This is a genomic window from Streptomyces sp. NPDC048417 (assembly GCF_040651615.1).
In the GTDB taxonomy this organism is placed as follows: domain Bacteria; phylum Actinomycetota; class Actinomycetes; order Streptomycetales; family Streptomycetaceae; genus Streptomyces.
On sequence record NZ_JBEZKI010000041.1, the window covers coordinates 1 to 96,788 of the forward strand.

68 protein-coding genes and 9 pseudogenes are annotated in these 96,788 nt (G+C 69.1%); 42 read left to right on the plus strand and 35 right to left on the minus strand.

Features of this window, described 5'->3' with window-relative positions; genetic code table 11:
* Window positions 1-235: 235 nt before the first annotated feature.
* Genes AB0D59_RS43890 through AB0D59_RS43910 form a run of 5 tightly spaced genes read left to right on the plus strand, consistent with a single transcriptional unit; the run spans window position 236 to window position 4,858 of the window.
* A complete protein-coding gene (locus AB0D59_RS43890; RefSeq protein WP_362577044.1) occupies window positions 236-802 on the plus strand; it encodes a CRISPR-associated endoribonuclease Cas6 in 567 nt (188 codons plus the stop codon).
* Window positions 799-2,205 (plus strand): hypothetical protein, encoded by a 1,407-nt coding sequence (locus tag AB0D59_RS43895; protein ID WP_362577046.1) that lies wholly within the window; start codon window positions 799-801, stop codon window positions 2,203-2,205. The genes AB0D59_RS43890 and AB0D59_RS43895 overlap by 4 nt, the downstream gene beginning before the upstream one ends.
* 15 nt (window positions 2,206-2,220) lie before the next feature.
* The gene (cas7i, locus tag AB0D59_RS43900; RefSeq protein WP_362577048.1) at window positions 2,221-3,252 is read left to right on the plus strand and encodes a type I-B CRISPR-associated protein Cas7/Cst2/DevR; all 1,032 of its coding nucleotides are present in this window, start codon (window positions 2,221-2,223) and stop codon (window positions 3,250-3,252) included.
* Window positions 3,249-3,740, plus strand: a complete 492-nt coding sequence (gene cas5 / locus AB0D59_RS43905) for a CRISPR-associated protein Cas5 (RefSeq protein ID WP_362577050.1) — start codon at window positions 3,249-3,251, stop codon at window positions 3,738-3,740. The genes cas7i and cas5 overlap by 4 nt, the downstream gene beginning before the upstream one ends.
* A 53-nt stretch (window positions 3,741-3,793) precedes the next feature.
* Complete coding sequence (locus AB0D59_RS43910) at window positions 3,794-4,858, plus strand: HEAT repeat domain-containing protein (protein WP_362577052.1); 1,065 nt, start codon at window positions 3,794-3,796, stop codon at window positions 4,856-4,858.
* A 202-nt stretch (window positions 4,859-5,060) separates the two neighbouring features.
* Here AB0D59_RS43910 and AB0D59_RS43915 read toward each other — a convergent pair whose 3' ends face one another.
* Genes AB0D59_RS43915 through AB0D59_RS43925 form a run of 3 tightly spaced genes read right to left on the minus strand, consistent with a single transcriptional unit; the run spans window position 5,061 to window position 7,294 of the window.
* A complete protein-coding gene (locus AB0D59_RS43915) occupies window positions 5,061-5,516 on the minus strand; it encodes a hypothetical protein (protein ID WP_362577054.1) in 456 nt (151 codons plus the stop codon).
* 30 nt (window positions 5,517-5,546) lie between these two features.
* The gene (locus AB0D59_RS43920; RefSeq protein ID WP_362577056.1) at window positions 5,547-7,172 is read right to left on the minus strand and encodes an RHS repeat-associated core domain-containing protein; all 1,626 of its coding nucleotides are present in this window, start codon (window positions 7,170-7,172) and stop codon (window positions 5,547-5,549) included.
* On the minus strand, window positions 7,169-7,294 hold the full coding sequence (locus tag AB0D59_RS43925; RefSeq protein WP_362577058.1) for a hypothetical protein: 126 nt from the start codon (window positions 7,292-7,294) through the stop codon (window positions 7,169-7,171). The genes AB0D59_RS43920 and AB0D59_RS43925 overlap by 4 nt, the downstream gene beginning before the upstream one ends.
* Before the next feature lie 471 nt (window positions 7,295-7,765).
* Between AB0D59_RS43925 and AB0D59_RS43930 the strand changes: the two genes are divergently transcribed.
* The 4 genes from AB0D59_RS43930 to AB0D59_RS43945 all read left to right on the plus strand — a co-directional run bounded on the left by AB0D59_RS43930 (window position 7,766) and on the right by AB0D59_RS43945 (window position 9,896).
* Window positions 7,766-7,972 carry a hypothetical protein gene (locus tag AB0D59_RS43930; protein ID WP_362577060.1) on the plus strand — a complete coding sequence of 69 codons (207 nt, stop codon included), beginning with the start codon at window positions 7,766-7,768 and terminating at the stop codon, window positions 7,970-7,972.
* Complete coding sequence (locus AB0D59_RS43935) at window positions 7,969-8,190, plus strand: hypothetical protein (protein WP_362577062.1); 222 nt, start codon at window positions 7,969-7,971, stop codon at window positions 8,188-8,190. The genes AB0D59_RS43930 and AB0D59_RS43935 overlap by 4 nt, the downstream gene beginning before the upstream one ends.
* On the plus strand, window positions 8,187-8,465 hold the full coding sequence (locus AB0D59_RS43940; RefSeq protein WP_362577064.1) for an SDR family NAD(P)-dependent oxidoreductase: 279 nt from the start codon (window positions 8,187-8,189) through the stop codon (window positions 8,463-8,465). Before AB0D59_RS43935 ends, AB0D59_RS43940 begins: the two co-directional genes overlap by 4 nt.
* 177 nt (window positions 8,466-8,642) lie before the next feature.
* Complete coding sequence (locus AB0D59_RS43945) at window positions 8,643-9,896, plus strand: alginate lyase family protein (protein ID WP_362577167.1); 1,254 nt, start codon at window positions 8,643-8,645, stop codon at window positions 9,894-9,896.
* 31 nt (window positions 9,897-9,927) lie between these two features.
* Here the strand turns inward: AB0D59_RS43945 and AB0D59_RS43950 are convergent, their stop codons facing one another.
* From AB0D59_RS43950 to AB0D59_RS43960, 3 genes are all read right to left on the minus strand, one after another.
* A complete protein-coding gene (locus AB0D59_RS43950) occupies window positions 9,928-11,667 on the minus strand; it encodes a sigma-70 family RNA polymerase sigma factor (RefSeq protein WP_362577066.1) in 1,740 nt (579 codons plus the stop codon).
* A 258-nt stretch (window positions 11,668-11,925) separates the two neighbouring features.
* On the minus strand, window positions 11,926-13,977 hold the full coding sequence (locus AB0D59_RS43955) for an RICIN domain-containing protein (protein WP_362577068.1): 2,052 nt from the start codon (window positions 13,975-13,977) through the stop codon (window positions 11,926-11,928).
* 307 nt (window positions 13,978-14,284) lie between these two features.
* A complete protein-coding gene (locus tag AB0D59_RS43960) occupies window positions 14,285-15,352 on the minus strand; it encodes a LacI family DNA-binding transcriptional regulator (RefSeq protein ID WP_362577069.1) in 1,068 nt (355 codons plus the stop codon).
* Between the two features lie 397 nt (window positions 15,353-15,749).
* Between AB0D59_RS43960 and AB0D59_RS43965 the strand changes: the two genes are divergently transcribed.
* The 3 genes from AB0D59_RS43965 to AB0D59_RS43975 all read left to right on the plus strand — a co-directional run bounded on the left by AB0D59_RS43965 (window position 15,750) and on the right by AB0D59_RS43975 (window position 22,104).
* The gene (locus AB0D59_RS43965; RefSeq protein ID WP_362577071.1) at window positions 15,750-17,117 is read left to right on the plus strand and encodes a glycoside hydrolase family 36 protein; all 1,368 of its coding nucleotides are present in this window, start codon (window positions 15,750-15,752) and stop codon (window positions 17,115-17,117) included.
* Window positions 17,114-19,129 carry a beta-galactosidase gene (locus AB0D59_RS43970; RefSeq protein WP_362577073.1) on the plus strand — a complete coding sequence of 672 codons (2,016 nt, stop codon included), beginning with the start codon at window positions 17,114-17,116 and terminating at the stop codon, window positions 19,127-19,129. Before AB0D59_RS43965 ends, AB0D59_RS43970 begins: the two co-directional genes overlap by 4 nt.
* Before the next feature lie 149 nt (window positions 19,130-19,278).
* A complete protein-coding gene (locus AB0D59_RS43975) occupies window positions 19,279-22,104 on the plus strand; it encodes a SpoIIE family protein phosphatase (RefSeq protein WP_362577075.1) in 2,826 nt (941 codons plus the stop codon).
* A 246-nt stretch (window positions 22,105-22,350) separates the two neighbouring features.
* On the opposite strand, the gene AB0D59_RS43980 is transcribed toward AB0D59_RS43975, so the two are convergent.
* Entirely contained in the window at window positions 22,351-23,202 is an 852-nt protein-coding gene (locus AB0D59_RS43980) for a helix-turn-helix transcriptional regulator (protein ID WP_362577077.1), read from the minus strand.
* A gap of 191 nt (window positions 23,203-23,393) precedes the next feature.
* On the opposite strand from AB0D59_RS43980, the gene AB0D59_RS43985 reads away from it, so the two are divergent.
* Genes AB0D59_RS43985 through AB0D59_RS44000 form a run of 4 tightly spaced genes read left to right on the plus strand, consistent with a single transcriptional unit; the run spans window position 23,394 to window position 26,525 of the window.
* Window positions 23,394-24,155: an SDR family oxidoreductase gene (locus AB0D59_RS43985; protein WP_362577079.1), complete on the plus strand. Its 762-nt coding sequence runs from the start codon at window positions 23,394-23,396 to the stop codon at window positions 24,153-24,155.
* Between the two features lie 29 nt (window positions 24,156-24,184).
* Window positions 24,185-24,940, plus strand: a complete 756-nt coding sequence (locus tag AB0D59_RS43990) for an SDR family oxidoreductase (protein ID WP_362577081.1) — start codon at window positions 24,185-24,187, stop codon at window positions 24,938-24,940.
* 50 nt (window positions 24,941-24,990) lie between these two features.
* On the plus strand, window positions 24,991-25,758 hold the full coding sequence (locus AB0D59_RS43995; RefSeq protein WP_362577082.1) for a VOC family protein: 768 nt from the start codon (window positions 24,991-24,993) through the stop codon (window positions 25,756-25,758).
* A complete protein-coding gene (locus tag AB0D59_RS44000) occupies window positions 25,755-26,525 on the plus strand; it encodes an SDR family NAD(P)-dependent oxidoreductase (protein WP_362577084.1) in 771 nt (256 codons plus the stop codon). The genes AB0D59_RS43995 and AB0D59_RS44000 overlap by 4 nt, the downstream gene beginning before the upstream one ends.
* A 421-nt stretch (window positions 26,526-26,946) precedes the next feature.
* Here AB0D59_RS44000 and AB0D59_RS44005 read toward each other — a convergent pair whose 3' ends face one another.
* From AB0D59_RS44005 to AB0D59_RS44030, 6 genes are all read right to left on the minus strand, one after another.
* Complete coding sequence (locus AB0D59_RS44005) at window positions 26,947-28,734, minus strand: DapH/DapD/GlmU-related protein (RefSeq protein ID WP_362577086.1); 1,788 nt, start codon at window positions 28,732-28,734, stop codon at window positions 26,947-26,949.
* A 56-nt stretch (window positions 28,735-28,790) separates the two neighbouring features.
* Window positions 28,791-29,792, minus strand: a complete 1,002-nt coding sequence (locus AB0D59_RS44010; protein WP_362577088.1) for an aldo/keto reductase — start codon at window positions 29,790-29,792, stop codon at window positions 28,791-28,793.
* A gap of 56 nt (window positions 29,793-29,848) precedes the next feature.
* Window positions 29,849-31,603 carry a glycoside hydrolase family 35 protein gene (locus AB0D59_RS44015; RefSeq protein ID WP_362577090.1) on the minus strand — a complete coding sequence of 585 codons (1,755 nt, stop codon included), beginning with the start codon at window positions 31,601-31,603 and terminating at the stop codon, window positions 29,849-29,851.
* An 89-nt stretch (window positions 31,604-31,692) separates the two neighbouring features.
* The gene (locus AB0D59_RS44020) at window positions 31,693-33,042 is read right to left on the minus strand and encodes a sugar ABC transporter substrate-binding protein (protein ID WP_362577091.1); all 1,350 of its coding nucleotides are present in this window, start codon (window positions 33,040-33,042) and stop codon (window positions 31,693-31,695) included.
* A gap of 57 nt (window positions 33,043-33,099) precedes the next feature.
* Window positions 33,100-33,930, minus strand: a complete 831-nt coding sequence (locus AB0D59_RS44025; protein WP_362577169.1) for a carbohydrate ABC transporter permease — start codon at window positions 33,928-33,930, stop codon at window positions 33,100-33,102.
* 95 nt (window positions 33,931-34,025) lie between these two features.
* Window positions 34,026-34,901 carry a sugar ABC transporter permease gene (locus AB0D59_RS44030; RefSeq protein ID WP_362577093.1) on the minus strand — a complete coding sequence of 292 codons (876 nt, stop codon included), beginning with the start codon at window positions 34,899-34,901 and terminating at the stop codon, window positions 34,026-34,028.
* Between the two features lie 343 nt (window positions 34,902-35,244).
* Here AB0D59_RS44030 and AB0D59_RS44035 point away from each other — a divergent pair, with 343 nt between their 5' ends.
* Entirely contained in the window at window positions 35,245-36,327 is a 1,083-nt protein-coding gene (locus AB0D59_RS44035) for a LacI family DNA-binding transcriptional regulator (RefSeq protein ID WP_362577095.1), read from the plus strand.
* Between the two features lie 250 nt (window positions 36,328-36,577).
* Window positions 36,578-38,050: an RICIN domain-containing protein gene (locus AB0D59_RS44040; protein WP_362577097.1), complete on the plus strand. Its 1,473-nt coding sequence runs from the start codon at window positions 36,578-36,580 to the stop codon at window positions 38,048-38,050.
* Between the two features lie 62 nt (window positions 38,051-38,112).
* Here AB0D59_RS44040 and AB0D59_RS44045 read toward each other — a convergent pair.
* Together AB0D59_RS44045 and AB0D59_RS44050 are read right to left on the minus strand one after the other, a co-directional pair.
* Window positions 38,113-39,080, minus strand: a pseudogene (locus tag AB0D59_RS44045) (PQQ-dependent sugar dehydrogenase).
* 89 nt (window positions 39,081-39,169) lie between these two features.
* A pseudogene (locus AB0D59_RS44050) lies at window positions 39,170-39,716 on the minus strand (XdhC family protein); the annotation flags it as partial.
* 105 nt (window positions 39,717-39,821) lie between these two features.
* Between AB0D59_RS44050 and AB0D59_RS44055 the strand changes: the two are divergent.
* Window positions 39,822-39,932 (plus strand): annotated as a pseudogene (locus AB0D59_RS44055) (SDR family NAD(P)-dependent oxidoreductase); the annotation flags it as partial.
* 1,128 nt (window positions 39,933-41,060) lie between these two features.
* Here the strand turns inward: AB0D59_RS44055 and AB0D59_RS44060 are convergent.
* Window positions 41,061-41,963: a helix-turn-helix transcriptional regulator gene (locus AB0D59_RS44060; protein ID WP_362577099.1), complete on the minus strand. Its 903-nt coding sequence runs from the start codon at window positions 41,961-41,963 to the stop codon at window positions 41,061-41,063.
* A 232-nt stretch (window positions 41,964-42,195) separates the two neighbouring features.
* Between AB0D59_RS44060 and AB0D59_RS44065 the strand changes: the two genes are divergently transcribed.
* From AB0D59_RS44065 to AB0D59_RS44085, 5 genes and pseudogenes are all read left to right on the plus strand, one after another.
* Window positions 42,196-42,522, plus strand: coding sequence for a carboxymuconolactone decarboxylase family protein (locus tag AB0D59_RS44065; protein WP_362577101.1), 327 nt, complete (start codon window positions 42,196-42,198; stop codon window positions 42,520-42,522).
* 78 nt (window positions 42,523-42,600) lie between these two features.
* Entirely contained in the window at window positions 42,601-43,005 is a 405-nt protein-coding gene (locus AB0D59_RS44070; RefSeq protein WP_362577103.1) for a cupin domain-containing protein, read from the plus strand.
* Window positions 43,006-43,199: 194 nt separating this feature from the next.
* A pseudogene (locus tag AB0D59_RS44075) lies at window positions 43,200-43,967 on the plus strand (glucose 1-dehydrogenase).
* Window positions 43,968-44,192: 225 nt separating this feature from the next.
* A pseudogene (locus tag AB0D59_RS44080) lies at window positions 44,193-44,441 on the plus strand (DUF2255 family protein); the annotation flags it as partial.
* Window positions 44,442-44,468: 27 nt separating this feature from the next.
* Window positions 44,469-45,440, plus strand: a complete 972-nt coding sequence (locus AB0D59_RS44085; protein ID WP_362577105.1) for an aldo/keto reductase — start codon at window positions 44,469-44,471, stop codon at window positions 45,438-45,440.
* 114 nt (window positions 45,441-45,554) lie between these two features.
* Here AB0D59_RS44085 and AB0D59_RS44090 read toward each other — a convergent pair whose 3' ends face one another.
* Complete coding sequence (locus AB0D59_RS44090; RefSeq protein ID WP_362577107.1) at window positions 45,555-46,472, minus strand: helix-turn-helix transcriptional regulator; 918 nt, start codon at window positions 46,470-46,472, stop codon at window positions 45,555-45,557.
* A gap of 134 nt (window positions 46,473-46,606) precedes the next feature.
* Here AB0D59_RS44090 and AB0D59_RS44095 point away from each other — a divergent pair, with 134 nt between their 5' ends.
* Both AB0D59_RS44095 and AB0D59_RS44100 read left to right on the plus strand, forming a co-directional pair.
* Window positions 46,607-47,893: an MFS transporter gene (locus tag AB0D59_RS44095; protein ID WP_362577109.1), complete on the plus strand. Its 1,287-nt coding sequence runs from the start codon at window positions 46,607-46,609 to the stop codon at window positions 47,891-47,893.
* Window positions 47,894-47,985: 92 nt separating this feature from the next.
* The gene (locus AB0D59_RS44100) at window positions 47,986-49,029 is read left to right on the plus strand and encodes an alcohol dehydrogenase catalytic domain-containing protein (RefSeq protein WP_362577111.1); all 1,044 of its coding nucleotides are present in this window, start codon (window positions 47,986-47,988) and stop codon (window positions 49,027-49,029) included.
* A 352-nt stretch (window positions 49,030-49,381) separates the two neighbouring features.
* Here the strand turns inward: AB0D59_RS44100 and AB0D59_RS44105 are convergent, their stop codons facing one another.
* A complete protein-coding gene (locus AB0D59_RS44105; RefSeq protein WP_362577113.1) occupies window positions 49,382-52,507 on the minus strand; it encodes a discoidin domain-containing protein in 3,126 nt (1,041 codons plus the stop codon).
* Between the two features lie 489 nt (window positions 52,508-52,996).
* On the opposite strand from AB0D59_RS44105, the gene AB0D59_RS44110 reads away from it, so the two are divergent.
* The 3 genes and pseudogenes from AB0D59_RS44110 to AB0D59_RS44120 all read left to right on the plus strand — a co-directional run bounded on the left by AB0D59_RS44110 (window position 52,997) and on the right by AB0D59_RS44120 (window position 57,152).
* Window positions 52,997-54,328: an ABC transporter substrate-binding protein gene (locus tag AB0D59_RS44110; RefSeq protein ID WP_362577115.1), complete on the plus strand. Its 1,332-nt coding sequence runs from the start codon at window positions 52,997-52,999 to the stop codon at window positions 54,326-54,328.
* Window positions 54,325-55,251: pseudogene (locus AB0D59_RS44115) on the plus strand (sugar ABC transporter permease); the annotation flags it as partial. The gene AB0D59_RS44110 and the pseudogene AB0D59_RS44115, both read left to right, overlap by 4 nt.
* Before the next feature lie 89 nt (window positions 55,252-55,340).
* On the plus strand, window positions 55,341-57,152 hold the full coding sequence (locus AB0D59_RS44120; protein ID WP_362577117.1) for a hypothetical protein: 1,812 nt from the start codon (window positions 55,341-55,343) through the stop codon (window positions 57,150-57,152).
* Window positions 57,153-57,504: 352 nt separating this feature from the next.
* Here AB0D59_RS44120 and AB0D59_RS44125 read toward each other — a convergent pair whose 3' ends face one another.
* Together AB0D59_RS44125 and AB0D59_RS44130 are read right to left on the minus strand one after the other, a co-directional pair.
* Complete coding sequence (locus tag AB0D59_RS44125) at window positions 57,505-59,061, minus strand: hypothetical protein (RefSeq protein ID WP_362577119.1); 1,557 nt, start codon at window positions 59,059-59,061, stop codon at window positions 57,505-57,507.
* Between the two features lie 100 nt (window positions 59,062-59,161).
* Window positions 59,162-60,562: a glycoside hydrolase family 125 protein gene (locus tag AB0D59_RS44130; RefSeq protein ID WP_362577121.1), complete on the minus strand. Its 1,401-nt coding sequence runs from the start codon at window positions 60,560-60,562 to the stop codon at window positions 59,162-59,164.
* Between the two features lie 130 nt (window positions 60,563-60,692).
* Between AB0D59_RS44130 and AB0D59_RS44135 the strand changes: the two genes are divergently transcribed.
* The 4 genes from AB0D59_RS44135 to AB0D59_RS44150 all read left to right on the plus strand — a co-directional run bounded on the left by AB0D59_RS44135 (window position 60,693) and on the right by AB0D59_RS44150 (window position 65,071).
* Window positions 60,693-61,700: a sugar ABC transporter permease gene (locus AB0D59_RS44135; protein WP_362577123.1), complete on the plus strand. Its 1,008-nt coding sequence runs from the start codon at window positions 60,693-60,695 to the stop codon at window positions 61,698-61,700.
* A complete protein-coding gene (locus AB0D59_RS44140; protein ID WP_362577125.1) occupies window positions 61,684-62,595 on the plus strand; it encodes a carbohydrate ABC transporter permease in 912 nt (303 codons plus the stop codon). Before AB0D59_RS44135 ends, AB0D59_RS44140 begins: the two co-directional genes overlap by 17 nt.
* 52 nt (window positions 62,596-62,647) lie before the next feature.
* A complete protein-coding gene (locus tag AB0D59_RS44145) occupies window positions 62,648-63,946 on the plus strand; it encodes an extracellular solute-binding protein (RefSeq protein ID WP_362577127.1) in 1,299 nt (432 codons plus the stop codon).
* 93 nt (window positions 63,947-64,039) lie between these two features.
* Window positions 64,040-65,071 (plus strand): LacI family DNA-binding transcriptional regulator, encoded by a 1,032-nt coding sequence (locus AB0D59_RS44150; RefSeq protein WP_362577128.1) that lies wholly within the window; start codon window positions 64,040-64,042, stop codon window positions 65,069-65,071.
* On the opposite strand, the gene AB0D59_RS44155 is transcribed toward AB0D59_RS44150, so the two are convergent.
* The gene (locus AB0D59_RS44155) at window positions 65,072-66,241 is read right to left on the minus strand and encodes a glycoside hydrolase family 76 protein (RefSeq protein ID WP_362577130.1); all 1,170 of its coding nucleotides are present in this window, start codon (window positions 66,239-66,241) and stop codon (window positions 65,072-65,074) included. It lies immediately after the preceding gene.
* A gap of 242 nt (window positions 66,242-66,483) precedes the next feature.
* Between AB0D59_RS44155 and AB0D59_RS44160 the strand changes: the two genes are divergently transcribed.
* The 3 genes from AB0D59_RS44160 to AB0D59_RS44170 are packed head-to-tail and all read left to right on the plus strand — an operon-like array spanning window position 66,484 to window position 71,232.
* Window positions 66,484-68,097 (plus strand): alpha-galactosidase, encoded by a 1,614-nt coding sequence (locus AB0D59_RS44160; protein WP_362577132.1) that lies wholly within the window; start codon window positions 66,484-66,486, stop codon window positions 68,095-68,097.
* Between the two features lie 19 nt (window positions 68,098-68,116).
* Entirely contained in the window at window positions 68,117-69,595 is a 1,479-nt protein-coding gene (locus tag AB0D59_RS44165) for a glycoside hydrolase family 76 protein (RefSeq protein ID WP_362577133.1), read from the plus strand.
* 38 nt (window positions 69,596-69,633) lie between these two features.
* Window positions 69,634-71,232, plus strand: a complete 1,599-nt coding sequence (locus AB0D59_RS44170; RefSeq protein WP_362577135.1) for an FG-GAP-like repeat-containing protein — start codon at window positions 69,634-69,636, stop codon at window positions 71,230-71,232.
* A gap of 59 nt (window positions 71,233-71,291) precedes the next feature.
* Here AB0D59_RS44170 and AB0D59_RS44175 read toward each other — a convergent pair.
* Window positions 71,292-71,543, minus strand: a pseudogene (locus AB0D59_RS44175) (beta-1,3-glucanase family protein); the annotation flags it as partial.
* Between AB0D59_RS44175 and AB0D59_RS44180 the strand changes: the two are divergent.
* The gene (locus AB0D59_RS44180; RefSeq protein WP_362577137.1) at window positions 71,500-71,934 is read left to right on the plus strand and encodes a CocE/NonD family hydrolase; all 435 of its coding nucleotides are present in this window, start codon (window positions 71,500-71,502) and stop codon (window positions 71,932-71,934) included. The pseudogene AB0D59_RS44175 and the gene AB0D59_RS44180 overlap by 44 nt on opposite strands.
* A gap of 208 nt (window positions 71,935-72,142) precedes the next feature.
* On the opposite strand, the gene AB0D59_RS44185 is transcribed toward AB0D59_RS44180, so the two are convergent.
* From AB0D59_RS44185 to AB0D59_RS44210, 6 genes are all read right to left on the minus strand, one after another.
* Window positions 72,143-73,738: an MDR family MFS transporter gene (locus AB0D59_RS44185; protein ID WP_362577139.1), complete on the minus strand. Its 1,596-nt coding sequence runs from the start codon at window positions 73,736-73,738 to the stop codon at window positions 72,143-72,145.
* An 87-nt stretch (window positions 73,739-73,825) separates the two neighbouring features.
* Window positions 73,826-74,899 (minus strand): Zn-dependent alcohol dehydrogenase, encoded by a 1,074-nt coding sequence (locus AB0D59_RS44190; RefSeq protein ID WP_362577141.1) that lies wholly within the window; start codon window positions 74,897-74,899, stop codon window positions 73,826-73,828.
* Window positions 74,896-76,377, minus strand: a complete 1,482-nt coding sequence (locus tag AB0D59_RS44195; RefSeq protein ID WP_362577143.1) for an aldehyde dehydrogenase — start codon at window positions 76,375-76,377, stop codon at window positions 74,896-74,898. Before AB0D59_RS44195 ends, AB0D59_RS44190 begins: the two co-directional genes overlap by 4 nt.
* Window positions 76,374-77,573 carry an FAD-dependent oxidoreductase gene (locus tag AB0D59_RS44200; RefSeq protein WP_362577145.1) on the minus strand — a complete coding sequence of 400 codons (1,200 nt, stop codon included), beginning with the start codon at window positions 77,571-77,573 and terminating at the stop codon, window positions 76,374-76,376. The genes AB0D59_RS44195 and AB0D59_RS44200 overlap by 4 nt, the downstream gene beginning before the upstream one ends.
* Window positions 77,574-77,585: 12 nt before the next feature.
* The gene (locus AB0D59_RS44205) at window positions 77,586-78,851 is read right to left on the minus strand and encodes a cytochrome P450 (RefSeq protein ID WP_362577146.1); all 1,266 of its coding nucleotides are present in this window, start codon (window positions 78,849-78,851) and stop codon (window positions 77,586-77,588) included.
* A 645-nt stretch (window positions 78,852-79,496) separates the two neighbouring features.
* On the minus strand, window positions 79,497-80,150 hold the full coding sequence (locus AB0D59_RS44210) for a TetR family transcriptional regulator (protein ID WP_362577171.1): 654 nt from the start codon (window positions 80,148-80,150) through the stop codon (window positions 79,497-79,499).
* 276 nt (window positions 80,151-80,426) lie between these two features.
* On the opposite strand from AB0D59_RS44210, the gene AB0D59_RS44215 reads away from it, so the two are divergent.
* The 3 genes and pseudogenes from AB0D59_RS44215 (at window position 80,427) to AB0D59_RS44225 (ending at window position 83,152) form a co-directional block, all read left to right on the plus strand.
* Entirely contained in the window at window positions 80,427-81,905 is a 1,479-nt protein-coding gene (locus AB0D59_RS44215) for an MFS transporter (RefSeq protein WP_362577148.1), read from the plus strand.
* 603 nt (window positions 81,906-82,508) lie between these two features.
* A pseudogene (locus AB0D59_RS44220) lies at window positions 82,509-82,640 on the plus strand (histidine kinase dimerization/phosphoacceptor domain-containing protein); the annotation flags it as partial.
* Between the two features lie 188 nt (window positions 82,641-82,828).
* On the plus strand, window positions 82,829-83,152 hold the full coding sequence (locus AB0D59_RS44225; protein ID WP_362577150.1) for an ATP-binding protein: 324 nt from the start codon (window positions 82,829-82,831) through the stop codon (window positions 83,150-83,152).
* Here AB0D59_RS44225 and AB0D59_RS44230 read toward each other — a convergent pair.
* The 4 genes from AB0D59_RS44230 to AB0D59_RS44245 all read right to left on the minus strand — a co-directional run bounded on the left by AB0D59_RS44230 (window position 83,091) and on the right by AB0D59_RS44245 (window position 88,627).
* Window positions 83,091-84,143, minus strand: coding sequence for a PHB depolymerase family esterase (locus tag AB0D59_RS44230; RefSeq protein WP_362577152.1), 1,053 nt, complete (start codon window positions 84,141-84,143; stop codon window positions 83,091-83,093). The two genes, AB0D59_RS44225 and AB0D59_RS44230, sit on opposite strands and share 62 nt — an antisense overlap.
* Before the next feature lie 195 nt (window positions 84,144-84,338).
* Entirely contained in the window at window positions 84,339-85,106 is a 768-nt protein-coding gene (locus AB0D59_RS44235) for an SDR family oxidoreductase (protein ID WP_362577153.1), read from the minus strand.
* 72 nt (window positions 85,107-85,178) lie between these two features.
* Window positions 85,179-86,792, minus strand: coding sequence for a hypothetical protein (locus AB0D59_RS44240; RefSeq protein ID WP_362577155.1), 1,614 nt, complete (start codon window positions 86,790-86,792; stop codon window positions 85,179-85,181).
* Entirely contained in the window at window positions 86,789-88,627 is a 1,839-nt protein-coding gene (locus AB0D59_RS44245; protein WP_362577157.1) for an NAD(P)/FAD-dependent oxidoreductase, read from the minus strand. The genes AB0D59_RS44240 and AB0D59_RS44245 overlap by 4 nt, the downstream gene beginning before the upstream one ends.
* A 334-nt stretch (window positions 88,628-88,961) precedes the next feature.
* Here AB0D59_RS44245 and AB0D59_RS44250 point away from each other — a divergent pair, with 334 nt between their 5' ends.
* Complete coding sequence (locus tag AB0D59_RS44250) at window positions 88,962-90,446, plus strand: family 43 glycosylhydrolase (protein ID WP_362577159.1); 1,485 nt, start codon at window positions 88,962-88,964, stop codon at window positions 90,444-90,446.
* A gap of 106 nt (window positions 90,447-90,552) precedes the next feature.
* Here the strand turns inward: AB0D59_RS44250 and AB0D59_RS44255 are convergent, their stop codons facing one another.
* Window positions 90,553-91,755: a family 1 glycosylhydrolase gene (locus tag AB0D59_RS44255; protein WP_362577161.1), complete on the minus strand. Its 1,203-nt coding sequence runs from the start codon at window positions 91,753-91,755 to the stop codon at window positions 90,553-90,555.
* The gene (locus tag AB0D59_RS44260) at window positions 91,752-94,013 is read right to left on the minus strand and encodes a glycoside hydrolase family 3 C-terminal domain-containing protein (protein ID WP_362577163.1); all 2,262 of its coding nucleotides are present in this window, start codon (window positions 94,011-94,013) and stop codon (window positions 91,752-91,754) included. The genes AB0D59_RS44255 and AB0D59_RS44260 overlap by 4 nt, the downstream gene beginning before the upstream one ends.
* A 180-nt stretch (window positions 94,014-94,193) precedes the next feature.
* Here AB0D59_RS44260 and AB0D59_RS44265 point away from each other — a divergent pair, with 180 nt between their 5' ends.
* A complete protein-coding gene (locus AB0D59_RS44265) occupies window positions 94,194-95,654 on the plus strand; it encodes an MFS transporter (protein WP_362577165.1) in 1,461 nt (486 codons plus the stop codon).
* Between the two features lie 1,063 nt (window positions 95,655-96,717).
* Here the strand turns inward: AB0D59_RS44265 and AB0D59_RS44270 are convergent.
* Window positions 96,718-96,788 (minus strand): annotated as a pseudogene (locus AB0D59_RS44270) (phosphoribosylglycinamide formyltransferase); the annotation flags it as partial.

Sequence of the window (96,788 nt, forward strand, 5' to 3'; positions counted from 1 at the left end):
CCGGAGAGCCGGACGGCCACTCCTGAGAAGCCACTGAAGGCAAGACCCCATAAGCCACATCCGGCCCTCCCGGGCCACCTAACAACTTACGGAGATCCCATGGGAGAACGTCCTCGCTCCCGGGCGAGGCATCGTGTACGACGCGCTTCGTCGGACTGCGCCCGATCTCGCGGAGAAGATCCATGAGAACGGATGGGGGCCGTACGGGATGGCCCCGTTCGGGTACAGCGCGCCCATGTTCCCGAGCGCACGGCGGGTTCGCGGGAAGTATGCGGCGGGCGGGAGTGGCTATCTGGAGTTCGGCAGTCCGCTGCCGGAGTTCGTACAGGCTCTGGCCCTGGCCTTCATGGACCCGGCCCGCTCGCTGCTGGACTGGGGCGGGGTCGCCTTGCAGGTCAGCAGTGTCACCGTCCAGCAGCCGCCCAGCTTCGCCGTCGGCCGGGCCCGGCTGCGCACGGCGAGCCCTGTGCATCTGTCCGAGTACCGGCAGCCCGAGCCCGACTCCGAGCACACCGCTGTACGGGCGTTGCTACCAGAGGATCCGGCGTATCCGGTGGCGCTGGAGCGCAATCTGAACCGTCGGGCCGAGACGTTCGGGCACGCCGCGGACCTCTCTGTCGAGGGGATTACGTGGGTGGGCGTGCGCCGTTCCTTTCGGGTGGCCGGTCAGGGGCGTTCTGGTCATCGGACGGGGGCGCCGGTGGAGGTCGAGGTTCGCGGGGGCGCCGGAGCGCTGTCTGCTTTGTGGTCTGCGGGGTTGGGTCAGCAGACTGGGGCCGGGTTCGGGTGGGTGACCGCATGACCGGGATTCCTGCCGAGCAGGTGTCGCTGCGGCTGACGCCTCATCCGTTGCAGAGGGTCGGGGCGTTCGCCTTGGCGGCGTTCGCCGGTGCCCGGCATCCCGACATGGTGGCTGGCCCCCTGTTTGAGGCGGCCGCCGAGAAGGTGACCGCTGCTGCTGTGCGGGCCGCTCTCGTGAGGGATACCAAGGCGGAGGCCGGGTTTCTCCTGAAGTGTTCGTACAGCTTGTGGCCGAACAGCAAGATGAACCACCCGCGGAACAAGAAGCTCTCCGACGCGGAGGTCACCGAGGCCGTCCGGGCCTGGCGCACCATCCCCGCACCGCAGACTTGGCCGGGGACGGGATGCGTGCTGTGCGGGGCAGTGGCGGTCGGGTTCTACGGCAAGAGCGACGTCGTGCTGGCCGAGTCGGTCGCCTATCGCAACAGCACGCCGCGCGGGCACGCGGGTCTCGCGCTGTGCTGGCCGTGCGTGTGTTCCTTCCACTCGGTGCCGTTCGGCAGCCAGCTGACGGGGGGCCCGAGTACGGTCGTGCACACCTGGGACGAACGTTTCGCAGCGCACACCGTCGACCGACAGGTACAGCGCAACGGGCTGCTGATCACGCTCGGTGCGAAGCCAGCCAGCCCGCAGGCCGACGTTGCCGTGCTGGCGGCGCTGCGCGGCTACGAGCACCGCGTCACAGCAGGCGTGGAGCTGCTGGTGTTCACCAACAACAACCAGGACCAGGTCCTCACCTCGCATGCCGTTGACCAGCCGCTCGCCGAGTGGCTGCGCACCACGACGCGGCTGCCCGATCGGCGGACCGGGTTCGCGTGCCTGCTGCGCTCCTTGCGCACCGACAAGAACAGCGGTGCGCAGAACCTGGCCTGGCGAGTGTTCCACCGCCCCGAGAGCATCCCCGGCGTACTCGCCTCCTACCTGACCGCCCGGACCGAGGCCTGTGGCCGGCCTGCGCCCGAGTCGCCGGCCGTTGCCGAACTGGCCGGCTCCTACCTGCACGAGGTGATGCACATGGAAGAGAAGGATCTCGCTGAGATCCGTGCGACCGCACAGCGCGTCGCCGCCCTGTTCAAGCCCGATGACACCGGGGGGCAAGCTCACCGGCTTTCACGCCCTGTTCCGCACCGGCCGCGGCGCGGACCTGCGCAGCTGGCTGCAGCGCCACGGCGTCGAATGGGTCCTGGCCCGCCCGGAGGACGGCGCTCCGCTGATCACCGAGCGCGGGTTCGAGCTGTTGTTCTCCCCCAGCCAGGACGGCAACGCCTGGTTCTTCCGGCAGTACCTGCTCACATCCGTTCTGGCGGAACTGCACCGCCGCGGCTGGCAGCCCAAAGACGCCAAGACGATCGTCGAGGGCTTCGACCCCGACGCCATCGACCCCGCCGACACCGAAGCCCTTGAGGAAGGAATCGCCCCGTGACGCACCTTGCAGGAAAGCTCGCGCTCGACATCCAGGCCGGCGCCCCCAACAACGGCCGCGGCCAGGACAACGTCGGCGTCGTCAAGAAGATGCAGGTCGGCCGGGACACCTACCCCTACATCTCACCCCAGGCCGTGCGCCGCTGGCTGCGCGACAGCTTCCCCGCCAACGAGCCGGTCTCCCCCGTCCTGCGCGAGGGCAAGGGCAAGAAGCAGCAGGCCTACACCAAGGGCCGCCCCGACCTGTACGCGGACGACGACCTGTTCGGCTACATGGTCGCCGTCAAGGGATCGGACAGCTCCTGCCAGCGCGACACCGTCCTTGCGACCGGCACGTTCGTCAGCGTCACCCCCCAGCGGCCCACCTCCGATTTCGGCACCATGACCCGCGGGTTCGCCGCCGACGATAGTCCCCTCATCCACGAGCACGAGTTCTACACCGCCGTCTGCACCGGCGACCTCAACCTCGACCTCCCCCGCATCGGCACCTTCGAGACCGACGGACAGGGCATCCGCATCGCCCTGCACCCCCAGGCCGCCGAGGAAGCCACCGCAAAGGGTGCCACCGCAGCCACCTTCCGCGGAGTTGCGGCCCTGGTCCTGGACATCACCGAGCGACGCCGCCGCGCCGCCCTGGTACTGCGCGCACTCGCCGTTCTGCGGGGCGGCGCCAAGCCCGCCTCCCACTACGGAGACCGCACCCCGGCCTTCATCCTCCTCGCCCCCCTCAAGGGCGGCGTCAACCCCTTCACCCGCGTCCTGACCAGCAAGGACGGCAAGCCCGCCTTCGCCGCCGACACCCTGGCCGAAGAGATCACCGCCTGGCGCGACGAACTCGACGGAGCGGTACGGATCGGGTGGGCGCCCGGCTTCCTCGGTGACCAGCGCGACCGCGCCCGCCACGACCTCGCCGAGCTGATCACCGCCGGCACCGTGGCGATCGACCATCCGCGCACCATCCTGCACACCCTGGCCCAGGAGATCGAAGACGGTTCCCACGACGACTGGTTCGAGGACGCCAAGGCATGACCGCCGCAACAACCGTCACCGCGCTCGAAGCCACCTTCACGGCCCCGGTCGCCAGCTTCCGCAATCCCCTGTACTCCGGCGTGCAGGTGCAGCTACCCTGCCCGCCGCCGTCCACGGTCGGCGGCATGCTCGCCGCCGCGGCCGGCGGCTGGCAGCACATCCCCGAAACCTTCCGGTTCGCCATGGCCTTCCACGCCCGCGGCCGCGGCGTCGACCTGGAGACCTACCACCCCCTCGACGCCAAAGGCCGGCCCACCACACCGGTACCGAAAGAGCGGGAGTTCCTGGCCTTCACCACCCTCACGGTCTGGATCACCGACCAGCCCGACCGGTGGCGCGGCATCCTGCGCCGGCCAGCCTGGCCGCTCCGCCTGGGCCGCAGCCAGGACCTCGCTGGCCTGCGCATGGACACCACCGAACTCACCTGCGAGCGGTCTTGGGCGAGTCACAGCCACTCGCACCGGACGACGAGCGTCTCGTGCTCGTAGCGGCCACCCGGCTGTCCCACCCGGACAGCCGCAGGACCGCTCTGCACACCCTCGTGGAGCGCTGGCCCGCGCATCCGGACACCCGTGCCGCGCTCCTGAGGCTGGCATGCGACCCCACCCCAGCAGTACGGGAAGATACCGCCGCGCATCTGGGCGCTTGCTGGTGGGAGGAGCAGGCCGCGCGTGACACGCTCGCCCTGCTGGCTCAGGACGAGCATCCGTCCATTCGGGAAGTCGCCATGCACAGTGTCTTTAGGACCGGTTGGCAGGACGGCCAAGCCCGCACTGTTCTTCTGGGCCTTGCCCAGGACTCGAACCCCAAGACGCGATTGACGGCCGCCGGGAAGCTGTCCGCCCTGTGGCCGCAGACGCACGCCGCGCGCGATGTACTGCTGGAACTTGCGCTTGACCCCGACCCCGGACAGCACCCTGACGTGCGGCACCGAGCAGTCCTGGGACTTTTGGCGCACTGGCTTGACGACCCTCAAACCCGTGACGCCCTTGTGGGTATCGTCGTCGACTACGACACGAGATTGCCGACCACGACGACGGCCCTGGCCGGCATCCTTGCCCACTGGCTACACGATCCCCTGGCGCGCACAACCGTTCTGAGACTCACGCCCGAAGGACAGACATTTAACCGGGCCCAAGCAGAGGTCGGCGATAACTGGCATGGCGACCCCGGAGCCCGCGACTCGGTGATCCGCCTGTCGGAAACCGACGACGCTGCTGTATTGAACGCTCTGTCCACCGGGCCCTACGCCGATGTGCTGCACGCTCTGTCTGCCGATCCCGACGCGCCGGATCCGGGCCCCGGCCCCCAGCAAGACGCAGCCGCACGTGCCGCACACTTCCGCGCTCACGCCGTGGACATGCTCCAGGAGGGGTGGGCGGGGGACGCCGTGGCACGCGATGCCGTCCTGCAGCGCGTCGACGACCCGAGCCCCCACGTCCGTACCCGAGCGGGCGTCGCGCTGTACGGCGGGTGGCGCGAGGACGACGCGGCCCGGCGTGCCCTCGACACGCTTGCCCAAGATCACGATGAAGAGGTCCGGGGCACCATCACCATCGAACTGAGATGGGAGGAACAGAACGGCACACCAGACACCGCAATCTGAACCGCCGCCGCGAAGAAGGCACAGTGCCGCCCTTACCCGCGGCGGCTGGCGAAGGAACGCCGTCGGGCCACCACTGCCGGACAGCTGCGCGTGCTGGCGGCCGAGGTGTGGGCGGGCATCCGCTGGCTCGCCACCGTCCCCGCCGAACACCGCACGCAACTGAGACATCACAGCCATGTTCGAACTGTGTGGGAGCTATGGCCTATGCTCCGTACCCAGGCGCAGCAATAAGAACCGACTCGAAGTATCGCCCGTCTTCATCCCCAGAGATTTCGGGAAGTGTCCTTCTCCAAAGCCCGATGAAGACATCTGGGATCACAACATTCAAGCCATCGTCTTCGATTTCGAGCTGGAACATTTCAGATAGCCTAGAGATGACGACGTCGGCAGGTTCCTCGAAAAGAGAAAGGTCGCGGAAAATAATCCGAACGCCTCTGTCAGGGCGGAACAGTTCAATGGCGCTCACTACTCCCTGGGGATCGAAATCAAGAGAAATGGACAGCTGGGAGTCATAGTGAGCGAATCCCTTGTTCCTGACCTCCCCCACGGCAGGGGGCACGAACCCAGGCAGCTCCCTAAGGGCCTGCTCGGCAGCTTCGATCGACATGCCGATCTGTAGGTTGCCAAACCCCCGGGGAGGGTCGAGATCGATTACCATGAACGCCTCCAGGACGGTTCCTGCGGTGGCCTACCACAGGGTCAATTGCACGTGAACTTGTTGGGGTATGCCACGCAGTGCTTGGTACTGCTCATTTCCGGCTAGACCGCCAATCGTATCGCCGATGGCATTGTTGTAATTTCCAGGGAAGCACGTAACGATGTCATTAATGTCATTCATCATAGCTTCATCGATGCGGCCGGAGTTTACGAGATCCGTCTGCATCATCTTCCACGCTTTGGGTTCTGGGCGACTGCCCTGCCCCGTCGACCAGACCTGCCGATGGTCCACCTTGTCCAACCGGATTGCCGGTCCCTTGCCGTACGAGATGGCACTTCCGGTTGAGGCGTCTTGCGGCATGTGATTGATCTCTTGGGGGCCATTGAAACCCGGCTGATTCGCCGGCTTCAGGCTGCCGTGCGTCCCGCCGACGTTACTTCCATCGCAGTTGTGGACCAGGACTGCCGCAGCCCCCGCCAGCACATAGTACGTGTGCGTGCTAGAGACAGTCAGGTTGTTGACCGTCGCGGTCTGTGCCCACGCCCTCACTGCGGTGAGCTGGATGTATGTGCCGGCGGAGGTCTGCAGCAAGTCGCCCGGTCGGAGTTCCTTGGCCTTCGCCCATCGGTGCTGCTTCGGGAGCCAGGTCGGGTGGCCGTCGGTTGCTGTGACGGACTTCCCGTTGGCGAGTGTCAGGCGGACGAGGTGCTTGGTGCCGTGGCCCTTGATGGTGGCTGTGACTGTTTGGACACCGAGCCCGCCGAGCACCGGGTCCGTGGACTTCACCTTGTCGCCCGGTTTCAGGTCCTTGATGGCTCTCGTCTTACCGCTGGCGAGGAGGACCTTCGTGCCCGGCGTGAAGCTGTTGCACTTGCCGGAGGATTCGGCGGCGTCCTCACCTTCATCGGAGGCCTTGGCAGTCTTCTTCTCGACCGCCTTGGCCGCCTTTTCCTCGGCGGTTTTCACGACCTTCTTCTCGACCGCTTTCGCGGCCGTGTTCACAACCGTCTTCTCAGCGGTCATCACCGCTGCTTGTTCGGCGCCCCGCGCCAGGACTCCGCCGCCGAAGCGCATGCCGCCTCTCGCGGCGGCCAGGGCCAGGCCGCCCTCGCCGAAGGTCGCGACCGTGATCACAATCGTCGCCGCCGCCATCAGGCAGGAGCCGAGGGAGGGGTTGGTGGCGCAGCTGACGATGTCTGCGATGCGGGAGTATTCGTACGCCACGTGTGCGACGGTCTTGGTCGCCGACCATGCCGCGTGCCTGATCTGGGACCATCCCCAGAACTGGCCGTTCGGGTCTTCCTTCGTCACCGGGCTGTTGTCTGCGTAGGCGTAGCCGCCCAGTTGGAGGAGGTCGCCGAAATCCATGACGGGGTCGATGGTCGTGAATCGGCCCAAGACAGGGTCGTAGTCCCTCGCGCCGAGATGGATCAGGCCGGTGCTTGATTCGTCGTCGCCGCCGATGTACGTGTGCGAGCCGGCCCAGGCTGCCGCTCCGGCCAGGTCACCTCGCAGGTTGCCCCACGCGTCGTAGGACCGGGAGGAGATCGCCATCCCCGACGCCAGTTTGATCTGGACCGTGCCCGTGCCTTGGGTGTTGGTGATCTGGGCGGCGAGGGTGTGGGCGGAGGTGGCGCTTGAGGTGTAGCGGATCACCGTGGGGCGCCGGCCTGCGCGTAGGTGCGCATGGCCTTCGTCGTGGTGTTCGTCTGGGAGCCCATGACTTCCGCGACCGCGGGCCAGAAGGTCTCGCTCGGCGTCACCTCAACGGCCTTCACCTCCTACGTCACCTGCACCGTGTACGCGCCCGACGGCACGAGGGTGGACAGCTTCAACCTCTCGGCCAGCAGCACAGCGGAATGGGACAGCGCTGCCCTTCCGCAGAGCGGTACTATCGGCTGCGGGTGTCACCGGACCGGGAACGGTGGTCACCACCCTGTCCCGCGGGGCGGCCGTCGGACAGCTCACGACGACCGGAGCCTCAGCGCCCGCGAATGTGACCCGCCTCGGGCAGAACGCGGAGGCAACCTTCAGCGCGTCTGCGGGAGACGATCTGTCGCTCGGCTTCACGGTCAACACGTTCACCACCACGGCCTCCGTGGATGTCGTCGCTCCCTCCGGTGCCAAGGTCGTCACCTCGGCCGTCGTGTCCGCTGGCAGCGCGCTGACCAAGGGGTTATCGGACCTTGCCGAGGCCGGCACCTACACGGTGGTCCTGGACCTACCAGGGCGCGCTGGGCAGCCTCAAGATGACCCTGTCGGCCGATGTGCCCGTGAACGTGAGCGTCGACGGAAACTCCGCCACTGCCACCGCCGCCCGACCGGGCCAGCGCATCCGCGCTCAATTCACCGACCCGTCCGCTGATTTCATCGGCGTCGGGCTGAGCGGCAACACCGTGAACCAGACCACCTACATCAACCTGATCGGGCCGGCCGGGGGCAGCGGCACTTCGTGACGTCGGTGGTCCAGAACACCACCCAGGCCATTCATCTCCATCCGGTGACACCGGGAACGGCCTACACCCTGCTGCTGGAGCCGCAGTCCGCCGGCAGCGGTGCCGTGACACTGTGGCTGTCCAGCCCCGTTACGGCGGGAGCGCTGTCCGCGTCCGGCACCGTGGGAACGATCAGCCGGCCCGGACAGCAACTGGAGTACACGCTGAGCGCGGGATGACCGTGCTCGTCGGCGCGCGGAACGAGGAACTCGGGCAGAAGGCCGCGCTGGCCCTGCGCGAGGGCGGCGTCCACGCCCGGCTCCTCCACATTGACGTCACCGACGACGCGTCCGTCCAGCGAGCGGCCGACCGGGTGGACGCCGAGTACGGGCGGCTCGACGTCCTGGTCAACAACGCGGGCATCGTCGGCGATGTCGAAGGCGCCCGCGACGGCCCGAGCGGTCGGTTCTGGGGCGACGGCGCCCCGGCCGCGGCCGCGGCACTGCCCTGGTGATCTCCGGAAGGCATCACCAGAACGATCCAGGACACGGGTGATGCCGAAACTCGGCCCCAGTTCCTGTTATGGCGCGCCGACGCACCACATCTCCTGTGTGCCGGACGGAATTCGGCACACAGGGAGAGAGGACTCGTGGTGAGTCAGCAGAATAAGCACCGCATCAGCCGCCGCGGCATGCTGGGGATTGCCGGAATAGCCGTTGCGGGTACGGCAGGTGTCGTCGGAGGGGCCACGTTCGCCGGCGGCAGCGCGAACGCGGCGCTGGCGGACTGCAGTCCGACGCCGTCGCCCACCGGCGGTGCGGTCGGCACGGCGACCGCGCGGCCCACCTCGGGGTTCGCTCACCCGGGGCTGTTGCACACAGAGGCCGACTTCGCCCGCATGGCGGCGAAGGTGAAGGCAGGCGCCCAGCCTTGGAAGGCTGGCTATGACCGGCTGGTGGCGAACCGGCATTCCCAGAGCACCTGGTCCCCGCGCGCGATGCCCACCGTGATCCGGGGCGGTGCCGGGCAGAACTATGTGACGCTCTACAACGACATTCACGCCGCCTACCAGAACGCGCTGCGCTGGAAGGTCACCGGCGAGAGGGCCCACGGCGACGCCGCCCGGGACATCCTCAACGCCTGGTCCGCGGCCCTGATCAACCTCAACGGCAACGCCGACCGTTTCCTGGCGGCGGGGATCTACGGCTACCAGTTCGCCAACGCCGCCGAGATCATGCGTGGGTACGACGGCTTCGATGTGGCCCGCTTCAAGAAGATGCTGCTCACCATCTTCTACCCGATGAACGATCGCTTCCTCACCACGCACAACGACGCCTACATCACCAATTACTGGGCGAACTGGGACCTGTGCAACATGGCCTCGGTCCTCGCCATCGGCATCTTCTGCGACGACCGTGCCAAGGTCGAGCAGGCCGTCACCTACTTCAAGGAAGGCGCCGGCAACGGCTCCATCAAGCACGCCGTCCCCTTCGTCTATCCAGGCGGCCTCGGCCAGTGGCAGGAGTCGGGCCGCGACCAGGGCCATGCCACGCTCGGCATCGCGCTGATGGGAAGCTTCTGCGAGATGGCCTGGAACCAGGGCTACGACCTGTACGGCTACGACGACAATCGCTTCCTCAAGGGCGCCGAGTACGTCGCCAGGTACAACCTCGGCCAGGACGTCCCCTACACCGCCTACACCTGGGGCACGGGCCGGTCCGGTGCCCGCCAGACCCAGCCCGGTGTTTCCCCGGCGAGCCGGGGCGCCGAACGCCCGGAGTGGGAGCTGGTCTACAACCACTACGTCAAGCGCAGAGGCCTGTCCGCGCCCCACGTGGCAGCCTTCGCCCAGAAGACCCGCGCCGAGGGCGGCGGCGGGGACTACGGCCCCAACAGCGGCGGCTTCGACCAACTCGGCTTCGGGACCCTGACCTTCACCCGCTAGCCGGTCACCGTGGTGGTGCCCCGGCGCCGTTTCAGGGAAGCCTGGAGAGCTGGGGCACCGCGAGCGGGTCGGCCGGGGCGCTTCGAGTGAGGTACTGCGGCACCGGAGCACCGTCGTCGCCGGTGTCCCTGACGATGCCGTACCGGACGTAGCCGAGGGCCGGATTGTCCGAAGGGGCCTGACCGATCTCGTCGTTGATGTGCTGCCGGCTGCAGGAGGCGACGATCAGGGCGTACTTGAGGCCGCTCTGGTTGAGATTCAGCGTGACCGTGCCGTCGACGTAGTAGTACTCGTTCTGCCACATCTGCTGCGCGCCGGCCGGCAGCGTGGCGTAGCCCAGGGGACGGTTCCCCAGCCAGGTGTGCTCATCGGTGGTGCCCGGTTGCAGGTCGTCCATCCGGCGACCGCCGCCGGATGCCACGTGGAACAGCTTGCCGGTCAGTCCGGTCCAGGTCGGCATCGCGATGCCGCCCGGGAAGACCGTCACCTGCCACCGTACGAAGAAGTAACCGCGCCCGCTGATCCGCAGGTTGTCGCCGCGGTGGTTGAGGACGTACATCTCCCCGGTCGCGCCGGGATGCCGGTTGCCGTACGTACCCGACATGGCGACCGGGGCGGTCTGGGGACGCGTCGGCAGTTTCCCCGGTGGGGTGTCGGGGTTCGGGGCGCTCTCCGCGTGGTCGATGTTCTGGCCGTAGACGGGGCTGCTCGGGACTGTCGACACGTTCGGGATCGCCGTGGGCCCGGCGGTGGTCTGGCTCGTGCTTACCGGCGTCGGCAGGGTGGCGACGGCGTTGTGCCGGGGCGGCGGTGAGTGCAGTACGGCGTATCCGGTGAGCGCTCCTCCGCTCACCACCACCGCGCCGGCCGTGAGTGCCGCCGCGGGCTTCGCCATCAGGTAGTGGACGACGTCCGCGAGCCGGGTACTGGCCAGGCCCACGGCGTGAGGTGCGGCAGCGCCCGTGGCTGCAGCGGTGTGAGCCGCGCCGAGCTGGTAGAGCAGCGCGGTCGTACCAAGGCCTGCCGATACGGGTACCAGCGCGAGCCCCGCGAGCAGTCTTTCGGCGGGTACCAGATCCTGCCCGAGCGCGCCGCAAGTGGCGCAGGCGCGGACGTGCCGGGCGATTCGCTTACGCCACAGCCCGGCCGGTATGCCGTCCCAGCCCTCGGTGAGCTGGGCCAGGTCGGGGCAACGGGAGACGGCGCCGAGCGCGCGGACGACGATTCGGGCCGACTCAAGGCGTTCCCTGAGCCGCTGCACCCGCACCGCGGTGTGCTGCGGAGTCAGTTCGAGTGCGGTGGCGAGTTCGGCTCTGGTGAACTGGCCGGACGCCTCAAGCCACCACACCGAGAGCAGTTCACGTTCGGCGGGATCGAGCCAGCGGGTCGCCTCGGTGACCTCGCGGCGCTGGCCCGACAGGCCCAGCCGGAGGATGGTCGCCTCGACGAAGTCGGCGCTCGGATCCTGTGCTTCGAGCACCTCGTCGAGAAACCCGGGAGCGGGACGGTTCTGCTGTCCGCGCCACCGTTCGCGAACCTTCTGCATCGCGATCGCGACCAGCCAGGAGCGGAAGAGTTCCGCCTCGCGCAGGCCGTCGAGGCCGGAGACCATGCTGATCATGGTGTCCTGGACCACGTCGTCCACATCGAGGTGGCCGCCGAGCGCCCGTCCGACGACGTTGTAGACGAACGGCATGGAGCCCGCGACCAGTTGGTCGAGTGCGTGCTGGTCTCCGTCCTGGGCAGCCGTGATGGTTTCGGTGTCGGGCATGTCTACTGTGCGCATCGGCTCTCTCGCAGCATCACCGGCGGTGCATCGTCATCTAGAAGAGGGGACGGGCACGCACGGCATAACCGAAATCTGGTGGGCGATCGTGGGGGGCCGACGTGACCATGCCGCCGGGGTACGACGCCCTGCGGATCGTGTTGAGCGGTGGCGACAGGGCCTCCTGGTGCTCGGGGGTACCCCGAGCGGCCTGGAGGCCCTGCCTTCTTGCTGTTGACCGGTAGAAAGCCCCTTCTCAGACGGTCAGTTGACCCGGACGATCTTCCAGAGCTGGTCGTTCACACTGACGTCGGTCCACTGGACGACGGCCCCGCCGTTCGCGGTGGAGGACCCGGCGACACCGGCCAGCAGGCCGCTGTTCGTGTTGGCGACCTTGTAGTAGCCGCCGCCCGCGTCGGTCAGGGTCCACTTCTGGGAGGCACCGCTGGTGGCGGCGTTCTGGACGATGGCCGCACCGACGGTGGTGGAGCCGTTGTTGATGTCGAGTTTCAGCCCGCTGTTGACATTGGTGACCGTCCACGCACCGCCGGTCTGGGACTGGAAGCTCCACAACTGGCATGCACAGGCGCTGTTCTGCCACTGCTGGGCCGCCGTGCCCGCGGTGGTGGAGGCGGCGGGTATGTCGAGGTACTTGCCGCTGTTCTTGTTGACCAAGACGTACTGGCCGGTGGCGAGGTTCGGTGGGGCGATCTGGGTGAGGTTCCACCGCTGGGTGGCGGAGGCTGTGTCGGTGCTCTGGTCCGCCGTGGCGCCGGCGGTGGTGGAGGCGCCGGGGATTTCGAGGGCCTTGCCGTTGACCCGGTTGGTGATCGTGAAGCCGCCTGCCGGGTTGGGTGCTACGGCCCAGTCGTGGTCGGTGCTGCCGTTGTCACTCCACTGCAGGATCTTGGCGCCGTTGGCGGCGGACTGGTTCTCCACGCCCAGGACCTTGCCGCTGGCGACGTTGACGATCTTGAAGTAGCCGGATGCCTGTTGGTCGAAGCGCCACTGCTGGTCGGTGGCGTTGTCGGTGTTCTGCTGGGTTGCGTAGGTGCCGTTGGTGGTGGAGCCGCCGGCGATGGTGAGCTTCAGGTTGCTGTTGGCGTTGGAGGCAGTGTAGGTGGCTCCGTCCGAGATGCCGCCGCCCAGGTCGATGGTGCTGTAGGTGACCGAGTTGACGCCCGTGCTGCGCAGCCGTCCTCCGCTGAAGACCTCCAGGCTGTGCCCGTCCGCGAGCGGGAGCATGCCCCGGCTGTAACCGGCAGCCACGTTGGAGGGGATGCGCGTCCAGGCGCCCGCGGCACCGTTCTGGGTGTTGAGGAACAGATCGGACGTGCTGTTCGCGCTGACCACCAGGGTGCCGTTGGCACCGCCGGTGGGAAGCCAGGTGATGAATGGCGAACTGGTGGGCACCCCACCGGAGTTCAGGGCCGTGCCGGTGACGGCGCCGAAGGCCTCCGGGTCGGCGGAGATCTTGTAGTAGACGGCGAAGTTGCCCTCGGGGGCGCCGCCGTACTCGTACGTCATGACGTAGTTGCCGTTGGGCAGCCTCGCGACGGTGGGCATGCCGGGGCGGCTGCTGTACGTGGGCACTGCCACGTCATCGACGACCGGGCCCCAGTTGACGCCGTCCGTGGTGACCTGGTGCACGATTTTCTGGCCGTGGGCGGGGTCGCGCTGGTCGGAGTAGTAGGCGATGAGCTTGTTGCCAGAGACCATCAGGAACGGCTCCCACACCGGGGTGTGGCCGTTGTCGCTGATGGCCTCGCCGCCGGTGGCGATGTTGCTGACGAAGGTCCAGGTCAGACCGTGGTCGGTGCTGGCGTACATGTCGATCTTGATCGCCGACCGGTCACTGGGCACCGAGGCGCCCGTGGCCATGATGGTTCCGGCGGGGAAGTTGCCGATCGCGGTGGGCAGTTCGTACAGGTCCGGCTCCCAGCGCATCCCCCAGCCGTTCTGGGTGTCGGTGACGCTGGAGATCTGGGTCCAGGTGTTGCCGTTGTCGGTGCTGCGATAGATCGGGAGCACCGGGGTGCCCGAGGTCCACTGCTCGTACGTGGCGAGCATGGTGCCGTTGGACGCCCCGCTGTACTTCATTCGCATGGCGCGCGGGTACAGCGTCCCCGGGGAGGGGGCGTTGGCCAGCGGGGCGGCCAACGTCTGCGAGGCGCGGGAGAGGGCGTGCGCCTTGCCGGCGGCGGGGACGAGGAGCGTGATGGCAGCCGCGATCAGCGAGAGCAGCATGAGGAGGACGGTGGCGGGGTGGGGACGGGGGACGGCGCGTTGTCTGGCGCCTTCCGGTGTGATGGACATGTACGGCTCCCGACATGCGGTGCAGAGATGGGTGTTGGTGCCCGCCGCTTCCGGAACGTCCCGGAACGGCAGCGGCGGGTGGCTCTTGGGTACGCCGGCCGGAGGGGGCACGGATGACGTACGACGACATGCCGGTGGACGTAGGCATGCGCATGGGTGAGACGACCGTCGGCGACGACTGATGTCGGCGACAGGTACAGGCGTGCGGTGTACGGCGACGGGTCCTGCGGCCTACCGGTCCTGGTCGGCCGTTGCCGGAGTATGCCTCTTGAGCTTCTCCGGGGAGGGTGTCGGAGTAGAGGGGTGCTCAGGTGATGTGGCGCGCCGTCGGCTCCTGGCGAAGCGGCGCGGGCGCCGCCGTCGAGGAGCGGACGACGAGCTCGACCGGTGGGGTGCTCGCCGGCGGAAGGTCGTCGTCGGGCTTCTCGATGGCATGCACGAGAAGCCTGAGTCCTTCCTTCGCCGCGGCGTCGAAGGGCTGGCGCACGGTGGTCAGCGGCGGAGTCACGTAGGCGAAGACGGGGTTGTCGTCGAAGCCGACGACGCTGACGTCGTCCGGCACGCGCCGGCCGGCTTCCAGCAGCGCGTGGATCAGGCCGATGGCCATGTCGTCGCCCGCCGCGAATACCGCGGTCACGGTGGGATCGGCGGCCAGCTCGCGGCCCGCCGCGTATCCGGAGGCGGCCGACCAGTCGCCCTCAATGACCGGCGGGGCGCTCCTGCCCCTTTCCTCCAGTACCGCCCGCCATCCCGCGAGACGGTCCTTGGCGGCGTACCACTGCTGAGGACCGGCGAGGTGATGGACCGTCGCATGCCCCAGATCCAGCAGATGCTCGGTCGCGGCCCGGGCCAGGAGGTCGGAGCCGACCCCCGCGGTCACGGTCCGGGAGGCGGTGAAGACCGGTGGCGCACCGAGGAAGAGGACCGGTACGTCGACGCGGAGGGCGACTTCTCCCTCGTCCACCGGCTCGGAGATGACGATGCCGTCCACGCCCTGTTCGAGCAGTGAGCCCACGGCGCCGGCGATGCCCCGCTCGTCGCCTTCCAGGGTGCTGACCACCCGCAGGGCGTATCCGGCGTCCCGAACGGCTCGCTCGATGCTTACGAGCAGCGAGGCGACGCCGTATCCGGCGGTCCCGAGTGTGACCACGCCGATGGAGCGGGTTCGACCAGAAGCCAACATTCGGGCCGCGTTGTTCAGCCGGTAACCGAGCTTCTCAGCGGCTTCGAGCACGCGTCGGCGCACGTCGGCGGAGACATGCGGCTCACCGTTGAGGACCCTCGACACCGTCTTGCGTGACACCCCTGCCACGCGGGCCACGTCCTCACTGCGCGGCAAACCAGGGCCTGCGCCCAGTCCCACCACTCGTGCCATGACGTCTCCCGATGACCGGATGCCTGGAGTATCGCTAGGTCAGCTGTATGACCGCGCGGTCAATGTCTACGGCTCGGGAGGTCGTGCGTCAAGAGTTCGGGCGTCGCATCTTCCCGCCGCTCCTTCCGCGCGCATTGCCTGTATGACGCATGGAGCGAAGGGTCTTGACAGGAGGCCACTGGTTGGATTTATGGTCCTCGCGTCCCGATCGGGTTTGTTCGATCGTGTTTGACACTGGTTGCTTCGACGGCCTGTCTCCGCCGCCTCTCCGGCCGACAGGCCTGGTCAGGACCCGACATGAACCGCCCCTTGTTCGGCCGGCCCACCAACGACAGCTCGACAGCGGCCTGCCCCTGGGCGCCGACACGAGCTGACGCCCGGAGAAAGAACCACCACCGTGCCCCCTCCCTTCACCCCTCTCACCTCCCTCCTCGTGGATCCCGCCGCCGCTCGGGTCCACGAGGAGGGCTGGCAGTCCTGGAGCCCGAGTGGCGCCTACGCCCTCGCCGCCACTCCGTACCGGCCGACGAACGACAACTGGGCGACCGTCAGCCACCGGCCCGGGCGCACGGTCCCGGCCGGAACCTTCCAAGGGGAGGGACTGCTGGCACTGGACCCTGGTGACGGTTCACCGGTCCGGCTGTGGGCGGCGGCCGACCCGCCGCACGCCGTCCCGTCCATCCGGCTCGCTGTCCGTGAGGGCCGCGCCGAGGTAAGCGCCGACGGACCCGTCACCGAGCACAGTCACCCCCCGGGGCCGGACGGCATCCAGGGTGCCCTCGCCGCCTGGGCGGACGGACTCGGCCTGCCCGCCCCCCGGCGCGCACCGACCGTGTGGTGCTCTCGGTACGAGCACTTCAACGCGGTGACCGAGGACGACATACGCGAGAACCTCACCGCGATGGACGCCCTCGCCCTCCCCGTCGACGTCGTCCAGATCGACGACGGTTACCAGAGCGCGCTCGGCGACTGGCTCACCCTCTCCGGCCGGTTCACCTCCCGGGCCGGGCTCGCGGCGACCATCCGCGCGCGGGGCCGCAGAGCGGGCATCTGGACGGCACCGTTCCTGGTCGACCCGCGCAGCGAACTCGCCACGGTCCACCCCGACTGGCTCGTCCGGACCTCCGACGGCAGCCCCCTCCTGGCGGGGCGCAACCGGGGCCACGACCTGTACGTCCTGGACACCACGCACCTGGCCGCGGCAGCGTACCTGATCGAGGTGTTCGCAGTGCTGCGCATCGAGGGCTACGACTACTTCAAGGTCGACTTCCTCTACGCCGGCGCGCTGGACGGCATAAGGCAGTCGGGAGCCGACGCCCTCGCGGCGTACCGCGAAGGCGTCGCCCTGATCCGCGAAGCGATCGGCCCGGACGCCTACCTGCTGGGCTGCCGCGCACCGATCCTCCCCTCCATCGGCCTCTTCGACGCCCTGCGCGTCAGCCCCGACACGGCCCCGCACCGACACCCCGAGACCGAGGACTTCGGCCAACCCGGCCTGGATCGCGCCGAGTTCACCGGCACGGGACGCCAATGGCAGCACGGGCGCCTCTGGGTCAACGACCCCGGCCGCCTGATGGCCCGTCACCCCGTGGAGAGCCGCGAGCGCTGGGCCGCGTACCTGGAGACCACCGGTGGGCTGATGGCCTCCAGCGACCGGCTGCTCTCCCTCGACGACTGGGGCCTCACCACCACCCGCCGCCTGCTCGGCGCGTCCTCCCTTTCCGCCGCTTCCGCCCCTTCCTCCATCGGAGCTGACCACCAATGACTTCCGCACGTTCGCTGCGCGTCCCCGGCATCGCCTACGGCGGCGACTACAACCCCGAGCAGTGGCCCGAGGAGGTCTGGGCCGAGGACATGCGCCTGATGCGTGAGGCCGGGGTGACCATGGTCAACGTCGGCGTCTTCTCCTGGGCTCTGCTCGAACCCGCCGAGGGCGTCTACGACTTCGCGCGGATGGACCGCATCCTCGACCTGCTGCACGCCAACGGCATCGCCGCCGATCTGGCCACCCCGACCGCGGCCCCGCCCGCCTGGTTCTTCCGCGCCTATCCGGAGGCCCTGCCCGTCGAACGGGACGGCCGCACCCTGTCGTACGGCAGCCGCCAGACCTTCTGCCCCAGCAGCCCCGCCTACCGCCGGGCCGCCCTGTGCATCGCGGGTGCGCTGGCCGAGCGGTACGCCAGCCATCCGGCCGTGGCCATGTGGCACGTGCACAACGAGTACGGCTGCCACAACGCCGCCTGCTATTGCGACACCACTGCCGCCGCCTTCCGCACCTGGCTGCGCGCCCGTTACGCCGACGACCTGGACGCGCTCAACCACGCCTGGGGCACCACCTTCTGGAGCCAGTGGTACTACGACTGGGAGGAGATCCTCCCGCCCCGTGCCACCGGAGCGCCGCCCAACCCCACCCATCAACTGGACTGGCGCCGCTTCTGCTCCGACGAACTGCTCTCGCTGTACACCGCCGAACGCGACAGCCTGCGGCGGGCGGCTCCCGGCATCCCCGCCACCACCAACCTGATGGTGCTGCGCACCTTCGACGCCCTGGACTACTGGCGCTGGGCACCCCAGCTGGACATCGTCTCCAACGACCACTACCTGATGTCCGACGACCCGGAGTCCGACATCGACATCGCGCTCAGCGGCGACCTGACGCGCTCCCTCGCCGACGGCCCCTGGCTGCTGATGGAGCACTCGACCGGAGCCGTCAACTGGCAGCCCGTCAACCGCGCGAAGCGTCCCGGCGAGATGCGCCGCAACGCCCTCGCCAACGTGGCCCGGGGCGCCGACGGCATCTTCTTCTTCCAGTGGCGGGCGGCCAAGGCCGGGGCCGAGCAGTGGCACTCCGCGATGCTGCCGCACGCCGGCACCGACAGCCGCATCTGGCAGGACGTTGTACAACTCGGTGCGGACCTCGACGCCCTCGCCGAGGTGCGCGGCAGCACTGTCGACGCCCAGGTCGCGATCGTCTGGGACTGGGACGCCCGCTGGGCCCTGGAGCTCCCCTCCCAGCCCAGCGGCGAACTGCGCTTCCAGGACCTGGTCCGGGACTGGTACACCCCGCTGTGGCGGGCCGGGGTGACAGTGGACTTCGTCCGGCCGGACGCCGACCTCGACCGCTACCGCCTGGTCCTGGCACCCAGCCTCTACCTGGTCGACGACGCGGGCGCGGCCAATCTGGCGGGCTTCGCCGAGCGCGGCGGCACCTTGGCCGTCGGTTTCCACAGCGGCGCGGTCGACGAGAACTGCCACGTCCGGACGGGCGGCTACCCCGGCGCCTTCGGGGACGTCCTCGGCGTGCGCACCGACGAGCTCTTCCCGCTGCTGCCCGGGCAGACGCTCCAGCTCACCGGGCAGGTTCCCGCGGGCGCCACCGCCACCCTGTGGTCCGAGCGGATCCAGCTCATGGGCGCTGAACCCGTCGCCTCCTTCGCCGACGGGCCGCTCGCCGGAACACCAGCGGTCACCCGCCACACCCCCGGGAGCGGAACCGCCTGGTACCTGGCCACCCGCCCCGACCCCGCGACCCTCTCCGCCCTGATGGACCGCATCCGAAAGGAGGCCGACGTTCAGCCGGTACTCACCGGTGTGCCCGTCGGCCTTGAGGTCGTCCGGCGAAGCGGCGCCGATGCCGACTACCTCTTCCTGATCGACCACGCCCGAGCCGGCGCCGAGGTCCCCGCGGACGGCGTGGAACTCCTCACCGGCAAACCGGTCTGCGGGGCGGTCACCGTCCCTGCCGGAGGCGTCGCAGTGGTCCGCGAGCCGCACTGAGAGGGCACGCAATCGGCCTCTGCGCCGAGCGCGGCACGCGATGCCTCCACCAGGTCCGCGCCCGGCGTGCCGCGGGCGCGCTCACTGCTACGGATTCCGGGCACATATAGGTCGTAAGCCCTCTATGCTCGAATTGAGCAGGTGAGTATATGGGCCCGGACGCAGAGCACGCCAGCACAGCGTGGCCGGACGAACACGAGCTGCTACACCTCGGGATCGCTTCGGCCGTGGCGGTACTGCACGGGCTGGGTGGCATGATCCATTGGGACCTCGCGGACGGCGGGCCGATGCCGCTAGCCGCGCACACCGGGCTTTCCGACTCCTTCGTCCGGGCCTGGGAGGACGTAGGGCCCGGCGAAGCGGTGGCACCTGCCCGCGCTGTCCTGACTCGCTCCTTCGCATGGATGCCGGCGCGCGGCGACCGGGATTCCCACTTCGGCGCAGACCGTCTGCCCGTCGGCACCGGACTGGCCTCCGTGCCGGTACTGACCCGGGGCGGCCGGGTGGGTGCGCTGTCCGTCCTCACCTCCGCGTCCCAGGAGCCGGACACGGAGGAGCGGCGTGTGCTCGATGCCGTGGCCCAGTGCATCGGGGAGGGGGTGTGCGCGGTCCGGACGGCCGAGAGTGCGGCGGAGTCCGCAGAGCGCCGCGACGGTGAGTCCTCGGGGATCCGCAGGGGGCCCGAATTCGGCATCTGGAGCTGGGACTTCACCAACGACACGGTGAGCTTGGACGAATCCGCAGTGAGGATCCTCGGATTCGGCACGGACGCCTTCGACGGGCGAATCGACGCATGGCAACGGCTGGTTCACCCCGAGGACCTGCACCGGGTGCTGACCTGGGCGGCGCAGGCGTGCCGCGGCCCGAGCGCGTACGGCGTGGAGTGCCGGATCCGCCAACACGACGGCGGCTTCCGCTGGGTGGCGTGGCGCAGCCGTGACCGGGGCGACGGGAACGGCGGAGGAGCCTGGCTGAGCGGCACGGTCAGGGACGCCACCGACAGCAGACTCACCCGGGACTTCATCGGCCACGCCCTGCGGCAGGACAACGACGGAGTCCTGGCCCTAGACAGCTCATGGCGTGTCGCTTTCACCAGCAGCGGCGCTGAGCACCTCCTCGGCCTTCCGGAGCAGTTGTCCGGCCGCTCCCTGTGGGAGGCGGTCCCGGACCTCCGCGGCCTCGGTGTGGAGGAAGCCGCCAGGCAGGCCGTCACTGACGGGGCAACGCTCGGCCTGGACGTACCGTGGCCCGCCCAGCAGCGGTGGCTGCGCATGCGACTGGTTCCCGCGACCGACAACCTGACGCTCTACCTCAGCGATATCACGGACATCCAGCGGGACGCGGCCGAGCGGCATCCCGTGGACGCTGCCGTCAGCTCGCAGAGCACCCCGATCGCGGCGCTGACCCGTGCCCTCGCGGCGGCGGTGACCGGGCATGACGTGGTGAACACGGTGAACGAGTACATGCTGCCGCTGTTCGGCGCGACAGCGGTCGGCGTCTGGACCGTTGAGGCGGGGCGCGTGTTCCTGGTCGCCGTCGTCGGCGCACGGAAGGAACTCGTCGACCGGGTGGAGGCAGTCCCGGTCGAGGACCTCCCGGATGTGGCCCAGGCTCTCCTCGACGGCGTGCCCAACTTCATTTCCTCGCCGGAGGAGTTCGTCCGCCGCTACCCCGGGATGGCTGGCATCGTGGCCCTGAGCGGCAAGCAGGCGTGGGCGTACCTGCCTCTGATCGTCTCCGGACGGACGGTCGGGATCTGTGTCATCACCTACGACCGGCCGCAGATGTTCCCTCGCGAGGAACAGACGCTGTTCACGGCGCTGAGCGGCCTGGTCGCCCAGGCCATGGAGCGAGCCAGGCTGTACGACGCCGAACACGGCCGAGCCCAGGAACTGCAGCGCGGACTCCTCCCCCGTGCCCTGCCCTCGGTACCGGCCGTGACCGCGGCCGCCCGCTACCTGCCCGCCGGGGAAGGCAGGGAGGTCGGCGGTGATTGGTACGACGTCATCCCGCTGTCCGCGGACCGGGTCGCACTGGTCATCGGGGACGTCATGGGCCACGGTCTGTCCGAAGCCGCGACCATGGGACGGCTGCGGACCGCCGTCCGTACGCTCGCGGACCTCGAAATGCCTCCGGACGAGCTGTTCTCCCACCTTGACGAGATGGTCGGCGGCCTGGGCGAGGACTTCTACGCCACGTGCCTCTACGCCGTGTACGACCCCGCCGACCGCCACTGCTCGGTCATCAGCGCCGGTCACCCGCCGCCGGCAGTGATTCGTCCCGACGGCACCGCCTACTTCCTCGATCTCCCGTGCAACCCCCCGCTCGGCGTCGCGGCGCCACCCTTGGACTTGGCCGAGGTGACACTGCCCCAGGACAGCCTGCTCGTGCTCTACACCGACGGCCTGGTCGAATCGGCCGGCTGCGACGTCGGCCAGGGCATGGACCGACTCCGTCGGCGGCTCGAAACCGCGTACGGCGGCACCCCCGAACTCGACGGCCTGTGCGACGACCTGATCGCCGAAATGCTGCCCGACCCGTACCGAACCAGCGACGACGCCGCTCTGCTGGTCGCGCGCACCCGCGCTCTGGCCCCGCAGGACATCGCCTGCTGGCAACTGCCCGACGAACCCATGGCCGCGGGCCAAGCACGCCACAGCATCCGGAAGCAACTCGCGGCATGGCAGCTGGAAGAGCTGTCCATGACCACCGAACTGCTCGTCAGCGAACTGATCGGCAACGTCGTACGACACGCGAGGGGGCCGATAGCAGTACGCCTCCTGCGCAGCCGGGCACTGATCTGCGAGGTCTCCGACGGCAGCCTCAGCATGCCGCGCATCCGGCGCGCGGCGGACACCGACGAGGGCGGCCGTGGACTGCAGCTGGTCGCGGCGATGGCCGACCGCTGGGGAGCCCGGTACACCTCTTCCGGAAAGTGCATCTGGACCGAACAGGCGCTGCCGACCGACAAATGAGCGTTGTCCAACCTGAATTCGCCGACCATGGGGCAGGCGTGGACGGGGGCTGAGGTGCTCGTGCCGGTCGGGGCCGTGATCGGTGACGGGGGATCGTTCGGCGGCCTGCCTCCCTGCGCTGAAGCCGGTCGCGATTTCACTGCCGGGCGAGCACGGGCCGCACAGGGGCGACCGCTATGACGAAGCTTGACCGCTTCCAGATCGCCGAACTCTCCCTCACGGCGATCGGTGTGCACGACGCGCCGTTCATCCGCCGGTGGACGCGTCGATCCGCTGGCTTCCGATGACCGAGAGCAGTCGGAGCTTGTCGTGGTCTTCCGTGCCGGGGGTCGCCGTGAACACCAGCAGCAACTGCCCCTGGTCGGGGTCGACGAGTGTCTGGCAGTGCAGGGAGATCATTCCGACCTGCGGATGCAGGATCCTCTTGCGCGCGGTGTGCGAGACACCGACTTCGTGCTGGGCCCACAGGTCCGCGAATTCGGAGCTCTCCGCGCCCAGACGGTCGGCGAGCGCGGCGGCGTGTGAGCCGCGGCCCTCGCGGGAGGCGACCGCGCGGAGATGGGCTACGTAGACGCGGCTGTGCGTCGGATGATCGTCCGGCACATAGATCGTACGTTCGTTCGGGTCGGTGAACCAGCGGTAGATGAGGCTGCGCGCGAGCCCCGTGAAACGGGTCTCGTCGCCGAGCAGGGCGACTGCCATCGGGGTCTGGACGATGGTCTCGCCGGTGCCGGTGACGACCTGGGCGGGGGTGTCACCGAGACGATCGATGATGCGCATCATTCCGGCGTTGACGTGATCGTCGCGAGTGGCGCGAGCCGGTGCGTTGTGGCCGGCGAGGACGAAGAGGTGGTCGCGTTCGTCGAGGGTGAGCCGGAGTCCACGGGCGATCGCAGTGATCATCTGCTCCGAGGGCTGTGGTCCGCGGCCGCGTTCGAGACGGCTGTAGTAGTCCGTCGACATTCCGCACAGCGCGGCCACTTCTTCGCGTCGCAGCCCGGGCGTGCGTCGGCGCTGCCCCGGAGGGAAGCCGACGTCGTCGGGTTGCAGCGCCTCTCGACGCCGACGGAGAAACGTCGCCAGGCCGCTCTGATCCATATCGACACTGTGCCTCACCCGGATACGGCTATCCACTGTCTGCTGATCCCAGGATGTCGTCCCAGCCTGGGACCGCCGGACAGTGGACAAGCAGGCACTGGATGGCTTCTCGGATCGCGCGTCAACTGGTCACCGGGGTCGACAGCAGCACCTCGAACCCCTCCAGAACGACCAGCGACGAAGGAGTCACCGTGAGCACCACCCAGAAGATCGCCGTCATCACCGGAGCCAACCGAGGCCTCGGGCGCGCGTACGCCCTGCACCTCGCCAGGGCGGGTGTCGACATCGTCGTGACCTATCGAACCAACCGGACCGAGGCCGAGGAAGTGGTCTCCGCCGTCAGGGACTTGGGGCGTTCCTCCGTCGCGCTGCGGCTCGACACCAGCGTCGTGAACACCTTCGCGGACTTCGCCGAACAGCTCGGCACCGAGCTCCAGGCCCGCTGGAGAAGGACCACGTTCGACTTCCTCGTCAACAACGCCGGCACCGACCTGACCGCCCCGTTCGCCGAGACCACCGAGAAGGACTTCGACGACCTGGTCGACGTGCACCTCAAGGGCGTCTTCTTCCTGACACAGACCCTGCTGCCGGCGCTTGCCGACGGCGGCGCCGTCGTGAACGTCTCCAGCGGGCTGACCCGTTTCGCCGTCCCGGGGCATTCCGCCTACGGCGCCGTGAAGGGCGCGGTCGAGGTCCTCACCCGCTACCAGGCCAAGGAGCTCGGCAGCCGCGGCATCCGCGTGAACACCGTCGCGCCCGGGGCGACCGCGACCGACTTCGGCGGCGGCATGATGCACGACGAACAGGTCCGCAACTACCTCACCTCGCAGGTCGCGCTGGGACGCGTGGGTGAACCCGACGACATCGCCGGCGCGGTGACGGCACTTCTCTCGGATGCGAGCCAGTGGGTCACCGGGCAGCGCATCGAGATCTCCGGCGGACAGAGCCTGTGAACGGCGGGCCGGCAGGGGCAACGAGTCCGATGAGGGATCTGACCGGGAAGACGGCCGTGGTCACGGGCTCCGCCCGAGGCATCGGCAAGGCGATCGCCCTACGTTACGCGCGCCTCGGCGCGAACATCGTGGTCAACTACGCCTCCAGCGCGAAGGAAGCAGACGCGCCGGTCGCAGAGATAGAGCAGCTGGGCGCGGAGGCGATCGCAGTACAGGCCGATATGTCGGCCCTGCCTGATATCGAGCGCCTCTTCACCGAGGCTACCGAGCGTTTCGGGCGGATCGACATCGCTGTCGCCAACGCGGGTGTCGAGCTGATCGGCATCGACTTCCTCGACATCACCGAGGAGCAGTTCGATCGTCTCTTCGCCATCAACACCCTGGGCACCTTCTTCACCCTCCAGGCGGCGGCACGGCACATCGTGAACGGCGGCCGGATCATCTACGTCGGTTCGAGTACGACGACGGTGCCGGTCCGGGGCGAAGGACTGTACGGGTCGAGCAAGACGGCACCGCGCTACGCCGTGCAGGTCCTGGCGCAGGAGCTCGCCGACCGCGGGATCACCGTCAACACGATCCTTCCCACGGCGATCGAGGGTGCGGGCGTGTTCACCGAGCCGGACCCCGACCACCCGGTCCGGCGGTTCGTCGCCCAGCCCGGGCGCATCGGCCGCCGGATGGGGACCGTCGACGACGTCGCGGATGCCGCCGAGTACCTCGCCTCCCCCCTCGCGGCTTGGGTCAGCGGGCAGAGCCTCCTGATCAGTGGGGGTGCACTCCAGTGACCATGCCGAAATCCCCGCGTGGACCGCAGCACACTGAACGGAGCATGACCATGACCACGACCACGACCGACGACGCGCCTGTGACCGCCGTCGGGCCGGGATGGGCAAGCCTCGCCTCGGCCGACCCGCACACCGTCGCTTCCTTCTACAGGGCCGTGCTGGGCTGGGCCATCACGGAGAGCAGCGGTCAGCTGATCGCATCCGCCGCGGGCACGCCGGTTGCCGACATCGCCGACCTCGCCACGGCCGACGGAACCCCCGGATGGCTGATCCACTTCGACGTCGACGACCTCGACACCGCGCTGGCCGCCGTCTCCAAGGCCGACGGCGCGGTCCTGCCCCTGGCCGACGGCGGGTCCGCCGGAACCGCCGTCGTGAGCGACCCCAACGGAACACGAGTCGCACTCCGCGCGCCCGCCGCACCGCATCGCGAGCGGCCCGCACACGGCACCCTCGGATGGGGCGAACTGATCACCGACGACGTTGACACGTCCGCGGCGTTCTACCGCGAGGCGTTCGGGTGGGGGCTCACGGAGCCGAGTGGTCCCCTCGGCCGTCGCGAGTGGCAGACCCACGGCAGATCCTTCTCTGGGCTCCTGCCCAGGCCGCCGGCCATGCCCGCCGAAACGCCCGCGTACTGGGACGTCTACTTCGCCGTCGACGACATCGAGGCCGCCACGACGGCCGCCACCGAACACGGCGGCACCCCGCTCATGCCGCCGACGCCGGTCGAGATCGGCACGATCGCGGTCTTCCTCGACCCCGCGGGCGCCGTCTTCACACTCGTCCAGCTCACCACCGAGGAAGCCGCCGCATGACCACCAGCACCCGAGACAAGCGCGACAAGACCGGCAAGGTCGGGCTCGTCACCGGCGCCGGATCCGGCCTCGGCGAAGCGGCAGCCAGGCGACTCGCCGCGGACGGCGCGCGTATCGTCGTCGCCGACCGTGATGCGGGGGCCGCCGAACGCGTCGCCGCGGAACTCCGCGCCGCCGGACACCGCGCATCCGCGTTCGCCGCGGACGTCCGCTCGTTCGACGACACCGAGCGGCTCGTCGCTTTCACCGTCACGGCCTACGGCGCTCTCGACCTCGCCTTCAACAACGCCGGCATCACGCCCGGCCTGGCCGAGGTCCACGACATCTCTCTGAAAGACTGGAACGACGTCATCACCATCAACCTGACCGGCGTCTTCCACAGCATGAAGGCCGAGATCGCCCACATGCTCGAAGCCAGCGGTGGGACCATCCTCAACATGGCCTCCACCGCCGGGGTGATGGCCCACGCCGGCCGGGCCGCGTACTCGGCCTCCAAACACGGCATCGTCGGACTCACCCGCTCCGCCGCGGTCGAATACGCGCAGCGCGGCATCCGTGTCAACGCCGTCGCACCCGGTCCGATCGATGCCCCATCGGCACGAGCCCTCCCGCCGGAGGTCCGCGCCTCAATCGCCGCGAAAACCGCGATGGGCCGCGTGGGCCAGATCGACGAGGTCGCAGGCGTGGTGAGCTTCCTGCTCTCGGACGAAGCCGCCTTCGTCACCGGCTCCGTCTACGAGGTCAACGGTGGCCAGACCCAACTCTGAACGACGCGTGACCAGTGCTCTCCATCCGACGGCCCCAGCCTCCGGCTCAGGAACCGCTCCTGACTACTGCCCGGGGCTGGCCGGTGTCCGTCCTTGACGGCCGCATCGCACAGTTCCGCAGCTGCCGCGCGCGCGGTTGTCGGACGACGGCATGGCCCCACCACTGGTGTCACAGTTGGCCAACCGGCGTGCTCACGGTGGCCGCCGCAGGTCCCCGAGAACGGCCAGAGTGGGCACCTCGCCGCCCTCGCCACCGGCCTGCGCAACTCCGGCCCCGCCGAGTCCGCGTGCGGCTGTTTTCCACCGACGGCCAGCTGGTCACCGGAACAAACTCGGCAGTTCACCCCTTCTCTGCGGCGTTCTCCTCATCAAGGAGCGGCATTGAAGTACAGGACGATGACGCCGCGTGTGGGTGCCAGGTTCAGGTCCTTCGGTCTCCAGCGGCCAGAGCTCCTGCCGGTTCGGGACGGTGCACGCCGCGGGGCCGGTAGCCGAGCAGGTCGGACAGGCCGGTGAGGTCGGCGAGGGTCCACACGATGGCCAGCCACATCTCGGTGCCCTGCAGGCCCGGCTCGCGGCCGGGGCCGCCGCCGTCGGCCGGGGGCCCGAATCCGAAGCCCTGCCCCGGGTGCCAGCGGGGCAGGGCTTCGGCGAGCTGTCCTGCTGCCCAGTGCCGGATCTCCGCGTTGCGGTGGCTGGTCTGGCGGGCGCAGAGCCACAGGGGGTGGGCGACGTCGAGGACGTTGCAGGCGTTCTCGCGGCTTGGAGTGAAATGGCGGGGGTCGCGGCTGTGGTCCAGGACGGCGTCGATGACGCGTTCGGGATGCGGGACGGGCAGGCCGAACTGGGCGAAGGTTCCGCGGGTGAGCCGGTAGTAGCCGTTCACCTGCTGGAGTCGTCCGGTGGCCGGTGAGGCGGCGCCCCACAGGCCGGTCGAGGGGTCGACGCGGGTGAGCAGCCAGCCGAAGAGTGCCTCCAGCGCGCCGGAAGCGGGCGGTTCGTCGTCCCGGCGCAGGTTCCAGTGGGCGGCGGTTGCCCAGGAGTCGATCCAACTGCCCGCGTGCCAGGCCCGGTCGTGCCAGGGCAGAGCGTCGAGGCGGCGGACGAGCCGGCCTGCCGTCATGGTGCGGGCCATGCCGATCGGATGGGCGAAGGAACTGCCCAGAAGGTCCAACGCGTAGCCGACGGACAGCACGTGGTACTGCGCCGCTCCGTCGTCGACGAACCCGTCCGCAGCCGGGGGCGGGAGCGGGCGTGGCAGTCCGGTGGCTAGGTCGGTCTCGGGCACCAGGCCGGTGTGCGGGTCCTGGGCTGCGCGCAACCGCTCGATGTGGGAGGCGGCCGTGCCCTGTTCGGGGACGTTCCCGAGCAGCAGGTCCGCGATCTCCACCGCGTCGCAGTGGGCCCGCACGGTGGGTGCCGCTCCTGGGCGGTCGACGTACCGCCCGCCGCCCGGAGCGTCCGGGGCCCAGCAGCGGGCGATGAGGTCAGCCGCGTGGTCGGTGGCCGTACGGCGGAACTCGGCGAGCTGCTCCGCGAGTCGCCCATGTGGGGCTATGGCGGCGGCCGGGCGGATGGTCGTCCGGCGGTCGCGGATCGGGCGGGCGGGATTACCGGCCGCGACCGTCCAGGCGGGGACGGACTTGGTGACCACCGCTCCGGCGCCGATGACGCAGTGGTCGCCGATGGTCACCCCGTCGAGGACGACGACATGGGAGCCGATCCACACGTCGTCGCCGATACTGATCCCGCGGCTGGTGACGGGCTGCTGGTGGACCGGGATGTCGGGTTCGGCGGTGTGGTTGAAGCCCAGCACGGAGGTGTGGGCGCCGATACGGACTCCGTCGCCGAGTTTCACGGTGCCGCGGACGGTCGTGAACGGGTTCAGCGAGCAGTCGGCGCCGACCGTGATGTCGCCGGTGACGTACGCGTGGGCGCCGATGTAGGAGTCGTCGCCCAGGTGCAGGCGGTCCGGGTACACGGCGGCGGACTTCGCGACGTAGCACCGCTCGCCGACGGTCACGGTACCGGTGGCGAGCAACTTCTGTTGCCATAGCCGCTGTTCGGCGCGCTGCGCGTCCGAGGCACCTTCACTGAAGAGCCAGGGACAGTGCTCGAACAGTCCGTCATCCTGAGTGGGCGTGTCGGACGGCTCCTGAGCGGTCGGCTCCGGGGCGGGCACGGGAGGGGTTCCGCCGTCTTGGCTCATCAGGTGCTCCTCCACGGGGTAGTTGAGCGCGATTATGGCCGTCCGCTCGGACTGCGTCAGTGGGTGCCTGTCGTCGCGAGAAGCCGGTCGATCTCGGCGAGCTCGTCGGCGTTCAGGGGTGCGGCGTCCAACGCCGCGAGGTTCTGGTCGAGTTGGGCGACGCTGCTGGCGCCGATGATGACCGAGACGACGCGCGGGTCGCGCAGGATCCAGGCGAGGGCGAGCTGCGCGAGTGTCTGCCCGCGCTGTTCCGCCACCTTGGCGAGGGCGCGGATGAGGGAGAGCTTCGCCTCGGTGAGGGCGTCGCTCTTGAGGAAGTGCCCCACCGCCATCCGTGAGCCGGCCGGGATCCCCTTGAGGTAGCGATTCGTCAGCAACCCCTGGGCCAGCGGGGAGAAGGCGACAAGGCTGCTTCCGGTGTCGCCGACGGCTTCCAGTACGCCGGGCTCGACGGTGCGGTCGAGCATGGAGTAGGCGGCCTGGTGCAGGAGCAGCGGGGTGCCGAGGCCGTCCAGGATCTCCACGGCGCGGCGGTGCTGTTCCGGTGAGTAGTTGGAGATGCCCGCGTACAGGGCCTTGCCCTGGCGGACGGCGGTGTCGAGGGCGCCCATGGTCTCCTCCAGGGGCGTGTCCGGATCGAAGCGGTGCGAGTAGAAGACGTCCACGTAGTCCAGACCGGTGCGGCGCAGCGACTGGTCCAGGCTGGACAGTAGGTATTTGCGTGAGCCGCCGTCGCCGTAGGGTCCGGGCCACATGTCGTAGCCGGCCTTGCTGGCGATGAACAGCTCGTCCCGGTACGGGCGGAAGTCCTGTGCGTAGAGCGTGCCGAAGTTCGCCTCGGCGGAGCCGTAGGGCGGGCCGTAGTTGTTGGCGAGGTCGATGTGTGTCACCCCGCGGTCGAAGGCCCGGCCCAGTACCGCCCGCTGGTTCTCCAGCGGGGCGGTGTCTCCGAAGTTGTGCCACAGGCCCAGCGAGACGGCGGGCAGGAGCACGCCGCTGTGTCCGGCGCGCCGGTAGGTCATCGAGGTGTAGCGATCGTCGGCGGCCTGGTGGGCCATTGCGGGAGGTCCTTTCGGAGCGGTTGCGAAGAACGTGACGGGAGCCGGGGGACCCGCTACTCCTCGGTGGGTCCGAGGTCGGGGGTGTCACGGAGGTCGACGCTGCGCCTGGTGGTGGCGTGGATTTCGAGGACGGTGATCTCGTTGCGGCCGGGGCGCAGAACGGGCGCGGGGACGTAAAGGGTGTGCTGCGGACCGCGCGACCAGTACCGGCCGAGGGAGAAGCCGTTGATCCAGGCGTTGCCCTTGATCCAGCCCGTCAGGGAAAGGAAGCTGTCGGCCGGCCGCTCGATGTCGAAGTGGCCGCGGTGGAAGGCCGGACCGAGGTGCGGTGCGTCCGTCGGAGCGAAGGCCAGACCGTCGAGGGTGCCGAGTCCCAGTGGAGTGCACTGCCAGCCGTTGAGTTCGACGCCGTTCAGGGCGACTGGGCCGAGCAGGCCCTTGCGGTCGTGGATGCCCTGGCCGTAGTTGACCCGGCCCTGGTTCTCGACCAGCACGGAGAGCACCGCGCCCGCTCGGGGTACGGCGAAGGCCAGAGCGTGCTCGTGGTCCTCGCGTTCCAGGACGCCGACGGGTTGCCCGTCCAGGAACACCTGGGCCCGGTCGCGGACGTCACCGACGCTCAGCAGTGCGGGGCCGGCGGCGGGCAGGGTGGCGCGGTAGTGGACGAAGCCGAAGTCTTGGCCCAACTGCTCCATGGCCAGCGGCTGTTGCGCGCGCAGTGCCCGATCACCGCCCAGGACCGGCAGGTTGTCGAACAGGGCGGCGCTGTGGGTGAGTTCGACGCCGGGGACAGCGAGCTTGGGTGCCGGGTCGGGCAGTTTCACCTTGGGGACCGGGGCGTACTTGGCGATGACCTCCCGGAAGGCGGTGTACTTGGGGCCGGGGTCGCCTGCCTCGTCGAGCGGGGCGTCGTAGTCGTAGGAGGTGATGGTGGGCCGGTAGTCGCTCTTGTCGTTGGCGCCGTTGGTGAAGCCGAAGTTGGTGCCGCCGTGGAACATGTAGAAGTTCACCGACGCTCCGGCGGCCAGCAACTCGTCCAGGGTGGCGGCGGCGTCCTCGGCGCTTCGGGCAGCGTGCGGGCCGTCCCAGTGGTCGAACCAGCCGTCCCAGAACTCCGTGCACATCAGCGGTCCGGTGGGCAGGTGGCGACGCAGTTCGGCGAGGTTCGCCGCGGCCCGGCTACCGAAGTTGGCGGTCCGCAGGACTCCGTCGAGTCGGCCGCGGGCCAGGTCGGCGGGCTGGTCGGAGGTGAACAACGGGACGTCGACGCCGTACTGGCGCAGCAGCTCCGCGAGGTGGCGCAGGTAGGCGGTGTCCTCACCGTAGGCGCCGTACTCGCTCTCGATCTGTACGGCGATCACCGGGCCGCCACGGGTGCCCAGGTAGGGCAGCAGGAGCGGGAGCAGGGCCGCGAAGTAGCGGTCCACCGCGGCGAGGTAGCGCTGGTCGGTACTGCGCAGGACGATCCCCGGCTCGGCCAGCAGCCAGGAGGGCAGACCCCCGCCCTCCCACTCGGCGCAGATATACGGGCCGGGGCGCAGCACAACGTGCAGGCTCTCGGTGGCGGCCAGCTCGATGAAGCGCGGCAGGTCGAGGGCGCCGTCCATGCGTAACTCGCCCGGCCGGCGCTCGTGCAGGTTCCAGGGGACGTACGTCTCCACGGTGTTGAGGCCCATCAGTCGGGCCTTGTGCAGCCGGTCGGCCCACTGCTCGGGATGGACACGGAAGTAGTGCAGGCCGCCGGAGATGATCTGGAACGGCTGCGCGTCGAGAAGGAATCCCTCGTCGAGGATCTCAAGCACGGGCACGGCTGGACTGCTCCTTGTGGCGGGGAGGACGGGGCGGGGCGCCCACGGTGCGATGGTGCCCCGCCCCGGTTCGGGACGTCCGGCGGCGGTCAGCCACCGCTGACGGTGAAGCCCTGCCGGTTCCCGTAGTCGGCGATCCGCTTCTGCCAGGCGGTGAGGCCGGTCGACAGGTCGGTGCCGGCGCTGATGGACTGCCCGGCGGTGTCCTTGAACACCGAGTTGGCGTAGACCTGGAAGGGCAGGTACTGCCAGCCGGGGGTGACCTGGGCGGACGAGGCGGCGTAGACCTGGTTGGCCTGCTGGTCACCGAGCACGGCGATCTTCTTGTTGAGGAAGTCGGGATCCTTGAGCAGCGCCAAGGTGGCCGGGAAGAGTCCGCCGTCAGCCAGCGCCTTGGTCGCGGTCGGATCGGAGTTGAGCCATTCGGCGAAGGCCACCGCCGCGGCCTTGTTCTTGCTGGTCACCGGGACGGCATTGGAGGAGCCGCCGTTCTCGGAGGAGGCCTTGCCGCCGGCCGTCCACTGCGGGACCGGGGCGGCGGCCCACTTCCCGGAGGTCTGCGGGATGGTGGAGGCGATGCTGCCCGGCGCCCAGGCGCCGGCGATCCACGTGGCGTACTTGCCGCTGGCCATGCCCTGCCACCACTCGTTGGTCCAGATGGCGGTGGGGTCGGCGAGCTTCTTCGACAGCAGGGAGGTCCACAGGGTGCTGACCTTGGTCGCGCCGGTGGCCTTGAGGTCGACCGAGACCTTGGTGGATCCCGTGGTCTGGAAGGGCTTGCCGCCTGCCTGCCAGATGAGGCTGTCGACAACGCCGGCGTCGCTCGGGTCCACGGCGGTGATGTAGTGGGTGGGGTCCGCCGCGTGGATCTTGCCAGCGTCGTCGGCGAACTCCTTCCAGGTCTTGGGCGGCTGCAGTCCGAGCTTCTTGAAGACGTCGGTGCGGTAGAACATGGTCAGCGGGCCGGTGTCCTGGGGGACGCCGTAGACCCCGCCGTTGGTCGAGACCTGGGACCACGCGGAGGCGGTGAACTTGTCCTTGAGCGACTGGACGTTGTAGTCGTCGAGGTTGACCAGGTCCTTGGACAGGGCCATTTCCGGCAGCGCGAAGTACTCGACCTGGGCGATGTCGGGGCCGCCGGTGCCGGCCTTGATGGCGGTCTGGAGCTTCGTGTACTCGGCGGGGCCCTGGCCCGCGTTGACCACGTTGATCTTGATCTTGGGGTGCAGCGCCTCGAACTTGGCGACGATCGGCTTGAGGTTGGGCGTCCAGGTCCAGAAGGTCAGTGTGGTCGCCTTGTCGAGCGCGCCGGCCGTCGCGGCCGCGTTCGCGCCGCCCGAGTCGGCGGATCCGGAGCAGGCGGTCAGGGTGAGAGCCAGCGCGGCTACGGGCGCGGCGGCGAGGAGGACTCGTCTACGGGGCGGGGGTGAAAGGGACATGGCTGTGGTGCTCCTCTACGTCATTGTGGGAGGTGGAACCTGGTTTGGGAGGGGGGCTTACTGCTTGACGCTTCCGCTGGCGAGGCCGGACTGCCAGAAGCGCTGCAGGAAGAGGAAGGCGATGATCAGGGGCACGATCGCCAGCAGACTTCCGGTGACGATCAGCGGGTAGAGCTGTGCGGTGCCGGCCGTGCTCTGACCGCTGGCCTGGGTGTTCCACTGGTTCAGACCCACCGTCAGGGGGAACCAGTGGGGATCGCTCAGCACGATCAGCGGCAGAAAGTAGTTGTTCCAGGTCGCGACGAGCGCGAACAGGAGGACGGTGACGAACCCGGGGGCCAGCAGCCGCAGCGAGATGGTGAAGAAGGTCCGCAGCTCACCCGAACCGTCGATGCGGGCGGCTTCGAGCATGGAGTCGGGCACCGCGTCCAGCGCGTAGACCCGCATCAGATACAGGCCGAACGGGCTGGCGAGCGCCGGGATCAGCACCGCCCAGGGCGTGTTGACGATATCCAGCTTGCTGAACAGCAGGTAGGTGGGGACGGCCAGCGCCGTGGTGGGGATGGTGACGGCACCCAGCACCAGGGCGAACAGCGCCTTCTTCCCACGGAACTCGTACTTCGCCAGCGCGTAGCCGCCCGCTGTCGCGATGATCGCCGCTCCGCCCGCACCCACCACGGAGTAGAGCAGGGTGTTGCCGAACCAGCGCAGGTAGATGCCGTCGTCGTAGGTCAGGACGTCGTGGACGTTCTGGAAGAAGTGGAAGCCATCGCCGAACCACAGGCCGAAGCTGGAGAACAGCGACTTGCTGTTCTTGGTGCTGCTCATCAGCAGCCAGAACAGGGGCAGTAGGGTGTAGGCGAGCATCAGGACCATGGCCACCGTCAGCGGGGTGCTGCCGCGCCGCCGCGGGGCACGCCGACCGGATCCGGCGGGGCGGCCGGGACGGGTACGCCGGCTGGCGGGCGCTGTTGCGGTGGCGGTCACAGGACGCGCTCCTTCCGGGCGGTCCAGAGCTGGACCGCGTAGGCGACGGCGGCCGTGACCACGCCGAGCAGGACGGCGATGGCGGCGGAGTAGTTGAACTGCTGGCCGTTGAACGCCAGGTTGAAGGCGTACATGTTGGGCGTGTAGCTGGTGGTGATGACGTCGGGCGCCAGCGACTGCAGGATGTTGGGCTCGTTGAAGAGCTGGAAGCTGCCGATGATCGAGAAGATGACGGTCAGCAGCAGCGCCTGACGCAGTGCCGGGATCTTGATGCTCCATGCCTGGCGGATCGCTCCGGCGCCGTCCATCTCCGCGGCCTCGTACAGCTCTTCCGGTACCGAGCGCAACGCCGCGTACAGGATGAGCATGTTGTAGCCGGTGTACTCCCAGGTGTTGATGTTGCCGATGGAGGCCAGCATCCAGGGCTTGGACAGCAGGTTCGGCATGGCGACGCCGAGCGCGTCCCCGACTTGGTGGACCAGGCCGAAGTTCGGGCCGTACAGATATCCCCACATGAGCGCGGCCACCACGGCGGGGACCGCGTAGGGGATGAAGATGCCGATCCGGAACAGGCCGGCCCAGCGCAGCCGGCCGCTGTCGATGATCAGCGCGGCGAGCAGTGCGAGGCCGAGCATGATCGGCACCTGTACGGCGAGGAAGAGCGCCACCCGCGCCAGCCCCACGCGGAAGAGGGTGTCGCCGAAGGCCCGGGTGTAGTTCTCGAAGCCGACGAAGACGGTGCCGCCGACCAGCCGCTCCTGGAAGAGGCTCAGGTAGACCGCGTACAGCAGAGGTGCGGCGATGGCGATCGCGAAAACCAGCAGGAAGGGTGCGAAGAGTACGTAGCCGAATCGGCCGTGCGGGGAAGTCACCCCCCGGCGAGACGGATATGCGGCGGACGAAGACAGCTTGCTCAAGGCTCTGGTCCTGTTCACGCGGTACTGATGGACCGTGTTTGCGCTAACACGCTTGACTGGATGGGAGACTGCCCGCGCTCGCTCCCGCGTGTCAAGAGGGTGTTACCAAAAGGAATCCGATGGGTGTCCGGGGGGACAGAAGCTCCAGATAAGGCGCATGCCGGGCGCTTATACGGTCTGACCTCGCCATCCGGAGGCTCCAGAGGCGCCGTGTCCGCACCTGAATTGACTCCACACCCGTGTTTGCGCCAACATCATGGTGAGAGCAAGCAGCCTGGACGAGCGAGGAGACCTGGGTATGAACAGGGCGGGGAGCACCTCGGCCGGAGCCGCCGCTGAGAGCGTCCCTCCCGCGCGCACCCGGCCGCCCTCACAGGCGGACGTCGCCGCGCTGGCCGGTGTCTCCAGCCAGACCGTCTCCCGCGTCGCCAACGACAAGTCCAACGTCGACGACGAGACCCGGCAGCGCGTCCTGGCCGCCATGGAGATGCTGGGGTACCGGACCAACACCGCCGCCCGTGCGCTGGCGACCGGCCAGTTCCGGATGCTCGGCGTCATCAGCTTCGACCTGAGCGCCCACGGCAATGCCCGGACGCTCCAGTCCATCGCGGCAGTGGCCCAGGACGCCGGGTACTCGGTCAACGTCGCCGTCGTCAGGGCCGCTACCGAAGGAGCCGTGCGACAGGCGTTCTCCCAGCTCACCAGCCAGGCCGTAGACGGCATCGTGCTGATCGAGGCACAGATCCTGGACCGACCCGAGCTGCGGCTGCCTCCCGGCGTCCCGATCGTGATGGCCGACGGGAACCCCGGCCAGCGCTTCCCCGCGGTCGACAACAATCAGCTCGTCGGCGCCCGCGCCGCCACCGAGCACCTGCTCTCCCTGGGGCACACCACGGTCTGGCACCTCGCGGGCCCAAGGGACTCCTACTCCGCCCGCCACCGGGTCACGGCCTGGCACACGGCGCTGAAGGAAGCCGGGGCCCCCGTCCCGCCGGTCAGCTACGGCGACTGGAGCGCCGAGTCCGGCTACGTCATCGGCCGTGAACTCGCCGCCCGGGACGACATCACCGCCGTCTTCGCCGGCAACGACCACATGGCGATCGGCCTGATCCGGGCCCTGACCGAAGCCGGTCGCACGGTGCCGGACGATGTGAGCGTCGTCGGCTTCGACGACGTCGCCGAGGCCGCCTACCTCCAGCCGCCGCTCACCACCGTGCACCAGGACTTCGAGGAAATGGGCCGCGCCTGCGTCACCGTACTGCTGCGGCAGATCGAGGGCGGCGAGTCGATCGCGGGACTGATCGACTCCGTCGAACCCCGACTCGTCGTACGCGCGAGCACCGCGCCTCCGCCGAAGCGGCCGAGGACGAAGAAGTCGTAGGAGCCCGCCAGGGCGGTGTCCGGGGATCCTGATGCGCCGGTTGGCCTGCTGCCGAGCGACGAGCCGCCTTTCCCAGCCGGTCCCCGTGCGCTGTTTCGGCGAAACTGCGGCCCGTTGCGCTCGGGCGACGAATGTGTGAACAGACCCTTGACTGCCTCGGCGGGCGGCAGCACACTCCGCACAACCCAACATGTTTGCGCAACCATCAACATGATGGGCACCCACCAGCCCCCAACCGATGAGGTTCGGCATGCCCGCACGCTTTCTGACCTCCGCACGGCGCCTGGGCTCCACCTTCGGCGCACTCATCGCTCTGACCGCCGCGGCGCTTCTGTCGGCGCCCGCGGCCCACGCCGACACCAACGGCACCTTCACCCCCGGCGCCGCCTGGAACGACACCTCGGGCAACGCCCTTCAGACGCACGGACTCGGCATCGTGAAGGTCGGCTCCGACTGGTACGGCTTCGGCGAGAACAAGTCGGGAGAGAGCTCCACCAACGCCCAGTTTCAGTCCGTCAGTTGCTACAAGTCCAGCGATCTGTCCCACTGGGCCTATCAGGGGGCCGCCCTGAGCCAGCAGTCGAGCGGCGACCTGGGGCCGAACCGGGTCGTGGAACGCCCCAAGGTCATCTACAACGCGTCGACCGGCAAGTACGTGATGTACCTGCACATCGACAGCTCCGACTACTCCGAGGCCAAGGTCGGCGTCGCGACCAGCAGCACGCCGTGCGGTGCCTACAGCTACCAGGGCAGCTTCCGGCCGCTCGGCTACCAGAGCCGGGACATCGGCCTCTTCCAGGACACCGACGGCACCGGCTACCTGCTGAGCGAGGACCGTGCCAACGGCCTGCGCATCGACAAACTCTCGGCCGACTACCTCAGCGTCACGAGCGCGGTGACGGTCTTCGCCGACTACGAGTCACCGGCGATGGTGAAGACCGGGGGCCGGTACTACCTGCTCGGGTCCCACCTGACCGGCTGGAACACCAACGACAACGTGTACGCCACGACGACCTCGCTCACCGGCACCTGGTCCGCGTTCCGTACCTTCGCGCCCGTGGGCACCAAGACCTACAACACGCAGACCGCCAACGTCATCCCGGTCCAGGGCAGTTCGGGCACCACGTTCATCTACGCCGGTGACCGCTGGACGACCTCCGATCTGGGCGCCTCGCCCCTGGTGTGGCTGCCGATGACGATCAGCGGCACGACGGTGGCCGTCGGCTGGCAGAACTCCTGGACCCTCGACGTGACCACCGGCACCTGGTCGGGCACCTCCAACCCCGCCGCTGCCACGCACCGGCTCACCGGCGCCGGAAGCGGGCTGGTGATGGATGTCGGCAACGGGTCGACGGCCAACGGCGCGGGCATCGACCAGTGGGGCTCCAGCGGGGCCTCCAACCAGCAGTGGACGCTCAAGCAGGTCGCCGGGAACGTCTACACCTTCACCGGCGTGGGCAGCGGCAAGTGCCTGGACGTGCCCAGCCAGTCCACCACGCAGGGCATCCAGTTGGACATCTGGACCTGCAACAACGGCACCAACCAGCAGTGGGCGCTGGAGGCCGCCGGTTCCTACACCTCCTCGTCCAACGCCTCTTATGTCCTGGTCAATCTCAACAGTGGTCTGATCGCGGACGTGACCGGAGCGTCGGCCACCGCGGGAGCGACCGTCGAGCAGTGGGCCGCCACCGGTGGCACCAACCAGACCTGGACCTTGAACTGACGCCGATGAATCCGATCGGCCAAGTCTGGTGAACGCGGGGTCGAGTGAGCCCTTGTCCTCCTTCATGACGTACAGGATCTGGGCGGAGAGCGCGGCGACGAGCAGTTCGTCACCGGCGAAGGCGATACCGGACGGCGCCCACGTTCCGGTGCCGGAGCTGATGAGCGCGGCCCACATTCCGTCCCGTTGGGTGTCGTCCGGGACGAGGGGCCATCCGAAGTTGCCGCCGGGGACGATGCGGTTGAACTCGTCGTCGCGGACTCACCGTGCTTCGCCGCGAAGAGTCGGCCTTCCCTGTCCCAGGCCAGTCCCTGGGGGTTGCGGTGGCCGTAAGAGTAGACGTAGGAGTCCTTGAAGGGGTTGCCCTTGGCTGGGCGGCCGTCCAGGTTCCTCCTGAGGATTTCCCCGCCAGGTTGTCGACATCCTGGGGATGGTCGTCGTTGTGAACCCAACCTGTGGTGGCGTGGAGGTTCTTGTCCGGCCCGATCGCCAACCGCTCCCCGTTGTAGAGCTGGTGTCCGGGAATGTCGTCCAGTAGGACCCGTGTCTCCACCCATGCCGTGCCGTCGTAGTTGACCTCTGCGATCCGGTTCGTGAGATCGGAGCCGGCGGCGTAGGCGTAGTAGACGTAGGCGTTGCCGGTGTCACCGAAGTCGGCGGCGAGGGCGAGGCCCATCAGGCCGCTGCCGCCGTCGTGCACGACCGGGTCCGAGGTCTGCACGTCGTACCGTTCGAGACCGCCGTCGGCGTCGATCATCGCGATGGTGCCCGAGGCTTCGGTCACTACCAAGGTGCCGTCGGCGATCCTGACTTCCCAGGGGTAGTTCAATTCATCGCTGACCACCGTCACCTTCCAGTCGTCGGAGGTGAGCCCCGTCAGGCTCGGCCCCGTGTAATCGTTGCCCGCCACCGGACGGTGCAGGGACGGTGGGGAGGTATGAGACGGGGCTGTTTCGGGCTCGGACGTCGCCGTCGAACACCCGGCCAGTACGAGTACGGCCGTGAGGATGATCGGTGGGTTCCTTTTCATTGCGGTCGTCTCCAGTAGTCGGTCGTCGGCCGAGGAATCGGCGCGTGGTAGGCGAGCCGAGCCAGTGGCTTCCGGCCGGGCCTTTCCGGTCAGACGCGTGCCGGGACACCTTCGCTTGCTGGAACGGGCGGTCCCACTGCGCGCCGGCCGTGGATGGGGCCGGCGCCGCGGGACAACGGCAGCCCTGTGGCCCGGTTGGCGTGGGCGATGATCTCCGCTGCGATGGAGACGGCCGTCTCCTCGGGGGTGGGCACCGAGGTCGAGGCCGATCGGGGAGTGCAGGAAAGCCAGTTGGCTCTGCGGTACACCGGCTTCGCGCAGCAGGTCCATACGGTGGTCGTGGGTGCGGCGGGAACACATCGCACCGACGTAGCCCACCCGCAGACCGAGCGCGAGCCGTAGCAGGGGGATGTCGAACTTGGCGTCGTGGGTGAGGACGCAGACGGCGGTGCGGGCATCAATCTCCGTGTGCTCCAGGTAGCGGTGCGGCTAGTCGACGACGACCTCGTCCGCATCCGGGAAACGGGCCGCGGTGGCGAAGACGGGGCGGCCGTCGCACACGGTGCCCCGGTAACCGAGGAAGCGCCCGGCCTGGCTGAGGGCGGCGGCGAAGTGGACGGCGCCGAAGATCAGCATCGGTCTCGCCGACAGCCGCCGAAGCCCTGGCCTCCTCCGGCGACACCACGCGTCATCACCCCACACAACTGGGTGCCTATTACGGCACTCGTAAGGAAATCCCTCATGAGCGAGGTCATTTTCGTCACCGGTGCCGGACGCGGTCTGGGCGCGGACATCGCCCGCGAGGCTCTCGCCGCCGGTCACCAGGTCGTCGCCACCGGCCGCCGTCCCGACGAGTGACATGACGTACGAGCGCTCAAGACCATGGGCTTCGAGCTGTGGTGCAGTCCCAGACGCCCGGCGGAGTCCCGACGGTCGTGCACACCGCCGAATTCAACGAACTCCACGACATCGCCTGCTGGTGCTCTCAACGATCACTTTGAACTCCCCGCTAGCGGCCGGTACGCCCTGGTCAGGCACTCGGAAAACCCGGTTCTGTGCGAACGGTTCGAACCGGCCCCCTCCTCCTGGATGGAGTGCGGGAAGGAGAGCTGGGGGACGTCCTGCCGGACGACCTGGCCTTCACCCGGAGTGACGACCACCGCCGGTGAACCCTCGCAGGGCAGATGGGGAACCGGCGAAATGAAGCCTGCGAAGCGACGGAATAAGCATCGGCACCATGTCGACCAGGGAGAGACTGACCTAATGACAGCATTGAGCCGGATCGAAGCGCTATTCGGAGTGACGGCCATCGTGGAGTGCCGCAATCCGCATGTTTCGGATGAGCGAGCCGAAGCGCTGGTGCGCAACACCGTTGCCGGACCAGCGGCAGGTTACTGGGAGGGGTAAGCGCACCTGATTCTGCGCAGCTACTTGCTGGCTGCAGCTCTCTCTGATGCCAGCGCGGCCGAGATTGGCGCCTGGGCTAGCCGCCCGGAGGACTCCGCGGCGGCGCAGGTGTTGAGGGACCATGTTGCAGATGTTCCTGACGGCTGGCCCGAGGCCTTGGACTCGGGGTTGCCGTCCGCCGGGACGGAACGATGGATGGTCTTCGCCACGATCCTGCATGCGCTGCAGCCGAACACCCAACCGCTCGACACGCCCAGGGTTTCCTAACCCGTACCGGATGCCGGTGCCGCTGATGTGAGGCGGGTTCTTGGGAGCCCCCACCGGACAACCCTGGACCTCCGCAACAAGATGAGGCGCATTTCAGCAGGTCAGCGAATTCCGTCGGTTGCCCAGAGGCGGCACAGCGCCCTGTCACCGCCGCAGGGCGCGGGTTGTCCTTCGACAGCGAAGTTAGTCGTGTGCACCGCGCTGATCTGGGGCGACTGAGTTGGATGTCTACGCGAAGTCGCCGCAGACCGGGTTCCTTGGCGCGGAGGTCGTCACCAAGGAGCCGACGGAGTAGCGGAGGCCCGCTCAGGGCTTGTGTGTGCTGTGTTGGTCGCTGGGGAGTTCGGTGTTCTGCTGCTCGCTCTGATCGAGAGTGGCGGCCCAGCTGGCCAGAAGCCGGAGTCCATCGTGCGATGCGGAGCCGAGCTCGGCGCTCATTGCGGTGAGGGTGAGGCCGGGATCGTTCGGGACGGGCAGGCCCTCGAAGGCGAGGGTGAGGTCGCCGACGACAGGGTGGCGGAAGTGTTTGAGGCCGGTGCGGTGCAGGCGCACGTCGTGCGCGGCCCACAGCGTGCGGAATTCCTCGCTGCGGGTGGAGAGTTCACCGATCAGGTCGCTGAGGTCACGGTTGTAGGGATCCTGTCCGGCCTCGGTGCGCAGGAGAGCCGCCGAGGCGGCCTTTTGGTAGTCCAGTTCGGTCATGTACTCGTCGGCGCCGGGGTTGAGGAACTGGAAGCGGGCGAGGTTGACCGGCCGCGCGGGATCCTGGAACACGGGCCAGTACAGGGCTTTGCCGAGGCGGTTGGTGGCCAGGATGTCGAGGCGGCCGTTGCGGATGAAGGCCGGTGCCTCGGTCATCGCGTCCAGCAGCTGCTGCAGGGCGGGGCGGATCGGCTGCGGGCCGCGGCGGCGTGAGGGCTTGCGGGTGGTGCTGGCCGTGCGGGCCAGGTCCATCAGGTGGGCGCGCTCGGATTCGTCGAGCTGCAGCGCCTTGGCGAGGGCGTCCAGGACGGCTTCGGAGGCACCTGCGAGGTTGCCGCGTTCCATGCGGGCGTAGTACTCGGCGCTGACGCCGGCGAGCATCGCAACCTCTTCGCGGCGCAGCCCTTTCACCCGGCGCTGACCTGCGGCGGGCAGGCCGGCCTGCTGGGGTGTGATCTTGGCGCGGCGGCTGGTGAGGAACTCGCGGACCTCGCTGCGGTTGTCCATGGCTTCGAGGCTACGACGCTCCCGACGCGCGAGGGGTGTACTGCCAGTACACGTATCAACGGGTCCTTCCGCACGCCCGCGACCTGCCGTTTCATCGATAGCAGGCCAGCAATGGGGCCGACCGTCCACTCCGCTGGCACACACCGTGACGGCGAGACCGAATGGAGAGATGGTGCCCGCTCCCCGCCCCTGCGGGGACACGCCTGGGCATCCCCGCGGAAAGGAGCCGATCATGGCGGAGGGCAAGAAGCCCGAGGGTCCGCGTCAGCAGTTCGGGGAAATCGCCCCGGCACTGGCGGGATACAGCGAGGACGTGCTGTTCGGGCAGGTGTGGGAGGACCCCGACCTGTCCCCGCGGGACCGCAGCCTGGTCACGGTGGCCAGCCTGATCACCAGCGGCAGCACCGAGCAGCTCGCCTTCCACCTGGGCAAGGCCCGCGAGAACGGGGTCAGCGACAAGGAGCTGATCGCCACGGTCACGCATTTGGCGTTCTACGCCGGATGGCCCAAGGCCATGTCCGCGCTCACCGTCGCCCGCGGGGTCCTGGCCGAGGACTGATTCGCCTCGCCCCACCTCCCTCTACCCCTCGCCTGTGTGTGGCCGAGCCGCGACAGAACGTATGCAAGGAGAACGATCATGGATATCACCCAGCCTCCGGCCACGATGAAGCTTCCGGCAGAAATGTTCACCGGGGATGCCTGGGCCGATGTGATCTACCGCGGTGAGGATCCCTCCCGCGCGCGGGCGAACATGGTGCGCTTCGCGCCCGGCGCCCGCACGGCCTGGCACTCCCATGGCCTGGGCCAGACTCTCTACATCGTCGAGGGAATCGCCCTCATCCAGTCCCGCGGCGGCACGATCGCCGAAGCGCATCCCGGGGACGTGATCTTCACGCCGGCGGGTGAGGAGCACTGGCACGGAGCGGCCCCGGATCGATTCATGGCGCACATCGCGCTGTGGGAGGGCGACGACGTCGACTGGCTGGAGCACGTCACTGACGACCAGTACTCCGGTCCCCGACGCCCCGCCCGCGCCTCCTGACCTTCCCGAGCACGCGTCCTGCACCGGATGCCCGTGCCCGGTTCGCGCACTGCGAGCGCCGCGCCGCCCAGACTCTCCTGCGCCCTGACGCACCTGGTGCGCTTCGGCCGCGGCGAGACCGTGGCCTGACGACCTCCCTGTACGAGCCGGCCCGTCGATTCGCCGGGCCCGCCTCAGAGATTGGACCCCTGAGCATGAACCCGCAGTACAACTTCGAGGGCCAGGTTGCCCTGGTCACCGGTGCGGCCTCTGGCATGGGACTGGCCGCCGCCCGCGCCTTCGCCCAGGCCGGCGCAGCCGTCGTGCTGGCCGACGTGAACAAGGACGCCGTCCAGACGGCGGCGAAGGAACTCACCGACGCCAGCTACCAGGCCATCGGTGTGGTGTGCGACGTCACCGACGAGGACCAGGCCGCCTCCATGGTCCAGAGCGCGGTGGACACCTACGGCCGTCTGGACATGGCGTTCAACAACGCCGGTATCCAGGTCCCGCCCTCGGACGCCGCCGACGAGACGGCCGAGAACTTCGACCGCGTCAACGGCGTCAACCTGCGCGGCGTGTGGGCCGCCCAGAAGCACGAACTGCGCCAGATGCGCACCCAGGGCTCCGGCGCGATCGTGAACTGCTCTTCCCTCGGTGGGCTGGTCGGCCTGCCCGAGCGCGCCGCTTACCACGCGTCCAAGCACGGCGTGATCGGCCTGACCAAGAGCGCCGCGGTCGAGTACGCGCCCAAGGGCATCCGCATCAACGCCGTCTGCCCCGGCGTGATCGAGACCCCGATGGTCGCCGACATGCTCGAAGGCCAGGCCTAGGCCATGGCCGCGATCATGAGCGAGCAGCCCATCGGGCGCCTCGGCCAGGCCGAGGAAGTCGCCGCCGCCGCCCTGTGGCTGTGCAGCCCCGGCGCCAGCTTCGTCGTCGGCGTCGCCCTGCCCGTCGACGGCGGATACACCACCCACTGAACCGCCGCCCCGAACCGGGTCTCCCGGCCTGGGCGCGGCACACGCGCACCACCGCACCCCGACGCCGGGCCGTCCCTGACCCGCGTCACGGAGACCACCATGAGCACCTGGGACCAGGAACGGCTGCGCTCGTTCGCAGCAGCCGACGACGTGCACATCTCCCCGTTCCGCGAGGACGGCGTCACCTACGGCGCCCCGACCTGGATCTGATCCGTCGTCGCGGGCGGCGACCTCTACGTCCGCCCCGGCAACGGCCCCGACTCCCGCTGGTACCGGGCCGCGATGTCGCAGCAGGGCGGACGCATCCGTATCGCCGGTGTCGGCTACGAGGTGCGCTTCGATCCCGCTGAGGGCTCCGTCCTCGACGCGGTCGATGACGCCTGCCGCACCAAGTACGCCTCCAGCCCGTACCTGGAGCCGGTGCTCGGGCGCGGTCCCCGCTCGGCGACCGTCCGCATCACCCCTGCCCCGTAGAGCGGCTCACGACAAAGGAGCTTCACCATGGAATACACCCGTCTCGGTACCACCGGGCTGAAGGTGAGCCGTCTCGCCCTGGGGTGCATGAGCTACGGCGACCCGACCGTGCCCGGCGCCCACCCGTGGGCGCTGACCGAGGAGAAGGCCGAGCCCTTCTTCCGGCAGGCCGTCGAGCTGGGCATCACCTTCTGGGACACCGCCAACGTCTACCAGGCCGGCACCTCCGAAGAGATCACCGGCCGTGCCGTCCGCGCCTACTCCCGGCGCGAGGACATCGTGCTGGCCACCAAGGTCCGCGGGAAGATGCACGACGGGCCCGGCGGCGAGGGCCTGTCCCGCAAGGCAATCCTCGAACAGGTCGACGCCTCCCTGACCCGGCTCGGCACCGACTACATCGACCTCTACCAGATCCACCGCTTCGACGACGAGACACCGGTCGAGGAGACGATGGAGGCCCTGCACGACGTCGTCAAGGCAGGGAAGGTCCGCTACCTCGGCGCCTCGTCGATGTACGCCTGGCAGTTCGCCAAGCTCCAGCACGCCGCCGACCTCGGCGGCTGGACCCGCTTCGTGTCCATGCAGAACCAGTACAACCTTCTGCGCCGCCAGGACGAGCCGGAACTGATGGCCCTGTGCGGCGACATGGGCGTGGGCCTGGTGCCCTACTCCCCGAACGGCAAGGGCCGCCTGGCGCGCCCCGCGGGCGAGCAGAGCCTCCGCTCCACCACCGATCACGTCGTGCAGTCCTTCGACAGCCCGCACGACGAACCGGTCATCGACGCGGTCCAGCAGGTCGCCGACGCCCGGGCCATCAGCATGGCGCAGGTCGCACTGGCCTGGGTGCTGCGCAACCCGCTGGTCTCCGCCCCCATCGTGGGAGCCACCAAGCCCCATCACCTCACCCAGGCCGTGGAGGCACTCGCCCTCCAGCTGTCCGACGACGAGGTGGCCGCTCTGGAGAAGCCGTACATCAACGCCGGACCCTCCTGGTTCTGACCGCCAGTCTCCTCGCGGACACAGCGCCGACGGCCAAGACGCCCCAGGGCCGGTCTCGTCCGCCGGCTGAGAGGGCCCAGCGGTTGGTCACAGCCCTGGGAGACGAGCAGGCGGTCAGCGCAGCTGGTCGGTGGGCTCGGCTTCCTGGGACCGGGTGGCTGCCAGGCTTGCCAGGAGCTTGAGGCGCTCTTCGGACGGAGTGCCGGGTTCGGCGGTGTAGAGGGTCAGGTCGTGCACGGTCCGGTTCGGTGTGGGCAGGTCCAGGGACTGATAGGTCAGTTCCAGGCGGCCTACATCGGGGTGTTCCAGGCGCTTGACGCCGTCGTGCCGGACGCGGACGTCGTGCGCGGCCCACATCGTGCGGAACTCGGGGCTGAGTGTGGACAGCTCCCCGATCAATTCGCGCAGGGCCCGGTCCTGGGGCTCACGTCCGGCCTCTGCCCGCAGGAGCGCGACGGTGGCACTGGCGGCGGCGTCCCAGTCGACGAAGAAGTCGAAGGCGCGAGGGTCGAGGAAGTGGAAGCGGGCGATGTTGGCGCGGCCCTGCTTGTCGACGGTCTCGCTGTCGAACATCGGCGCGTGCAGGGCGCGGGCCAGCGGATTGGTGGCGACGACATCCATCCGGCCGTTGCGGACGAAGGCAGCGGACATGGTGACGGAGTCCAGCAGCCACTGCACGGGCGGCGGGACCTTGACGTCCTTACGACGGGACGGTGTGCGGCGGGCGGGCCGGGCGGCGCGGGCCAGGTCGAACAGGTAGGTGCGTTCGGCCTCATCCAGCTGCAGGGCCTGGGCGACCGCGCTGAGCACGTCTTCGGACACGCCGCTGATGTGGCCCTTTTCCAGGCGGGTGTACCACTCAGTGCTCACTCCGGCGAGCACGGCGACTTCCTCGCGCCGCAGGCCCGGGACGCGGCGCCGTCCGCTGGTGGGCAGCCCGACCTGCTCCGGGGTGATCTTCGCTCGTCGGCTGGCGAGGAAGTCCCGGATCTCGGTGCGGGTGTCGGCGCGGTCGCCGGGTTGCTGGTCCATGCCATCCACGCTAGCGGCGGATCGCCGGTGAGGGAGGTTGAGGTTGTCCCCCCTATAAACACAGCCTTCTACCCGCGCGACGCAGGGGGTTTCGTGGGATCAGCACCCGATCACCACCCCACGGAGATGTGAGTATGAGTTCGCAAGGAGGAGTCCTCCAGGCCCCCGCCAAGGCGCCCGTCGAGGCCGGCGAGCGTTCGCCCGCCCGGCTGCCGCTCGTCGTGTACGTGCTGGCGCTGGGCACGTTCCTGATGGGCACGACCGAGTTCGTGGTGGCCGGCCTGCTGCCGGAGATCGCAGGCGACCTGCAGGTCAGCGTCGCCCAGACCGGCCTGATGATCACCGTCTTCGCGGTCGGGATGATCGTCGGCGCCCCGCTGATGGCGATGCTCACGCTGCGGCTGCCCAAGCGGCTGACGCTGATGCTCGCCCTGGGCGTCTTCGCCGCCGGTCACGTCCTCGTCGCCCTCAGCTCGGACTTCACCCTGGTGCTGGCCGCACGGTTCCTGACCGCCATTGCCACCGGCGCCTTCTGGGCGGTGGCCAATGTCGTCGCCGCACGCGCTGCGGGCCCTGCCGCCAGCTCCCGCGCCCTGGGGCTGGTCGGGGCCGGAGCCATGCTCGCGAACGTCGTCGGCGTGCCCGTGGGCGCGTTCGCCGGGCAGGCCATGGGCTGGCGCGGACCGTTCTGGGCCCTGGCGGCCCTCTCCGCGGCGGCCGTGGTGCTGGTCGCCCGTACCGTCCCCCACGAGGTCGGCGGCCACCAGGAGGCAGGGTCGATCCGGTCCGAGCTGACCGCTCTGCGCTCGGGCCGCGTATGGCTGGTCCTGGCGGCCTGCGCCACCACGACCGGCGGCGTCCTGGCGGCCTACTCCTACATCTCCCCGCTGCTGACCGACCGGTCGGGCATCGCCTCCGGGACCGTGCCGCTGGTCCTGGTCGGCTTCGGCCTCGGCGCCCTGGCCGGCTCGCTCGTCGGAGGCCGGCTCGGCGACCGCCGCCCGCACACCGTGACCGTCGTGGCCGCCGCGGGAGCCACACTCCTGCTGCTCGCGGTCTCCCTGCTGGCCGGCTACACCGTGCCCACCATCATTCTGGTCGCCCTGCTGGGCTTCTTCGGGCTCGGCGCCAACCCGGTGCTGATGGCCCTGGCGGTCCGCTTCGCACGCCAGGCACCCGTCCTGGCCTCCGCCCTGACCGTCTCGGCCTTCAACCTCGGCACCGCCATCGGCTCCTGGATCGCCGGACTCACCCTCGACAGTTCGCTCGGGGCCACCGGCCCCGCCGTGGTCGGCACCGTCATCGCCGCCCTCACTCTGATCCCCACCGCCGCCCTCGCGTTCACCCAACGGCGCCGCTCCACCACGACCTTCCCTCCGAACATGCAGGCCGACGCCGCCACACAACACACAGCGGCATAAATGCTGAGAAACCGGCTAAACCGTGCTCCGGTAGCCAGGCCGGTCACGCCCCCCGCCCCTGAATACGCACCACTGGAAATGGAGCATCACTGATGCGCGCAACACTCATGTACAGCGCCGGCGACGTCCGCGTCGAGAACGTCCCCGACTCCGTCATCAAGCAGCCCACCGACGCACTGGTCCGGATCACCGCCTCCTGCGTCTGCGGCAGCGACCTGCACCCCTACAACTCCATGAAGCCTGAGGACGGACCCGCCCGGATGGGGCACGAGTTCATCGGCATCGTCGAGGACACCGGCCCGGAGGTGACCACCGTCAAGCGCGGCGACCTGGTCGTCGCCCCGTTCGCCATCTCCGACAACACCTGCGAGTTCTGCCGCGAGGGCCTGCACACCTCCTGCGCCCACCCGCAGGCCAACTTCTGGGACGGCGAGCCGGACGAGGGCGGCCAGGCCGAAGCCGTCCGCGTCCCGCTCGCCGACGGCACCCTCGTCAAGCTCCCCGTCGCGCCGGACTCCGCCCTCATCCCGTCACTGCTGACGCTCTCGGACGTCTTCGGCACCGGCTACCACGCCGCCCTCATGGGCGGGGTCAACGAGCGCACCCGCGTCACCGTGATCGGGGACGGAGCCGTCGGCCTGCTCGCCGTACTCTCCGCCAAACGGCTCGGCGCCGAGCAGATCATCCTCATGGGACGCCACCAGGCTCGCACCGACCTGGGCCGCGAGTTCGGCGCCACTGACGTCGTCGCCGCCCGCAGCGAGGAAGGCATCGAGCAGGTCCGCGAGCTCACCGGCGGACACGGCACGCACGTGGTCCTCGAAGCCGTCGGCCACATGCCCGCCTACGAGCAGGCCCTCGGCGTCGTGCGCCCCGGCGGCGCCATCAGCCGCGTCGGCGTACCGCAGTACGAGGAGGCACCGATCGGTTTCGGCAGCCTCTTCGGCCCCAACGTCCGCCTGGCCGGCGGACCCGCCCCGGTTCGCGCCTACATCGAGGAACTGATGCCCGCCATCCTTGACGGCACCATCGAGCCAGGGAGGGTCTTCGACGCCACCACCAACCTCGACGGCGTCCCAGCCGGGTACCAGGACATGGCCGACCGCAAGAGCCTCAAGGTCCTCGTCAAGCCCTGACCCCCGTGAACACCACGGGTCGGGAGGGGACGGCCACGCCCCCTCCCGACCCCGGCCCAAGTGCCGGACCGCCGCGAAAGTGCGCGCTGAACTGTGTCGTGCGAGTTCGGAGGTCCTGGTGTCCGTCGCTGGAAGAAGCGCCGTGCAGCACCTCCAGGATGTGCCCCTCCCACCAACGGGCCTGGTCAGCGGCCTTCGTGGGAAATTCTTGGATCCGTGCAGCCGGCGGAAGCCGTCGCCTTTCCTCCCGCATCTGGCACTCCCGCTGGGCAGGCGCACGAGCGACTACAGCCAGACCGTTCCTTCTGGTCTCCTTCCTGGCACCCCACTCCTCAGGGGAGCGCTCCTCAGGTCATGAGGTGATGTTGAGGGACGTGAGTGCGGTGTGGCCTCCGGCCGGGGCGGTGACTCGGAGTGCCACATAGCGGGCCGTGCTGTCGGTGCGCAGCACTCCCCGCGCCGTCAGCCGTGCCGCTCCGGTGTATGTACGGCCGTCCCTGCTGAACTCGGCCTGGGTTGCCGGGATGTGCCCGCCCCGCCACTGAGTGCGGATCTCCGTGATGTGCTGCTCGGCACCCAGGTCGACGACCATCCGACCGTCCGGGCCGGGGGTCCACGCGGTGCCTTCGTCTCCGTCGACCGCGGCGTTCGGGTCCGTCATGCCGGGCGGCAACGGTGCGGTCGGGAAGGTGGGGCGGCCGAGTGCGAGATCGGCAAGCGGGTACGCCGTGGCGCGCGGCACGGTGACCGTGGTCGTACGGCCCGCACGGACCGTGGCGTCGAGGCTCTTGCCCTGAGCGGAGACATTGACGTGGCAGGAGGGCCCGCCGAGTCGCACCGTGCGGCCGTCGACCACCTCGGCGCGCAGACCGACGGGAACGCGCTCCCCGGAGAGGACGAAGCGCCCAGGCAACAGCACGGCGGAAGCGGCGGACAGTTCGGCTTGATAGGCCGTACCCGATTCGGTGACGGTCTGCACACCCTCGTACAGGCGGATTCCGTCGGAGCGTGAACCCGCGATCGTCACTGTGGTGGTCACCGGATCCGAGGAGAGGTTGAACAGGCTCAGGTAGTCGTCGGTGAGAGCTGCCTTCACCTGGGCGGACTGCACCGAGGGGCTGTTCCGGGCGGCTGCGGCGCGCAGCCGCTCAGGCGTCGCGCCCGGGAGTCCCTCGACCAGAAGGCCCTCGGCCGGTCCGTCGGAGAGGACGACCGTGTCGCCGTACACCGAGATCGGGTTGGTACCGCCGCGCACGACGAGACCGGCACGGCCGTCTATGTCCAGCCAGCCGGCGCGGCTGGTGAGGTCCGCCTGCGGCCAGGCGACCAGGTCGGCCCACTTCTGCCCGTCGAGCGATCCCTGCATCCGGTACGCGCGGCCCGCCGCGGTCTCCCAGCGCAGCGTCACCCGGTCCACGTCCAGGGCCGCGCCCAGATCGACGGTGATCCAACTGTCCACGCGGGGACGGTCCGCACGGGACACCGCCCAGCGGGTCGAGCCGTCGCCGTCGACCGCGAGTGCGGGCTCCTTGCCCGGGTCGAAGGAGGACGCGGAGGCCGTCGCCGCGGCGCCGCGCGCCAGGTCGGCGCCCGTGGCCCCGTCGCGTATCTCGAAGGCGTACAGCGAATAGCCGTACGAGGGGTCGGGGCGTGCCCCGAGCATCCGCAGATGGCGGAACCGGCCGCGAGGAAAGGTGAGTTCGTCGACCCGGGGACCGGCGGGGGGCGAGGTGTCGACCTGTGCCGCGATCGCCGTGCTTCCCTCGGCCGTCCGGTACGTGCGGCTTCCGTCCAGCCCCGGCATTCCGGGCATGTCCAGGTTGTGCACCTCCAGGTGGCCTTCCCCGGCGGCCGTACCGGAGGTCGCGTACACGACGGCGCCGGACGGCAGAGTGGTGAAGCCCGCGTACCCGGCGTCCAGCCTGAGCAGGCTCGCGCTGCCGTCGAACCCGTCCCGCAGCCGGGAGTACGCGACGACCGACCGTCCGGTGACCTCGGCCCCGGAACGCGGCAGGAACATCGGCGTCGTACCGCTGAGCGCGAACAGCCAGTCATCATGGGCCGGTTGCCAGGCGAACTTCACGAAACCGGCCTTGCTGACCACACCGGCCCACGCACCCGGCGACTGATGGGAGACGAGGCCGGGACCCGAGCCGTAGTCGGTGACGCCGCTCGCCTGCTCGAAGAGCTCGCGCTGTGACAGGGGACGCACGCGTGCTCGCCCCGACCGGGCCCGCCACTCGTGGAGCAGATAGCTGATGGCCAGTTCCGCGCGCGCCTCAGGTTCGTACTTGGGCTCGCCCGAGAACTTCGCCAGACGGTACTGCGGCGGGTACGCCTGGTAGCCCTCCAGCCGCTCGGCCAGGGCGAGTTCGCAGCGGGCCGCGGCGCGGTCTCCGACCACCTGCGCGAGGAAGGCGAGCGGGATGACGTCGCGGCCGTAGAGGTGTTCGCGGTCGGCGACCATCGGCATCAGGGGCTCTCCCGCATCGCTCATCACCCCGAGCAGGGTGCGCCACAAAGGCGCGGCATTCGGCTGCTCAGTGAGCACCTCGGGCAGGGCGCGGCCCGCGACGAGGAAGTGGGCGCTGTTGCGTCCCGAAGTTCGCCAGAGTTCTTCCTGGTAGTGCGGGCCGAAGGAGCCGTGGTTCTCGACGATGAACGTGTCGTACAGGTTCTGCGCGGTGTTCGCGCTGACGGCGATCCCGTCCACCCGGGCCGGGTTGGCGAGGTCGGCGGCCGGCAGGCCCGCCTCGTTGCGGCTCCACCGGCCGAAGGCGGCGCGCCATGCCTCGTAGCGGGGATCGTCGCCCGCCCAGGCCAGGCCGGGGGCCAGTGACTGGGCGTAGACCCCCATCTCCTCCAGCTTGGTGTCGCCTTCGAAGCCCCCGCCCAGGCCGTGCGGAGTCCAGCCGCCGGAGTCGGGGTCGTCGGCCGTGCCCAACTGCGCGGTGTACTGCGCCTGTTCGCGGGCTATGGTGTCGACGTTGCGGCGCGTCACCTCGTCGAGGTCGTCCCACATCAGGCGGGCCGCCAGGACGAAGTAGGACTGGAAGGTGGTGTCGAAGAACAGCTTGCGTCCCCACTGGGTGCCGCCGGTCAGCCGGTTGGATGCCGCGAAGTGCTTCAGGGTGGCGAGGGTGCGGGCGCGCAGGGTGTCCTTGTCGACTCCGGCGCGCTCGGCGTCGTACGGGCCCCGGGTCAGCAGGACTGCGTTGCCGAGCACGACCGCGAAGCCGAAGTCCTGGTCGGTGTAGTGGCCTTGGGCCGCATCCCACTGCTGTTCCGACCAGCGGGTGTGGGTGAGGAGGACGCGGTAGTACGTGTCGGAGACAGGGTCCGCTCCTGGAGTGGAGGTGGTTGTCGCGGCCGAGGCCCGGCCCGAACCCAGGGCGAGCGGGAAGGCGGCCATGGTGCCGGTGGCGCCGATCAGTTGTATGGCCTGACGGCGGGTGAACCTCACGACGTGCTGCGACATCGGCGATACCCTTCGACAACGTTGTCAGAGTGTGCGGTCATTCTGTGGCGGCGCTGTGTGCACGTCAAGGCTCTGGGGCCCCTTGTGGCACTCGTCGGATCACGCGTGACGATCGAATGTGCCTGTTCACCTGGTCCGATCAGGCTTTTCCTGCAGCCCCATTGACCGACTGGTCGAACGCCGCTTAGGTTCCCCGGAGGCGAAAGCGCTTGCTGTCACCTATCGTTCACCCCGTGCAGCCCCATCGGCTACTTTCCCGCACCTGGCCTGACTCGCCTGATGGAGAACTCCTCGCGATGATGCGCACACTCCGATCTTCCTCCCGGCGTCCGCTCGTCGTGATGGCAACGTTGTCATCACCTTCGGTCGACGACCACCGTCAACGGGCGGTCCGCGGGCTCCTGGTTGCATACCTCGCACCCTCTGCCGGAGGACCACCCTCCTGAGTTCTGACAACGATGTCGACACCACGCCCCAGGGGGCAACGCCATGACACGACCCAGCATCCGCCGGAGGCGAGGCAGGCTCGGCGCCGCCGCAGGCACCGTACTCGCCCTGCTCCTCGCGGGCCTCACCAGCTGCTCCAGCGGCAACGGCCAGAGCACGGAAGCGGGCGGGAAAGTGACGCTCACCTTCACCTGGTGGGGCAACGAGGACCGCGCGCAACGCACCAACGAAGCCGTGGACCTCTTCGAGAAGAGACACCCGGGCGTCACGGTTCGCACCTCCTTCGCGGGCTACGAGGCCTATGTGCAGAAGCTCGCCACACAGGCGGCGGGCGGCGACCTGCCCGACGTGGCGCAGCTCGACTACCGGCAGATCTCCCAGTACGCGGGCAGCGGCACGCTCCTGAACCTCGGCCCCTACATCAAGAGCCGCACGCTACGGACTGCCGACTTCGACAACGGCCTGACCCGCACCGGTGCCTACGAGGGCCGGCAGTACGCGCTCCCCATGGGCCGGGGATCGACCGGATTCGCCTACGACTCCGCGGTGTTCAGGAAGGCCGGAGTCGCGACGCCCCGGCCCGGCTGGACCTGGGACGACTGGGTCGAGGCAGGCAAGAAGGTCAGCGCGCTCGGAATGAAGGGCCCGGGCGGCCACGCCTACACCGGCCTCACCGACATCGGCGTGAACGAGGACGCCTTCGAGAACTGGCTGCGCGGCAAGGGCAAGAAGCTCTACGCCTCCCAGCACCGGCTCGGTTTCACCGCCGACGACCTGGCCGGGTTCTGGACCTTCACCGACAAGCTGCGCCGCCGGGGCATCGCCTCGCAGGCCAAGGACACCGCCCAGATCAGCGGCGCCGTCGAGGAGAGCCCGATGGGCCGAGGGCTGGCGGCGACCGACTTCAACTGGGACGGCCCGTTCCTCGGATATCCGCCGCTGCTCGGTGAGAACGTCCACTTCGCGCCCGTGCCCACGACCGACGGCAGGGCCGGCCAGTACTTCAAGCCGACCATGCTCGTCGGCGTGGGCGCGGCGACCCACCATCCCAAGGAGGCCGCCGAGTTGATCGACTTCTTGCTCAACGACCCCGCTGCGGGCACGATCCTCGGCGTCACCCGCTCCACCCCTCCCAACCAGAAGATCGCCGCAGCGATCGGCAAGGGCCTTACAGGGGCGGAGAAGGAGGTCTACGACTACGGGCGCAAGACAGCCGCCTACGGCACGGAAGCGCCGCCCATGGCACCGCCCCGTGGCGACGTCGTCCTCCAGGTCTCCTTCACCCGCACCTACCAGCGGGTGATGTACGAGATGCAGAGCCCGCGGCATGCCGCCGACGAGTTCGTGGCCGAGGCGAAGAGGGAGCTGCGATGACCACCACTGCCGCCCCGCCCGTTACCGCACCTGCCTCCGCGTCATCGCGAAAACGGCCTGGGCGCGGTGAACGACACGGGTCCGCCTACGTCTTCCTCTCCCCGTGGATCCTCGGGGTCGTCCTCCTGACGCTCGCGCCCATGGCCGTGTCCTTGTACCTGTCGTTCACCGACTACAACCTCTTCGACGCCCCCAAATGGGTGGGGCTGCGCAACTACACCGACATGTTCACCGCGGACCCGCGCTATTGGCGGTCGGTGGGCACCACGCTCCTGTACGTCGTGGTCGCCGTCCCGCTCAAACTGGCTCTCGCGCTGGGCGTCGCGCTGCTGCTCAGGAGCACGCACAGGGCCAGGGGTTTCTACCGCTCGGCCTTCTACGCCCCCTCACTGCTCGGCGCGAGCATGTCCATCGCGCTGGTGTGGCGAGCGCTCTACAACGACGGCGGCACCGTGGACGAGGTGCTGTCCTCCATCGGCATCCACACGGGCGGCTGGGTCGCCGACCCCCACCTCGCGGTGTTCGTCGTCGCCCTGCTCTCCGCCTGGCAGTTCGGCGCCCCGATGGTCATTTTCCTGGCCGGGCTGCAGCAGATCCCGTCCGACCTGTACGAGGCTGCGGCACTCGACGGCGCGGGACGGTGGCGGCGGTTCGTGTCCGTGACGCTGCCCATGCTCTCCCCGGTGCTGTTCTTCAACCTCGTCCTGGAGACCATCCAGTCCTTCCAGGTCTTCACACCCGCTTTCGCGATCAGCGGCGGCAAGGGCGGCCCGGCCGACTCGACCATGTTCTACACGCTCTACCTCTACGAACGTGGTTTCTCGGCCTCACACATGGGCTACGCCTCCGCCATGGCGTGGGTCCTGCTCCTGGCCGTCGGCGCGGTGACGCTCGTCCTTTTCAGGACCTCGCGCTCCTGGGTCTCTTCGCCCACGAACTCGACGGTCGCGAAACCGTCCGCGCGGACGACGGAGGCTGGCGTCTGGGCGAGGCCACTACGGAGCCCATCACCGTGCGTACGAAGGAGAAGACGTCGAGGGCCGGGGAGCGAGTCCGTATTCCCCTGCGCCGAACTGAGCCGCGCCCCTTCCGCGTCACCCTTGTCTTCGAGATCTACGACGGCTCTGCGGGCCTGCGCTACTTCACGCTCGTACGAAACGAGGACCCAGCCCGCGAACTCACCCTCACCCGCTCCACCGTGATCGACCTGCGGCTGCCGGACGAGCCGCACACCCTCCACTACGTCCCGAACATGAAGTGGTTCAGCACCCGGGGGTCGCTGAGCACCGAACCCGTCGGCAGGTCCTGGCCGAAGAAGGCCCTCACCGTGTACGACGCCGGGCACGGCTGGAGCGTGAGTCCCGAGCTCAACTGGAAGACCCAGCGTGGCAACGGCAACTACCCGACCGCCTACATGATGCCGCCGTTCGCCGGCATCAACGCCTGGCACGAGCAGGACACCGTCTCCGTGGACACGCACCCCGAATCGCTGCAACTGACGCTGCTGCCCGGGGAGGAGTTCGAGTACCTCGCGGTGAACCTCACGGTCTTCAAGGGCGACGTCGTCGACGGCAAGATGGCCGACGAACTGCACTTCCGCAAGCGCTTCAAGTACCACCACACCACCACGCTCTTCCACCAGAACGACTGGGACTACCGCGGCGGCCCGGGCCACGAACTGCCCGCCGGCTACTACTACGACACCGTCATCCCGCAGACCAGGCGGGCGGGCCTCGACATGGTGATGCTCGACGACTACTGGAACACAACGCGCGACTCCATCGAACCCAGCGACTCCATGACGAAGTCCATCACCAGCCTGGCCACGCTCTCCAGGACCCTCAAGGACAACGGACTCGGCTTCGGCCTCTGGTTCTCCCTGACGGGAGACGGCCACCTCAAGGGCCGCGACCTCGCCGACCCGGTCCAACTCGCCTACAAGAGAGGGCAGATCGAGACGCTGCTCAACGACTACGGCGTCACCCAGCACATGATCGACCTCACCGAGTACTGGCAGAACGAGCAGACGACCGCCTACTCGCACCCGAGTGACAACGTCTACCGCAAGGCCGTCCTCACCCGGACCATGCTCAACGACCTGGTGACGAAGAACCCTCAGTACCTGCCCAAGCTCACCAGCGAACTCGACATCGCCCCCACCCAGGGAGACCGCAACAACGGCCTGCTGCACATCGCGTACAACGGCTGGAACACCTCCAACGGAGGCATCACCGGAGAGGACCTGTCGCTGCGCACGGCGCTCACCGCGTTCGGACACCTGCCGATGGGCGCCACCTACATGAACGGCGGCAAGATGACCGGCCGCATGGAGGACTACTACTCCTATATGGCCGTCCGGGCGGTCAAGTTCGGCCAGGATCCGGGCGACCCGAGCAAGTGGCCGGAGGCGGCGGTGAAGCTGATGGGCGTCTTCAACGCCTGGCGCAGGCGGCCCGAGGTCACCGCGCTGACGGACGGTCAGTTCCTGCCCGTCCACCTGGGCCAGGGCTGGGACACGACGGAGTGGGACAGCAGCAAGGGCCCGTACGTGTGGATGTGGACGGACGCCCCGTGCCGCACCGCCCTCCTGATCGCGACCTCGGCCGGAACACCCCAGACCACCGTCGACGCGAAGGTGCGCTGGCTGAAGGGCCGTACGACCTATGCCGTCACCGACATCACGATCGATGATGACGGCAGCCAGGCCCACGCCGCGAAGGGGGAGTTCACGGGCGAGCAGCTGCGCACCGAGGGGCTCCGGGTCGACCTTTCCGAGAACACCTCGAAGGGCAAGGCATTTTGGTTGGAGGCGGTGGTGCGGTGAGGCGTGGGGACCAGGGTCGAGCGAAAGTCCAGGAGCAGCAGGATCAGGGCCAGGCCGACGACCACTCCTAGGTAGGGGATCAGGGCGGCGTTGAGTTCGTCGGACATGTCGATGTTCAGGGCGGTCGTGCTGGTGTCACTCGATTCGGCGCCGGTGTCGTCCTTCAGGGCGGGGCCCCGGTCGCGGATCTCGGTGACCAGGTCGACGGTGGCCTGCCTGCTGGGGGAGCTGTTCGGCACGACGGAGAGCAGGGCCACGTCGCCGCTCTGGTTGAACACCGCGGGCATACGGCGGCAACGTCGGACATCTTGCCCAGCAGGGTGACCGCGTCCTCCGCTGCGGTCTTGCGCACTCATACCGGCAGGGGCGTCGCTCCCCAGGCTTCGGCCCAGTCGTAGACGAGGGTCTCCGCACCGGCCCGCCAGCGACGAGGAGCCGTGGTGGACAGCCAGTCGAGGGGTTCGACGCCACCGGGTGTCCCGCCGTCCAGCGCGATACTGATGGCTGCGGCAAGGTCGGTGTCCGTGCGGTCTGTGCGGGCGGCGGGGTCCACCGAGACGAACAGGGCGGTACCGGAGCGCGCCACGAGGTCCAGGAACTGCCGGTTGAGATTCCAGTCCGTCTGCGGTGTGCAGGGCACGCAGTCCGCGTCCACGGTGAAGAACCTGTTGTGCTGGGCCAGCCGGAAGGCGAGTGTGTTCACGCCCATGCGCCGGGTCCGCTCCCAGCTGCGGCCCGAGGTGTCGTCACCGGACCGTTGTACCCGCACCAGGCCCGCGGAGAGATGGCCGACCGTATTGCAGCCGATCACCACCGTGTCCCCGGCGGCCTCGGTGATCGTGCGATACAGGCGGACCAGGATCTCAGCGCTCGTCAAGGACCGGTCGGCCAACGACCAGCCCGGCGAGGCGAGTTCGGCCGGGGAGCCGGCGGCGAAGCGGCCGAACACGTCGTACGTGGAGAAGTCGTGCTTGATGAGTTCGTACCCCCATCGCCGGAACCGGGTCACGTCCCCGGCGACCGTCTCAAGTGCCACGTCCAGTGACGGGTCGAGGGGGAAACCGGCATCCCTCCGTATGCCGGGCCGGACGGCGGCGGTCTCGGTCCGGGAGAGCAGCGGTCGGAACCACAGGCCCGGCCGGGCACCGGTCTCCGTGATCCGGGTGGCCATGTCCTCCATGTCGTCGAACACGCCCGGCAGCCCGGTGTCCCAGGGGCCCCCGGGCGCGGATCCGCCGCCCTCGGTCCAGCCGTCGTCGATCACGCAGTACGGGCGAACGGGATGCCCGTCGGCGTACTCCACGACCGTCCGCGCGTCCCTCAGTACCGCGTCGGGGCCGAAACCACGTCCGTAGGCGTAGTACCAGTTGTTGCTGCCCACGACGGGGCCTGTGGAAGGCAGTGGGTCCGGGCTCATGACGGTGCTCAGCGCTTCGTGTGCGGCGAACGGTGTCGGGGCCGCAGCGGTCACCACCGTGGCCACGTCCAGCACGCGCTCACCCGACAGCACCGGCAGGCCGCCACTGCGCACATCCGCCCAGAGGGTGATGCCGTCCTCGGCGACCGTCCAGGAGCACAGGGCGCCGGCTCTGGTCCGCACCCCCCACCCGGTCGTCGTTCCTCCGGACGCACCGGCGATCAGGACGTACCAGGGCAGCGCGCGATCCGGCTGAAGAGTCCGCCACTGAAGATCGCCGTACCCGCGCTCCCAGGCATCTCCGAGAATCCGTGCGCCTTCGGGTGTGTTGTGCCTCCATCGCAGCACGATCCGCGACAGGCCCTCGGCGCCCGCGCGGGCGCATACCCGCAGGCCGTCGGCCGTCCGCTCGGCGGTGACCTGGGTGCCGCGCACCGTCCAGACACCTTCGGTGGCCGGAGCCGCCGTGTGCGGCCGGGTGTCGTCGGTCATGACGTGGACGGTGTCGGGGAGGCACAACACAGCGGGCTCCTCGGGGTGGTTGCAGTGACGGCGCCGGTCCGGCGGTCGCCGTCTCGGCCACTGACGCAGGTCAGGCGGGTCTGCTGCCCGCGCTCGGCGCAGCGGGCAGGGTCCGCGGGTGCACGGGAAACAGGTGCCGCACGCCGCCCCCGCACCGGTCGAGGGCGAGTTCGCAGAACAGGGCGTTGGCCCAGCCGAACCAGTCCCGGGTGAACCGGCCTGGGTCGTCGACATGGAAGCTCTCGTGCATCAGGCCGGTGCCGGCAGTCGTGGCCGCCAGTGTGTCCAGGGCCTGCGCGGCGGCGTTCGCGTCGCCGGTCAGGCCGGCGGTGGCGATCGCCAGCGGCCAGACGTGACTGTCCGGCGTATGCGTACTGCCGAGACCGGACGCGTAACGGCCGCTGAAGAACGACGGGTTCGCCGTGGAGAGCGCAAGACGCCTGGTCGCCTGATAGAGCGGGTCCTCCGGTGCGCACCAGCCGCTCAGGGGGAGGCTCAGCAGACTCGGGAGGTTGGCGTCGTCGCCGAGCAGCGCCGTCCCGAGGCCGTCGACCTCGTAGGCCAGGACGGATGCGCCGTCGGCCTCGACCACCGCGTGCGCCAGGATTCCGGCGTCGATCTCGTCGGCCAAACTCCGGGACTCGCGGGCGAGTTCCGCGTCGCGGAGGGCGGACGCGGCCAGTTCGGCCAACCCGTGCAGGCTCGCCGATGCCAGCGCGTTGGCCGGGACGAGGTAGCCGTGTCGGCAGCGATCGTCGCTCGGCCGGAAGCCCGACCACGTCATACCGGTCCGCCGGACACTGGCTCCGCGTCCGCCCTGGGGAAGGCTGTCAGCGGCGAAGGGGCCGGACGGCCGGACGAACCAGTAGGGCGAGTGCGTGTGGGACTGCTCCGCGCGCCACAGCCGTACGATCGTCCAGGCGGCGCGGTGAAAGGCGTCGTCGAGGTGGTCCTCGCGACCGGTCGCCCGCCGGATCGCGTACGCCAACTGCAACGGCGCGCAGAGGGAGTCGAGTTCGTACTTGCGCTCCCACACCCAGTCTCCCGGCGTGGGACGGTCGGCGGGCTCGCCGTGCGCGCCGGTGGGGCCGTCGTTGAAGGCGTTGGCGTACGGGTCCAGCAGGACGCAGCGGATCTGACGGCGCGATACGCCGACCAGGACGTCGCCGACCTCCGGATCCGTGGCCACGGCGAGGTAGGGCCGGACCTGGGCCGTACTGTCACGCAACCACATCGCCGGGATGTCTCCGGTCTTGACGAAGACTTCCGGGGCGTCTGATGGCGGAGTGCCCCAACTCATCGATGTGGTCCACGTGTTGGTCAGGCAACTCTCGACGATGTCCGCTGCCGGGCTGCCCCGCAGTTCGGTGGTCAGTCGTCGTCCGAGTGTCCTCAGCGACTCCGGAGCCGCCCACAGTGTTCCGGATGTTGATCCGGGAAACGTTACCATCGCGCCTCTTGACTCCCTCATGTGACGTGCGCCACCGTGTGATCGCCAGGGAATGGAAACGTTACCTTGAGCGGGCCGGCGACCACCAGACGGTCGGGTCGGCCCCGGTCCAGGTCCTCGCCAACTCCTCGGAGGAAGAAGGTGAGCGCGTGTGACAGCCGCTCCGCACCAAGAGACGCGAACCGCCGTACCGCCCGTGGACCTGCCGCCCGACCGGGGGAGCCCAGGGCTTCTCGGACGACCCTGGCGACGGCGACGGAAGAGGTCCTCGGACACTCTGGCCGCCTACGTCTTCCTGGCGCCGGCTCTCATCGGCTTCACGGGATTCGTCGTCTACCCGCTGATCCGGTCGGCCTACTTCGCGCTGACCAGCTACAACGGCTTGTCGGATCCGAAGTTCATCGGCTTCGACAACTTCCGCAGGATGTTCAGCACCGACCCGTCCTTCTGGCCCTCGGTGCGCGCCACGCTGCTGCTCGTCGTCCTGTATGTGCCGTTGTCACTGGTCATCGGGCTGGCCCTGGCCGTGTTCTGCAACCAGCGGATGCGGGGTGTCAGCCTGCTGCGCACCCTGTGCTACCTGCCGGTCGTCCTGCCCGTGGTGGCCACGATCACGCTTTGGAAGTTCGTTTTCAACCCCCAAGTCGGCCTGGCCAACCAGGTGTTGAACTGGCTCCACCTGCCCACCAGCGAATGGCTGTCCGGGGCGGACTCGGCCATGCCCTCGATCGTGATCGTCATGCTGTGGAGCGTCGGCTCCACGATGATCATCTTCCTCGCCGCGCTCCAGGCGGTCCCCACCGAGCTCTACGAGGCGGCCAGGCTCGACGGCGCCGGCCCCGGCACGGTGTTCTTCAGGATCACCCTGCCACTGATCAGCCCGATCATGATTCTGCAGGTGGTGCTGCAGATGGTGACGGCCCTTCAGGCGTTCAACCAGCCGAAGATCCTTTCGCCGGACAACCAGGGCGGTCCCGGGTTCAGCACCCGGACGATGATGCTGTCGATCTACAACAACGGCTTCCCCAAACTCGGGCAGGTCTCCCAGTTCGGCTACGCCTCCGCCCAGGTGTGGGTGCTGTTCCTCGTCATCGTCGTCGTGATCGCCGCCACCGCCCGCTTCTCGTCGATTTGGACCTACAGTGACCACGTCTCCTGACGTCACGAGGGCGCCGACGACGGCGCCGACGACAGCCCTGGCAGCCAAGCCGCGCGGCAAGGCCGTACGGACGGCGTCCTGGTACGCCGTCGCGCTGCTGATCAGCTCGGTGATGATCCTGCCCATCCTGTGGATGCTCACCGTCGCGCTGAAGGGCCCCTCGGCGGTCTTCGAGGTCCCGCCTCGACTCCTGCCCCACCAGTTCCACTTCGAGAACTTCGTCAATGGGCCGAAGGTCATCCACTTCCCGCGCCTGCTGCTGAACTCCGTCGTCATCACCGGCCTGTCGGTGATCGGCGGCGTGATGACCTCGATGATGGCCGGATACGCCCTGGCCCGGCTGCGCTTCCCCGGCCGGAAGGTGTGGTTCTACGTCTTCGTCGGCAGCATGCTGCTGCCACCGGTGGTCGGCATCATCCCGCTGTTCCAACTGTTCAAGGACATCGGCTGGTACGACACCTGGCTGCCGCTGATCGTCCCGGCCTTCCTGGGCGGCAATCCGCTCTTCATCTTCCTCGCCCGCCAGTACTTCCTGTCGATCCCGCACTCCATCGACGAAGCGGCCAAGGTCGACGGCGCGGGACACGTCCGCATCTTCGTCAGCGTCATGCTTCCGATCACCAAGCCGGCCTGGATAACGATGTCAATCCTGGCCTTCCAGATGTCCTGGAACGACTACCTCAACCCGCTCATCTACCTGTACTCGTCGCAGAAGTGGCCGCTGAGCGTCGGCATGGCCTCCTTCGTCACCCAGTTCGCCGGCCAGACCCCGGACTGGAACCTCTACATGGCCACCAACCTGCTCTACATGCTCCCGCCACTGGCCGTGTTCTTCGTCGCCCAGCGCTACTTCATCCAAGGCTTGAGCGCCCTGGGCACCGTCAACCAGCGCTGATCCGTACCCCGACCCACCTACGAGCCGTGTACCAGCCAGGTATCAGGAGGCCATGATGAAACGATTGATCCGGCTCGCCGGAGCGTTGCTGACGGCGGGGGGACTGCTCGCGACGGCGGCCTGCGGCGGCTCGTCCGGGAAACAGTCGGACGGCAAGGCCACGGTCACCCTCATGACCTGGGAGTCCGCCGCCACCAACAAGGCCATCGACCAGGCCCTGACCGGCTTCCACGACCCGAACATCACGGTCAAGCGCGTCGACAGCCCCAACGGCAACTACAGCGACAAGCTCGCGGCCCTGACCCAGGCCAAGAAGCTGCCCGACCTGTTCTGGTGCGGCAACGACACCGAGCAGCAGTACACCAGCCAGGGCCTGCTCACCGACTGGGCCTCCCGGCTCTCCGGCTCCAGCGACTTCGGCGCGAGCAGCTTCGTCTCCTCCACCATGAAGAACTGGAAGACCGCCGACGGAAAGATCGGCGGTGTTCCCTCGCTGATCAACACCTACGGCATCTGGTACGACATCGACGCCTTCAAGGCCGCCGGCATCACCGTGCCGGCCGCCGGGTGGACCTGGGACCAGATGTTCGACGCCGCCGCCGAACTGCATGCGAAGGGCGCCAAGTACGGCCTGGTCGCCGACGCGATGACCTCCACGGACGGCCCCTTCTCCCTGAGCACGTACTCGCTGTCCGCGGGTGGCGCGCCCTTCGCCGACTCCATGCACCAGCCCACCAAGGCGACCATCGACGCGACGTACACCGAAGGCGTCCGCAAGGTCGCGGCCGGCATCAAGAGCGGTGCCATCGCACCGCCCGGATACGACATCAGCAACCAGCAGGGGCTGTTCGCCGCCGGACAGATCCCGATGCTGTGGAGCGGCCAGTGGCTGGCCGCCGCCTTCCTCACCGACAAGCCGAAGATCAAGTACGGCTTCGCACCCCTTCCCCAGGTGAACAAGCCGGCCACCCTGTACGACGCAGTGGGCATCTGCACCCCGTCGTACACCCAGAACGCGGACGCCACCTTCAAGGTCCTCAAGTACCTCGACTCCACCGTGTGGACCAAGGTGCTGCCCGACTCCCCGGTGGCCGCCCCGGCCTATCTCTCCGCCCAGAGCACCTACTTCGGCGCCCTCGACAAGGCCGGCCAGACGACCGTCGCGTCCACCGTCAAGGCGGGACTGAACACGTCGTCCACCATCGGCGTGCGCTTCACCACCCAGTGGGCCAGCCAGTCGAACGACCTGATCACCGCCTACTGGCCGGACATCCTCAACGGCAAGAAGCCGCTCTCCGACCTCCAGACGATGACCGACAAGATCAACGAGGTGATCAAGAGCAACAGTTAGCCACCCGGGCCGAGCGGCGGGCCGGGACCCGAAACGTATCCTGAGGGCGGTCCCGGCCCCCGGCACGCGATGGAAGGTTGGTCTTCGACTCACGTGAGCAGTCGTCCCCCGCACCACCAGAACGCCAGGCCCACGATGCGCGATGTCGCGGAGCGGGCCGGAGTCGCCGTCGTCACCGTCTCCCGCGTCGTCAACGGCATCGGAACGGTTCGTGAGGAGACGGCCGAGCGTGTGATGGCGGCGATCAACGCCATCGGGTACCAGCGCAACGAGATCGCGCGCTCGCTCCGACCCGGGCAGAACTCCATGACCATCGGGCTGCTGCTCGGCGACCTGACCAACCCGTTCTACGCGTCCCTGGCCAAGGCCGCCGTCGAAGTGGCCAACCGGGCCGGCTACGCAGTGCTCCTCAGCACGGCCGACGAGGACCCGGAGGTCGAACGCCGCGCCGTGGGCGAGCTCATCGGACGACGCGTCGCCGGGCTCATCATCGTCCCCGACCAGGGTGACCACGCCTTCCTCAACGAGATCAACGGCCACGACCACGTACCCATCGTCTTCGTCGACCGGCCGGCCACCGGCGCCGAGGCCGACGTCGTCCTCGTCGACAACGAGGACGGCGGACGCAAGGCCACCCAACACCTCATCGACCAGGGCCACCGCCGGATCGCCATCCTCGTCGCCCCCTCCTACTACAGCACCGGCCGACGGCTGCGCGGCTACCGCAAGGCCCTCCGCCGCAGCGGCATCACCCCCGACAACGACCTGGTCGTCACCCTGCGCCGCGGCACCACCGAGGAAGCCTCCGCCGCCACCCACACCCTGCTCACCTCCGACCGGCCGCCCACCGCGGTCTTCTCCACCACGGGCTTCCTCACCGAGGGTGTCCTGCGGGCCTGTCGTGAGCTCCAGGCCTCCGTTGCGGTCGTCGGCTTCGACGACTTCAAACTGGCCGACATGCTCCCCACCCCGGTCACCGTGGTCACCTCCGACACCGAGGAACTCGGCCGCCGGGCCGCCCACATCCTGCTGGACCGCATCAACGGCGACGACGCCCCCTCCCGCCGCACCGTCCTCCCGGTCCACCTGATCGCGCGCGGCACGGGAGAGATCGGGCACCCGTAGTCAGTAGAGCGTCCGCCACCTGGCGCGGGGCCACGCGAGCACGGCGTAGATCTGGGCGAATGCCGCCTGCTGGATCGCTTCCGTACCGCCGGCCGCATTGAAGTGCACGAGGCCGGTGGCGGGATCGCGCATCGTGGACCACACCTGGTCGGCGTAGTCGGCCATCGCCTGATGGTACTTGTCCTTCTTGGTCGCGGACTCCAGGAGCAGCAGGTTCTTGAAGAAGATCGAGTTGAAGTACACGGGCTGCGTGAACAGCCGCCTCCGGGTGACGTAGTGGTCGTACGCCGCCTCGGCTATCCGCTCGGCCCGACGTAGATAGGTGCGGTCCCGGGTGACCTCGTAGAGGAGAACGTTGACGCCGACCGGCACGCCCTGGTTGTAGGACCAGAAGGTCTTCTCGACGGTGCCCTGCAGGTCGAGGTGGTCCCAGAACAGGCCGCCGGGGCTCTGCAGATGTGTGTTCGTCCAGTCGTAGAGACGTCTCGCCCAGCCCAGATAGTCGGCCTCGCCGGTGATCTGATGGAGGCGCAGGGCGAGTTGGGCGCCGGGCATGTTCGAGACGGTGTTGCGGTCCCGGCTCCAGCCGGCCTGGGTCCAGAAGACGCCGCCGGGGGCGGCGTGGCTCGCGTCGGTGTCCCAGCCGGACCTGACCAGGGCGAAGATCTCCTTCGCGCGTGCCAGGGCGGCGGGGTCCCCGGTCTGCAGATGGCGCTGGACCTTCGCCAGGCCGACCCATTCGTTGTCGTCGTAGAACATGTCGCCGCCCGAGCCGTACGGGGCGACGGGGTAGGAGTCGTATCCGGGAAGCCCGGTCGTGCCTCCGCCGGTGTTCCAGAAGTGCTCCTGCGCCGTTGCCCTGTGGGCCAGCTCCGACTCGTACGTCGCGTCCACGGCCGTGAGGTCGAGAGCGGCGATGTGCACCTGCGAGAAGGGCCATTCGTACGAGTACGCCTTGTCGTCGTCGGCCGCCGGTACTTGCTCGCGGACCAGCCCGGAACCGTCGTTCGTATCGAAGTGTCTCTCGAGCGCGGAGTACGCGGCGACGGCGCGCGACAACGCCCGGGCCGGGCTGGAGCGTTCCGCTGCGGCTGCCGGTGTGGTGGCCACCGCTGTCATCGCGGCCAGGCCGGAACCGACCATCACTCGCCGAGAGGGATACATGGGCATGGGAGGGCCTCCGGGGATGGGGTGATGGAAACGTTCCCACTGAGCCGTGGGATCGTCAACGCTCCCCGCAGGCATGGGTACTCAAGCCCGACGGCAATCTGGTACGGACCATTGACGCCTGAACCTGGCTGATGGGATGTTCTCGATGGTTACGTTTCCAAGATGCTCCGCCCCCCGACTGGACAACGTTGTCCGGCATGTGAGTTCGTCCGGCCCCGCACGGCGAAACAGGAGACATCGGCATGACTGTCCCGTCACCCCTCATGAGACGCCTGAGCGCCGCCCTCACGATGGTGCTTCTGCTGGCCCTCGCCCCGGCTCTGCTGGTGCTCCGCGCCGCACCGCCCGCGCAAGCCCTCGAAAACGGCCTGGCCAGGACGCCCCCGATGGGCTGGAACGACTGGAACGCCTTCGGCTGCAACGTCACCGAGCAGCTGGTCAAGCAGACCGCCGACTACCTCGTCTCCTCCGGTCTGAAAGACGCCGGGTACCAGTACGTCAACATCGACGACTGCTGGATGACCTCGGCCCGCAACTCCGCAGGCCAACTGGTGCCCGACCCGGTCAAGTTCCCCGACGGCATCAGCGGAACCGCCGCCTACGTCCACAGCAAGGGCCTCAAGCTCGGCATCTACGAGAGCGCCGGCACCGCCACCTGCCAGGGCTACCCCGGCAGCCTCGGCCATGAGCAGACGGACGCCAACAGCTTCGCCGCCTGGGGCGTGGACTACCTCAAGTACGACAACTGCAACCACCAGAACGTGCCCGACCAGCAGCGCTACACCGCCATGCGCGACGCCCTCGCCAACACCGGCCGCCCGATCGTCTACAGCCTGTGCAACTGGGGCCTCGCCGACGTGTGGACGTGGGGCGCGGGGGTCGGCAACAGCTGGCGCACCACCGACGACATCAACGTCAACTTCTCCACGGTGGTGTCGATCTACAAGGCCAACGTCAAGCTCGCCCCGTACGCCAAGCCCGGCGCCTGGAACGACCCCGACATGCTCGAAGTCGGCAACGGCATGTCGTTCACCGAGGACCGTTCCCACTTCAGTCTCTGGTCGGAGATGGCCGCGCCGCTGATCGCCGGGAACGACATGCCCAAGGCCTCCGCCGCCACCCTCTCCCTGTACGGCAACAAGGACGTCATCGCCGTGGACCAGGACTCCCTGGGCAAGCAGGGCACCGAGATCTCCTCGTCAGGCGGTCTGCACGTGATGACCAAACCCCTCGCGAACGGTGACGTGTCGGTGGTCCTGTTCAACGAGAACTCGAGCGCGGCCACGATCACCACCTCGGCCTCCGCGGTGGGCCTCCCGGCTGCCTCGACGTACCGGATCGACAACCTCTGGACGCACGTGATCAGCAGCACGAGCGGCAGCATCGCGGCCAACGTCCCGGGGCACGGCTCGGTCATGTACCGGGTGTCCGTCGGCAGCGGAACCAGCGTCGGAACGACGCACCCGCTGATCGGCGCCTCCTCCAACCGCTGCCTCGACGCGTACGACGGCCAGACCACGCCCGGCACCAAGATCGAGATCTGGGACTGCGGGGGCGGCACCAACCAGGCCGTGACCCTCACCGCTGCCGGTGAACTGCGCCTCTACGGCGGTACCCAGTGCCTGGACGTCAACGGCAGCGGGACCACCGCCGGCACGAAAGTGCAGCTCTGGACCTGCACCGGTGGCGCCAACCAGCAGTGGCGCTTCAACGGCAACGGCACCATCACCGGCACCCAGTCGGGCCTCTGCCTCGACGTCACGGGCGGCGACCAGGCCTCCGGCAACGTCAACGGCACCGCGCTCGAACTCTGGACCTGCAACGGCGGCGCCAACCAGCAGTGGCGCCTGGGCTGACCGACTCGACGGAGCTGACATGCAGTCAAAGGCGGGAAGAACACCTGTGCTTGGGACCGGACTGCTCGCGACCGCGGTGTCCCTGGCACTCCTGATCCCGGCATCCAAAAGCGCCGAAGCAGCGACCACAGCAGTCCAGGCGACCGTCTGCAACAAGTACTGCGACGCGCGGGACCCGGCCCTCAGCGGCCAGGACCGCAAACCCGTCACCGCCACGCTCTTCTCGCGCACGTTCGTGCTGCACCTCGACGACGCCGACGCCATGGGCTGGGCGTCCATAGGCAACGGCAGCCCCGGGGACGAGGTGTGGATGGACCGCTCGTTCGACGGCGGGCGCACCTGGTCCTCGGGCAGCAGGATCGGCGCCACCACGATCCCGGCGGGCCAGACCGGCTGGCGGACCATGATGTACAACGTCGACGACTGGGCGAACCACGGCGTCGGCGCCCTGCGCGCCTGCGGCAAGGCCGCCGACCGCACCGACATCGTCTGCACGCCCTGGGCCCGCTCCACCTGGAACGCCGCCGACCGGCGCACCGCGGCGGCCACCGCGCAGATGCAGTTCTACGACTACGGCACCGGCCTGTTCGACACCACCGGCTGGTGGAACTCCGCCAACGCGCTGCACGCAGTCATCGACAACGCCCGGGTGACCGGCATGCAGAGCTACACCTACGCCATCGGCCGCACCTACGACCTGCAGGTCAACGCCCAGGCGGGGCAGTTCCGCAACGACTACGTCGACGACACCGGATGGTGGGGCCTGACCTGGATCGCGGCCTACGACCTGACCGGCGACAGCCGCTACCTGGCCACAGCCCGGGCCGACGCGGACTACATGGCCTCCTACTGGGACGGCACCTGCGGCGGCGGAGTGTGGTGGAGCACCGCGAAAACGGTGAAGAACGCCATCCCCAACTCCCTCTACATCGAGCTCAACGCCGCCCTGCACAACCGCATCCCGGGCGATACGGCCTACCTTCAGCGCGCGAAGGCGGACTGGACCTGGTTCCAGGGCACCGGCATGGTCAACTCCGACCAGACGGTGGGCGACGGCATCAGCCTGAGCACCTGCAAGAACGGCAACGCCACCGTGTGGTCGTACAACCAGGGCCAGCTGGTCGGCGGTCTGACCGAGCTGTACAAGGCCACCAGCGACTCCTCCGTACTGACTGCCGCCCGCCGGATCGCCGACGCCAACACCACCTCAAGCAGGCTCAACACCTCGGCGGGCATCCTCAAGGACCCCTGCGAGAGCGGTGACTGCGGTGCCGACGGACCCTCTTTCAAGGGCGCCGACGTACGCGGCCTGGCGAAGCTCAACACGGTCCTGTCCGACCGCCCCTACACGGCGTACCTCAGCAAGCAGGCGGCACAGGCCTACGCGTCCGACCGCAACGCGCTCGACCAGTACGGCGTGCACTGGTACGGCCCCCTGGACACGACCGACGCCGCCCGCCAGCAGAGTGCCCTCGATCTGATGAACGCCGCCTCCTGACCCCCACCCAGCCGCCCGCGCGGCAGAGGAGAAGCTCCATGGCCATTCGCCGCAGACGCTCACCCGTGCACCCCGGCACGCGAATACGGCGCCTGAGGCGGCGGGCGGCCGCCGCAGCCCTCGCCGCCGTCGGCGCGGTCCTCCTGGCGCTCGTGCCGGCAGGACCGGTCTCCGCTCAGACACCCGTCCCTCAGTTACGGGTCATGCCCCTGGGCGACTCGATCACCTGGGGCGTGGGCAGCGCCACCACGTCGTCGTACCGGGCGCCCCTCGCGAGTCTGGTGGCCGGCCAGTCCGCGTACACCGTGCAGTTCGTCGGCTCGCAGAGCTCCGGCACGCTGGCCGATCAGTCCAACGAGGGCCACAGCGGATACGTCATCTCCCAGATCCGCGACGGCGTCGACGGCTGGATGTCCGCGGCCCGCCCCGACGTGGTGATCCTGCACATCGGCATCAACGACCTCGACCGGGGCGTCGACGTCGCGAACGCTCCCGCCCGGCTGACCGACCTGGTCGACCGTATCTACGCCGACCGGCCGGGCACCAGCGTCATCATGCTGGGCCTCATCCCGACCACCCCGGACCTGGGCTCGCAGGTGGCGACGTACAACGCTGCGGCCAAGCAGTTGCAGAGCACCGAGCAGGCCGCCGGGAAGAAGTTCCTCTACGTCGACCCGCCCGCCCTGACCTCCGCCCAGTTCGTCGACGACCTTCACCCGAACGACGCCGGCTACCAGCGCATGGCACAGGCCCTCTCCCCTGCCCTCACCGACGTGTTCGACGCCGGATGGGCCGCCGGAAGGGGGCAGTTGGACGCGGGCACCGAGTCCGGAACCACAGGCAACGTGCGGTGGGCGGACTTCGACGGCGACGGCCGGAGCGACTACGTCCTGCTCAGCTCCAGCGGTGCGGTGTCGGTGTGGCTCAACCGGGGCGGTGACGGCCGCGGCGGCTGGTCGCCACTGGGGCAGGTCGCCTCGGGCCTGACGGCCGACGCGGGCCGGGTCCGTATCGCCGACTTCGACGGCGACGGACGAGCCGACTACATCGTCCTCGGCTCCACCGGCACGGTGACGGTCTACCTCAACCGCGGTGGTGACGGCCACGGCGGCTGGTCCGTCCTCGGTCAGGTCGCCACGGGTCAGACCACCGACCCCACCCAGGTGAAGTTCGCCGACATCGACGGCGACGGCCGGACCGACTACGTCCTGCTCAGCTCCACCGGCGCGGTGTCGGCGTGGCTCAACCGGGGCGGTGACGGCCATGGCGGCTGGTCGCCACTGGGCCAGATCGCCTCGGGCCTGACGGCCGACGCCTCCAAGGTGCGCTTCGCGGACCTCGACGGGGACGACCGCGCCGACTACACGTGGCTGAGTTCCACCGGCGCGGTCTCGGCCTACCTCAACCGGGGCGGCGACGGCCGCGGCGGCTGGCTGGGGCAGGGGCAGGTCGCCTCCGGGCTGACGGCTGACGCCACCCGCGTGTCCACGGCCGACTTCACCGGTGACGGCAACGCCGACTACGTCCTCGGGGACAACACGACCAACGCCGCCACCGTCTATGCCTGGCAGGGCGGGGACGGCCACGGCGCCTGGAACGACCTCGGGCGCGTCGCCGGCGGCGTCACCATCGGCTGACCGCTCGCCTGCCCCCCGTCCTCCCTACTTGCTTCCGTCCAGAATCCGCACGGCACGAGCGGCAGCGCGCCCGCCTCGATGTCGTGCCCCGGTGCCAGGGCCCGCAGGACCGTGCCGTCGGAACGGGTCTGGATGAGGTTCGCCCAGCCGCCCGGCTGGCCGCGCAGCGCACTGAAGAAGCCGTTGTAGCCGCCGGGCTTCAGGTGGCCGGTGTTCTTCACAGAGCCGTCGCCGGCCTTCACGCCGACCGCGTACGGCGCGGAGAACATGTCGACCTGGGTGCTGTTGATCCACAGGCCGGAATCGCCTACACAACTCCGATACTGGACAAGGAATGTCGAGGTCATCGGCGACGTCAGCGCCGAGATCTTCTTCCGCTCCAGCCTGCCGTACGCCGACGTCTTCGTCCGCCTCTGCGACGTCGACGGCAAGGGCCGCTCGACCAACGTCTGCGACGGCCTGACCAGCCTCACGGGCGCCGACGGGACCTCCACGGCAGAAGTGGGGCTGTGGCCGACCGCGTGCCGCTTCAAGCGCGGCCACCGCATCCGCGTCCAGATATCCAGCGGCGCCTTCCCCCGCTACAACCGCAACCCCGGCACCGGCGAACCCCGCGCCACCCCCACCACCCTCCACGCCGCCGACCAGCAGGTCTTCCACGACCCGGAACACCCCTCCGCCATCATCCTGCCGACGCGGTAAGCCCTGCCGGAATTAGGATCCGGTTTGGTGATGTCGCTGGAGAGCAAGTGCGGGTGCGCCGTGCCGGGGGGCGCAGCCTGGCTGAGCCAAGCGCGGGGGCGCGACCCCTGCCCGGTCAGGTCGAGCACAGTGGAACCGGGCCCCGGAACGCCATGTCGCGCTGCGATCCTGCTGGGAGACCCGGTGATGGGCACGCCCGGTGTGGGACTCACCGGTTCTGATCGGGCCGCGCGTCGTCGGGCGCGGGGCCCGTTTCGTCCGGTTCGGGCGCGGCGGCCGTTTGGTCGACGTCGGGAGCGCCGTCTGCCGTTTCGGCAGCGGTTGCTGAAGTCGGTTCGGACTTGTCGAGGCTGGTTCGCAGCGTGACCGGCTTCAGCAGGACCGCCGCGATGATGCCGAGGGCGGCGACGGCGGCGCCGATGAGGAAGATGGTTCCGGTCGCGTCGCCGTAGGCGACGGCGGCCGGTTCGTGATCCTGCGAGATTCCGTTGGTGACCTGACGAGCCAGGACGGCGCCCAGAACGGTGACGCCGAACGTGCCGCCCAGGGAGCGGAAGAAGGTGACCGTGGTGCTGGCCGTCCCGATGTCCTTCATCGGGACGGAGTTCTGTACGACGAGGATGAAGTTCTGCGTGGTCATGCCCACGCCGGCGCCGATGCACAGCATCGCCGCGCTCATGAAGACCAGCGACGTCTTGTGGTCGATGGTGCCGAGTCCGGCGAACCCTGCCGTGAGCAGGACGGAGCCGATGACGACAAAGGGCTTGAGTTTCCCGGTCTGGCTGAGCAGCCGGCCCGCGAGGATGGAGGAGACAAGGATGCCGCCCATCATCGGAATCGTCAGCAGCCCCGCCTCGGTGGCCGTGTAACCGCGGCTGACCTGGAAGTACTGGCTCAGATAGACCGAGGCCGCGAACATGGCCGTACCGGACGCGAGACTGCCGAGGATGGCCAGCACGGTGGTGCGCTGCTTGATGATGTGCAGGGGCACGATGGGCTCGGCGGCACGCGTTTCGACCCACATGGCGACGGACAGCAGGACCAGTGCCGCACCGACCATGGCGGCGGTCTGCCAGGAACCCCAGGCGAACGAGCTGTCGACGAACGAGATCCAGATGAGCAGCACGCTGACGCCCGAGGTGATCAGGGTCGCGCCCAGGTAGTCGATCTTCACGTTGTCGCGTCGGACGACCGGGAGACTCAGCGTTCGCTGGAGCAGGACCAGTGCGGCGACGGCGACCGGGAGGCTGATGAGGAAGCACCACCGCCAGCCCAGCCACGAGGTGTCGACGATGAAACCGCCGAGCAGCGGTCCGCCGATGGTGGACAGGGCCGTGACGCTGCTGAGGTAGCCGCTGTACCGGCCGCGTTCGCGGGGCGGGATCATCGCGGCGATGGCGATCTGGACGAGGGCCTGCACGCCGCCGACGCCTACGCCCTGAAGGGCGCGCGCGGCGATGAGCTGCCCGGGAGACTGGCTCACGCCCGCTGCCACCGAGCCGAGTACGAAGACGGTGACGGCTATCTGTACGAGGGTCTTCTTGTTGAACAGGTCGGCCAGCTTGCCCCAGATCGGGGTGGTGGCAGTGGTGGTGAGCAGGGTTGCGGTGACGATCCAGGTGTACTGCGTTTGCGAGCCGTGCAACGCGTTGACCATCTTGGGCAGCGCGGTCGAGACCACGGTACTGCTCAGGGTCGCGACGAAGAGCGCGATGAGCAGGCCGCTGAGGGCCACGAGGACCTGTCGTTGGACCTTGGGCTGTGCGTTCGCGGTGCCGGACTCATTGATTGCGGCTGTGCTCATCGCGCGGAAACTCCAGGAACTGTCGAAGAAGGTCGAAGAAGGTCGAAGAAGGGAAGGCGAAATCGTCGGACCGGCGCCGATCCGTGGCTACACGATCACGGTGCGGACACCCTCCCCTCGTTCAAGCAGTTCGATGCCCTCATTGACCTCGTCGAGCGTGATGCGCCGGGACACCATCCCGCCGAGATCCAGCTGGCCGGTCTCCGCGAGGCGGATGAAGCGGGGGAAGTCCCGCAGGATCTGGGAGCCGCCCACGACGGAGCCCTGGATCCGTTTGCCGGTGAAGATGGCGGACACTGCCGGGATGGTCAGGGTCGCGTCCCGTCCCGCGGGCATCCCGATGTAGGTCACCGTGCCCTCCAGCCGTGCCATGTCGAAGGCCTGCACCAAGAGTTGGGGCAGTCCGACCGCCTCGAAGGTGTAGTCGGCGCCGCGCCCGTCGGTGAGGGCACGGACTTGCTCAATCGGATCGGCGTCGGCGGGGTCGACGGCGTGGGTGGCACCCACCCGCAGGCTCGCTTCGCGCCGGCCCGGGGACAGGTCGATGGCGATGATGGTGGACGCGCCGGCGATGCGCGCACCCTGGATGACCGACTGGCCCACGCCTCCGCAGCCGATGACGGCCACGCTCGATCCGGGCTTGACGGCGGCCGTGTTGAGGGCGGCGCCGAGGCCGGTCGTCACGCCGCAGCCGAGGAGGGCGAGTTGCTCGTCCGGCAGGTCGGTCTGTACGGGCACGATGGTCGCCTCGTCCACGACCATGGCCTCGGCGAACGAGCCGCAGCCGCAGAGGGCCGACGCCTTCTTCCCGTCCGGCAGGTCGTAGCGGGGTATGAACCTCAGCGCTTTTCGCTCGCAGTGCTGGGACATCGTGTTGATACACCACCAACACAGCCCGCAGGCGGGCGAGACGCAGGCGAGCACCCGGTCGCCGACCACCACCCGGCGCACCTCGGGGCCGACGGCCTCGACCGTGCCGCAGGCCTCGTGGCCGGGCACCATGGCATCGGGCCGGCCGGGGTGGTTGATCGAGGTCAGGTCGGTGTGGCAGATGCCGCTGGCCGCGACCCGCACCAGGACGTCCCGCGGCCCGATGGCCGGGGTGGGCAACTCCTCAAGGACCAGCGGTTTGTTCGGCTCGTACGCCACGGCGGCCTTCATCGTGGATCTCCCTTCGTGGTCGGAACGAGCGTGGGGGGAACGCCGATGGTGTGAGGTTCGAGGTACTGGTGCAGACCCTCGATGCCGAGCTCACGGCCGATACCCGATTCCTTGAAGCCGCCGAAGGGGACGAACGGCTGAGGGGGAACAGCGCCATTGACCACGGTGCCCCCGGTACGCAGCCTCCGGGCGATCGCCAGGCCCCGTGCGGGGTCACCCGCCCACACGGTGGAGAACAGCCCGTACCGGGAGTCGTTGGCGATGCGGACCGCGTCGTCGTCGCCGTCGTGCGGAATCACGCTCACGACCGGCCCGAAGATCTCCTCCTGCGCCACCCGCATCGAGTTGTCGACATCGCCGAGGATCGTCGGCTCGACGTACCACCCCTTGGGCAGATGACTCGGGCGGCCACCGCCGACGACGACCTGGAAGCCCTCCTCGGCCGCCAGCCCGATGTAGCCCTCCACACGGTCGCGCTGCCGCTCGGCGACGAGCGGGCCCACCACGGTCGACGGATCGTGCGGATCCCCGACGGGGATGCCCGACGCGAGGGCCGCGCCCGCCTCGAGCGCCTGCGCGTACCGCTTCCGGGGCACCAGGATGCGGGTCACAGCCGCGCACACCTGCCCGGAGTTGTGCATGCTGGCACGGACCATGTTGGCGGTGATGGTCTCCACGTCCGCGTCATCGAGGACGAGCGCCGCGGACTTCCCGCCGAGTTCGAGGGAGACCCGCTTGACCCGCTCGCCACACAGGCTCATGATCCGCTTGCCCGCAGCGGTCGAACCGGTGAAGGCGATCTTGTCGGTGCCGGGGTGGGTCACGAGATGCTCGCCCACCTCGCGGTCGCCGGGCACGACGTTGACCACTCCGGCCGGTACGCCCGCCTCGTGCAGCGCCTCGGCGAGGATGTAGTTGCTGAGCGGCGACTCGGGCGGCGGCTTGAGTACGACGGTGCAGCCGGCCGCCAGCGCCGGGGCAACCTTCCACGCGGCCAGTGTCACTGGGGCGTTCCAGGGCACGATCGCCCCGACCACGCCGACCGGGTCCGAGACCACCAGGCCGACGCGGTCACCGGAGCGCACCACGCGGTCGAACTCGAAGGTGCGGATCAGCTCGGCGTAGTAGTCGAACACCGGGGCGATCGTCCCCGTCTGGAGGGGCGCCTGGCTGCTGGCCACGCCCATCTCCTCGGTGAGTACGCCGGCGATCTCGGGGTTGCGCTGCCGCAACAACTCGGCGGCGCGGTCCAGGACGTCGGCTCGTTCGTCCGGTGTCATCCGGGGCCACGGTCCGTCGTCGAACGCGGCGCGGGCGGCGGCCACGGCGCGGTCGATGTCCTCGAGGGTCGAGACCGGTACCTCGCCGACGACCTCCTCGGTCGACGGAGAGACGACCTCGAGGACGCCGGTCCCCGCAGGTTTGACCCACTCGCCTCCGATGTAGAACTCCCGCCGGTACATCAGGTGGTCTTTCACGGCTCCTGCCTTCCTTCTTCGGTGCGCTTGCCGGGGTGGGGAGCGTGGTCGACGACGAGTTGACGGAGTGTGCGCAGCTCGCGGTGGCTGTTCCAGCCGAGCACTCCGACGACCTTGCCCTCATGGCCGTAGGCGGCGACGAACTTGCGGTCCTCCGGGCTGCCGTGCACAACCGTCACATCCGCGTGTTCGGGGAAGATGCCGTAGGCCTGGATGCGGGCGTCGTACTGGTCGCTCCAGAAGTAGGGGACGGGGGCGAAGGGGCGCTGTTCGCCGAGGATGTTGGCGGCCACGGCCATGCCCTGCTCGGTGGCGTTGAGGCGGTGTTCGACGCGCATGCGCACGCCGAAGTGCGGGTTGTGCCAGGACGCGACGTCCCCGGCGGCGTAGATGCCGGGAGCGGCCTGGCATTCGGCGTCGCACTCCACGCCGTTGCCGAGGGTGAGACCGGAGTCGGCCAGCCAGCCCGTGGTCGGTGTGGACCCCACGCCGACCACGACCACGTCCGCGTCGAGCTTCGTGCCGTCGGCCAGTTCGACGGCGGCCACTCGCCCGGCGGATTCCACGAACCGGGCCACGCCGACACCCAGGCGCAGGGCGACCCCGTGATCGCTGTGCATCCGCCCGACGAGTTCCCCGATCCCGTCGCCGAACTGACGGCGCATCGGCACCGGCAGCGGGTCGACGAGCGTGACCTCCAGGCCCATGGTGCGGGCCACGGCTGCCACTTCGGCCCCGAGGAAACCGGCGCCGACCACCACGGCCTTCGCCCCGTCCAGCAGGTCGGCGCGCAGCGCCAGGGCGTCGTCGAGGGTGCGCAGGACGTGCACGCCTTCCAGGTCGTCGCCGGGCAGTCGGCGCGGGGTGACGCCGGTGGCGATCACCAGGGCGTCGAATGCGACGCGGTCACCGCCGTCCAGCAGGACCTTCCGCCCGGTGGTGTCCAACCCGACTGCTCTGCGCCCGAGTCGGAGTTCCGCGTCGAGCTTGTCGATGGCCTGGTCGTCGCGCAGTCGCACCCGCTCCGGCTGCCAGGCTCCGGACAGGACCTGTTTGGACAACGGCGGCCGGTCGTACGGGAGATGCGCCTCGTCTCCGACGAGGGTGAGTCTGCCGTCGTATCCCTTGTTGCGCAGGGCTTCGGCCGTGGCCAGTCCGGCGGCCGAGGCACCCACGATCAGCACATCCCTGTGCATGGACGTCACTCCCTACCAGGTCACGGGCAGCTCGTAGGCCCCGTAGACGAACCCGTCGTGCTTGAACGGGATCTCCTCCAGGTCTGCGGCGAGCGCCAGGGTGGGGATCCTCCGGAGGAGGCTGGGGTAGACGACCTGCAGCTCCATTCGGGCCAGCGGCTGCCCCAGGCACTGGTGGATCCCGTAGCCGAAGGTCACGTGACGGCGGGCGTCACGCGTGATGTCCAGCCGGTCGGGGTCGGGGAAGACGGACGCGTCCCGGTTGGCGGTCTCGTTGACCGTGATGATGCCTTCGCCCGCGCGGATGACCTGGCCGGCGATCTCGATGTCCTCCAGCGCCACCCGCCGCAGTCCACCGTGGGTGATCGTGATCCAGCGCAGCAGCTCGTCGACCGCGGAGGCGATCAGCTTCGGATCGTCGCTGTCGCGCAGGAGGGCCAGCTGGTCGGGGTGCTGGAGCAGGGTCAGCGTGCCCAGCGTGATCATGTTCGCGGTGGTCTCATGCCCCGCGAACAGCATCAACACCCCCATCTCGGTGGCTTCCTCGCGGGTCAGCTCGCCGGCCTTGATCCGCTCGGCGAGCCCGGAGAGCAGGTCCTCACCGGGCTTGGTGAGCTTCTCGCCCAGCAGCCCGTCGAGGTAGTCGAGCAGCTGCTGGCGTGCCGCGAGCCGGTCTTCGCCGGACGTGTGCCGGTTGATGATGGCCGTGCTGTTGGTCTGGAAGAAGTCGTGGTCGTCGTAGGGCACGCCGAGCAGTTCGGAGATCACCAGCGACGGCACCGGCAGCGCGAACGCCTCGACGAGATCGGCGGGCTTCGGGCCGTCGAGCATCTTGTCGATCAGGTCGTCCACGACCCGCTGGGTGGGCGGACGGATCGCCTCGATTCGCTTGATGGTGAACGCGGACGTCGCCATCCGCCGCAGTCGGTTGTGTTCGGGATCGTCCATCATGATGAAGCTCATGCCGATCGTGCTCTTGCCCTGCTTCCGCAGGGCCTCGGCCATCGCGGCCTCCCCTGCGGAGAGCTTCGGCGCCCCAGGACGCATGGGATCCACGCTGACCCTCAGGTCGGACAGCGCCGCCCGGTGCGCGTCATAACCGGTCACCAGCCATGCGGTACTGCCGTCCCACAGCCGGATCCGCGTCAGCGGGCCCTCTTCCTGCCGCGCCCGCATGGCCGGTGCCGGGTCGAGCGGACACCGGGCGGGCCTGCTGATGTCGTACTCCGGGATCCCGGCCGGGGTTCCACTCGTCGAACTGCCTACTGCACTGGTCACTGCTTCCTCCTGCTCGTGAAACGGCCATCGAGAGATCGCCGAGCTGTCGTACGCGTGGCTCAGGTGGGGGTGCATGTATCGGCGCACAGCCATGGCGGTACGCGCGTCGGGTGGGCGGCTGGTCGGCGAGGTCCTGGAATGAGAGGTCGCTGATCTGCCGCATCGTCGGGGGTGCGAGGGGCTCCTCGAACGCGAGATCCCGAGCAGAGATGATGGGGCTGCCCAGGGGAGACAGCTGTTCAAGGGTGCGAGCGCGCCGGGCCGTTCACCCGGTCCACGCATCGACGCGGCCTACGCACGGACCGCGGCGTTGTTCCCCTGCCTGGCGGCCAGAGTGATATGACGGATGCCGACCGATTGCACCGCGTGTCCGGTGAACAAGCGCTCCACCACGTTCAGTATCAACTGACCTGCTGTGTCCGCGCGTTCGGCTCGTGCCGTCTTTCCAACCGTGGCCGTCCGACGGCCACTGCCGTGAACCAGCACAAGGTCCGTCTGTTGCCGCTTCGGGCCATCCGGTCTCCTTCGACTCGACGCCCCCGGAGATCCAGGCAACACCACTCAGCAAATTAAGTCAACCCGTTGATTTAAATCGCCGGGAATCCCACCTCGGACACATGGACTCAGGCCGAAATGGGTCGGCAGTCAGCCTTCCCGCGTGACCGGCGCCTGCCACAGGGCGGCGACGGCGTCGATCAGGCCGTTCGCCGCCTCGCGCCAACTGGCGCGGAAAGTCGGCTCGCCGTCCGCAAGGGCACGCTCACGCTCGGCGACCATCTGCGTGACGAGATGGCGCGTCATGGCGGTGCGTTCGGCATGCACCTCGGCCGGCAGGTCGGGCAGACAGCGATTCAGGCCCTCCTGCAGCTTCTGCACCGACGGCGAGGCGGCCGCAAACTCCTCGGTCGTGACCGCACGCAGGGCCGGGTCAGCCGTGACCTGGGCGATGAACCGGCCATACCAGCTGGGGGCACCCAGAGCCTCCACATGCTCGGTGACGGGACGGACCGCACAGGCCACCCAGTCGCGCAGGTCGGCGGAGTCGCCGATGTCGGCCAGCATGCGCAGACGGCCGGCCTCTATCCCCTCGGCATGCCTGCGGGCGATGGCGCGCACCAGATCGATCTTGGTGCCGAAGTGATAGCTGACCGCGGCGTTGTTGCCCTGCCCGGCGGCCTCGCTGATCTGACGGTTGGCGACCGCATGCACCCCGTGTTCGGCGAACAGCCGCTCCGCCGCGCCCAGGAGAGCCTCCCGCGTCGCACTGACCTGTTCGTCCCGTCGCATCCTGCTGGTCATCATCACCACCGCTTCGGGACATCACACCGGTCCGCGAGGGCCCGTCCCCCAGGCCACCGCAGATCCTCGACCGGGTCGGCGAGGTCAAACGACGAAAGCGTACGCAATGACACAGCCAGTTAAGGTCACCCTCCTCCACGACCTCTCCTCGCGGCGTTGGCGCTGAGTTCGGCCAGCTCGACTTGAACACGGCCAATCCTCGGGGTACATTTTAAATCAACGCGTTGATTTAAGCTAGCGGATACCGACATCTTCCTGCTCAGACGGAGACCAGCCATGTCCGACACCCCCACCCGCCCCGCGGACACCACGACGTCCGCACCCCCGAATCCGAACGTGATCGTGGCGGTACTGGCCTTCGCCGGGATCGTGGTCTCACTGATGCAGACCCTCGTCATCCCGATCGTCCCGGAACTGCCGAAGTACCTGAACGCCTCGGCCTCCGACACCGCATGGGCCGTCACCGCCACCCTGCTCGCCGCCGCCGTAGCCACCCCCATCGCCGGCCGCCTCGGCGACATGTACGGCAAGCGCCGTATGCTCCTCATCAGCCTCGCCGCGGTGACCGCGGGTTCGTTCGTCGTCGCACTCAGTGACTCCCTCACCCCGATGATCATCGGACGCCTTCTGCAGGGTCTGTCCGCCGGCGTCATTCCCCTCGGCCTGAGCATCATGCGTGACGAGATGCCGGCCGAGCGCCTCGGCGCATCCACCGCCCTCATGAGCGCCTCCCTCGGCATCGGCGCCGCCCTCGGTCTGCCCATCGCCGCCTTCGTCGCCGACAACTTCGACTGGCACACCCTCTTCTGGGCCTCCGGCGTCCTCGGCGCCCTCTCCCTCGTACTCGTCCTGGTGCTCGTACCCGAGTCCAAGGTCCGTACCGGCGGACGCTTCGACCTGCTCGGTGGCATCGGCCTGGCTGCCGGACTCGTCGCCCTGCTGCTGGCCATCTCCAAGGGCGGCAGCTGGGGCTGGGGCAGCGCCACCACCCTCGGCCTCTTCGCAGCCGCGGTGATCGTCCTGGTCGCCTGGGGCTACTTCGAATTGCGCACCACCCAGCCGCTGGTCGACCTCCGCACGACCGCCAAACCCCAGGTCCTCTTCACCAACCTCGCCGGCCTGGCGTTCGGCTTCTCCCTCTTCGCCCTCCAGCTGATCGTCCCCCAGCTCCTGCAGCTGCCCAAGCAGACCGGCTACGGCCTCGGCGAGAGCCTGCTGACTGTCGGCCTCGTCCTCGCGCCCCAGGGACTGGTCGTCATGATCGCGGCTCCCATGTCCTCAAAGATCTCCAAGGCCTTCGGAGCGAAGTACACGCTGATGATCGGCGCCGTCATCGTCGCCGTCGGCTACGCCCTCAACATCTTCATGATGAGCGAGGTCTGGGAGCTGGTCCTCGTCTCCTGCATCGTCGGCGCCGGCGTCGGCTTCGCCTACGGCGCCCTGCCCACGCTCATCATGAGCGCGGTGCCGGTATCCGAGACGGGATCCGCGAACGCTGTCAACACCCTGCTGCGCTCCATCGGCAGCTCGCTGGCCAGCGCCATCTGCGGCGTCATCGTCTCCCAGATGACCATCAACTTCGCCGGCCACGCCCTCCCCTCCGAGAACAGCTTCAAGGTGATCATGGCCATCGGCTGCGGCGCCGCCCTCCTCGCCCTGCTCCTGGCCTCCTTCCTCCCCCGCCGGCGCGCTGACGCCACCGCGCACGGGGCCGCCGCCGAAACGGCCGCCGAGGCGGCCCCCCAGAAGGCATAGGCACACCGGTGGACAGGCGCCCCCCACCATGGTCAACAACCCGCAGCGCTATCCCCACAGTCACCGCCGCGCGATGGACACGGCCGCCTTCACCGCTCTCTTCGCCTGCTCCTTCCCCGGCAGTCTCGTCACGGTCCCAGGCCACCACCTGGGCGCCCCTGGTGGCCGGCCGTGCTGCTGACCAGCGTCTCCTGCACCATTCTGCTGGGGCTCCGCGGCCGTCCCCGCACCACTGTGGTCCTCACCCTTCTGTGCGCCCTGGCCGTGGCCGCACTCGGATACATCGCCACGATCCTGCTGCTCGGACCGCTCAAGGTCGCCCTGTACTCGCTGGCCACCGACGCCACCCGCAGGACCGCGTACGCCGTCGCCGCCATCGCCATCGCCATCGCCTCGCCGGCAGGAACGATACTTCTGGTCAGCACCACCGACACGCCCCTGATACTCAAGCTGGTCGGCCCCGCAGCCTGGCTGCTGCTGCCCACCTTCCTCGGCACCGCCCGTCGGCTTTACCTGGCCTACCTGGCGGCCGTCCAGGCCCGTGCGGAACACGCGGAACGCACCCGCGAGGAAGAAGCACTGCGCCGCGTCACCGAGGAACGCATGCGCATCGCCCGCGACCTCCACGACGTCGTCGCCCACCACCTCGTCCTGGCCAACCTCCAGGCCAGTACCGTCGCCCGGCTGCTTCGCACACACCCCGCCGAGGCCGACCGGATCTCCACCGACCTCACCAGAACCACCTCCAGGGCACTCAGCGAACTCAAGGCGACCGTCGGTCTGTTGCGCAGCGCGGATACCGCCGACAGCACGGACAACGCCGCGGGACCCGCTCCCGGACTCGCCCGACTGCACGAGCTGGTCGCCTCGTTCAGAAGTGCCGGGCTCACAGTCACGGTCATCGCCGAAGGAGACCCCCGCCGGTGTGCGCCGGAACGGACGTCACGGCGTACCGCATCGTGCAGGAGGCGCTCACCAACGTCACCAAGCACGCCGACACCCGCTCGGCAGAGGTACGGCTCGCCTTCAGCGATGACCGACTGCTTCTCACCGTCACCAACGGCGGTACCGAGAAAGCCGCCGCTCCGGCCGGCAGTTTCGGTCTCCTCGGCATGCGCGAGCGAGCCCTCTCCATCGGCGGCCACCTTCGCGCCGCCTACCGCCCGGAAGGCGGCTTCGAGGTCGTCACCGAACTTCCGCTGCACTCGCATGAAGCAGTGGGTGCCGCTCGAAGAAGTGCCACATGACGTCGGTGGCGTTCACCTCGGTGGACACCTTCCCGAGGCCTGGGAACGCAGCCGGATAGGGAGAGCCCGGCCAGGTGTGTCCGCCGTCCGCTATCACGTACATGCTCACGTCGGCGCCCCGACGGCAGGCCCGGTAGGCGCTGAGCGTGACGTGTTCGGTGAGCCGCGTATCCCGCGGTCCGATGCGACAGCCGTCGAGTTCCGCCCAGCGGTCGAAGGCCGTGGGCACCGAGTACTGCCAGTACGCAGGACCACCACCGGTGTAGGGATTGACCATGTCCTCCTGTCCATGGAAGGCCAGGACGGGGACCGGTCGCGAGGGGGCACAGCCTCCGGGGTCCGGGCGGGTCGGGTCGGAAGTGTCGGGGTTCCCGGCCCGCAGGCCCGCGACCGGGGCAACGGCGGCGATACGGTCGGCCAGCCGGCAGGCGAGAAGGGAGGCCATCCGGGCACCGCCGGAGAAGCCGGTGGCGTACACCCTTTCCGGGGCGACACAGAAGCCGTCGGAGATGGCGCTGATGGTGTCGGACAGGAACCGGACGTCGTCGCGGTCGTCCGGAGAGGGCAGCTGACCGGAGGTGTCCGGCACGCCGGGCAGGACCCAGGTGTAGCCGCCCTGCGAACCGGGCTGTCGAGTACCGCCGTTGGGTACGGCCACCAGGAACCCGTGCTGGTCTGCGGCCCTTTGCATGTCGCTGATGGTGAGCTGGTCGATCCCGTTGGAACCGCTGCCGTGCAGGTTGAGGACGAGAGGGACGGCGTGCCGCCCGGTGTACCCGCGGGGAACGTACAGCGAGACGGGGTACGTGGTCCCGGCGGAAGGGACGGAAACGCTGGTGAGGCCGGGCTCGGCGGGTACGCAGCGGGGTCCGGCGGATCGGACCGGTTCCTGAGCATCGGCCGGTGCCGCGACGGCCGTGGGGAGCGCGAGGGCCGCCGCGGCAGCGAGGAGGACATGTGCGAGACGTATGTGTGCGGGACGTTGGAGCACCTGCGTTTCCTTCCTGGACAAGCGACAGGGGGACGCGAACGCGTCCGGCGGCAGGTACGACCTGCCTGACCCCGGGGACGCGATCAGGCTGACCGGACCATCGCCGCGGGCTCGTCCCGCGCGTGCCGTGGCCGCTCGACGACGAACAGGGGCGATGGCCGCGGCGTTGTCACCGCCGTCGGTGTCGAAGGCGCCTCAGACAGCGGCCCAGCCGTCGTCGACAGGGAGGACGGCGCCGTTGACGAAGGAGGCGGCGTCGGAGGCCAGGAAGACGATGGCGGCGGCCTGTTCCTCCGCCGAACCCAGTCGACCGATGTTGGCGCCGATCAACTGGCCTATGACAGCGGGTCCATGGGCTTCCTGACCGGCGTCCACCCGGATGTTGGTCGAGGTGGGACCGGGGGCGACGGCGTTGGCGCGGATGCCCTGCCCCCGGTACATGACGGCCAGGTTCTTCACCAGGCCGACGATGCCGTGCTTGGACGCGGTGTAGGCGGCGCCCGCAGCGCTGCCGCGCAGACCGGCCTCGGACGCGGTGAAGACGATCGAGCCGCTGCCCGCGGCGAGCATGTGCGGCAGGACCGCACGGGTCAGCAGGAACGGTGCCGTCAGATTGATCCGGATGACCCGCTCCCACTCGGCGTCGTCGGTCTCGCCCAGCGCGGACATGCGGTCCATGATCCCGGCGTTGTTCACCAGGACGTCCAGGCGGCCGAAGGCCTCCATGGCCCGCACGACGACCGTGTCCACCACCTGCTGGTCGCTCAGGTCACCGACGACCGCGAGGGCGACTCCCCCGGCTGCGTCGATCTCCTTGACGGTCTCTTCGGCGCCCGCCCGGTCGAGATCCGCGACCAGAACCTTCGCACCTTCCTGCGCGAACTTCAGGGCCGTGGCCCTGCCGATTCCGGACGCGGCGCCGGTGACGACGACACCGCGACCTTCAAGACCCGTACTGATCATGTGCTGCACCATTTCTCTGTGGACTGCTGTGGACTGTCTGCGGTCTCTCCGTGAGCCTGTCTGCGGCGCCGGTCACGTCTTCAACTGCCACACACTCCCTTCGCCGTTGGCCGACAGCAGGAGGGAACCGTCCGGGGCGACGGCGAGGCCGGCGAACGGGCGTGGCGAGCCGGTCATGCCCTGGGTGAACAGCGCGGGTTCGGCGCGGGGAACGGTGTCGGTGGGCCATCCGACCGGCAGGTCCTCGGCATCCACCCTGGTCTCGCCTGTGGTCAGCGAGACGGTCCGCAGCCTCCGGTGTTCGACCTCCACCGTGAACAGCTCGTCGCCGCGGACTGCCAGTCCCTGCGGTGCGCCGAGCCCGTCCGCGACGACCTCCGTCGTCCCGTCCTCCTTGATCCGGAGCACCGCCCCGAGCCGGTCGTCGCTCACATAGCAGCGCCCTACGGTGTCGAAGGCCACGTCCACGGGGTGGTCGAGTCCTTCGGTGAGCACGGTGACGGTGTCGCTGTCGTCGACGGCCACGACCCGGCCGGCGCCCGCCTCGGCGACGACGAGCGAACCGTCCGGCCCCACCGTGACGCCGACGGGCTGGTCGAGTCCGGTCGCTCGTTCCCGTGTGGTCCCCAGGTCGGGGTCGTAGGTGTGGACATCGCCGTACTGCGACGTGAAGTGCACGAAACCGCCCGCGTTGGTGACCCCGTGCACGAACGGCGGCAACAGGGTGTGGGAGGTGATGTCGCCCTCGTCGGAGGGCCCCGGGCTCGCCAGCCGGTAGTGGTCGCCCACGTACACCGCGCCGCCGAGGTCGACCGTCACGCCGTAGGGGCCGTCGAGGCCGCGGGACACGACCTCGCGGGTACGCCCGTCGGGGTGCAGCTCGGTGATGCCTCCGCTGGCGTAGCTGGAGACGAACATGCGGTTCTCCGCGTCGAAGGCCGCGTTGTCCAGGCCCACGAGGCCGCTGGTGACGAGTGTCCGCGAGCCGCTGCCGTGCAGGTCGATCCGGGTCACGATGCCTTCCGCGCCCCGGGACAGGACATGCAGGACACCACCCTGGTCGAAGCGGACCGCGACCGGCTCGTGCACGTCCTCGGCGGCCATCTCGGGCACACCGCCGTCCGGCGGGATCCGCCAGACCTGGCCCGTCATCATGTGCGGGTAGTAGAGCCAGCCGTCGGGGCCGAGTTGCATGGCGTTGCCGAGCGCGAGCCCTTCGGTGAGCACTACCGCTTCGCCGCCGTCCGGGAACAGCTCCAGCAGACGGCCGCCCGGCCGCATCTCGTTGACGAAGAGCCGGTCCCCGACGCAGGTAATGCCGTTGGGCACCGTCACCTCGTCCGAGACCAGGGTGTACTCCCCGTCCGGGCTGCGCCGCCACACCCTGCCGGGGACCAGGTCGGCGATGTACATCGACCCGTCCGCGCCGAAGGCGAGGTCGTCCGGCGACTGCACGGGGCCGTCCATCGGCACGATCACGTCGACGTCCCAGGTGGCCGGGTCGACGGCGCTGATCTGCCCGCCGAGGAACTGGGCGACGTACAGCCGCCCGTCGGGGCCGAAGGCGACGCCGTTCGAACCCCACAGCCGGTTGGGCGGATTGAGCCGCCGTGGCTTCCAACGCCCGCTGGTAGCAGACGGGTTGTCGGTCGTCTCGCCGAAGCGACTGGTGTACGTGCTGGTCACGCCCGCTCCGCCTCCACGAGCACCTCGTCCAAGCCGCCGTTCTGGCGCCAGCGTCGGAGCAGTTCGTGGAAGGCCACCGGTCCGTCGGCGTATGCCTCGTTCCGCTCCCGGGGCATGCCCTCGTTGTTGTAGTAGCCGGGGGTGCACTCGGCCTGGAACTTGTGCAGGTCGGGCGCGTTCTTCCGGAGTGTGTCCAGCCAGGCGTCCTGGGCCTCGGGGCTGGGCTCGACGTACCGGGCCCGCCGCTCCCGGGCCTGCGCTACCACCTCGGCGACGTGGGTGGCCTGTTCGTCGAGGATGTGGACGAAGTTCACGGAGGCCGCGTTCTGCAGGGGGCCCAGCTGGAAGAGGTTGGGGAAGCCGTGCGTGTAGAACCCGTGGAGTGTCTTCGGGCCCTGCGACCAGGCCTCGAACAGATGGATACCTTGCCGCCCGTACACGGGGAGTTGTCCGGAGAGGATCCCCGAGATGCCGGTCTCGAAACCGGTCGCGAAGATGACGCAGTCGACCTCGTACTCCGCGCCGCCGACCACGACGGCGTTCTCGGTGATCCGCTCGACGCCGTGCGTGTCGGCGGTGTCGACAAGGGTGACGTTGGGCCGGTTGAAGGTCTGCAGGTAGTTGTCGCTGAACGTGGGCCGCTTGCACATGTAGCGGTACCAGGGCTTGAGCTTCTCGGCCGTGGCGGGGTCCTCGACGATGGCGTCGACCCGGGCGCGGATCCCGTTCATCTTCTGGAAGTCGGCGAGTTCGTAGGCGCGTTCGCGCTCCTCGGCCGGCACGTCCACGTAGGCGTTCGTCGGGATGAGCTTCTCCTGGAGCCGGGCGCTGCTGGTCCAGGCGTCGTTCACCAGGTCCTCGTCCGTCCGGATGCCGGTGACGACCTGGAGGAAGTTCTCCGTGCGGTGCCGCTGCCAGCCGGGCTTCAGCGACCTGGCCCAGCCCGGGTCGGTGGGGCGGTTGTCCCGTACGTCGACGGAGGAAGGCGTGCGCTGGAAAACGAACAGGTGCTCCGCGTCCTGTCCCAGGTGGGGCACGACCTGGATGGCCGTCGCGCCGGTGCCGACCAGGGCGACGCGCTTGTCGGCCAGCTCGTGCAGGCCGCCGTTCGCGTCACCTCCCGTGTAGGCGTAGTCCCAGCGGCTGGTGTGGAAAGTGTGGCCCTTGAAGGTCTCGATGCCGGGGATCCCGGGGAGTTTGGCCTGGCTGAGCGTTCCAGTGGAGACGATCACGTAGCGGGCCCGGATGCGGTCGCCGCGGTCGGTGGCGACGGTCCACTCCGACTCGGCGTCGTCCCAGCGGAGTTCGGTCGCCTGCGTCTGGAAGCAGGCGTTGTCGTAGAGATCGAAGTGCCGGGCGATGGCCCGCGCGTGCTGTCGGATCTCCTCCCCCGGCGCGTACCGCCACTGGGGGACGTAGCCGACTTCCTCCAGCAGCGGGAGGTAGATGTACGACTCGATGTCGCAGTGGATGCCCGGGTAGCGGTTCCAGTACCAGGTGCCGCCGAAGTCGCCGCCCTTGTCGATCACCCGGACCGATTCCACGCCCGCCTGTCGCAGCCGGGCCGCGGCGAGCAGACCGCCGAACCCGCCGCCGACGATCACCGCCTCGACCTGGTCGTGCAGCGGCTGTCGCGTGAACTCCGGGTCGGCGTAGGGGTCTTCGGCGTAGTAGCCGAACTCGCCGCCGGCGCCCTGGTACTGGGCGTTGCCGTCGGGGCGGACGCGGCGGTCGCGTTCGGCGCGGTAGCGGGCCCGCAGAGCCTCGGGGTCGAAGCCGAGGTCACTGTCCGAGCGGGGATGGGTGGGGCTGGAGGAGGTGTGGGGGGCGGACATCAGTGTCCTCTTCCTCTCTGCGGTCCTTCGGGGCTGGCGCCCAGGCCGTCGTGGCGGGGGCTGTGGCTCGTCGCCCCCGCCGGCCGACGTCGCCGAGCGGCTGGCCGGCCGGCCGACGGGGGTCTCACGGCACGAACGGCGCGGTCCACGCTCGTTCGGCCGTGCCTCTGATGGGCCTGTCAACTGCGGAAGTCGTCGAACGTCGGCTCGCCGTATGTCCGAGACACGTCTCGACGACCACGTCGCGAGCATCAAAAATCTATCATCCAAAAAATTTAGTGGCTAGGGTGCCCGCAACACCCCCTCACGACCGCACATCGAAGGGCCGCCGCACATGACCGCCAACATCAACCCGATCCTCCCCGGCTTCCACCCGGATCCCTCCATCTGCCGGGCCGACGAGGACTACTACCTGGTGACCTCCAGCTTCGAGTACTTCCCCGGGGTCCCCGTCTTCCACAGCCGTGACCTCATCGAGTGGGAGCCGGTCGGCAACGTCCTCGACCGGCCGAGCCAGCTGCGGGTACGCCGGGGCCGGGAGGGTGCCAACGCAGGCATCTACGCACCCACCATCCGGTACCACGACGGCGAGTTCTGGCTGGCGACCACGAACCGGGACGACGTCATGAAGGGCCACCTCATCGTCCGCGCGAGCGACCCGGCAGGGGAATGGAGCGACCCCGTCCACACGGCCGGGGCGATCGGCATCGACCCGGACCTGGCCTGGGACGAGGACGGCACCTGCTATCTGACGTGGTCGCTCCCGGGAGGCATCGCCCAGGCCACCGTGGACCCGGCGACGGGCAAGGTTCTCTCCGAGCCGCGCATCATCTGGACCGGCACCGGCCTGGCCCACACAGAGGGCCCGCACCTGATCCGGCGCGGTGACCTGTGGTACCTCCTGGTGGCCGAAGGCGGCACGGGTCCGGGACACGGGGTCTGCGTCGCACGGTCGGACTCCCCCTCCGGCCCGTGGGAGCCGCACCCGGCCAACCCGATCCTCTCGCACCGCAGTACCCAACATCCGGTGCAGAACACCGGTCACGGCGACATGGTCGAGCTGCCCGACGGTTCCTGGGCGATGGTGCATCTGGGCGTGCGCCCGCGCGGGTCGTTCCCCGAGTCCCACGTCAACGGGCGCGAGACCTTCCTCACCGGCGTGGACTGGGTGGACGACTGGCCCGTGGTCGTCGAGGACCGGTACACCGTCCCGGAGGCGCCCACCGCCTTCACCGACGATTTCGACGCCCCGGAGCTGCACCCGCGCTGGATCGCGCCGGGCACCGACCCGCGCTCCTTCGCACTCGCCGGCCTGGGCGAAGGCCTGCGTCTGCTGGCCGGCCGGGTGCCCGCCGCGACGGACGCCGAACGGCTTCTGGCCGTCCGGGCCCGCGACGCCTCCTGGACCGCGACCGCGACGCTGCCGGAGGGCGACGCGGCCCTGGTCGTACGGATCGACGACGCGCACTGGGCCGCGGTGGAACGCCGGCGCGGCACCCTCTCGGCCCGCGCGGTCGTCGGCCCGCTCGACCAGGTACTGGCCACCGCCGACGGGATCGCGACGCGGCGCCCGCTGGCCCTCCGCGCGGTCGCCCACACCGAGCAGTACAGCTTCGCCAAGGGACCGGACGAGATCCATCTCGGCTACCTGGCCGACGACGAGTTCCGCACGCTCGCCACCATCGACGGGCGCTACATCTCGACCGAGGTCGCCGGAGGCTTCACCGGTCGGGTGATCGGCGTCGAAGCCCTCGGTGCGGACGCACTCCTCACCCGCTTCACCTACGCTCCCGAGTCGGTCCCGCCCACCGCGCCCTGACGCCTCCGCCTCGTGCCCTTGGCTCACGCCGGGGCGGTCCGGATGAGTTGATCCGGCCCGCCCCGACAGCCCGAGGACGACTAATTGTCGTAGGCCGCCCCCTTCCTCACACCCCCGTCTCCAAGGCGCCGCCCTTTCGGGCTATGTCACCGAGCCGGGCCAGGCTCGGCTTGGGCGTGCGCTCGAACGTCTCGCGGTCGACTGCGATCAGCCCGAACGTGGGTGCCCAGTGGCCCCATTCGAAGTTGTCCAGCGCCGACCAGTGCAGGTACCCGCGGACGTCGATACCGTCGGCGACCGCGTCGTACAGGTGCCCCAGTGCCTCGGTCGTGTAGGCGATCCGGCGCGTGTCGTCGGTGGTGGCGATGCCGTTCTCGGTGACGAGCAGGGGGATGCCCTCCGTGGCCTCCCAGGCGTGCCGCAGCGCAATGCCGAGGGCGTCGGGCCGGTACGCCCAGCCGGTCAGGGTGTTGTCCGGGTGCTCGGGCGCGGGAACGATGCCGTCCTTGTCCACCAACTGGCTCGTGTACGACTGGACGCCCAGGAAGTCGTCCCCGCGGGCCCCGTGGTGGTAGAGGTCCTCCCACGCCCATCGCAGTTCGGCATACAGCTTCTCGCTGCCGGGCGTGGGGACGAGCGCCTGCTGCGCCACGGTCCAGCCGACCTTCGCCGAGGTGCGCTCGCGCACGACGGACACGGCGGCGCGGTGGGCCCGCACCAGAGTCTCGCCGATCTCCACGCTGGGTGACGGCATCCGCATGCCCGCGCCGAGGTTGATGTCGACGCCCTCGGCCACGGCCGCCGACATGCCGCTCATCAGGGCCAGGATGTTCGGCTCGTTGATCGTCACGACCCAGTTGACGTCGTGGAGGATCGTGCAGGCCTGCTCCACGTACCGGGCGAACCGGTCGACGGCCGTCGGGCTCGTCCAGCCGCCCTCGTCCGTGAACCAGCGGGGGTTGCTGAAGTGATGCAGGGTGACGACCGGTTCGAGGCCGAGGCCGCGCGCGGTGTCGATCATGCGGCGGTAGTGGGCGAGCTCGGCCTTGGAGAACTCGCCGGGCTCGGGCTCGATGCGGGCCCACTCGATGCCGAACCGGTAGGCGTTCAGGCCGGCTTCGGACAGCAGCCGCATGTCCTCGCCGTAGCGGTGGTAGCTGTCGAGGGCATCACCGCTGAGCTCCAGGCGGCCTTCGCTCTGGCGCTCCATCCGCCACCAGTCGCTGTTGAGGTTGTTGCCCTCGATCTGATGCGGTGAGGTGGACGCACCCCACAGGAAGTCGGGGCGAAGGTCGGGGGTGCGGCTCATCGGGTTGCCTCCAGGATCTCGGTCAGGTCGTCGGTGGACACGGGGACGCCAGGGAAGTGCAGGTACTGTCGGGCCGGGATGGACGCCACCATGTCCATCAGGTCGCTGTTGGCTTCCGCCTGAAGGCGCTGTTCCTCGGTCGCCCCGGCCATGAGCGCTTCTTGAAGCAGCGGGCCGGCCACCGGGTGGGCGAACCAGTCGCCGATGGCGGAGTCCAGGGACAGAGGGGTGGCATCGGCGTCGCCAGTGAGAGTGAAGGTCTGTTCGGCGACGATGCGGGCGGCGCTCTCGCCGATCTGCACCGTGTACGCGCCCGGGGCGACCGTCCAGCGGCCCCCTTCGATGTCGTAGTAGGCGAACGCGCGGCGCCCCAGTGGGAGTTCGACGGTGCGGGACTCGCCCGGACGCAGGGTGACCTTGGTGAAGGCGCGCAGTTCGCGTGCGGGACGGCGGACGCGGCCGTCGGTGGTGGCGACGTAGACCTGGACGACGTGCTTGCCGGCCCGCTCGCCGGTGTTGGTCACCCGCAGCCGGACGGTGGCGGTGTCGTCGCTGGTGACGTCGACCGACAGCTCCGCCGTCTCGAAGGTGGTGTAGCTCAGCCCGTGTCCGAAGGGGTAGCGCACAGCACGTCCGACGGTCTCGTAGTGGCGGTAGCCGACCATCACGCCCTCGCCGTAGCGGACATGGCCCGCTTCACCGGGGAAGGTGAGGTAGCTGGGACTGTCCTCCAGCCGCAACGGGATGCTCTCGGCCAGGTGGCCGGACGGGTTGACGGCGCCGGACAGCACGTCCGCGAGGGCACCGCCCGAGGCCTGCCCGAGGAGCCAGCCCGCCACGATCGCGTCGACGTCGTCGTGCCACCCCTCCAGGGACACCACGCCGCCGGTCGAGAGCACGACCACCGTGCGGGGGGCCACGGCCGCCACCGCGCGCACCAGTTCCACCTGGTCCGCGGGCAGGTCGAGGTGCTCGCGGTCGGAGCCCTCGGTCTCGCCGCGCAGACCGACGAAGACCACGGCGACCTCGGCCTCGCAGGCGGCCCGTACGGCCTCCTCGCGCAACGCCTCCGCGTCCGCTCCCCCGCCGGTCGTGAACCCGGCCGCGTAGGTGACGGGGTGGTCGAGGGCCTGGATCGCCTCCAGCGGGGTGTCGACACGGGTGGCGTTGATGAGCGAGCTGCCACCTCCCTGGAAGTGCGGGTCGGCGGCGAACTCGCCGATGACAGCGAGGCGTACTCCCTCCGCGAGCGGCAGGGTGGACTTGTCGTTCTTCAGCAGGACTATGCAGTCCGCGGCCAACTCGCGTGCCAGCTCGTGGTGTTCGGCGGGTACGGCCGCATCGGCCATCGAGGTGACGGCCAGTTCGGCGGGCACAGCAGGATCGGGGTCCGCCGTCACGGCCAGATCAGCGAGTGCGGCCACACGCCGTACGCTCGCGTCGACCAAAGCCTCGTCCAGCACGCCCTCGCGCACCGCCCGTACGATCGCCGCGTCGTGGGCGGCGTCCGGACCGGGCATCTGCAGATCAAGGCCCGCGGCCAGTGCCGCCACCCGGTCGCCGACGCCGCCCCAGTCCGAGACGACCGCGCCCTCGAAACCCCATTCCGAGCGCAGGACTTCGGTGAGCAGCCATTTGTTCTCCGAGGCCGGGACGCCGTTGATCCGGTTGTAGGCGGCCATGACGGCGGCAGGGCGCGCCTCGGTGACGACACGCTCGAAGGCTGCCAGGTAGATCTCGCGCAGGGTGCGCTCGTCGACGTCGGCGCTGACGCGCATGCGGTCGGTCTCCTGGTTGTTGGCCGCGAAGTGCTTGACGGTCGCGCCCACGCCCTGGGCCTGGAGGCCCCGTACGAACGCGGCGCCCAGGACGCCGGAAAGGAGCGGGTCCTCGGAGTAGTACTCGAAGTTACGCCCGCACAACGGGGACCGCTTGATGTTCACGCCGGGGCCGAGGACGACTCCGACACCCAGCGCACGGGCCTCCCGGCCCACCGCCTCCCCCACGCGTGCGGCGAGTTCGGCGTCCCAGCTCGATCCGACGGCGACGGCCGGGGGGAAGCAAGTGGCTGGCTCGCTCGCGTGGAAGCCCAGGTGGTCGGCGCCGGCCTTCTGCCGGCGGATGCCGTGCGGGCCGTCGGTCAGCACCACCGCGGGCACGCCCGCCTCGTCGAGCGGCTGGGTGGACCAGAAGTCCCCTCCTGAGAGCAGGGATGCCTTCCTCTCCAGGGGGAGAGTGGCCGGATCGGGCTGCTGCATGGATGGGATCCCTTCCGAGGGCGACGACGGCATCGCAGGTCCGGGGGGCCAGGGGGGTCGGCCACCTCAAGGTCACAGAAATGTTTCCGTGTCGAAAATCTATCACTCAAAAAAATTAGGAGCTAGCCTGCGCGCTGGGAGCACAAGGGCTCCACCCGTACGAAAGGCCGGGGTGCCGCCATGACACTCAACGTCGAGTCACCGCACCAAGAAGAAGCCGGGAAGTCCGGTTTCGGCGCGCGGTTCGCACTGATCCTGATCGCACTGCTGTGGGCGTCCCAGCTGAACGGCCTCGTCGGCCTGATGGGCTCGAACGCCCAGTCCCAGATCGCGATTCACTACCACACCACTGAGATCGCCTGGTTCACCCAGATCAGCTCGCTCGTCGGCATCTTCTCCACGCCGTTCGTCGTGAAGGCCGCCGGGATCTACGGCAAGAAGCGCGTGCTGCTCGTCATCACCGCGCTCGGCCTGGCCGGCGACCTGATCGCCGCTGTCTCCACCAACTACGAGACACTGCTCACCGGGCGCGCCGTCTCGGGCTTCTACGGCCCCTCGATCGCGCTCGTCTACGCGATGGCCCGGGATGTGTTCCCGCGCCACCTGGTCGGTCCGGCCAGTGGTTTCCTCGGCGGCGGCATGGGAGTGCTGGCGCTGGGCGGGCCGTTCCTGTCCGGATGGGTCCTCGACGACTTCGGATACCGCGGCGTCCTGTGGTTCATGGTGGCGGCCACCGCGATCAGTCTGCTGGCCCTGCTGTTCATCGTGCCCGAGAGTTCGGTGCGCGAGGCCCGTACGCCCCTGGACTGGGTCGGTGGGATCCTGCTGGGCGGCGGTCTGACGTCCATCATCTACGGCGTCGGCAAGGGCGCCGAGTGGGGCTGGACGAGCGGCGACACGCTGGGCTTCATCGGAGGCGGCCTGGTGGCCGTGATCGCCTTCGTGCTGGTCGAGCGCAGGGTCGCCCACCCGTTGTTCCCCATATCCTTGCTCGCGCGTCGCCGGGTGTGGTCGACCTTCCTGGTCACGGCCCTCGCCATGGGGGCGGTCTACGCCCAGGGCACCGTGCTGAACCTGCTGGTGCTCATGCCGAAGATCCCGGGCCTGTCCGACGGCCTGGGCTGGACCGCCACGAAGAACGCCTGGGTCGGCGCGCCCACCAGCGTCCTACTGATCGCGACCTCGGTGGTGACCGGCGTTCTCGCCCGGCGCGTCGACTCACGCGTGCTGCTGGCCATCGGCGGCACCCTGGTGACCGCCGCGGTCACCCTCATGTCCCAGTTCCACTACGGCGTCGGCCAGCTCATGGCGATCGGGGTGCTCAGCGGGCTGGGCATGGGCATCGTCGTGGCCCTGGTCCCCATCATGGTCATCGAGTCGATGAAGCCGGAGGAGCAGGCGCTGGGCAACGGCGCGCAGAACATGATGCAGGGCGTCCTGCAGAGCGTGCTCACCCAGGTGGCCTTCGTCGTCGTCGCGCAGAACAGCAACGTGATGAAGGGCACCGCCTTCTACGTCGACGACAGCTTCACCAACGGCTTCCTGCTGTTCGCCGGCGTGATAGCGGTCGCCACCCTGCTCATCGCGCTGATCCCCAGGTCCAAGACCCTCGACGAGGTGGAGGTCGGCCAGGCGGCCTGACCCCTCCCCGACCGCGGTCCTCCTCCTGTCCCCGTAGCCACTCGGCCGGCTCCGTCTCCCCGACGGAGCCGGCCGAGGCCACGAAGATCCGCACTTCCTCCAGCCGGACAGAGCCGCCGTACTCACCCTGGCGAACGCCGACCAGACTGCCCTCTTCACACCGCCGGGAGACCCATGCCGTCCCACAATCCCGAATCCGCGCCCGCCGACCGGCAGCAACAGCGCACACAGGGAAGCTGACCTGGTTCGTCACCACGCCGCACGCCCCATGGCGCAAGCAGCGCGGGCCGGCGGCAGGAGCTGTCACGGCGCCCCCCGACGTCATCGTGCCGACCAGTGAGCTCACCTCCGGGTCCCGCAGCACTTCCTCGACCAGGCCGGCGTCGCCTCGTTCGAGAGTGCCGAGAAAGACCTCAACGCCTCGCTTCTTCTTCTCGGGCCCCAGGTGCCGGACTCGTGCGGGGCGTCGGCTTCCAGTGGGGCGGCAATCGTGCCGTCGCGGCGGTCCACAGCAGTCACCCCGAGTTGCAGATTTACCAGACCGAACAGGAATGCGGCGACTCCCGCAACGACTGGCGTCACTGCAGCTACGCCTGGACGCAGCTCAAGCACTACCTGGACAACGGTACGAACCTACACGTACTGGAACACAGCACTGCCGGAAGGCGGCCGGAGCACCTGGGGCTGGACGCAGAACTCGCTCGTCACCGTGGACCCGGCGGCGAACTCGTTCACCTACAACCACGAGTACTACCTGCTCAAGCACGTCGGCGGCTTTGTGGCACCAGGCGCGCGTGTGCTGGACACGTTGAGCCTGAACGGCTACGAGAACCGGTTGGCCTTCGTCAATCCGGACGGGAGTGTGGTGTTCGTCGTTCACAACGACATGGCCGAGGAGATGGCCGTGCGTCTCATGGTCGACGACCGGATGGTCGAAGTGACGTTCCCGGCCGGCTTTCAGCACCTTCCTCGTACCACCGGGCATCTGAGAGCCTGCGGGCGGCCTCTGAGGAGGCCCCGCTCCGCGGCTCCCTCCGAGGCTTGTTGCTCTCGGCGGTGGCGGTCACTGGATAACTACCTTTCGTCCCTCAATGCGATGGCCGTTGCGAGCGATCCGCCCCACGACCTCGACGA

Excerpts from the sequence above, each read along its gene's own strand:
- AB0D59_RS43890 (WP_362577044.1), top strand. The coding sequence starts at position 236 with ATGTTCCCGAGCGCACGGCGGGTTCGCGGGAAGTATGCGGCGGGCGGG.
- AB0D59_RS43895 (WP_362577046.1), top strand. The coding sequence starts at position 799 with ATGACCGGGATTCCTGCCGAGCAGGTGTCGCTGCGGCTGACGCCTCAT.
- cas5 (WP_362577050.1), top strand. The coding sequence starts at position 3,249 with ATGACCGCCGCAACAACCGTCACCGCGCTCGAAGCCACCTTCACGGCC.
- AB0D59_RS43915 (WP_362577054.1), bottom strand. The coding sequence starts at position 5,516 with ATGGTAATCGATCTCGACCCTCCCCGGGGGTTTGGCAACCTACAGATC.
- AB0D59_RS43930 (WP_362577060.1), top strand. The coding sequence starts at position 7,766 with ATGACCCTGTCGGCCGATGTGCCCGTGAACGTGAGCGTCGACGGAAAC.
- AB0D59_RS43940 (WP_362577064.1), top strand. The coding sequence starts at position 8,187 with ATGACCGTGCTCGTCGGCGCGCGGAACGAGGAACTCGGGCAGAAGGCC.
- AB0D59_RS43945 (WP_362577167.1), top strand. The coding sequence starts at position 8,643 with ATGCTGGGGATTGCCGGAATAGCCGTTGCGGGTACGGCAGGTGTCGTC.
- AB0D59_RS43950 (WP_362577066.1), bottom strand. The coding sequence starts at position 11,667 with ATGCCCGACACCGAAACCATCACGGCTGCCCAGGACGGAGACCAGCAC.
- AB0D59_RS43955 (WP_362577068.1), bottom strand. The coding sequence starts at position 13,977 with ATGTCCATCACACCGGAAGGCGCCAGACAACGCGCCGTCCCCCGTCCC.
- AB0D59_RS43960 (WP_362577069.1), bottom strand. The coding sequence starts at position 15,352 with ATGGCACGAGTGGTGGGACTGGGCGCAGGCCCTGGTTTGCCGCGCAGT.
- AB0D59_RS43970 (WP_362577073.1), top strand. The coding sequence starts at position 17,114 with ATGACTTCCGCACGTTCGCTGCGCGTCCCCGGCATCGCCTACGGCGGC.
- AB0D59_RS43975 (WP_362577075.1), top strand. The coding sequence starts at position 19,279 with ATGGGCCCGGACGCAGAGCACGCCAGCACAGCGTGGCCGGACGAACAC.
- AB0D59_RS43980 (WP_362577077.1), bottom strand. The coding sequence starts at position 23,202 with ATGGATCAGAGCGGCCTGGCGACGTTTCTCCGTCGGCGTCGAGAGGCG.
- AB0D59_RS43990 (WP_362577081.1), top strand. The coding sequence starts at position 24,185 with ATGAGGGATCTGACCGGGAAGACGGCCGTGGTCACGGGCTCCGCCCGA.
- AB0D59_RS43995 (WP_362577082.1), top strand. The coding sequence starts at position 24,991 with ATGACCACGACCACGACCGACGACGCGCCTGTGACCGCCGTCGGGCCG.
- AB0D59_RS44000 (WP_362577084.1), top strand. The coding sequence starts at position 25,755 with ATGACCACCAGCACCCGAGACAAGCGCGACAAGACCGGCAAGGTCGGG.
- AB0D59_RS44005 (WP_362577086.1), bottom strand. The coding sequence starts at position 28,734 with ATGAGCCAAGACGGCGGAACCCCTCCCGTGCCCGCCCCGGAGCCGACC.
- AB0D59_RS44010 (WP_362577088.1), bottom strand. The coding sequence starts at position 29,792 with ATGGCCCACCAGGCCGCCGACGATCGCTACACCTCGATGACCTACCGG.
- AB0D59_RS44020 (WP_362577091.1), bottom strand. The coding sequence starts at position 33,042 with ATGTCCCTTTCACCCCCGCCCCGTAGACGAGTCCTCCTCGCCGCCGCG.
- AB0D59_RS44035 (WP_362577095.1), top strand. The coding sequence starts at position 35,245 with ATGAACAGGGCGGGGAGCACCTCGGCCGGAGCCGCCGCTGAGAGCGTC.
- AB0D59_RS44040 (WP_362577097.1), top strand. The coding sequence starts at position 36,578 with ATGCCCGCACGCTTTCTGACCTCCGCACGGCGCCTGGGCTCCACCTTC.
- AB0D59_RS44060 (WP_362577099.1), bottom strand. The coding sequence starts at position 41,963 with ATGGACAACCGCAGCGAGGTCCGCGAGTTCCTCACCAGCCGCCGCGCC.
- AB0D59_RS44065 (WP_362577101.1), top strand. The coding sequence starts at position 42,196 with ATGGCGGAGGGCAAGAAGCCCGAGGGTCCGCGTCAGCAGTTCGGGGAA.
- AB0D59_RS44070 (WP_362577103.1), top strand. The coding sequence starts at position 42,601 with ATGGATATCACCCAGCCTCCGGCCACGATGAAGCTTCCGGCAGAAATG.
- AB0D59_RS44085 (WP_362577105.1), top strand. The coding sequence starts at position 44,469 with ATGGAATACACCCGTCTCGGTACCACCGGGCTGAAGGTGAGCCGTCTC.
- AB0D59_RS44090 (WP_362577107.1), bottom strand. The coding sequence starts at position 46,472 with ATGGACCAGCAACCCGGCGACCGCGCCGACACCCGCACCGAGATCCGG.
- AB0D59_RS44095 (WP_362577109.1), top strand. The coding sequence starts at position 46,607 with ATGAGTTCGCAAGGAGGAGTCCTCCAGGCCCCCGCCAAGGCGCCCGTC.
- AB0D59_RS44100 (WP_362577111.1), top strand. The coding sequence starts at position 47,986 with ATGCGCGCAACACTCATGTACAGCGCCGGCGACGTCCGCGTCGAGAAC.
- AB0D59_RS44105 (WP_362577113.1), bottom strand. The coding sequence starts at position 52,507 with ATGTCGCAGCACGTCGTGAGGTTCACCCGCCGTCAGGCCATACAACTG.
- AB0D59_RS44110 (WP_362577115.1), top strand. The coding sequence starts at position 52,997 with ATGACACGACCCAGCATCCGCCGGAGGCGAGGCAGGCTCGGCGCCGCC.
- AB0D59_RS44125 (WP_362577119.1), bottom strand. The coding sequence starts at position 59,061 with ATGACCGACGACACCCGGCCGCACACGGCGGCTCCGGCCACCGAAGGT.
- AB0D59_RS44130 (WP_362577121.1), bottom strand. The coding sequence starts at position 60,562 with ATGAGGGAGTCAAGAGGCGCGATGGTAACGTTTCCCGGATCAACATCC.
- AB0D59_RS44145 (WP_362577127.1), top strand. The coding sequence starts at position 62,648 with ATGATGAAACGATTGATCCGGCTCGCCGGAGCGTTGCTGACGGCGGGG.
- AB0D59_RS44155 (WP_362577130.1), bottom strand. The coding sequence starts at position 66,241 with ATGCCCATGTATCCCTCTCGGCGAGTGATGGTCGGTTCCGGCCTGGCC.
- AB0D59_RS44160 (WP_362577132.1), top strand. The coding sequence starts at position 66,484 with ATGACTGTCCCGTCACCCCTCATGAGACGCCTGAGCGCCGCCCTCACG.
- AB0D59_RS44165 (WP_362577133.1), top strand. The coding sequence starts at position 68,117 with ATGCAGTCAAAGGCGGGAAGAACACCTGTGCTTGGGACCGGACTGCTC.
- AB0D59_RS44170 (WP_362577135.1), top strand. The coding sequence starts at position 69,634 with ATGGCCATTCGCCGCAGACGCTCACCCGTGCACCCCGGCACGCGAATA.
- AB0D59_RS44180 (WP_362577137.1), top strand. The coding sequence starts at position 71,500 with ATGTCGACCTGGGTGCTGTTGATCCACAGGCCGGAATCGCCTACACAA.
- AB0D59_RS44185 (WP_362577139.1), bottom strand. The coding sequence starts at position 73,738 with ATGAGCACAGCCGCAATCAATGAGTCCGGCACCGCGAACGCACAGCCC.
- AB0D59_RS44190 (WP_362577141.1), bottom strand. The coding sequence starts at position 74,899 with ATGAAGGCCGCCGTGGCGTACGAGCCGAACAAACCGCTGGTCCTTGAG.
- AB0D59_RS44200 (WP_362577145.1), bottom strand. The coding sequence starts at position 77,573 with ATGCACAGGGATGTGCTGATCGTGGGTGCCTCGGCCGCCGGACTGGCC.
- AB0D59_RS44210 (WP_362577171.1), bottom strand. The coding sequence starts at position 80,150 with ATGACCAGCAGGATGCGACGGGACGAACAGGTCAGTGCGACGCGGGAG.
- AB0D59_RS44215 (WP_362577148.1), top strand. The coding sequence starts at position 80,427 with ATGTCCGACACCCCCACCCGCCCCGCGGACACCACGACGTCCGCACCC.
- AB0D59_RS44235 (WP_362577153.1), bottom strand. The coding sequence starts at position 85,106 with ATGATCAGTACGGGTCTTGAAGGTCGCGGTGTCGTCGTCACCGGCGCC.
- AB0D59_RS44245 (WP_362577157.1), bottom strand. The coding sequence starts at position 88,627 with ATGTCCGCCCCCCACACCTCCTCCAGCCCCACCCATCCCCGCTCGGAC.
- AB0D59_RS44250 (WP_362577159.1), top strand. The coding sequence starts at position 88,962 with ATGACCGCCAACATCAACCCGATCCTCCCCGGCTTCCACCCGGATCCC.
- AB0D59_RS44255 (WP_362577161.1), bottom strand. The coding sequence starts at position 91,755 with ATGAGCCGCACCCCCGACCTTCGCCCCGACTTCCTGTGGGGTGCGTCC.
- AB0D59_RS44260 (WP_362577163.1), bottom strand. The coding sequence starts at position 94,013 with ATGCAGCAGCCCGATCCGGCCACTCTCCCCCTGGAGAGGAAGGCATCC.
- AB0D59_RS44265 (WP_362577165.1), top strand. The coding sequence starts at position 94,194 with ATGACACTCAACGTCGAGTCACCGCACCAAGAAGAAGCCGGGAAGTCC.